The following is a 111,428-nucleotide window of genomic DNA, read 5'->3' as shown; positions in this document are numbered from 1 at the left end:
CAACATCTTGAAGGTGGACGCCGACTTGAAGTTGCTGATCGAACAGCGCAACGGCACGGTCCACGCATCGGTCGGTGATGAGGCAAAGACCCACATCCCGACCCTCGCCAAGGCCGTCGGGCCCATGCTGAAGCACCTCGGCATTTCGGACCACGACTTCTGGGACCGCTGGACAAGCGCGGTAAACGTGGCGGTCGACAGGCTGCGGAGCGAGATCGAACGGGGTGTAGCGCTCCGCATCAAGCAGGCTCGACACATCTTCGACGACCGTTTCAAGGACCTCCCCGACGGCGTCAAAGAGAAGCTCCTCCAGGAGCACCAGCCCAGCAGCATCGTGTCGGTCGACACGATCGCCTTCACGACGGACGGCAGCTTGAACGCAGTGGTCGGCACTACGGCCTGCCCCGCCTGCGGAGGCCGCGCGAACTTGACCCTACGCCCTGTGACCGCAGCCGATGCCGCAGACGACTTCACTGCCTCTGCGCTCGAATGTCCCTTGTGCCGCCTGAGACTGACTGGGTCAGCGGAGATCAGGGCCTCCGGGGCCGACGTCGAAAAGGCCATCATCCCGACGTCCATCTCGGTCAAGCAGCGATCCGGCTCTCCGAACGAGATCACCGAGTTTTGCTCGATCTGATCGTCATCTACCGAAGCCCCGGCCATCGTGCCGGGGCTTTCGTATACCCCCGCAGCGCTGGATCCTCCTGCGCACACCCCGCAAGGAGGTCCCCTTGTCGATCCCTGACCTGCTCAGGATCGCCGCAGCCGAGGACTCGGGACCCGACGTCGGCAAGCTGATAGGTCAGTTCGCCCAGTACGGCGTCGTTGGCCTGGTCGTCGTCCTGCTGATCCTTGGCGTCATCGTCCCGAAGTACGTCATGACGTCTCTCACCGCTGACCGCGACAAGTGGCGAGAGGCGTTTGAGAAGGAGCGGGATGCGCACCAGGCAACGCGAAAGCAACTCGCCAAGGCCGAGGAGCGCGGAGACGTCGCGGTCGAGCAGGGCAAGACGCTGACCCACCTGCTCGAAGAACTCGGCCACCGTCCCGCACTGCCCGGGAGCGCATGACATGTGGCCCTTCACCCGACGTATGCCCCTGTCCTCCGCCGAGGCGGAGACCGCGAAGAGGGCTGCCGAGAAGTCCCTCCGAGATGCGCTTGCCCACCGCCGCGAGGTGGAGGCCAAGCTCACCGAGAGCCGCCGGGTGGAGGCGCAGCTCCGAGCCCACAACCGCGCCAACCAGTACAGCGACTGGATCGAGTCCGTCGTGCTCGGCCGGCTCCGCGAAGGCTGAGCAAGGAGGTCTCCCGTGTACGCCCTGACCCTCTACGTCCTTCTCGTCACCGGACTGCTCTTCGCCCTCGGCTTCCTGTCGCTCCACCGGCCCCGGTACTTCTTCCGGCTCACCGAGGTCAACGCCTCGTACTGGGTCATCGTCGTGGCCCTCTGGTACGTGCGGAGTCTCACCCTGCTGGTGATCCGCGGTGCCCACCCCACGGACCTGTGGTGGGACATCCTGCTGTCCCTCGGCCTCCTGGCCGCCATCGACGTCCTCCTGATCGTCCGCTTCTGCTCGTACCTCGCGTTCCTGCGTAACCACCCCAAGGGCCCGCCCACGGCCTCCTGAGCCTTCTCCTCCAGCCCCCTCGGCACCCCGCCGTAGGGGGCTTCTTCATGCCCGCCGGAACCCCCGAAGGAGCCCACCATGCCCGACCTCTGGATGCCGGGTGCCGAGCACCTCGGCATAGGCGACCACGCCCCCACCGACGGTGGTCCGGCGGGCGAAGGCGGACTAGGCAGAAGCGCTCTTGGCCTTACGACGGGCCCTCGCGTAGCAGTTGGCGCAGAGCCCACCGGCCTGGTGTCGGACCATCGTGGTGCTGCACTCGGTGCAGGCATCAGCGACCAGGCTCCACTTGCCGTTACGAGGCCGCCCCCCACGCGGCTGGGCCCGCTGCTCGGGCGGGAGAGCCCTGCGGGCGGCCTTCTGCTCCCTGTTGCAGGTGCGGCAGAACCGGGTGTCATTCGGTCCCACGTACGTGTTCTCCGGGGTGTACTCGTGCCCCGCCGGACATTGCGACTTCGCCGCATTGAGGACCGGGAGGGACGACTCGGCCCGGAGCAGGTTCTCCGCCTGGGTCACGGCCTCCAGATGGGCCGGGTTCACACAGGCCCGCACTCGACAGATGTGGTCGATGACGAGCCCTTCCGGGATCGGACCCACCTTGTCCTCGTACGAGACGCGATGGACGTAGGTCGAGGTGCGCAAGTATGCGCCCTCCGCGTTCCGCCCGTACACCCCGATCTTTCCGTACCCGGCGGAGTTCTTGTAGCCGGGCCATATCCAGCATCCCTCGTCGGGCAGCGGACCCATCCGCGCCCAGAGCCGCTCGGCGGCCGAACGTGCAGTCATATGCACACTCTACATGGGAAGGTGACGCCATGTCGGATCTTTGGATGCCCGGGGCAGAACGTCTCGACATCGGTAACCACGCCCCGACGGATGGCGGACCTGCCAAGGCAGTGGCGCACGTGACGTGGGATAGGTCGGCCACCAAGGCCAAGCCCCTGGACCTCGTCCCCTTCACCAGCCTCCGGTCGTACTTCGGCACCAACCCCTCCGGGAAGCCGGTGGCGCCCCACATCCTCTGGGATCCGTTCACCGGCCGGTTCGTTCAGTTCGTCCCGGCCAACAGCCGCTCGAAGTCCCTCGTGGACCTCTCCGGGGGCACCCGGACCAACCGGGCCGGCTCGGTGGTGATTCAGGTGGAGGCGCTCTTCTTCCCCTGGTGCCGCTACAACGGCAAGGTCTACGAGTCCCTGGAGGACACACCCTGCAAGGGCTGGGACGAGCTGCACGCCTGGGTGCACTCTTGGGGCGTCCCGGACATCTGGCCGATGGGCAAGCCCAACGGGTTCACCGGCCACCGGGACGAGCACACCTGGGAGACCACCGCCGGCTGGTACGCCCATGCCCAGGTGCCTGAGAACTCTCACACCGACCCGGGTACCTGGCCCGCCTTCCCGGTTGCCACGAAGCCCTCCCCGGCCCCTGTGCAGTACGAGCCCTACCCCGGCGCCCAGTTCTTCATGAAGGGCTCCCGGCCCGCCCTGGGGAAGTCCTCGCCCGTCTTCACGGCCATGGGCAAGCGCCTGGTGGCCGAGGGCTGCGGTAAGTACCAGGTCGGTCCGGGCCCGGTGCTTGGGCAGGCCGATGTCGACTCGTACGAGGCGTTCCAGCGCAAGCTGGGGTTCACCGGATCGGATGCGAAGTGGCCTCCCGGCCCGACCTCCTGGGGAAAGCTGAAGGTCCCGAAGGTCTGACTCCCGTACTGTGCTCCCCGGTGTCTCTCTGGCAGGAGCCCCACAAGCGCCCCCTCTCGGCTCCGGCCGGAGGGGGCGCTTCTCTGCGTTGGGAGGACATCCGAGCACAGGCGTGCGGTATTGACCGTGGCCGTCCCGATGGGTGACGGTCGTAGAAGTCTGTAGAAGCCAGAGGAATTGGGGAGAGCCATGACGCTACGATTCATCGCGAAAGACCCGAACACCAACGGCGACAACTGCCCGACCGTCTGGGTGGACGAGGAGACGAAGGACTTCATCATCCAGGGGTGGAAGGCCGACGACGAGACAGAGCGGGAGTGCCTGAAGACCGGGAGCATCCCCGACACCGAGGCCGTGGTCCGGCTGCCCGCCCGCATGATGGCCGCGATCAGGGAGGCGTGTGATGTCGCAGACGGTCCCGCCGTTCGCTGACCTGCTGGCGAGCTGCCGCCGCAGCGCGGTCCACCTGGAAACCCGGGACGTCTACGGCGTCGCGAACGAGGACGAGGACTTCGCGGCGTGGAGAGCCGGCCACCGGCACACCCCCGAGAACCGGGACCAGTGGTGGAACTCCTTCCACTCCTCCATCGCTGAGGGGGTGGCGCGGGGCGTCAGCGTGCGCCGGGCCCGGGTGGTGTCCGAACCGCTGTCCGAGTACGTACGGTACGAGCACTCCTGCACCTTCCAGAACGTGATGGCGGGTGAGGAGGTCCGATGGTTGCCACGCCGCTTGGCCTCCGACCTACTGATCCCAGGGAATGATCTGTGGCTCTTCGACAACGACCTAATCCGGTTCGGCCTGTTCTCCGGCGACGGAGCCTTCGTCGAACACACCCTCTGCGACGACCCTGACGTGATCAAGAACGTGTCCGAGGCGTTCGAGAGCATCTGGAGCCGCGCGCTTCCGCACGACCGCTACACCATCTGAGCCACGAGGCATGACCGAGTCACCGACAGCCGCCGTTCAAGCTGCCCGACGCCAGCTCGCCATCCGTATGCGGGAGATCCGTACGGAGGCGGGGCTGTCGGCGACAGAGCTTGCCCGGCGGCTGGACTGGTACCCCTCGAAGGTCTCCCGCATCGAGAACGCCCGGACTCCCCCGGCGATAGCGGACATCAGGGCCTGGTGCGCTGCGTGCGGGGCGGACCGGGCCGTGGACGACCTGGTGGCCTCCGCGCAGTCGGTGGACTCGATGTACATGGAGTGGCGTCGCCTCCAGCGCACCGGTCTGCGGCACCTCCAGGAGTCGCGTGTCGAGCTGTACGAGCGCACGCGTCTGTTCCGGGTGTACTGCTCCACCGTCGTCCCCGGGGTGCTCCAGACGCCCGCCTACGCCACCGCGCTCCTGGGGTCGATCGCCCGCTTCCACCACACCCCCGACGACGTCGCGGAGGCCGTTGAGGCCCGGATGAAGCGGTCGCGTGTGCTCTTCACGGCGGGGAACCGATTCTCGGTCCTAGTGGAGGAGTCCGTACTCCGGTACCAGATCGGCGATGCCGAGACGATGGCCGGCCAGCTCGGCTATCTGCTCTCGTTGATGTCCCTGCCGTCGGTCAGCATCGGTGTCATCCCGTTCTCCGCACGCCGCCCGACGTGGCCCCTTGAGACGTTCAGCGTCTTCGACGACACACGGGTGCATGTGGAGCTTCTGTCGGCGCTGGTCAAGATCACCGCCCCCAGCGAGGTCGAACAGTACGTCAGAGCCTGCCAAACGTTCGGCCGTTCAGCCGTTTACGGGGCTCGTGCCCGTGAGCTGATCACCGCTGCCATTGCCCATCTCGGGTAGAGCGCATAGAAATCCGTAGAAGGTTGTTGAGGCCGATCTGCGGGCTTTTCTACGGTCGCTGCAACCGACTTGCTTCCCGGGTTTCCTGTCGCTCAGACGCCGCAGGGAGGCGAAGTCGGCGGTCCTTCCTGACCGTTCGACAGCGGACGAGGTCCAGATGATCCTGCCAGCGAAGCCGCACCCCACGGGATACCCCGGATACTCCGAGACCCTCCCGGGCTTGGAGGAGAGCGCCGAGGTTGCCCGCAAGCTCGTACGGACGGCCCTGGCCGCCTGGCACCTGGAGGAGCTGACGGACACCGCGATACTGCTCGTCTCGGAGCTGGTCGCCAACGCCGTCAAGCACACGAACAGCCGGGTGATCCGGGTCATCGTCAGCCGGCCGAGCGAGCGGTTCGTCCGGATCGGCGTGGTCGACAAGGCCAGGGTGCTGCCGGAACTGGTCAAGCCCAGCGACGAACTCCTCACCGGCGGCCGGGGACTCCTCCTGGTCGATGTCCTCGCCGAGCGCTGGGGCACCGACCTCTACCGCTGGGGCAAGCAGGTCTGGGTCGAGCTGATGAGCGAGCCTCCACGATGACCGAGGAGTACAAGGCGGCATACAAGGCCCTCTACGACCACGTGCTGGTGTGTCCCGACTGCCCAGAGGACTGCGCGGAGGGAGCCCTCCTGCGCAAGGCCCTGAGGGAGGCGCGATGACCCTCTGCATCAGCGGGGACCACGAGTTCCCGACCGAGGACGAGACGGGGGCCTACTGCCGGGAGCACGGTGTGACCCTGCTCTGGCACCCTCCGCACTTCGCCTGGGACGACCTGCTCGTCGAGCTTGGCCACCTGCACGAGCCTCAGGACTCGGCCGCGCGCGATACAGCTCAGGGCTCCTGAGGAGACGCCGTGCACAGCACCGCCTTCCCCTGGCTGGGCCGCCTCACGGACGAGGAGGCCTACGAGTTCCTGGACGAGGTGATCCGGGCGGCCCAGACCTCCGGGACCCACACCGCGTTCCTCCACGCGCTGGACGCCCTGGTGGACCAGTGCTCGCCCTCCCCCCGCACTCCCTCACGGGGTCATGCCGTAGCGGCTCCCCCGGCCCCGTGAGGGCTGCTGCCGCAGGCGGCTGTCGTCGTGCCATCGGTCGCGTTCGTATGCGGGACGCTGGTGATCACGGACACGATGAACACCATCTTCAAGGAACCTGATCCGGGGCGGGTGTGTCGAATCGTATGAGGAGCCCCGGCCGTATCCGAACAGGCGCAGGGCTCTCTGCGTCATCAGGCCTCGTCCTGCACCGGGTGACGAAGTCCCTTCCATCAAGTCCTCGACCCCCAGGCCTTCGTGCTCCACAGCAGGCGTTCGGCTCCGGGTCCTTAAGAGCGGTGCCTCTGCCGCAGAGAAGCCGCCGAAGCAGAGGACGACTTGTTTGCGCAGGTCAGGCGGCCGTGATGAAAGTGAGTGCAAGGTGGGCGCTGGAACCTTGTACCGAACCGCCGGATGGCCGCGCACCTGTCCTCCCTGCTGCCCGGGGTGCGGGTGAACGTGGAGGCCGAAGCCAGGCCGGACCGGGGCGCGTTCGTCATCGGCGGGGAGCGGTACCGGGTGGAGGCGGGCCGCAGCGAGTACGTCATCCTGGCCCGGATCGTCGCCGGGGAGCGCCGCTTCGGGGGCCGTCCCGTTTTCCTCTTCTGCGGCCAGCGCGCCGTCGACAACCAGGCCGCCACCCGCTATCTCGCCCGCCACCACGAGCGGCTGGCCCGCAGGTACGGGGGCGGTTCGTTCGTGTTGCTGCTGAAGGTGGTCAACTCCCAGGCGTACGGCCCGGACGTGGTCGAACTGGTGGCGGACGTGACCCGGGCGGCCCGGACTCCCCCGCCGGAACCGCGGCCCCCGGCCGACGAGACGGCGAGCACATCCCGTCCGGCGCGCAGCTGACCTTCTCCTCGTTCGCGGACGACCGTGGACCGTGCGCCTCGCTGTCCGAGCAGTGATCTCCGGCTGCCGCCGGCCGGGTATGGCTCTTGTGGACCGCTGCCCCCTGCGACGGCCGTGAACGGCACATCCTAGTCCAGGATGGATCCGCCGGACCCGCCGGTGTGGAGTTCGGGACCCGGGGTCAGCTTTCGGCCACCTCCGCGTAGAGCTGGGACAGTTCGGGAACACCGGTGTCCGCCCAGGCGAGACCGGCCGCCACGACGTCGAACTCCCGTCCGGAGGCCAGCCGTACGACGGGGTGGCCGTTGGGCCACAGCTCCCAGACGGCGCCGGGAACCGTGCGCACGACGACCGTGCCCAGGTACAGGCCCGCGTCGTTGCCGAGGTCCGAGACCTTCTCCGCGTCGTCCCGCCAGCCCGGCAGCATCTGGTCGAGCGCTTCCAGCGAGGCCGCCGACTCGTCCAGGCGTACGTCCGCCTCGGCGGCCTGGGCGCGCAGCAGCTCGCAGGCGGAGAGGAGGTCGGCGAGGTCCCCGGGACCCGGGGGGTCCTCGCCCGCGACGGCCACCGCGACGCCGAGGGAGGGGCCGTGCTTCTTTCGCCAGTTGCCCACAAACGGGAGGTTCATGGACCCAGCGTGGCACCGGCGCCCCCGCGCGCACCACAGGCGGGACGCCGGTGTCGCCCTCAGACGTCCAGGTCGACGACCACGGGGGCGTGGTCCGAGGCGCCCTTGCCCTTGCGCTCCTCGCGGTCGACGTAGGCGTCGGCGACCGCCTTGGCGAACGGCTCGTTGCCGTACACCAGGTCGATGCGCATACCGCGGTTCTTGGGGAAGCAGAGCTGGCGGTAGTCCCAGTAGGTGAACGGGTGTTCGTACTTCAGCGGCCGGGGGACGACGTCCGCGAGGCCCGCCCCGCGCAGGTCGGCCAGCGCGGCGCGCTCGGCGGGGGTGACGTGGGTGGAGCCCTCGAAGGCGGCCCGGTCGAACACGTCGTCGTCGGTCGGCGCGACGTTGTAGTCGCCGAGGACGGCGAACGGGCGGCCGCCGGCCGCGTCGCCCGCGACGGCCGCCTTCAGCGCCTCGAACCACTGGAGCTTGTAGGCGTAGTGCGGGTGGTCCACCTCGCGGCCGTTGGGCACGTAGACGGACCAGACGCGGACCGGGCCGCAGGTCGCGGAGATCGCGCGGGGCTCCTGGACGCCCTCGTAACCGGGGTCGCCGGGCAGGCCCTTGACCACGTCGGCCAGGCCCACCCGGGAGAGCACCGCCACGCCGTTCCACCGCCCGGTGGCGTGCACCGCCGCCTCGTAGCCCAGCTCGCGCAACTGCTCGACCGGGAACTGGTCCTCGGCGACCTTGGCCTCCTGGAGGCACAGCACGTCGGTGCCGCTGCTCTCCAGCCAGGCCAGCAGCCTCGGCAGTCGGGCGGTGATCGAGTTCACGTTCCAGGTCGCGATGCGCATGCTCCACAACCTACCGGGCGGCGCCGACAACGCCGCCCGGCAGGCCGTCCGCCCTCACAGCTCCGCGGCGTCGCCCGGGGTCAGCCGCAGGTGCTCCGCGCCGCCCAGGGCGCCGATCTGGCGGTCGTAGACGGGACGGGCGAGGTCGGTGAGGAGGGCGTCGTGGATGTCGTAGGCGCGCCGCGGCTTGACCTCGCGGACGTAGTCGATCACCTCGGAGATCTTGTTCCAGGGCGCCATCACCGGGAGCATCAGCGTGTCGACCGGCTGGTCGGGCACGGTGAGCGCGTCGCCGGGGTGGAAGACGGCGCCGCCGTCGATCAGATAGCCGACGTTGGTGACGCGCGGGATGTCCGGGTGGATCACCGCGTGCAGCTCGCCGTGGACCCGCACGTCGAATCCGGCGGCGGTGAACGCGTCGCCGTGGCCGACGGTATGCACGCGGCCCGGGAAGGCGGCGGCGATCTGGTCCGCGACGGACTTCAGGGTCCACACCTCGGCGCCCGGGCGGGCCTCCAGGGCCGCGCGCAGCCGGCCCTCGTCGAAGTGGTCCGGGTGCTCGTGCGTGATCAGGACGGCGTCCGCGCCGGCCGCGGCGTCCTCCTCGCTGAACACCCCGGGGTCGATGACGAGGCGGCGACCGTCCTTGTCGAGGACGACGCAGGAGTGCGACTTCTTCGTGAACTTCATGCTTCCCATCCTTCCGCGTGTTCCCGCGGCCCGGGGACGCCGGCCTGGTGGTCCGGGTACCCGGCTACGGGAACCGGAAGGGCGGGCCGCGGGCCCGGGGGCGCTCCGCACGGGACATGCCGCGCGGAGCGCCCGTACGGAGCGCGCGGTGCGGGACGGTCCGCGCGGACCGCCGGCGCGGAGCGCCCGTACGGGTCATTCCGTGGGGGTCGTCTCCTCCTGGATGACCTGCTGGGCCACCCGGAAGGCGGCGGCCGCGGCGGGCATCCCGCAGTAGACGGCCGTCTGGAGCAGCACCTCCTTGATCTCGTCCGGGGTGAGGCCGTTGCGCAGGGCGGCCCGGGTGTGGGCGGCCAGCTCGTCGGCGTGGCCGCCGGCGACCAGGGCGGCCAGGGCGACGCAGCTGCGGGTGCGCCGGTCCAGCCCGGGCCGGGACCAGATCCCGCCCCAGGTGAAGCGGGTGAGCAGTTCCTGGAAGTCGCCGGAGAACGCGTCCGCTCCCGCCAGCTCCCGGTCCACGTGCGCGTCGCCCAGCACCTGGCGGCGGATCGTGAGCCCGGACTCGTACGGGTCCGGGCCGGCCGCGGGCTGGGGCGGCGCGGCCACCGGGGCGATCTCGGCGATGGGCGCGGTCCGCGGGGCCTGCGCGGGCACGGTCAGGGCGGGCCGGACGGGGGGCGCCACGACGGCGAGCTGCCCCGTGCTCGACCCGAAGGCGGGCTGCCAGGCGGTCGAGAAGTGCCGGACCAGCAGGTCGGTGACGGCGGCGGGCTGCTCCACCGGGACCAGGTGGGAGGCGCCGGGCACCACGGCGAGGCGGGCGTCCGGAATACCGGCCACCAGGGTGCGCGCCTCCGCCGGGCCGGTGACCTGGTCCTCGGAACCGACCAGGACGAGCGTCGGCACGCCGACCCGGCCCAGTTCGGCCCGGACGTCGAAGGAGGCCAGCGCCTCGCAGGCGGCGATGTAGCAGCCGGGGTCGGTGGTGCGCACCATCTGCACGGCCCAGTCGGTGATCGCGGGCTGCGCGGCGGCGTATCCGGTGGTGAACCAGCGGTCCGGGGAGCTGCGGGCGATGGGGTCGAGGCCGTTGGTGCGGACGATCACCCCGCGCTGGCGGAACTCGTCCGGGGTCCCGAACCGGGGCGAGGCGGCGATCAGCGCCAGGGAGGCCAGGCGCTCGGGGTGGCGCAGGGCCAGCTCCACGCCGACCGCGCCGCCCAGGGAGCAGCCGGCGTACCCGAAGCGCTGCACGCCCAGCGCGTCGAGGGTGGCCAGCAGCCGGGCGGTCAGCTCGGTCACCGATCCGGCCGGGTGCGCGGGGGCGCCGCCGTGGCCCGGCAGGTCGAACCGGAAGACGCGCCACTGCCGCGTCAGCTCCGGAACCTGCCGGTCCCACATGTGCCATGTGGTGCCCAGTGAGGGACCGAGGATCAGGACGGGAGCCTCTTCTGGCCCGTCAAAGCGGTATTGCAGGGTGTTCGACGGTGTCTCACTCACGCCGTAGACCCTCTCACGTCTCACGGACGCCCCTATAACGCGGGGGTACGGGAGACCGGTCTGACCAGGTTGAAGACCCCGCGGGCCGCGTATCGCTTGAGGCATCGGATGATCTCACGTCCGCAGGCGTCCGCCAGTTCGTCTTCGGCGACGTGTCCCTCGGGACGCGTGCCGGCCACTGCCATCGTGCTCAGGTGAACCAGCCGGCAGTGAGCCGGCGTGAGGGCCAGGAAGTCCAGGACCCGAACTGTGCCGTGCACGCTGCCCCGGAAGAGACGTTCCCGCTCGCCGGTGAGGGTGATGTCGCCGGCGCAGTGTCACACCGCGTCCACTTCGCGGGCGATACGTGTGTACAGGGCGGGAGTCAGGCCCAGCCAGGGTTCGGCGACGTCGCCGCTCACGCATCGCAGCCGGGCGAGATGGGCGGTGCCGGCCGTGTCCGCGCCGTGCGGCCTCGCGCCCCTGCGCGGGGCGCAGTCGTCTGGCGGGCCGGCCGCGGCGCCCGTCCCGCCCGCTGCCCTTGGGGCAGGTCCGTCAGCGCGAACCCGAGTCCCACTACCGTCGTCCCGTCCACCGCTTTCCGTAGCCGGTAGTTGGCGGTGCCGGCGATGGCGGTGACCGTGAACAGCGGGTGCAGCGTGCTGAGTGCCTTCGTCCACGGCTTGGGGGCCACGACGGCGATGACGATGCCACAAAGCAGGGACCAGCCGAAATGCAGGGAGGGATCGCGGCATACTGATTGGTCACGGCGGTCATCGCGCCGCAGAAACGGGCGAAGTCGGCGACGAGCAGGCGGTGGGGGCTCCGCGAGGCCGCCGCACACCACCTGCCCGGCCTCACCCGGGCCGCACTGCGCTTCGCACGCACCGACGACCCGGCCTTCCCCGGTCCGGCAGGCAAGCGCGGCGCCGAACTCCTCCAGCGCGTCGGCGACCTCAAGAAGTGGGCCCGTAACCGGCCCCGTGCCGCCACCTGCACCACCGACCTCGGCTGACGGGCCTGGTCCGCTTCAACCGGCACGATCCACCTGCTGGAGAGCACCCGGTTCACCAGGGCCAGCACAGAGGTGGAGACGGATTTTCTGGTCGAGAACAGCCGGATAGGTTGGAAAGGCTTCAGTGACAGCACGCACGTCACCTTCTCCGCAAGGCATTTTTTACAGTCCCCCGTGTTCCGCGCGACACCCCCCTCTCAGTTCGTGTCACTTAAACACGGTACGGAGTGGCGCGTGTTGAGATGCATGACCCGGGAACTTGGCCGTGCGACATGGTGGGCTCGTCGCCGACGGCAGGGGGAAGCCAGATGATCCAGCGAGTCGGTTCCATCCCGGTGCATTCCACCCCTTGACAGGTGCATTTCGCCAATATTAGGAAGAATGTCCACCCTTACATGGAATCCACCACAAGGCGCTTCGCCGACCCGCAGGATTATGGAGAAACCATGCATAACTCCGCACCACTTGACGTCGGCCTTTCCTGCGCTTCTCACCTTTCCCGAGTTCCGGGCGCTCTCATGGACTGCGTCTCCGATGACCTGTCACTTCTGCTGGCCCACCATGGAGTGAAAGACGTCGAGGAACCTCTCTCTTCGGATTGGCGGTTCCAACTCCAGCAGGAGCCCCACGGCCTTGTGCGGGTGCTGCTGCCTGCTCCCGGTCTGGAGGAACGGATCGCCGCGAGGACGGGATTACGCCTGACATGGCACACCACGCGTGATGTGGAAGACGCCGCACGGCAGTGGGGCGGCCACCTGGAGCACGGCCGGCCGGTCCTCGTGGTGGGCGACGCCTTCCACCTTCCCTGGCTCCCGTACCACGGTCATCAGCACATGGACCACGGCTTCGTGGTCGACGGAGCGCACGGCTCGCTCCAGCGTCCGCGAAACCTGGTCCTGGATGTGACCGACCCTTATGACAACGCCACACGCTGGGGTGCGGCCAAGCCGCTGTCCACCACGGTGACCCTTGATGCCCTCGCCCCCGCGCTCCGCGGCAGCCGGTGGGGAGTCCTCCACCAGGATGGACCGGGCGAGGGGAAGCACTCGTCCGCTTTTGCATACATGACCGACAATCTGCGGGCACTGCGCTCAGCCTTCGAGGAGAAGGCGTACCGACATCTTCTCGGCAGCCTGGACGAGCAGAGCCCGGCCAGTTGGGACCACTATTCCCTGCAAACCTGGCTGCTTTCCCGCTCCCGGGCACTGCACTCCCGATGGCTCGGCGCTCACGCGGACGAATGGCAGGCGCTGAGGCGAAACGGGAAGGACCTTCCCGTTCTGTTCGACGAACAGGTGACAGAGCCGTGGAAGCGTGCCGCTCAGGCCTGTTACCTCGCTTTTCGACGGACTTCCTCAGGCAAGAGCGTTCCGCCGTCAGCGCGCGAGAGCCTGGAATTCGCCACCGCGTCCGAAGGAACATTCGTGGACGCCCTGTCCCGTCAGGTCCTCTGATCCCGCGCACCGTGCACGTACGTCCGACCCTCAGGTCAGGAGAACGATGTTCTGGTACGAACACATTCTGGACGAAGCCGCGCGCAGGCCGGACACAGTCGCGCTGCACGACCCCGAACGGCCTGTTTCCTACGCGGAGTTAGCCATCGCCGTCCGTTCGATATCGGCGAACTTGGCGCGGCTCGCCCCCGGCCGCGGGCGCATCGCCGTGGCGACGCACAAGGCGCCGACGACCATCGCGGTGATGCTGGCCGTCCTCGCCGACGGCCGCTCCTACGTACCCCTGGACCCCGCCTCCCCGCCGGAGCGCCAGCGGTTCGTCCTACGTGACGCCGCATGCGAAACGTTGATCACCACGCGCCCTGACCCGGACGGTACGGACCTGCCGTGCCCCGTAGTGGTCCTCCCGGAGAACCCCGCGGATCCCGAGGCGCTGCGGCGACACCTCGACGCCGCCGACTCGTCGCCCCACACGGTGAACGGTCCGCCCGCCACCGCTGCCCCGGGCCGCGACGCCGAGGCGTACGTCCTCTACACCTCGGGCTCCACCGGCATCCCGAAGGGCGTCGTGATCAGCCGTCGCAACGTCACGGCCTTCTTGGACTCGGTCGGCGAGACCTATCCGCTGAGCCCGGGCGACCAGGTCGCCGTGCACGCACCCCTGCACTTCGACCTGCCGGTCTACGACGTCTACGCGGGCCTGGCCGCCGGCGCGACCTTGCACCTGGTACCGGAGCGGACCGCCCTCTTCCCGCAGGCGCTGCTGCGCTTTCTCCAGGAACGCCGGATCAGCCACCTCTACGCCGTGCCGTCCGCCCTGACCGCGCTCCTGCACCGGAGTTCCCTGGAACCCGGCGCGCTGCCCGACCTGCGACAGGTGCTGTACGCCGGAGAGGAGTTCCGGCCGAGCGCGTTGGCCTCTTTCCTGGCCGCCGTCGCCCCGGCCCGGGTCGCCAACCTCTACGGCCCCATTGAAACCAACGTCGTCACCGCGTTCCCCGTCGCGCCCCACGACCTCGACGCCGCCCGCGTCCCGCTCGGCCACCCGGTCCGCGGCGTCACACTCGCTCTCCTGGCGGCCGACGGCACCGCCTCCGAACGGGCCGCGGCGGAAGGAGAGATCCTGGTCGCGGGGGATTGCGTGACCCCGGGCTACCTCAATCGCCCGGAGCTGACGGCAGACGCCACCGTGGTGACGGCCACGGAGTCGGGGCTCCACCGCTTCTACCGCACCGGCGACTTCGCCCGGCGCGACGAGGACGGACTCCTGCACCTGCTGGGCCGGCGTGACGGACTGGTCAAGACACGCGGCTACCGGGTTGAACTCGGCGAGGTGGAGGCCGTGCTCGGCGACCACCCGCTGGTGGCGGACGTTGCTGTCCTCGCCGTCCCCGACGTTCGACACACCCACACGCTCACTGCCTTGGTGGTTCCCTCCCCGGCCGGATCGGACGTCCCGGAGGACGAACTGTCCCGCCTGCTCGTCCGGCACTGCCGCGGCAGGATGCCCGCCTACATGGTGCCCGCGTCCCTCGGCCTCGTGGCCGAACTGCCCCGCACCAGTACCGGCAAGATCGCACGCTCGGCACTGCACAACCTGGCCGTCCCGTCGCTGGGGGGCGTCCGGTGAGCAAGGTGACGGACAACCTCCCCGACGTCGACGCGCTGGGCAGGGCGGCGGCCGCGTTGGTGGCCGAGCACCTCGGCCTGCCGGAGGGCGAGGTCCGCTCAGCGCGCTGTCTGTTCGACCTGCCCGGATTCGACTCTCTGGCGGTGATAGCCGTTCTGGAAGGGCTGGAGGAACGGGCCGGTCGCGAGGTACCCGCCGAGCGGATCATGCCGGAGGCGTTCGAGTCGATCACCTCGATCGCCGAGCTGTTCCTGCCCGACCGACCGGCGGGACCCGACGTCCGACAGGAGGACACCGTATGACCGCCACACTGCTCCACGACCTGCTCGACCGCCAGGCGGAACGCACCCCGCACGCCCCGGCCCTCACGCGGGCGGAGACCACCTGGACCTATCAGGAACTCCAGCGGCACAGCCGGCTGCTGGCCGAACGGCTCGCCGGCCACGGCGTCGGCAGAGGCGACCGAGTGCTCGCCCTCGCCCCTCACGCCGCAGAGACCGTCGCCGCCCTCTTCGCCGTCTCTCGCCTGGGCGCGCTGTACTGCGTGGTCAGCGACCAGACGCGGCCCTACCACCTGCGCCACATCATCGAGGACAGCGGACCCGCAGCCATCCTGGCCACGGGCGAGGCCGCCGCACGCGTCGAAGGAGCGGCCGCGTGCCCCGTCCACTGGTACGACGCACGGACCGCGGCCCTGCCGTCGCTTGACGCACGGCAGGAGGACGGACGGGCGCCTTGTCTGTCAGTCGACGCCGTCGCCCTGACCTACACCTCCGGCAGCACCGCCATGCCCAAAGCCGTCGTCTCGACCCACCGCCAGGTGCTCTTCGCGGTCGGCGCTATCCAGGACGCCCTGCGCTACCGGGCCGAAGACCGGGTCTACTCCTGCCTGCCGCTCTCCTTCGACTACGGTCTCTACCAGGTCTACCTGGCCTGCGCCTCCGGCGCCCATCTCATACTCGGCGACAGCAGCCAGGCCGGCCCTGCCCTGCTCACAGCGCTGCGGGCCGACGGCGCCACCGTGCTCCCGCTCGTCCCCTCCCTGGCGGCCACCCTGCTCCGGCTGCTCGCCCGGTCCGAGAGCGCGCCACCGCTCCTGCGGCTCGTCACCAACACGGGTGCGGCCCTCTCACCCGGCCTGAGCGCCCGGCTGCGCCAGGCGATCCCCACGCTGTCCGTCGTACCCATGTACGGCCTGACCGAGTGCAAACGCGTCTCCATCGCCGAACCCGACCTCGACCTGGTGCGCCCGGGATCAGTCGGTCGGCCGCTGCGCGACACCGAGGTCTACGCCGCCGGCCCGGACGGCCGGCCCCTGCCCCCGGGAGAAACCGGTGAGCTGGTGGTCCGTGGCCCGCACGTCATGGCAGGCTACTGGCGCGCACCCGAACTGACCGCCGCCCGGTTCGCGCGCGACGACATCGGCCAGCCGCTGCTGCGGACCGGCGACCGCGGCTGGATCGACGCCGACGGCTACCTGTATTTCGCCGGACGTGACGACGACCAGTACAAGCAACGCGGTTTCCGGGTGAGCACGGTGGAGGTGGAGGCCGCCGCGCTCGACATCCCCGGCGTCCACCTCGCCGCCGTCCTGCCGCCGACCGACGAACGCGGGGCAGTACTGGCCGTGAGCGCCGATCTGTCCGCCGCACACGTGGCCAAGGAGTTGGGCGAGCGCCTCGACCTGGTCAAGCTTCCGGCGCGGTATCGGGTGTTCGACAAATTGCCGTTGAGCGTGAACGGCAAGGTCGACAAGCAGGCACTGGCCGAGACGCTGCGCACATCCGGGACGCCCGCATGACGCACCTCGCCGACATCGCCCGCCGCTACGGCACGCCCGCCTACGTCTACGACCTCCAAGCGGTGCGCTCCGCCCACGCCGACTTGCGGACCGCGCTGCCCTCCGGCACCGAGCTGTACTACTCCGTCAAGGCCAATCCGCACCCCGATGTCATCGCCTGCCTCGCCGGCCTGGGCTGCCGGACCGAGGTCGCCTCTGCCGGAGAGCTCGACGCGGCGCTGGCGGCCGGCGCGGCACCAGACCGGATCCTGCTGACCGCCCCCGGAAAGACCGAGGGTGCCGTCACCCACGCCCTCACCCGGCAGGTCACTCACTTCTCCGTGGACTCACCGACCGATCTCGCACGGGTGGCCGCCCAGGCCGAGCGGCTCGGTACACCCGTCGACTGCCTTCTGCGGGTCAACGCCGATCAGGCCGTACCTGGTATGGGCCTTTCGATGACCGGAACCGCATCGCAGTTCGGCGCGGACGCCTCCTGGATTCTGCGGGAACCCCACCTCTTCCAGGGTGGTGAACTCGCACGGGTCACCGGCCTCCACCTCTACATGGGGACGAACATCAGCGACGAGGAGCGCCTGCTGCGGCAGTTCACCATCGGCGTCGAGCTGGCCGCCGAACTGCGCTCCTCGGTCGGCGAACACCTCACGACCATCGATCTCGGTGGCGGCTTCGGCACGCCGTTCGCGCGGCAGGGTGACCGGCCGGTGTTCGCCTCGCTGGCCGGGGCGCTCGGCACCGTCCTGGACAGCGGCCTGCCGGGCTGGCGCGAGGGCGACATCACCGTCGCCTTCGAGTCCGGCCGCTACCTCACGGGGGACTGCGGCCATCTGCTGACCACCGTCCTGGACGCCAAGGAGTCGAAGGGCACCCATTTCACCGTCCTGGACACCGGCATCCACCACCTCGGCGGCATGTCGGGTCTCCGGCGGGTCCCGCCGGTTTCCCCGGACGTCATAGAAGTCGCCGCCGGCGGCGAACCGCGTCCGGCGGCGCCCGAGAATCGTACGCCGGGTGTGCTCGCGGGCCCCCTGTGCACCCCGCTCGACACCCTCAGCCGCAACATCCCCCTGCCCGCCATGGAGGTGGGCGACGTGCTCGCCGTCCCCAACGTCGGCGCCTACGGTTTGTCCGCGAGCCTCGTCGCCTTCCTCGGGCACGACCTGCCCGCCGAGATCGTCGTCGACGCCGGACGCGTCGTCTCCGCCACCCGTCTGAGCCTGTGCCGCCGCGACGCTCTCCCCCTTGCGACCGGAACGCCACACCACCACCTCGAAGGAGTGCACGCATGACCGACGACCAGTTCGAGAACCTTCTGCGCAGCCGCCTCCCCTACCTCCCGGCCGACGAGCCGCTGCCGCAGGACGCCCAGCTCGCCAGGCTGGGACTCGACTCCATGCAGGCCATGGAGTTGCTTTTCGACATCGAAGAGGAGGCAGGCATCACCGTCCCGGAATCCGACATGAACGCCGAGACCTTCGCCACTCCGTCCAGCCTGCGCGCGGTCGTGGAACAGCAGTTGAGGAAGACCGCGTGAGCACCGCCACGGCAGCCTCCGCCACACGCCGTGAGGCACCGCTCGACGCTCGCGTCGCGACCGTGCTGCCCGTGCTGCGCGAGGACGCACCACGTATCGATGACGCTGCCGCCTTCCCGGTCCGGGGCCTGACCGCGCTGCGGGAGAGCGGCCTGATGGGCCTGCTCGTCCCCCGGGAGTACGGAGGGCTGGGCGGTGATCTGGCGGACCTGGCCCACGTGGCCCGGGACCTGGCCGGGGAGTGCCTGTCGACCGCCATGATCTGGGCCATGCACTGCCAGCAGGTCACCGCCCTCGTTGGCCACGGCAGCCCGGACCTGTGCCACCACCTGCTGCCCCGCATCGCCCGCGGCGAGGTCTACGTGGCCTCCGTCACCAGCGAGAAGGTCAAGGGGGGACACCTGCTCAGCGCCCACTCCCCCCTGACCGACGAAAGCTGCGGTGCGCTCCGCTTCGACCGCGACGCGCCGATCGTCACAGGAGGCGGACACGCTGATGGTTTCCTGATCACCGTTCGCGACGGTCCTGAAGCAGCGCCGCACGAAGTGACGGCCGTCTACGCCGATCGCGGGCGGCTCACGGTGGAGGAGGGCGCGGCCCGATGGAACCCGATGGGTATGCGCGGCACCCACAGCATCCCGCTACGGCTCAGCGGCACGGTGGACGAGTCCGCGGTCGTAGGGCGGCGGGGGGCCTTCCGGGAGGTGGCAGTCGCCGACTTCGTGCCCGCCGGCCACATCGCCTGGGCCGCCTGCTGGCTCGGCGCCGCACGCGGCGCGCTTCGCTCCGTGCTGGAACTGCTGCGCTCCCCGGCGGGACGACGTCAATTCGACATCGACGGACAGCAGTTGCGCAGCCGTCTCGCCCGGGTGCGCATGGACCTCGACGCCATGGCCGCGCTGCTCGCGCAGGTGACCGCGGAGAGCGAGCGACACCGCGGCGCTGCGGAGGCGGGCTCGCCGCCCGTCCAGCTGAGGCTCAACGCCCTGAAGGTCTTTACGGCGGAACGTTCCTTCGCCTGTGTCGATGAGCTGGTCCGGGTGGTCGGTCTGCGGCACGGATACATACGCCACGCCGAACTGCCCCTGGAACGGCTGTTCCGCGACCTGCGATCGGCCAGCCTCAATTACGCCGACGACCGCCTGCTCGCGGCGAACGGCGCCATGTGCCTGCTCGACAGGGAGGTCTCCCTTGCCGGCTGACAGTGCCCTCGCGGGCGCCCGACCGCCGAACCCGACCGATCCCGACGACACAGTGTCGCGCCTGGAAAGCGCGCTGCGATCCCCGCAGGTCACCGGCGAACCGGCCGACGGCCGGACACTGATCCACGCCCTCGGCGCGGCCGGAGTCGTCAAGGACTGCCTGTCGGCCACGGACCTCCGACAGCCCCTGAGACTGCCGATCCTGCGGACCGTGCTCGCCGGTCTCACCGGCCGCGTGCCCAACGGTGCCCAACTGGCCCTGCTGCTGCATCTGTCGACCGTCACTCCGCTGACACTGCGGCTGGCCGGCGCCGAGCGGGCCGGCCCCCTGGTTCGGGGCACGGCGACGGCCGCACTGGCCGCCACCGACTCCGGAGCGCCCGGCTCGGACCTGTCAGGCCTGACCACCACGGTGCGCCGACACGAGGACGCTCTCGTGGTCGACGGGCGCAAAACCTGGATCACTGGCGCCCGGTGGGCCGATAACTTCCTCGTCCTGGCCCGACACCGCCCCGGCCGGCACTTCTCCGACTTCTGCCTCGTCATGGTGCCCGCGGACGCCCAGGGCGTGAGCATCGAGCCGGTCGAGACACCCCTGATGGCCGGCGCCGGTCTCGGCTCCCTCACCCTGGACGGCGTCCGCCTGCCCGCACACGCCATGCTGGGCCGCCCGGGCCGAGGCATGACCGCCTTCACAGAGCAGATGGGAGCCGAACGTCTGGCGGGCGGCATGTGGACGGTGTCGCTCTGCCGCCGACTGCTGGCCGCGGCCGCCGCCGACGCCGCCCGGCGCAGCCTGGCGGGCCGCACCCTGTGGGCGGAGTCCGCCGTACGCCAGCGGTTGGCCGCCCTGTTCGCCCGGGTGCGGCTGCTGGAGGCCCTCGTCGACGACATCACCGCCCGAGCCACCGCGACCGGCCGCTTCCCACTCTCCGACACCGCTGTGGTCAAGGCTGCCGTCGGCACCCTGGCCGGGGACGTCGCAGACACCTGCCTCCATCTCGACGGCGCCGACGGCCTCACCGCCCGCAGCGAACTGCTGCGCACCGCCCAGGACGTCCGCGCCTTCGGCGTCGCCGGCGGCAGCACCGAGACCATGCTCGAACTGATCGCCGACGGAGTTCCCGCAGCCGCAGGACAAGCGGAGTCGCGACCATGACCCTCGTCAAGGTGGACCCCATGGTGTTCATCCGCGTCCTGCCGCGACCCGAACGGGAAGAACCTGACGAAACCGTACTGTCCCGCGAGGAGCGGGCCCGCGGCGCTGGAATGCCTCCGCACCGGTGGCGGGAGTTCGCGCACGGACGGTCCCTGCTGCGCCACCTGGTCGCCGAGCTCACGGAGGTCGACCCGCGCCGGGTGCCCATCCGCCTCGACGCCCGCGGAGCGCCCTACATCCCGGACGGCGACCTCGGCGTGTCCCTCTCCCACTCCGGCCGCCACACGGCGGTGGCCGTCCGGCTCACCGGCCCGGTGGGCATCGACGTCCAGGAGCCCCCGCCGGTGCTGAACGAGCGGCTGGTCCGGCGCTGCTGCGGTGCGCAGGCCGCCGACCTCCTCGCGCTCGGACAGCCCGACGCCGCCACCGCGTTCGCGCGTGTCTGGGCGGTCCAGGAAGCCGTGGCCAAAGCTCTGCGGCTGGGACTCGCCGGGGCTCCGTGGCGAATCCCCGTCCGCCTGGACCAGCCGCGCGGCGTCTGGCACGACATCTCCTGGAGGTCGCTGCCGCAGGTGGAGCCGGTGGCGCTCGCCGTGGCCACCGGCCCGCTGTGATGTTCGTCCGTTCCTCGCCGCCTCACCTGTGGAGGAGTACCGCAATGACGGCCCACCAGCCCGCCCACGCGACGCACGTCGTCCCCGCTCCGACCGCAGAACCGTCCGCTGCCGGACCGCCCGGCGGAGCAGGGGCGGACGAGTTCCGCGCCTTCATGGCGTCCTGGCCCAGCGGAGTCTCAGTGGTCACCGCCCAGCACCGCGACGAGGACCCCAGCGGCTGCACCGTCAACGCCGTCCTGTCCTGGTCCCTGCGACCGCCGATGATCGGGGTGTGCCTGTCGGCCACCAGCCGGACCTTGCGGGCCGTACGCGCCTCGGGCTCGTTCGGCGTCAACATCCTCAGCTGGGACCAGCGACGGCTGATCGACCAGTTCGCCACGGCCCCGGCGCACGAACGGTTCGCCGGAGTGGACCCGCTTCACCCGGCCGGACCGGCACTGCTGCGCGGCGCCGCCGCCGCGGCTCGGTTCGCGGTGTGCGCCACTTTCGCCTACGCCGACCACGTCCTGGTCATCGGCCAGCCGGTCGGCCCTTTGCACGCCGAGGATGTGTCCCCGGTCGTCCTGCACAACCGGTCCCGCTGCCACCTGACGGAAGTGTGAAACACGTGCCGATCCCATCCGCCGGCGTTCTGGGGAAATCAGCACCGCCGCGCCCGGACGCCTCGGAACCCGATTCCTACACCTTAGCCGTACTGGCCGGAGAGATGTCTCCGGAACAAGTGCGGGACGTCGTCCTCGGAAACGCCGGGGACGACGTGCGCGTCGTGGCGGTGTCCAGCGTCGCGACGGTCCGTGTCGATGGAATGAGCAATGTGCTGTCGGCCGTGCTGGCGGCCGCCGCGAAAGAAGTTTTCAGGGAAAGCGCGGAAGGAGCCGAGAAATCCGAACACCCACAGGAAAGAAAAAGAGCACGCGGTGACGACGAAAAGAGGGATCCGGAAACGGAGCAGGAGAAGGCGCCGCTGTCTGCCCGGGAGCGGGAGACGTTGCTGCTGGTCGCCGACGGACTGACGCGCAACCAGACCGCGCGCCGCATCGGCATCAGCCCGCACACCGTGGACACCTACCTCAAACGCATAAGGGCAAAGCTGGGACTGGGAAACAAGGCCGAACTCGCCCGGGTCGCGGAGCACTACCGTACCGACGGCGACGACCGCCGCTGAGCCCAGGACCTCGTGCCGATTGGATGGACGATGCGCGCGAGGCCCTCCGGGGCCTCGCGCGAACGTGCTCCGGGGCCGCCCTCAGCCCATCAGTTTGGCCACCGGCTGATGCCCCTCGCCCGCCGCCCGGCGTAGCAGGGCCACGACCGAGTCGGCGATCTCTCCCGCCGAGCCCGCCGCGGAGCGGGCACCGCCGAAGAAGCTACGCACCAGCGTCTGCTGCGGGTCGAAGTCGAAGCGGACCGTCGTGCACGTCATCGGCCGCCCCGGCATGAACGCGCCGAGCTCCGAGGTCCGCGCGACCATGGCGTCGGGCCGGCCGGAGCCCGGCAGTTCACCCGTGCCGCGGCTGACATGCAACTGCACATAGCCGACCCCGTCGTCCTCCAGCGCCGTCCGGTAGGCGGGCACCGCCTCAGCCAGCTCGGGCACCGAAAGGTGCGAGTGGCGGACGGCACGCAGCGAGGCCCGGTACATGGCGCGCGCGTGGTCGACCAGGCTGCGGTCCTCGTCGACGTGGCAGACCAGCGGCCGCTCGTTGATGAAGTAGCCGACGACCTCGTCCACCTGCTGGCGCCGCCGGGTGGAGACGGGCGTCTGGACGACGAAGTCGCGCTGGCCCGTGCGCTGCCACAGCACGAGGGCGAGCAACGTGGCGACGGTGGTGAACTCGGACACACCGAGTTCGGCGCTCAGTCGCCTGACCGTGCCGTCGAGCTCGCCGCCGTCGTGGACGTGGTCGCGCTGGGTCAGCACCGCGGGTCCCGCCGCACCGCGCAGCGCGGGGTCACGCAGGGGCGACACACCGTCAAGCGCGGCTTGCCAGGCGGCGGTCTCCCGCCGCGCGCTCCGTCCGCCGTCCGCCGCGCGACGTCGGCACCAGTCGGCGTAATCGCCCGGCTCAGGCAGACCGGGACGGTACTGGCCGCTCTCGATCAGAGCGCCCAGCTGGCGAGCGGCGACGACCGAGGAGCGGGCGTCGGACACCAAGTGGTCCATGGCGACGACGAGGACGGCCGGGCCGCCGGGGCCGCGGACGAGTTCGAAGACCGCCCGCAGCGGCACATCGACCGGGTGCAGATCCGCCAGGTGGAGCGCGGCCAGGCGCTCTCGCACGGTGCGCGCGACGTCCGCGCTCTCCACCACCACCGGTTCGGGCAGGTCGGCCCCCGTCCGCTGGGCCGTGGGCGGAGTGCCTTCCAGGGCCGTGAGCAGAGCGGACTGGTGCGCGCAGAACCGGGACACGGCCCGCGAGAAGCGCGCCTCGTCGATGTCCGCGGGAAGCGGGAGAGTGAATGTCATGTTGTGCGCCACCCCCGGCCCCAGGAGTTTCTGGGTGTAGAGCATGCTGTATTGCTCGGCTAGGAGTGGAAACAACATTCTACCTATTCCTTCCGGTATCCGGTGCACGACTCTGACGTTTCCACCGTATTCCGCATGCACCTTCCGTGCACGTCCCTGGAAAAAGGGTCACAGTGCCCTGGCATCAGATATCGGAAGCCGGGGACAAGGTTGTGGCACTGACATGAGCCGGGCGTACCGCAGTCGATGCAGATTCCTGCCGTGCCGGGAATGAGGGCGGTACACCCCAGCAGAGGAGACTCATCGTGACTTCCATACTGATCACCGGCGGGCAGGGCTATGTCGGATCGACGCTGGTGCGTCAGCTGGCCGCCCGCGGAGCGCGCGTCACCGTCGTCGACAACGGACTGGTACCGGGCGCCAGGATCTGCGACCCCCTGGTCACTCACGTGGCGGGCGACATCCGGGAACCGGGGGAGTGGCAGGCGGCCCTGCGCGGCGTGGACGCCGTCATCCACCTGGCCGCAGTGGTGGGCGACCCGGCGTGCGGCCTGGACACCGACCTGGCCTGGCAGACCAACTACCTGGGTACGGTGCGGGTGGCGGAGGCGTGCCAGAAGGCGGGCGTCACCAGCCTCGTGTTCGCCTCGACCTGCAGCAACTACGGGGCCACCGAGGACGACGAGGAGGTCGACGTCTGGTCGCCGCTGAACCCCCAGTCGGTCTACGCCCAGTCGAAGATCATGGCGGAGCACTACCTGCTGTCGCTGGGCGGGAGCGCGCTCACCGCGCACATCCTTCGCTTTGCCACCGTCCACGGGCTGTCGGACCGTATGCGGTTCGACCTCGCGGTGAACGTCATGACCGCCCACGCGGTCACCCGCAAGGAGGTCGCCGTCCACGGGGGCCGGCAGTGGCGGCCCTTCCTGCACGTCCAGGACGCGGCCAGGGCACTGCAGTCCGCCCTCGGCAACACCTCCCCGACCCTCTACAACTGCGGCTCGGGAGAGGAGAACTACCAGATGGCGCAGATCGGAGAGATCATCGCGCGGGAGGTCCCGGGCACCCGGGTCGTCGTCCAGGAAGAGGCCTCGGACCCGCGCAACTACCGGGTGAACTTCGAGCGCATCCTGAGGGCACGCCGCTTCCAGCGACGCCTCGGCGTGATCGACTCGGTGCGCGAGATCCGGCACGCCATGACCCAGGGCCGCTACCTGGACTTCGCGGACCCCAAGTACAGCAACTACCTCACGGCCAAGGACAAGCTCACCACCCCTGCCGCCACCGCGCCGACCGCCGTCGCCCGCGTGTTCTCCCACACCACGTCCGTCTGAGAGGAACGCCGATGATGTCCGTCAGCACACACACCGCGACACCCGTGGCGCCGAAGACCGGCACACCCGAGGCCATCCCACTGGTGCGGCCCACCGTCGAACCCGACAGCACCCTGCTCAGCAGGATGGACGACGTGCTGAGGTCGGGGATGCTGACCAACGGGGCCTGGGTCAAGCGCTTCGAAGAGGCAGCGGCCGCGTACCTGGGGGTTCGCAACGTCGTGGCGGTCAGCAACTGCACGGCCGGCCTGATGCTCGTCCTGCGCTCCGTCGGCCGGGCGCGGGAGGTCGTCCTGCCGAGTTTCACCTTCATGGCGACCGGTCACGTCGCCCACTGGAACGCGCAGAACGTCCTCTTCGCCGACAGCGACCCGCACACCTGGACCATCGACCCGGCTGACTGCGCCGGGCGGACATCGACCGCGGACGCCGTCGTCGGCATGCACACCTTCGGGACGCCCTGCGACGTCAACGCGCTGGAACGCTCGGCCGGCGCCCGGCAGGTCCCCGTGATACTGGACGCGGCGCACGGTTTCGGCAGCCGCTACCCCGACGGGGCCATGGTCGGCACGAAGGGACTCGCGGAGGTCTTCAGCCTGAGCCCCACCAAACCGCTGTCCGCGGGCGAGGGCGGACTCGTCACCACCGACGACGACAACCTGGCGCAGGAACTGCGCATCGGCCGCGACTACGGCAACCCCGGGGACTACGACGCCCGCTTCGCCGGGCTGAACGCGCGCATGCCCGAGCTGTCCGCCCTGGTGGGGCTCTCCGCGCTGGAGCGGTTCCCGCACTGGCTGGAGCGCAGGATGTCGCTGGTCCAGCGCTACCGGGACAACCTCGCCGACCTGCCCGGACTGACCTTCCAGCAGGTCCCTGAGGGCGCCCGCAGCTCCTACAAGGACCTGGGCGTCCAGGTCGATCCCGATACGTTCGGCTTGGACCGCACGGCGCTGGCCCGTCTCCTGTCCGCCGAAGGCATCAGCAGCCGTTCCTACTTCGACCCGCCGTTGCACAGGCAGACCGCGTACCGCGGCGACTTCGCCCCGCCCGCCCTGCCGGTGACGGACCGACTGGCCGCCCGGATGATCACCCTTCCGCTCTACTCACACATGCCGGAAGACGACGTCGACCGCGTTTGTGACGCCGTACGGCGGGCACACGTCGATGGCTCTCCGCACGCAGTCTGACCACCGCCGAAAGGACGACGGATGAACGACTACGTGGCCGAACTGCGCGCCTTACTGGGCCAACGCCCCGTCATCTTCCCGGGATCGTCGGTGGTGGTGACCGACGACCGAGGCAGAGTGCTGCTCCTCGCACGCGCCGACACCGGCGGATGGGGACTGCCCGGCGGGCTCATGGACCCCGGCGAGTCCTTCGAGGACACCGCCCGCAGAGAGGTACTGGAGGAGACAGGGCTCGTCATCGGCGAACTCACCCTGCTCGGCCTGTTCTCCGGACCGGAGTTCTACTATCGCTACCCGAACGGCGACGAGGTCTACAACGTCACGGCGGCCTACTCCGCCCCCCTGCCGGCCGGCGCCACCGTGAACCCCGACCAGGTGGAGAACACCGCCGCTGCCTTCTTCGAGGTCGACGACCTGCCCCCCGACGTCATCACACCCGAACGCCCCATCCTCGACCAGTACCGGCGCGCCCTGTTCGGGCCGCAGCCGCTCGTGCCCCGAACGGCGGGTGGGTGGTGACCGACTACCTGTCCTGGCTCGACGCGGTGCTGGACGAGGCCGACGCACTCGCCGGCCTCCACCGCGGCGCCGACGGGACGGTAGAGGTGAAGGCCGAGGACCGCAACCAGATCACCACCGCCGCCGACCACGCCATCGGCCGGTCGATCATCGCGGCCATCCACCGGGACTTCCCGGCTGACTCGGTCATCGAGGAGGAGAGCGGAGTGCGGACCGGTTCCGGACCGGTCACCTGGATCATCGATCCCCTGGACGGTACGAGCAACTACGCGGCGGGCAGCCCCCTTTACGGCGCCATGCTCGCGGCGGTGGACGAACAAGGCCTGCTGGCCGCGGGCATCTCCCTGCCGGCCCTCGGGCGACGCTACCTGGCCCAGCGCGGCAGGGGAGCCTTCCGCGACGGAGCCGCCCACCGCACACCCTTCTGTGCCGGACTCGAGGACCGCCTAGTGGCGTACGGCATGGACAAGGCCGGCGTCGACCGGATGGCCGAAGACGCCCGGCTCATGACCGCCGTCGCCGACGCCTGCCTCGGGACCCGCGGGAGCAACAGCGTCTTCGACGCTGCCATGGTCATCGACGGCGCCTACGCCGGCTACCTGCACCGCAACTGCCGTATCTGGGACGTCGCCGCACCGGCGTGCGTGCTCATGGAGAGCGGGGGCGTCCACGGCGACCTGAGCGGGCGACCACTGGACTTCCGTGATCCGCTGGCCAAGGTGGACCGGGTCTACGAGGTGATCCTCGCGGCCGACGGAGCACGCGAGCCGCTCGCCTCGCTGAGCCGGAGGATGGGGCTGAGCGGCTGAACGACCGAGACCACGCAAGTACCGGACAAGTCCTTGAGCGGAAAGCGGCGGGTCATCCTCGATGTCGACAACCCATGGGCGTCCCCTTCGCCGACCCGGCACGGCGGTAGGACTCGCCGCCGTCCTGCTCGGCCTGACGTACGGCTACGACGGCACGGCGATGGCCGGCGCCCAGATCCTGGTCACTGATCGCTTCCACCTCTCGCCCCTCGAACAGGGCACCCTGTACGCCGGTCCCGTCGTAGGACTCATGGCGGGAACGATCCTCGCAGGACGGCTGTCCAACCTCGCAGGCCGGCGTGGCGCACTCGTCATCGCCTCGGTCGTTTGCTCTCTCACCACCGTCGTCTCCGCCTTGTCCGTGAACCCCCCGATGCTGGTGGGCACCCGCGCCGTACTCGGCATGACCATGGGCGTGCTCATCGTCATCGCTCCCGTGTTCATCGCCGAGTCCGTCCGCACGACGATCCGCGGCCGCACCGCCGTCCTCTATCAGTGCGCCACGGCGGGCGGATGCGCCGCGACCTACTTCATCAGCTATCTGCTGGCCGGCGGAGGCCACTGGCGCACCATGCTGGTGGTCCCCGCCCTCTGCGCAGCCGCAGCCACCCTCGCCCTGCTGCGGCTGCCGGAGACACCGAGCTGGCACCTCATGGCGGGCCGGGCCGACCGTGCCGCCGAGGCCGCCCGACTGCTCGGGACACCCGCGCCGGCCGCCGCCCCCGAGGATCCCCCAGCCGCCGCACAGGCCAAGGGCCGGTTCCTGGAGCTGTTCACCCCGAAGTACCGGCGGCTGACCCTCTTCGTCATCGCTCTCGGCTTCCTCGTCCAGATCACCGGCATCAGCGCCATCGGCTACTTCAGTCCCCGGATCTTCCAGCGCATGGGCTACACGGGCGACTTCAGCCTCCTCATGCTGCCCGGCCTCATCCAGCTGATCTCCGCCGTCGCCGCGCTGGTGTGCGCCGTGGCGATCGACCGGGTGAGCCGACGCGCCGCGCTGCTCACCGGCACAAGCCTGATGACGGCGGGTCACCTGTTGCTCGTCGGCGTCTTCGCCGCGTTCCTTCCTCCGGCGGCCGGGCTGCTCGGACTCGCTGTCTTCGCCATCGGCTTCAACGCAGGCTTCGGGGCACTGATCTGGGTGTTCGCCGCCGAGGGATTCCCCGACCGGCTACGCGGCCCCGGTGCGTCGGCCATGCTGCTCGCCAACCTCAGCGCCAACCTGCTCATCGCCCAGTTCTTCCTCAGCACACTCTCCGCCCTGGGCGGCACCGCCACCTTCTGCCTGCTGCTGGCCGTCAACGTCGTCGCCTGGTTCTACGTGTACCTCCAGGTGCCCGACACGGGCGGCAGGACGCTCGGCGAGGTGCAGGCGTACTGGGAGGCGGGCCGCCGGTGGAGCGCCTCACCCGTCGTTCCGGCTCCGCAGAGGGCCCCGGACGGTGACCGGTCATGACACCGCGGATCGAGGCCGGAACCGACCTCGCCGAACAGGCGCGCCAGGTGCTGGACTCGACGTCGTACGCCTACTACTCCGCCGGGTCCGGCGAGAACCTCAGCCTGCGGGAGGCCGCGGAGGCATGGCGGAAATGGCGGATCCTGCCACGAGTCCTGCGCGACGTCTCCGCGGTCGACACCCGCAGGACCCTGCTCGGCACCGACCTGTCCGCACCGGTCGTCGCCGCCCCCACCGCCTTCCACCACCTCGCATCGCCCCAGGGCGAGATCGCCACCGCCCGAGGCGTCGCGGCGGCCGGCTCCCTCTTGGTGCTGTCCGCACGCTCCAGCCGCGCGCCCGAAGCGGTGGCCGCGGCGGGCGGACCGTGGTGGGCCCAGATCTACTGTCTGCGTGACCCGGCTCTCACGCGGACATACGTCGAACGCGTCACGGCCGCCGGGGCACGGGCCCTGGTCCTGACCGTCGACGCGCCCTACGTCACGCCCCGGGGCGCCGAGCTGGGCCCGCTGCCGTTCGACGCCGACGACACCGCCGCCCGTCTGTCAGACCCCGCCACCCGGACCCGCGCCCTCGAACAGGACCCCGCACTGACTCCGCACGCCATCGCCTGGCTGCGGGAACTGTCGGATCTCCCCGTTCTCGTCAAAGGCGTTCTGCGGCCCGACGACGCCCTTGCCTGCGTGACGGCCGGCGCCGCGGGGATCATCGTCTCGGCCCACGGCGGCCGCCAGCTCGACCGCGTCCTGCCGACGAGCCGCGCACTGCCGCCGGTGGTCCGCGCGGTGGCCGGCCGGGTGCCCGTCCTGGTGGACGGCGGAGTCTGCACCGGCCTCGACGTCTTGGTGGCGCTGGCCCTGGGAGCCGATGCCGTACTGGTCGGACGCCCCGTTCTATGGGCACTGGCCCTGGCCGGAGAGGCCGGCGTCGAGACCCTGCTCCACTCCTACCGCGAGCAACTGTCCCGCGCCATGGCGCTGGCCGGTTGCGCCACCGCGGCCCACCTGACCTCCGACCTCGTCAGTGCCTGAACCCTCCCCCGGCCCCGGACCGCCTAACGAATTGGTGCGCGACAGCGGGTGAGGCGCCGGGGCTGGCAGGCGGCAGAGATGGCTGTACTACGTGCGCTGCCACTCGCAGGGAATCGGATCACCGGAGCACGTGGCCGCTCCGTCCGTGGGCCCATGAAGCCGGTTGCCCCATGGTCGGTTCATGTGCACCTGCGGGTTGAAGAACAGGAACTCGACTCCTTCCTCAAGGACGCCTGGCAGATTCCCATCGCAGTCGGCCCCCCCGACGCCCTCCTCGATGCGCTCGACCTATACACCCGCGCCCTGCTGACAACCGGCATCGAGTTCGACCGTGACGATCTCCTGTTGGCCCTGTTTCAGATCCCCCAACAACTCGCGCCGCCATGGGGGTCCGTCGGCTAGCGGGTGTGATCGCCCATCAGGCACCCGAGAGAGTCACAGACATATAGAGGGACCGAGGATCAGGACCGGGGCGTCTTCTGGTCCGTCGAAGCGGTATTGCAGGGTGTTCGGTGGTGTCTCGCTCACCCGTCAGACCCTCTCATCCCGCGCGGGATCCCACACGGCCGGTCCCGGCCCGGGAGCTCGCGCCGCCCGCCCCGACGGTCCCGGCACCGCCGCGGCCCCGGACCGGGGAGGTGATCCCCGGAGCGTGCTGTGACGAGTTCGTGAAGATCCGCGGCGTCCGGCTTCCCGTACCGCTTCTTGACCGACTTCACCTTCGTGGGCCCGGCCGTCCGCGCGAGGATGTACGCGGTGCCGCCGGGGGATCGGTCCTCCGCCGTCCCGCCGCGCGCACGTCCGCCGACGGGCGGGCGGCCGCCACGTGACCGCCGAAAGAAGGAGCAGCATGGCTCAGCCCGCCGGCCCCCTCGACTCTCCCTGGACGCGCCGCTACGCCTCGGCGCCCGACGCCTCCGTCCGCCTGGTGTGCCTGCCCCACGCGGGCGGCTCGGCGCCCTTCTACAACGAGCTGGCCAAGGCGCTGAGCCCGGACGTCGAGGTCGTCGCCGTGCAGTACCCGGGCCGTCTGGAGCGCTGGCGCGACCCGCTGATGGAGAACCTGGCGGAGCTGGCCGACGTCCTCACCGGGGAGCTGCTGCCGCTGACCGAGGGCGACTTCGCGCTGTTCGGGCACAGCCTGGGCACGACGGTGGCCTTCGAGGTGGCCCGCCGCCTCCAGGCACGGGGCCGCACACCGGTGCACCTGTTCGCCTCGGGACGCGGCGCGCCTTCCAGGCACCGGCGGGAGTTCGCCACCCGCCCGGACGACCGGACGCTGCTCCAGCTGATGCGCGGACTGGGCGGGACCGACCCACGCGTCCTGGAGGACGAGGAGCTGATGCGGCTCGCCCTGCCGGTGCTGCGCGCGGACTACACCCTCCTGGACTCCTACCGCTACGTGCCGGGACCGCCGCTGGACTGCCCGGTGACCGCGCTGAACGGCAAGGAGGACCACAAGGTGACGCCGGCCGACGCGGAGGCGTGGCGCGAGCACACCACCGGCTCCTTCGACTCCCTCGTGTTCCCGGGCGGTCACTTCTACCTGGTGGACCAGCGCGCGGAGGTGACCGGCACGATCACCGCCCGGCTGGCCGACTCCCGCGACCGGCACGGTCACTGACCTGACGTACCGTCAAGCGTTGGCGTTCCTGTACCTGTTCGGGCGACTCGGCTACGATCCACGGTCCAGGAGGGCCATGTCCAGTGCGGGGAGACGGAGTGACGGTTCAGTCGTCGGCGCCGATGCCGGTCATCGGAGGATCGACCCGGCTCTACGCCGTCCTCGGCCACCCCGTCTCCCAGGTGCGGGCCCCCGGGATGATGAACCGGCTCTTCGCCGAACTCGCATCGGACGCGGTGCTGTTCCCGGTGCTGGTCGCGCCGGGTGACCTCGGTGAGGTGGTCCGCGGGTTGCAGCGGATCGGCAACCTCGACGGTCTGCTCGTCACCATTCCGCACAAGGTGGACGTGTGCCGCTACGCGGACGCGGTGAGCGAGGCGGCCACCCTGGCGGGCAGCGCCAACGCGCTGCGCCGCGAGCCCGACGGGAGCTGGACCGCCGAGAACTTCGACGGCGCCGGCTTCGTCCGGGGGCTGCGCGCCGCGGGCATCGACCCCGCGGGCCGGCGGGTCGCGCTCGTCGGGGCCGGGGGCGCGGGCAGCGCGGTGGCCGCCGCACTGCTCACCGAGGGCGTCGCGCACCTGGAGCTGTGCGACCGCGACGAGGCCCGACTGGCCGAAGTGGCGCACCGGTTGGCGCCGCGCTTCCCGGGCCGGGTGTCGTGGAGCACGGCGCCCCGGCTGGAGGCCGCGGACCTCGCGGTCAACGCCACGCCCCTCGGGCTGCGCCCGGCCGACCCGCTCCCCTTCGACGTGGCACGGCTCGCGCCCGGGGCCGTCGTGGCGGACATCGTCATGCGTCCGAAGGAGACGGCACTGCTGCGGGCGGCCGCCGAGAGGGGCCACCCCGTGCATCCCGGCTCCCCCATGCTCACCAGCCAACTCGACCTCTACAGAACCTTCTTCCGGCTCGGCGACGCCCGGCTCCCGGACGCGCGGGGCCACGCCTTCGACTGACGGCGCCCCCGTGGCCCAGGCGCGTGTTCGCGCCGCCCGGCCGCTGGGAGCGTCCACGTTCCGCCCCCGCCCCCAGCCACTCAACGCCTCCAAGCTCACCGACGGCCCCGTACCGCTCACCCGGGCAGACCGGACGGCCCGTCGCCGGCGCGGCCGTCCGGGCTTGAGTCTCCACCAAGGGGAGGTGCGAGGGTGTGCGCATGGACGGCGAAACGCTCTACTCGATCGGCGACCTGGCCCGGCGCACCGGGCTGACGGTCAAGACCATCCGCTTCTACTCCGATCGCGGGATCGTGGCGCCGACCGACCGCAACCCGGCCGGGTACCGCCTCTACAACCTCGCCGCCGTCGCGCGCCTCGACCTCGTACAGACCCTCCGCGACCTGGGCCTGGACCTCTCGACCATTCGGAAGGTGCTGGACCGCGAGCTGTCGCTGCCCGAGGTCGCCGCGGCGCACGCCGACGCGCTGGCGGTCCAGATTCGCACCCTGCGCCTGCGGCGCGCCGTACTGACGGCGGTGGCCGAGCGCGGGTCCAGCCCCGAGGAGATGGATCTCATGCACAAGCTCGCCAAGCTCTCCGAGGAAGAACGCCGCCGTCTGATCGGCGACTTCCTCGGCGCCACCTTCGGCGGGGTGCCCAACGCCCCGGCCTTCGCGGCGATCGGACGCTCGATGACTCCCGAACTGCCCGACGATCCCCGGGCGGAGCAGGTGGCGGCGTGGGTGGAGCTGGCCGAGCTCTCCCAGGACTCCGATTTCCGCGCCCACCTGCGGCGCATGGCCGAGGAGGAGTCGGCCGAGCAGGCCCGCGGCGGTGCCGGCGGGCCGGGCCGCGACCTGGTCGCGACCGCCCGCGTCCACGTCGCCCCGGCCCTCGCGGCCGGCGTCGCCCCGACCGCGCCCGAGGCCGACCGGATCGTCGCGGAACTGAGCGCCCACTACGCGCACGTCGTCGGCGCCCCCGACGACGCCGGGCTGCGTCGTCGGCTCCTCGCCCGGCTGGAGAGCGCGAACGACCCCCGCCGGGAGCGGTACCTGCGACTCCTCGCGGTGATCAACGACTGGCCGGCCCCGGAAAGCCTCACCCCCGTCCTGGACTGGACCCTCCAGGCACTGCGGGCCCGCACCCCGCGCTGACCGGACCGGGCGCTGACCGGACCGGGCGGCGTCCCGGGCGCGGCTCGCGCCGACGGGTCCGGGCCGCGGGCAGGCCGGCGGACGGGGGTCGAACGTCGTTGCCGGTGAGGGGAGTTGGCGGTGGCGCGGCTGCCCGGTGGGCCGGGTAGATTCAGCGGGTGTTTGACTACCTCTCGCGGACTCTCGCCGCCTACGAGCACGGCCTCACCAAGTACGAGACCGCCACCCGCGGCATGATTCCCGACCGGGAGCTCGACGAGTTCACCGCGATGCTGCCGAGGCCGGCCGGGCCGGTCCTGGACGCCGGGTGCGCGTTCGGCCGCGACACGGCCCTGCTGGCCGAACGGGGGGTCGCGGTCACCGGCGTCGACCTCAGCGACTCCTTCGTCGCCCGGGCCAGGGAACTGCACCCGGGGATCGCGTTCCGGCGCATGGACGTGTGCGCGCTGGACTTCCCCGACGGCGGCTTCGCCGGTGTCTGGAGCCAGGCGACGCTGCTGCACCTCAAGGACGAGCACGTGCGGAGGGCTCTGACGGAGTTCCACCGCGTGCTCCAGCCCGGCGGAGCGCTCTTCGTCAGCTTCAAGGAGGGCGAGGGCGAGGAGGAGATCGTCGAGGCGTTCAGCGCGGACGCCGCACGGTTCTTCCGCTACCAGACGGCCGACCGGGTGGCCCGCCTGCTGACCGACGTCGGCTTCGCCGGCTGCGACGTCCGCACCGTCAACGAGCGCGAACGCTACGGCGCGGGCCACCGCGACCTCGACTGGCTGACGGCGTACGCCCACAAGGCGCGCTGACCGCCGCCTCAGGACCCCCCGTGCGCGGGGCGGGCGGGAGAGCCGCCGGCAGGCCGCAGCTCTCCGTCCGCCTCGGCCGCCAGCCGGGCCACCCGTTCGGCGGCCTGCGCGGCCTCGTGCGCGTCCACGCCGGAGAACGCCAGCCGGACCGAGCCCTCGCGGGCGTCGAAGGCCGAGCCCGGACCCACCTTCAGCCCGTGCTCGGCGAAGAGCGCCGTCACCCGCTCCTCCGACGCGCCCCGCCAGTGCAGCGTCAGCGACATGCCCGCGCCGGCGAACCGCCAGCCGAGCAGGTCGCCGAGCCGGCCGGTGAAGACCCGGCGCGCCTCCAGGGTGGGTTCCACGCAGGCGGCGCGCAGGGCGGCGAGCGTGGGCGCGTCCAGGAAGCCGGCCCAGGCGCGCTGCCACGCCGTGGCCGGTCCGCAGGCGCTCAGCGACGGCGGCGGCCGCTCCCCCTCGGGCAGGACTGCCCAGCCGAGGCGGCTGCCGCCGCCGCACAGCTTGGCCAGCGAGGTGACCGACCAGCAGCCGGCCGGCGGGTCCTCGGGCGGGGCGAACCAGCGGTAGACCTGGTTCACCACCACCTGGTGCCCCGCGGCGGCCAGCGCCGACAGCGCCGCCCGGTCCGCGCCGTCCAGCGAACGGCCGTCCGGGTTGCGTGCGGGACTGGTCACCCAGACCGTGACCGGCTCCCCCGCGCCGCGCGCCGCGCCGGGCAGCTCCTCCCAGGTCAGCGCGCGCACCGCGGCCGCCCCGGACAGCACCTTCGCGATGTCCGCGAAACCCGGCCGCTCCACCAGGGCGGTGCGGGTACGCCCCGCCCAGGCACCGGCGAACTGCCGCACCCCGGCGGTGACCACCGTGCGTCCGGGCGGGGCCGAGAACAGTTCCGCCAGCCGCTCCAGCAGGGCCGGGTCGCCCTGGGGCGGCGGCGTGCCCCAGCACCCCGGCCGGTCCAGCGCCCGGGCCTGGGCGACGGCGAACCGGCGGACCAGGCCGTCCGGCCAGGGGCGGGGCGGACCGGACAGGTCCAGCGTCATGCGCGCGGCGCCGCGACCGAGGCGGCGCCGCGGATGAGCTCCTCGGGCAGCGCGTAGTCGACGGTGACCAGGAAGGTCTCCCCCTCGATCCGGACGTACTGCCCCGACGGGGTGTCGACGCGCTGGATGCCGGGGTCCGCCGTCAGCGACCGAGGGCGCGCGGACACGGGCGCGGACGCACCGGACCGGTCCGGCAGGAGACCCTCGGCGATGTCGACCGGCACCAGCCGGACGCACGTCCACGGGTTCAGCCCGAACGGGGCCGCGCTCTCGGCGCCGGCGTCCGGCACGGCGCTCAGCGACAGCCGGTCGCGGTAGTAGCCGTAGGCGTCGTACGCCTCGCGCAGCGCGGGGAGGAGTCCGCCGCGCCGCCATCCCGCCCCGAAGGCGTGCACCGTCGTGCCCAGGCAGCGGCGGTTCCAGTCCGGCTCCAGCGGACGTCTGCCACTCCGTGTCCGAGGCCGAGATCGTCGCGGTGATCCGCGGCGGGGCGTGCTCGGCCGAGGACATCGGTGAGCGCTGCCGGGCGGGCACCGGGTGCGGCCACTGCGTGGAGGACCTCCACGAACTCATCGAGGACTTCGGGCCCGGGGCCGGCGGCGCCGCCGGCGGCGACTCGACGGCGCAAGAGCAAGGAAGCAGGGACAGTTGATGGTCACGACCCCGGCGGACCTCTCCGCGATCATGATCAAGCTGCCGCCGACGGACCATGTGCGAGTGGCCGAGTTCGCCCACGGCGGCCCCGATCTCGACGAGGACCGGCTCGGCGGCGTGTGGACGCACTACGAGAGCGTCACCGGCCGGCGTCCGCTCATCACCCTGCACCAGGCGCGGCTGGGCGAGACGACGTTCGGGGACGAGGACCTCAACGGCGTGTGGTGCGGCCGCCCGCCGCTGTTCGCCGCGGCCGAGGACGCGCACGGCGCCCTGGGCGTCTTCCACCGGGCGCTGATGGGCCACGGCCTGCTGTACGTGGACCCGGCCCACCCGCACTGGCGGGTCCTGGGCGCCCCGGACGACGTCCTCGACGCCCTCGGCGCGACCGGGTTCTCCTTCGTGCGCGTGCGCCCCGAGCCGGACCACCCCGGTGTGCTGGCCGTGAAGAAACTGCGCTGCTGCGAGGACGGCAGTCCGCTCTACGACCGTCAAGCCGTACTCAGGAGCACCCCATGACGCAGCCGCCGCCCGCCGCCCGCCGTGACGGCCCGGTGTTCTGGCGACTGGCTTCCGCCCACGGCGTCAGCGCCTTCGGCACGGCCGTCACCACCGTGGCGATGCCCCTGGTGGCCGTGCTCGAACTGAAGGCCGACACCTTCGAGACGAGTCTGGTCAGCGCCGCGGCCATGTGCGCGTGGCTGCTGTTCGGCCTGCCGGCCGGAGTGCTGGTGCACCGCCTGCCGCTGCGTCCCGTGCTGGTCGCCGCCGACCTGATCAGGGCGCTGACCCTGCTCTCCATCCCGGTCGCGGTGTTCCTGGACGCGCTCTCGCTGGGACAGCTGGTCGTCGCGGCCTTCGTGCTCAGCGTGGCCAGCGTGGTCTTCGACGTCGGCTACTCGACGTACCTGCCGGCGGTGGTCAGCAAGGACCGGCTCGCGGCCGGCAACAGCATCCTCCAGGGCAGCGAGTCCGTCTCCCAGGTGGCGGGTCCCGGCCTGGGCGGCAGCCTGGTGCAGGCGTTCGGCGCCGCCTACAGCCTGATCGCCGACGTCGTCAGCTACGTCGTCTCGGCGGCCCTCCTGCTCACCGTGCCCGCCCCGCACAAGGAACGCGCCGACCAGACCAAGCGGAACGTCTTCGGCGAGATGTGGGAGGGCATCGAGTTCGTCCGCCGGCATCCGGTGATCCGCCCGTTCGTGCTGGTCGGCACCGGATTCAACTTCGCCACCGCCGCGTTCGAGGCGATCACCGCGGTCTTCCTGATCCGCACGGTGCACGCCAGCTCGCTGACCGTGGGCCTGCTGATCGCCTGCATGGGACTGGGCGGCGTCGTCGGCGCGGCGGTCACCACGCCCCTCATCAAGTGGCTGGGCACCACCCGGGCCGCACTGGTCCCCCTGATCCTCAGCCCGGTCAGCGCCCTGCTGATGCCGCTGGCCGGCCGCGGCTTCGGCGCGGTCCTCTTCGGTCTCGGCAGCTTCGGGTGGGGCGCCTGCACGGTCACCTTCGCCATCATCGCGCGCACCTACCGTCAGACGGCCGTCGCGCCCGAACTCCTCCCCCGGGTGATGGCCACGGTGCGGTTCGTCTCCTGGGGCGTCTTCCCGATCGGCGCCCTGCTGGCGGGCGTGCTCGGCCAGACGTTCGACAACCGGACCGCGCTGCTGGTCTTCGCCCTGTGCACCCTGCTCATACCGGTTCCGGTGCTGTGCTCCCCGATACGCCGGAGCCGCGACCTCCTCGACGTCGAAACGGACCTGGCGCGCGTCTGAGGCGTCGGCGCCCGGCCCGCGCCCGGCCCCGCCCTCGGCCCCACACCCGGCCCGCGCCCGGTCAACGGCTCAGCCGGTCACCCTCTGGCCCGATGACCCGATGAGCCGATGCCCCGGTCAGAGGGCCGCGGTCGCGGTCAGGGCGGTCAGGGCGCCGACCGGGTCCAGGTCGGGGGCGCCGCGCGGCCACCAGTCCTCGCGGCCGGGCTCGGACTCGTAGGCGTACCACAGGCCCTCCCGGCCCAGCCGCAGCTGGAGGCGGCCGCCGGGGTGGGTGAGCCGGTTGCGGTGCGGCCGGAACGCGGGCAGGTCGGCGGCGAGGAGCAGCGGACGGGCCCGGTCGAACCGGCCGGCCGGCGGGTCCCACGGCTCCTCCAGGACGGCCAGTCCGGCCGCCCCGCCCTGCCGCCACGCGGCCACGGCGCGCGCCAGTTCGTTCGCCGTGCGTCCGGTGGCCGCGGCGAGCGAGGCGTACAGGGCACGGGTCGCGGCGGTCAGCCCGGAGCCGGGACGGGCGGCGGCGAGGCGCACCGCGTCCTGCCACAGCGTCAGCCCGCCCACCGGGTCGCGGCCGGTGGTGAGCAGGGCTTGGGCGCGGGCGGCCGCGTCGGTCGCCAGCTGGTCGAGCGCGAACGGGTCCGGGCCGCCCGGCGCCGCCGGGTACACCGGCGGCTGCTCGGGGTGCGGCGGGGGCGGCAGGGGCGCGGGCAGCGGCGGCAGGGCGCGGGGCGTCAGGGCCTCGCCGGCCCGCACCCCCGGCAGGGCCTCCGGCCGCCGGTCCCGCGCCGCGCGGGCCACGCGGGCGGCGCTCAGCCGGGACAGGGCGTCCAGCAGTTCCCGCTCGCCCCGGCCGCGGAGCAGCAGCAGGACGAACGGGTCGGCGTCCAGCAGACGCGCGGTCTGATAGCAGAGGGCCGCCGCGTGCTTGCAGGGGTGCCCCCGGTCGGGGCAGCTGCAGTGCGGCTCCAGGTCGCCGGGGCCGGGCAGCAGCGGGACGCCGCAGTCGGCGAGCGTCTGGGGCATCTCCTTGTCGAGGAGCGCGGCGATGTGCCCGGGGCGGTCGGCGGCCGCGTCCAGGAAGCGGGTCCAGTCCGCGTCGTCCAGCGTCCGCACCCGCACCTGGACCCGGTACGGGCGCGGGCGGCTGCCCTGGACGTACGCCAGGACCAGGCCGGGCGTCACGGTGATGGCGTCCACGTGGCCACGCTCCGCGTAACGCCGCCCGCGGGCCAGCCGCGCCGCGTCCAGCGCGCCTTCCTCCAGCGCGGTGAGCCACGCGCCGCCCCACCAGGTCTCCGCGAAACCGGACCCGCCGGTGGACCGGGCGGCGAACGCCGGAAAGGTACGCCGCAGTGCGCCGTCCCGGCGGGGCGCGGCCATGGTCCTGGGGACCTGGGGTGATTGGGAGGGCTGGGGGGTGGGGTGCGCGTCGGGGGCGGGGTGCGCGTCGGGGACAGGGTGCGCGTCGGGGGTGGGGTGCGCGTCGGGGACAGGGTGCGCGTCGGGGGTGGGATGTGCGTCGGGGACAGGGTCCGCTTGGAGAGTAGGGCGCGCGTCGGTGACGGGGCCCGCCTGAGCGGCGGGATGCGCCTCGGTGACGGGATGCGCCTCGGTGACGGGGTCGTCGGCGGCGGAATGCGCTTCGGCGGCGGGAGGTGCGTCGAGGGCAGGGTGCGCGTCGGTGGCGGTGGGGGTGCCCGCTACGGGGGCGGCGGCGGGCGCGGGGGCCGCGCCGACCGTGTCGGCCGTGCCGGATGCGTCGGCCGTGCCGGATGCGTCGGCTGGCGTGGCGGGGCGGGGAACGTCACCGGGGGGCGGGTCAGCGGGGTGCCTGCGGGCGGTGGACGGCGTGCCGTCGTCTCCGGGGTACGTGTGTGCCTCGGGGGACGAACTCGCCTCGTACTCCGGTCCGTTGCCCCTTCCCCGCGCGACCGTCCCGCTCGACGCGGGTGTCCCGCTCGACGTGGGCGGTTCGCGGAGTGCGCCCGCGAGGACTTCGCCGACGGTGCCCGGGCGGCGGCCGACGGCGGTCTCCGGCGCGGCACTTCGGGGGCGGCCCACGCGAGGTGCGGTGCGGCGGGAGCGGGCGGTGCCACCGTCAGCCGCCGTTGGGGGACGCTCCTCGGTCCGCGCCCCGCTGCGGGCGCGGGCCGCGCGCAGGGCCTCGCGGGCCACGTCGGCGGGGCGGGCGCCCCGGCCGGGTGTCCGGGGGGCGGCCGCCGGTTCGGCGGGGTCCGGCACGGCCGACTCGGTCGGCCGGTCCGGCTCGTCCGGCACCGCAGTGGTCGCGGCTTCACCGTCATTGCCCGCACCTTCACCGCGACGGGCGGAGACCACCACGTCCGACGCCGCAGCGGTCGCGGCCGCGTCGTCACTGCTCGCACCTTCAGCACGACGGGCGGAGACCACCACGTCCGGCTCCGCCGCTGTGGCAGCCGCGTCGTCACTGCCCGCACCGTCGCCACGGCGGGCGGAGATCGCCTTGCGCAGGGCCTCGCGGGCGGCGTCGCCGGGGCGGGACTCTCGGCCTGCGGCGGCGCCCCGCCCCGGGCCGTGCTCCCCCGTCGCACCGCCCGGCGGCTGCTGCCCGCGCGCGACCCGCAGCGCCGCACGCGCCGCGCGGCCGGGCCGCGTCGCCCGGGCGGCCGGCACGTCGGCGGGTACCCGCGCCGCCGCGTCCCTCGCGTCCTCCGCGTCCCGCACCGGCTCCGGCCGGTCACCGGCAGCCGGCTCCGGCGCGTCCTCGGCACTCGACGTCAGCGGTCCCTGGGCGTCCCCTCGCCGCGGTCCGGAGCCGTACGCGACGGCCCCGTCGGGCAGCGGCTCACCGTGGGTCTCCGGCTCGTGCCGCTCCGGCGTCCCCATCAGGCTCCCCTCCGCAGCGAGACCAGGTCGGACAGCTCGCGGTCGGTCAGTTCGGTGAGGGCCGACTCGCCGCCGCCGAGGATCGCGTCGGCCAGGGCCCGCTTCGCGGCGAGCATCTCGGCGATGCGGTCCTCCACGGTGCCCTCGGTGATGAGGCGGTGCACCTGCACGGGCTGGGTCTGTCCGATGCGGTAGGCGCGGTCGGTGGCCTGCTCCTCGACCGCCGGGTTCCACCAGCGGTCGAAGTGGACGACGTGGCCCGCGCGGGTGAGGTTGAGGCCGGTGCCCGCCGCCTTCAGGGACAGCACCAGGACGGGTGTCTCCCCGGCCTGGAAACGGTCCACCATGCGCTCGCGCTCGGGGACCGGCGTCCCGCCGTGCAGGAGGTCGACCGGGACCGCGCGGTCGGCGAGGTGGGCGGTGATCAGGCGGGCCATGCCGACGTACTGGGTGAAGACCAGGGCGGAGCCGTCCTCGGCGAGCAGGGTGTCGAGGAGTTCGTCCAGCAGGGCGAGTTTGCCCGAGCGGCGCGCCTGGTCGCCGCCGCCCGCCCGGCCGTCCTTCAGATAGAGCGCCGGGTGGTCGCAGATCTGCTTGAGCGAGGTCAGCAGCTTGAGGACGAGGCCGCGCCGGGCCATCCCTCCGGCGTTCTCGATGGCGTGCATCGACTCGCGCACCACCGCCTCGTACAGCGCGGCCTGTTCGCGGGTGAGCGGGACCGGGTGGTCGGTCTCGGTCTTGGGCGGCAGCTCGGGGACGATGCCGGGGTCGGACTTGCGGCGGCGCAGCAGGAACGGGCGCACCAGGCGGGCCAGCCGCTCCACGGCGTCACGGTCCTCGCCGTTCTCCACGGCGCGCGCGTGCCGGGCGCGGAAGGACTTGAGGGGGCCGAGGAGTCCGGGGGTGGTCCAGTCGAGGAGCGCCCACAGCTCGGAGAGGTTGTTCTCCACGGGCGTGCCGGTGAGGGCCACGCGCGCGGGGGACGGGATCGTGCGCAGCGCCTTCGCGGTCGCCGAGTACGGGTTCTTCACGTGCTGCGCCTCGTCAGCGACGACCATCCCCCAGCGCCGTTCGGCCAGGATCTGCGCGGCCGAGCGCATGGTGCCGTAGGTGGTGAGGACGAAGCCGCCGGTCAGGCCGTCGAGGGTGCGGTCGGGGCCGTGGAAGCGGCGGACGGGGACGCCGGGCGCGAACCGGGTGATCTCGCGCTGCCAGTTGCCCAGCAGGGAGGCGGGGCAGACGACCAGGGTGGGGTCGTCGTGCGCCCGCTTCAGGTGCAGGGCGATGAGGGTGACGGTCTTGCCGAGGCCCATGTCGTCGGCGAGGCAGCCGCCGAGGCCGAGGGAGGTCATGAGGTCGAGCCAGCCCAGGCCACGCAGCTGGTAGTCGCGCAGGGTGGCGGCCAGGCCCGGCGGCGGCTGGGCGGGCCGCACCCCGGCCGTGATCCGGTCCCGGAGCGCGGCCAGCGCCCCGGCCGGCACCGCCTCGACGGTCTCGCCGTCGACCTCCGCGGTGCCGCTGAGGACGACGGAGAGCGCGTCGACGGGGTCGAGCAGTCCCAGGTCGCGTCTGCGGGCCTTGCGGACGAGGGCGGGGTCGACCAGCACCCAGCTGTCCCGCAGCCGTACGACCGGGCGGTGGGCCTCGGCGAGGGCGTCCATCTCGGCGTCACTGAGCGGATCGCCGCCGAGCGCGAGCTGCCAGCGGAACTGGAGCAGGTCCTCGCTCTCGAAGAAGCCGGTGCCGTCGGTCGCGGAGCCCGGCGCGGGCCGTACGACCGCGGTGGCGGTCAGGTCGTGGGCCAGGTCGCGGGGCCAGTGCACGGCGACGCCCGCCGCTGCGAGACGGGTCGCGGCCACTCCGAGCAGTTCGCTGACCTCGTCCTCGGCCAGGGCGAGGACGTCGGGCGTCTCCTGTTCGGTGAGCCGGTCGAGCGGCGGCCACACGCGGGCCGCGCGGCGAACGGCCAGGGCGGCGTCCACGCGCGCGCGGGGGCCGAACGCGGTGTCGGCCTCGCCCGCCCACAGGGCGGCCGCGTCGGCGACGAGGGTGGGGTCGGCGAGGCTGTGCACCTGGACGACGGCCGCGCCCGCCCGGCGCCGGGTGCCGCCCGCCCCGTCCGACCCGTGCTCGGCGTCCTCGGCGTCCTCGGCGTCGAACAGCTCGTACGCCGACAGGTCGAGGCGCAGCGAGATCCGTACGCCCGCGTCCATGCCGGCGGCGACCTCGGCCGCCCAGTCGTGGGCGTGCGGCAGGTGCTGGGGGCGGCGGTCCGCGAAGGGTCTCCCGGCGGTGTGGGGCGCGGCCGGGGTGCGGGGCAGGGTGTCGGCGACGGCGTCGAGGAAGGCGCGCAGCAGCGCCTCGGGTTCGGGCAGCCTGAGGGGGCCCGGTCCGGACAGCGGGACGGCGTGGCCCTCGTAGGGCATCGCGGCGGCGATGGCGCGCAGGTGGGCGATGTCGTCCGGGTCGAGGGGGCCGGCCCGCCAGGCGTCGTGCCCGGTGGCGGTCAGGCCGGGGAGCAGCCGGCCGCGGGCGGTCAGGCGCAGCGCGTGCAGGGCGGCGGCGCCCCAGCAGGCGGTGGCGGGATGGGCGGCCGGGTCGCGGCGGGCGCGCACGAGGTGGGGCAGGGCCTCGCCGACCGGCAGGGTGAGGGCCGGGGCGGTCCTGCGGCGTGCTCCCGTGCCGTGCCGGCGCACGACGGTGAGCCGGGTGCGCACCGGCCGGTCGCCGTCCGCGTCGTCCTCGGGAGCGTCGGTCGCGGCCGGGGCGTCGTCCCGCGCCGGGTGCGGCCGGTCGTCCGGGTCCCAGAAGGCGACGCGGCTGTCGCGCGGCAGCGGCGCGGGCAGGAAGACGGCGGCGAGCCGCACGGACACCTCGTCCGCCACGCCGCTCACCCCCGCGCCGGTGGCCGCCGCGCCCGCACCGGCGGCCGTCGCCGCGCCCACGGGCACCGCCGCCGTCGTCTCCGCCACCGCTGTCTCGCTCATCCGTCCTGTCACCTCCTGCCGTCGCCCGCTCGCCGGTCGAGTCAGTCCGTCTTCGACTCTACGGGCGGGGTCTGACAATCGGCTCCGGCGGCGGCCCGCGGCCGGGCGTACGGCCGGTGCGACGCGGGCCGGCGGGCCGGCTGGGTCTGCGGGCTGAACCGGCTGACCGGCTGACCGGCTGACCGGCTGACCGGCTGACCGGTTAGGGAACCGTGCGGGAGACGACGTAGACCATCGGCAGGACCGGGTTGGAGAGGTTGACCACCACGTCCTGGCTGGGGGCGGGGTTCTTCTGGCTGTGGCTGAGGCCCCACCAGGGGCCGGCGCCCCGGAAGTTCCAGCCGCTGACCTGGCGGTCGCGCTCGCCGATGGTGACGGCGCCCTTCTTGAGGTCGCCGCGCTTGACGCCCATGGCGTCCAGGAAGGTGTCGAGACCGGCCTGCGTGGTGCGGAACTGGACGTAGAGACGGCTGGTGCGCCAGTTGTTCGTCTCGTAGGAGGCGAGCCGGTCGGCGGGGTGCGGCACCGGCACCTCGTAGAGGCGGCGCTGCACCTTGGCCGGGTAGGTGGGGGTGAGTCCGGTCGCCGCCCACTTGGCGGCCTTGTCCCGGCCGCTGCTGCGGCTCTGGTGGGCGCACCACAGCAGATAGCCGGCGGGCACGCCGATCAGCAGTCCGATGATGATCAGGGTGATGGTCCGGCGCCGGTTGCGCTGCCTGCGGGTCTCCACGCGGCGGGGCGCGGGCGACGGGTGCGGGGGCGCCGCCTGCCGCGGCAGCGACATCGTCACAGCGACTCCTGGGCGGCGCGCCGCGCCTGCGAGTACCGCTCGTAGCGCTCCTGGCGCTCCACCCGGCGGCGCTTGGCGCGCCGGAAACGGCGGGCGACCAGCCGGGCCAGGTCGGCGGCGCCGACCATGCCGGCCTCGGGGCCGAGCTGGGCGCGGACGATGCGGGCCTCGGGGCGGTAGCCGCGGCCGGTGAGGTGGCGCCGGAAGGCGTCGCGCGCGGGGCCGATCAGGAGGTCGTCGGCGGCCGAGACGCCGCCGCCGATGACGAAGCAGGACGGGTCGAGGGCGGCGGCGAGGTTGGCGATGCCGACGCCGAGCCACTGTCCGATGTCCTGGAGCAGTTCGACGCACATGGCGTCGCCCTCGCGGGCCAGCTCGGTGATCATCGGGCCGGTGATGTCGGCGACGCTGCCCTTGACGTGCTCGATGATGCCGTAGGCGACCGGCGAGTCGGCCGCGGCCAGCTCGCGGGCCTCGCGGACCAGCGCGTTGCCGGAGCTGTACTGCTCCCAGCAGCCGCGGTTGCCGCACGGGCAGCGGTGGCCGCCGGGCACCACCTGCATGTGGCCGAACTCGCCGGCGACGCCGAACTTGCCGCGCTTGACCTGGCCGTCCTCCAGGATCGCGCCGCCGATGCCGGTGCCCAGGGTGATCATGACCAGGTGGTCCTCGCCGCGGCCGGCGCCGAAGCGCCACTCGGCCCAGGCGGCGGAGTTGGCGTCGTTGTCGACCAGGACCGGCACCGAGAGCCGCTCGGAGAGGCGGTCGCGCAGCGGTTCGTTGCGCCAGGACAGGTGGGGCGCGAACAGGACGCGGTTGCGGTCGGCGTCGACCCAGCCGGCCGCGCCGATGCCGACCGCGTGCACGTCGTGCCGGTCGGACAGGTCCAGGACGAGTTCGACGATGGTGTCCTCGACGACCTTGGGGCTCTTGGACTTGTCCGGGGTCTCGGTGCGCAGTCGCTCCAGGATGTTGCCGTCGGCGTCGACGACGCCCGCCATCACCTTGGTGCCGCCGATGTCGATGCCGACCGTGGGCACGCGGGGCGCCGTGAGGTGGGAACGGCGCTCCCGGGTGCCCACGGTGCGCAGGACCGTGGCTCTGCGGGAGCCGATGGGGGCGGTGAGGTCGCGGTAGGTGCTCATCGTGGGTCGATTCTGCCTCACCGGCGGTAGGGGTGTTGTAGGGGACGGGAAAGGGACGCGTGATCGTTTCCGGTGCGCCGCATGGCGTCTTCGGGCGTCGCGCACCGGTTCCGGGCGCCCGGGAACGCCGCCGGGCGCCGCCGGCGCCGGGGCCGTGCCCCGGCGGTCCCGGCGTGCCTCAGCCGCGCCTGAGCTCGTGGACCAGGGCGTCCAGGTCGCCGCCGCCCGCCATCTGCTTGGTCAGCTCGTCCAGGGTGATCTCGTCGCGTGTGTGGTTGCCCACCATCGCGCCGCGCCGCAGCAGGACGAAGCGGTCGCCGACGAGATACGCGTGGTGCGGGTTGTGGGTGATGAGGACGACACCGAGACCCTGGTCGCGGGCCGCGGCCACGTACTTCAGGACCACGCCCGACTGCTTCACGCCGAGGGCCGCGGTGGGCTCGTCCAGGACGAGGACCTTGGCGCCGAAGTGGACGGCGCGCGCGATCGCCACGCACTGGCGTTCGCCGCCCGACAGGGTGCCGATGGGCTGGTCGACGTCCCTGAGGTCGATGCCCATGCGCAGCAGCGCCTCGTGCGTGGTGCGGCGCATGAGGTCGACGTCCATGCGCTTGAAGGGGCCGGCGCCCTTGGTGGGCTCGGAGCCGAGGAAGAAGTTGCGCCACACCGGCATCAGGCCCACGACGGCCAGGTCCTGATAGACGGTGGCGATGCCGCGGTCCAGGGCCTCGCGCGGGGAGGAGAGCCGGGTCTCCTCGCCCTCGACGCTCAGGGCGCCGCCGTCGTGCCGGTGCAGACCCGAGATGATCTTGATGAGGGTGGACTTGCCGGCGCCGTTGTCGCCCAGGACGCAGGTGATCTCCCCGGCGTGCACCTCCAGGGAGACGCCCTCCAGGGCGCGGACGGTGCCGTAGTGCTTGCTGACGTCGGACAGCTCGACGAGCGCCGTACGTGCTTCGGTCTCGGTCATTTGGCGGCCTCCGCCCGCTTGCGGACCCAGGCGTTGAGCAGGGTCGCGAGGAGCAGCATGGCTCCGAGGAAGAACTTGAACCAGTCGGGGTTCCACTCGGCGAAGACGATGCCCTTGCTGACCATGCCGAACAGGAGCGCGCCGACGGCCGAGCCGACGGCGCTGCCGTAGCCGCCGGTGATCAGGCAGCCGCCGATGACGGCCGCGATGATGTAGATCAGCTCGTTGCCGACGCCCTCGCCCGACTGCACGGCGTCGAAGGAGAACAGCAGGTGCTGGCCGGAGATCCAGGCGCCCAGGGCGACGCCCATGTAGAGGCCGATCTTGGTCCGGGTGACCGGTACGCCGACCGCGCGGGCCGCCTCCTGGTTGCCGCCGACGGCGAAGATCCAGTTGCCGGTGCGGGTGCGCAGCAGGATCCAGGAGGCGACTGCGACCAGGCCGAGCCACCACAGGATGGTGACCTTGAAGTCGACGCCGCCGATGCTGAAGGTGGAGGCGAAGACGGCGTGGGCGGCCGGGAAGCCCTCCATGTCGCCGATCGTCTTGGTGGAGACGGTGTCGTCGATCAGCTTGGTGAAGCCTAGGTTCATGCCGGTCAGCATCAGGAAGGTGCCCAGGGTGATGATGAAGCTGGGCAGCTTGGTGCGGGTGAGCATGAAGCCGTTGAACGCGCCGATCGCCAGGGTGACCAGCAGGGAGACGCCGACGCCGACCCAGACGTTGGCGGTCATCTGGTAGCTGAACATCGAGGAGACCAGCGCCGAGGACGTCACCATGACGCCGGCGGACAGGTCGAACTCGCCGCCGATCATGAGCAGCGCGACCGGGACCGCCATGATGCCGATGGTGGAGGACGCGTACAGGACGGTGCTCAGGCTGGAGGCGCGCAGGAAGCCGTCGGCGGCGAAGGCGAAGAAGACCAGGACGGCGACGGCGCCGACGACCGAGCCCAGTTCGGGCCGGGCCAGCAGCTTGTGCAGCGGCGAGCCGTGCGGGGCCCGCTTCCCGGCCGCGGTCTCCGGCGTGCTCGTGGTGGTGCTCATCGGGTGCCCCGCTCCGCGTACTCCTGGAGGGCGGCCGCCTGGTCCTTGGTGACGATCTGCGGGCCGGTGAGCACCGGCCGGCCGCCGCCGAGGACGTCGCCGTTGTACTTGTAGAGCCACAGCAGGTCGATGGCCTCGTAGCCCTGGAGGTAGGGCTGCTGGTCGACGGCGAAGCCGAGGGTGCCGTCCTTCAGCTCGCCGGCCACCTTGGCGTTGAGGTCGAAGGTGTCGATCTCCGCCTTGCTGCCCGCGTCCGTCTTCGCCTTCACGGCGGTGTCGGCGTAGGGGGCGCCGAGCGTCACGACGGCGTCGATGGACTTGTCGGCCTGGAGCTTGGCGCCGACGGCGGACTGGACGTCGGGCATGTTGGTGCCGTTGACGTACAGGTTGTCCACCTTGCCGTCGAAGGTCTTGGCCACGCCGGCGCAGCGCTGCTCGTGGCCGACGTTGCCCTGCTCGTGCAGGACGCACAGCGCCTTCTTCTTGCCGCGCTTGGTCAGCTCCTCGCCGACGGCCTCGCCGGCGACGGTCTCGTCCTGGCCGACGTGGGTGAGGGCGCCGAACGCCTTGGACTCGGCGGAGCCGGAGTTCACCGTGATCACCGGGATGCCGGCCTTCTCGGCGCGGGCCACGGCGGCCTTCATCGCGTCGGGCTTGGCGAGGGTGACGATGATGGCGTCGACCTTCTTGTCCACCGCCGCGTCCACGAGCTGCGCCTGCTGCTGCGCCTCGTCGTCGTGCGAGTACAGGAAGTTGATGTTGTCCTTGATCGCGGCCTGCTTGGCGCCGCTCTGCACGATGTCCCAGAAGGTGTCGCCGTCACCGGAGTGAGTGATCATCGCGAAGGTCCAGCGGGGGGTGTTCACCGCCGACCTGCCCTGGGCGGCCGCGGCCTTGCGGGCGTCCTCCGCCCGCTTGCCGCCGGTGCTGCTGCACCCCGCCAGGGACAACGACAGTGCCCCTGCGAGCGCGATGCCTACCCAAGTTGGAAACCGTGCCACGAGGCCGTTGCCCTTCTCGTCTTCGAACGTACATACGGGGCCGATGGAATTCCATCAGGCCCCAACCTCCCATTATCGAACACGAACACGGAAGGGGGCGCGGGCGGGAAGCCGTGACGGCTTGGTATGTCCGGACATCGTGACGTCGGCGGGCACGCGGCGGGCACGCGGCGGGCGGCTCAGGACCGGGCCAGGAGCTGGAAGTCGAAGGAGTAGCGGGAGGGCCGGTAGGCGTGCGCGCCGAACTCGACCGCGCGCCCGGTGTCGTCGTAGGTGGTGCGCTCCATGGTGAGCAGCGGGGCGCCCTCCGCCTCCTCCAGCCGTTCGGCCTCCGCGGACGTGGCGGCGCGGGCGCCGATCGACTGGCGGGCGCTGTGCAGGGTGATCCCGGCGCAGCGCAGCAGCCGGTACAGGCCGGTGGCCTCCAGGCGGTCCGTGTCCAGGTCGAGCAGGCCGGCCGGCAGATGGTTGACCAGGTATGCGATCGGTTCGCCGTGCGCGAGGCGGAGCCGTTCGACACGGTGCACGTCGGCGCCCTCGGTCACCCCGAGCACTCCGGCGAGGTCGGCGGAGGCCGGCACCAGCGCGTTGACCAGGACCCGGCTGGTGGGCCGCTGCCCGGCGGTCTCCAGGTCGTCGTAGAGGCTGCTCAGCTCCAGGGGGCGGCTGACCCTGCTGTGCACGACCTGGGTGCCGACCCCGCGGCGGCGCACCAGCAGGCCCTTGTCCACCAGGGACTGGATGGCCTGGCGGACGGTGGGCCGGGACAGACCGAGCCGCGCGGCCAGCTCGATCTCGTTGCCCAGCAGGCTGCCGGGAGTCAGCGCGCCCTGCTCGATCGCCGCCTCCAGCTGCTGTGCCAGCTGGAAGTACAGGGGTACCGGGGAGCCCCGGTCCACCCGGAGCCCGAGCGTGGCGGTGGGGTCCACTTGAGGTTTCGGCACGGGCCCGAGGGTAGTCCGGCGGCAGGTTGACGGAAAGTCGTGTAGTCCGATTGTCCGGACATAAGGATTGACAGCGTCCGGTCTCCGCCCCCACCTTGTTGCCATGCGCATCGGGGTCATCGGCACGGGCCGCATCGGCACTTTCCACGCGAGGACGCTCAGCCGTCACCGCGAGGTCGGTTCCCTGATCCTGACGGACGCCGATCCGGCGCGGGCCCAGGAGCTGGCGCACCAGCTGGGCGAGACGGCGGCGCCGGGGGTGGACGAGATCTTCGCCTGGGGCGTGGACGCGGTGGTGATCGCCACGGCGACGTCGGCGCACGCCGAACTGATCGGACGCGCGGCGCGCTCGGGTCTTCCGGTCTTCTGCGAGAAGCCGGTCGCGCTGGACCTGCCCGGCACGCTCCAGGCGCTCGCCGAGGTGGAGCGCGCGGGCACGACCTTGCAGATGGGCTTCCAGCGCCGCTTCGACACCGGGTACGCCGGCGCCCGGGAGGCCGTGCTCGCCGGGCGCCTCGGCCGGCTGCACACCGTCCGGGCGCTCACCTCCGACCCGGCGCCGCCGCCGGCCGGCTGGCTGCCGCTGTCCGGCGGGCTGTTCCGGGACACGCTGATCCACGACTTCGACATGGTGCGCTGGGTGACCGGGCGGGAGGTGCGGGACGTGTACGCCGCCGGGTCGGACGCGGGTCCGGCCGCCTTCCGCGACGCCGACGACCTGGACACGGCCGCCGCGGTGCTCGCGCTGGACGACGGCGCCCTGGTCGCCGCCACGGCGACCCGGCTGAACGGCGCGGGCTACGACGTGCGCATGGAGCTGGCCGGGGAGCTGGACCAGATCGTGGTCGGCCTGGACGACCGGACGCCGATCGCGTCCACCGAGCCGACCGGGCCGCCGGCCGCGGACAAGCCGTGGACCGGGTTCCTGGAGCGGTTCGGCCCGGCGTACGAGGCCGAGCTGCGCGCCTTCGTGGAGGTGGTGCGGGGCGAGCGGGCCAACCCGTGCGACGGCCGCGAGGCGCTCCAGGCCCTGCGCGTCGCCGAGGCGTGCGAGCGCTCCCGCCGCGAACACCGCCCGGTGCCCCTGGCGGAGATCCCGGACGCCGGGCCGGGGACGCGCTAGACGCACCCGGTCCCCTGCCCTTCTGTGGTGGCCGGCCGGCCCGGGTGGAAGACTGGACCGCGATGCGTGCCGCGTACATCGAACGACTGGGGCCGCCCGAGGTCATCCGCTGGGGCGAGCTGCCCGACCCGGCGCCCGGGCCGGGCGAGGTGCTGGTGGACGTCCGGGCGACCGTGGTCGATCCCGTGGACACGTTCGTCCGCTCCGGAGTGTTCCGTACGCCGCTGACCTTCCCGTTCGTGATCGGGCGCGACCTCGTGGGCGTCGTGGCCCGTGCCGCGCGCGGTTTCGCGGCGGGCGAGGCGGTGTGGTGCGACAGCCTCGGCCACGGCGGGCGGCAGGGCCCGACCGCCGAGCGGGCGGCGGTGCCGGCCGACCGGCTGTACCGGCTGCCGGCCGGGGTGTGTCCGCAGGACGCCGTGGCCGTGCTGCACCCCGCCGCCACCGCCCATCTGGCCCTCTTCGCGCACGGCGGCCTGCGGCCGGGCGAGACGGTGCTGGTCGGCGGCGCGGGCGGCAACGTGGGCGGCGCGCTGGTGGAGTTCGCGGCGCGGGCCGGGGCGCGGGTGCTGGCCACGGCCGCGCCGCGCGACCACGCCCGCGTCCGGTCGCTGGGCGCGGCGGAGGCGGTGGACTACCGCGCGCCCGGCCTGGCGGAGCGGCTGGCGGCGCTCGCTCCCGAGGGTGTCGACGTGCTCGTGGACACCTCGGGACACAACGATCTGCGCGCGGCGGTCGCCCTGCTCGCCCGGCGCGGCCGGATCGTGCTGATGTCCGGCGCGCGCGACGAGCCGGTCCTGCCGGCCGGTCCGCTGTACATGAAGGACGGCTCCGTGCGCGGCTTCGTCATCTCGCACGCCACGGTCGCGGAGCTGGCCGGGGCGGCTCAGGCGGTCAACGAGCGTCTCGCCGCGGGCGGGCTGCGGCCGCGGGCGGTGGAGTACCACCCGATGAGCGAGGCGGCCCTGCTGCACGACCGGATGGAACGGGGCGAGCTGCACGGACGGCGCGCGGTGCTGCGGCCCTGACCGCGCGGGCCCGGGACCGGGAGGCCGTGACGTCGGTGTCCGTTCGCCGCCAGCGTCCGCGCGGCCCGGCGGCTGGGATGGGGGCATGACTTCGGAAACGAACACCAACGACACCAGCGACACCAGCGACACCAGCAGCACCAACGGCGCGCACGGTGCCGCCGAGGGCGCCGGCGGCGAGTCCCGGGTGGCCCTGGTGACCGGCGGCAGCCGCGGGATCGGCGCGGCGACGGCGGTGCGGCTGGCCCGCACGGGACACGACGTGGCGATCACCTACGTCAACGGGAAGGAGGCGGCCGAGGAGGTCGTGGGAGCCGTGCGGCGGCTCGGGCGGTGGGCGGTGGCCCTGCGCGCCGACGCGGCGGACCCGCGGGAGGCCGAAGAGGTGGTGGAGCGCGCGGTGGCCGAGCTGGGCCGGCTCGACGTGCTGGTGAACAACGCGGGGGTGGGCGTGCTGGGGCCGGTGGAGACGCTGTCGCCCGAGGACGCCGACCGGGTGCTCGCGGTGAACGTGCGGGCCGTCTTCCTGGCCTGCCGCGCGGCCGTGCCGCGACTCGGGCGGGGCGGCCGGATCATCACGGTGGGCAGTTGCATGGCCCAGCGCGTGCCGGGGCCCGGCGGCGCCCTCTACACGATGAGCAAGTCGGCGCTGATCGGGCTGACCAGGGCGCTCGCCCGGGAGGTGGGCCCGCGCGGGATCACCGCGAACATCGTCCACCCCGGTCCGATCGACACCGACATGAACCCCGCGGACGGGCCGTTCGCGGCCGGCCAGGCGGCGATGACGGCCCTGGGCCGGTACGGCACCGCCGAGGAGGTGGCGTCGCTGATCGCCTACCTCGCGAGCGCCGACGCCTCCTACGTCACCGGCGCGGAGTTCCCGGTGGACGGCGGCCACGCGGCGTAGCCGCCGCCGTCCGGCCGGTGCGGGCGGACCGCGACGGCGGCTACGGCGGCTACGGCGGCTACGGCTACGGCTACGGCTACGGCCGGAAGGTGACGCGGGGCGCTCCGGTGCTGTCGGGCCGGGCGCCCCGCGGGTCGGTGGGTCAGCCGCCGAGTTCCTGGTGGCGGGCGGCGAGGCGGGCGGTGCCCTCCTCGGTCAGGGAGCCGAACAGGCGCAGCCGGGAGATGCCTCCGTCCGGGAAGATGTCCACGCGCGCGTGCGTGCCGACGGCGGGCGCGGGCAGCACGAAGCGGTGGTTGGTGTCGGGCTGGAGGCGGGTGCGGGGCAGCACCTCGACCCACTCGCCGTCCTCGCCGTCCCGCACCGACACCGAGGCCCAGCCGGCGCTGTTGCCCTTGAGGTAGGCGGTGTCGATCTCCAGGGCGCGGATCTGGGACTGGGCCACCAGCTGGTAACGGATCCAGTCGTTGCCCTGGTCGCGGCGGCGGCGGGTCTCCCAGCCGTCGTCCATCTTGCGGGAGCGGCCCGGCTGGATGGTGTTGGTGGCCGGCGAGTAGAAGAGGTTGGAGGCGTCCTCGACCCGGCCGCCGTTCTCCAGGGCGACCACGTCGAAGGCGCCGAGCACGGCCAGCCACCGCGGGTCGGGCACGACCTCGCCGTACACGCGCAGCCGGGCGATGCCGCCGTCGGGGTGCTGGTTGACGCGCAGGTGCGTGAAGCACTGCTCGACCGAGACCTCGAAGCCGTTGGCGGCGTGGCCGCCGACCGCGGTGCGCGGCACGAGGGTCGTCCACTTGACGTCGTCGGCGAGGAGTTCCTCGGGCGACGGGGAGCCCGGCACGCGGGCGGCCTCGACGGACACGGCCTGCGGGTAGTTGCCGCGGAAGTGCGCGGTGTCGACGACGACGCCGCGTACGACGCCCGGCGCGCCGAGCCGGACCAGCGCCCAGTCGTGATCCTCCGCGGTGGGCCACGGGTGGTCGGCCGAGGCGCCGCGCCGGCGCCGGGTCTCCCAGCCGTCCATGACCTTGCCCTTGTGCCCGAAGTGTTCGGGGTCGAACTCGGCGCGCTCGGGCACCAGCAGGTTCTCGCGCTGGGCGAAGAACTCGTCGTTGGCGGCGATCACACCGGCGCCGAGGTGGCGGTCGGCGAGGTTGACGTACTGGGTGAAGGGGAAGTCGGCGGTGCGGTAGTCCGCGTACGGGTCACCGCCTCCGTAGGGGTTCGCGTCGCCGGTGAAACGAGGAGTCGCCGTCACGGTGATCAGTTCTTCCTTTCGGGAGCCGGCCGTGGGCCGGTGCGGATGCGGTGCGTTCACGGTGCGGACGCGGTGGCACGCGCGGGAGGTGGCTCAGGGGCGGGTCAGCAGGCGGCCCTTCGGTGCGGTGAACTCGCCGTCGGCGACGATGCGTTCGCCGCGCAGCCAGGTCGACTTCACCACGCCGTGCAGGGTGCGGCCGGCGTACGCGGTGACGCGGTTGCGGTGCTGGAGGGCGGCCGGGTCGACGGTGAACGTCTCCTCGGGCGCGAGGACGGCGAAGTCGGCGTCCCGGCCGGCCTCGACGGCGCCCTTGTTGCCGAGTCCGGCCAAGGCGGCGGTGCGCCCGGACATCCAGCGCACGACGTCCTCCAGTCCGTGGCCGCGCCGGCGCGCCTCGGTCCACACCGCGGACAGGCTCAGCTGGAGCCCGGAGATGCCGCCCCAGGCGGTGGCGAAGTCGTCGGTCTTCAGGTCGACCGTGGAGGGCGAGTGGTCGGTGACCACGCAGTCGATGACGCCGTCGGCCAGCGCCTGCCAGAGCAGGTCCTGGTTGGCGGCCTCGCGGATGGGCGGGCAGCACTTGAACTCGCTGGCGCCGTCGGGCACTTCCTCGGCGGTCAGGGTCAGGTAGTGCGGGCAGGTCTCGACGGTGATGCGCACGCCCTCCGCCCTGGCCTCGGCGATCAGCGGCAGCGCGTCGCTGGAGGACAGGTGCAGCACGTGCACGCGCGCGTTCAGCCGCTTGGCCTGCGCGATGAGCGCGGCGATGGCGGTGTCCTCGGCGTCGCGCGGCCGGGAGGCGAGGAAGTCGGTGTACTTGGGGCCGCCGTGCTGCGGGGCGGCGGCGAGGTGGTGCGGGTCCTCGGCGTGCACGATGAGCAGTCCGTCGAAGCCGGCGATCTCGGCGAGGGAGACGGCGAGCTGGTCCTGCGTCAGATGCGGGAACTCGTCCACGCCGGAGGGCGACAGGAACGCCTTGAAGCCGAAGACCCCGGCGTCGTGCAGCGGGCGCAGGTCCTTGACGTTGTCGGGCAGGGCGCCGCCCCAGAAGCCGACGTCGATGTGCGCCTTGTCGCGGGCCACGTCCTGCTTGACCCGCAGGTTGTCCACCGTGGTGGTGGGCGGCAGGGAGTTGAGCGGCATGTCGACGAGAGTGGTGATGCCGCCGGCCGCCGCCGCGCGCGTGGCGGTCCAGAAGCCCTCCCACTCGGTGCGGCCGGGGTCGTTGACGTGCACGTGGGTGTCGACCAGGCCGGGCAGCAGGACGTCGTCGCCGAGGTCTTCCAGCCGGGCGCCGGCGGGGAGGTCGGCGTCGTGGGGCAGTACGGCCGTGATCGTGCCGCCGGCGACCGCCACACAGGCGGCGCGCGTCCCTTCGGGCGTGACGACACGCGTCGAGCGCAGCACCAGTTCAGCGTCGGACACCCGGACCCCTCTCCTGCTTCAACATTCTGTTGAAGGAGTCTTCACTCCCGTCCAGACCCCGTCAAGAGGCACACTGCTGTACGGATGTCTGCCGGGCTTACTCTGGACGTTTCCACAAAGCGGAATTAGAATTCCAACAGACAGAACGTAGTTCCGTACAGGCAGGGAGTCAACCGCCCCCCGGGTAGGCTTTGGCCCTTCCTGCCCGCCCCGAAAGGAACGCGCCGTGCCGACGTCCAGCGCCAGCACCACCGACTCCGCCAAACCCGCCGCCAGCGGTGGGGTCCAGTCCCTCGAGCGCGCCTTCGACCTGCTCGAGCGGATGGCGGACGCGGGCGGCGAAGTCGGGCTGAGCGAGTTGTCCGCGACCAGCGGACTGCCCCTGCCCACCATCCACCGGCTGATGCGCACCCTGGTGGCCTGCGGCTACGTCCGCCAGCAGCCCAACCGGCGGTACGCGCTCGGCCCCCGTCTCATCCGGCTCGGCGAGTCCGCCTCCCGGCTGCTGGGCACCTGGGCCCGCCCCTACCTCGCCCGGCTGGTGGACGAGACCGGCGAGACGGCGAACATGGCACTGCTGGACGGCGACGAGATCGTGTACGTCGCGCAGGTGCCCTCCCGGCACTCGATGCGGATGTTCACCGAGGTCGGCCGGCGGGTGCTGCCGCACTCCACGGGCGTCGGCAAGGCGCTACTCGCGCACACCCCGGAGGACGAGGTGCGCGCCCTGCTCGCCCGCACCGGCATGCCCGCCGCCACGGAGAAGACGATCACCACCGCGGACGGCTTCCTCGCGGCCCTGTCGGACGTGCGCCAGCTCGGCTACGCCATGGACGACAACGAGCAGGAGATAGGGGTCCGCTGCGTCGCGGTCTCCGTCCCCGACTCCCCCACCGCCGCCGCGATCTCCATCTCCGGTCCGGCGGGCCGGGTCACCGAGTCCGTGACCGAGCGCATCGTCCCGGTCCTCCAGCAGGTGGCGGCGGAACTGTCCCACGCCCTGACCAACCCGGGCCCGGCGGCCTGAGCCCGCGCCGGCCTGAACCCGCGTCCGGCGGGCCGGGCCGGCCCGGTGCTCCGGCGGCCCGGGCCGGGCCGGGTCCGCTACCCGGTGGGCGCGGCGAGCCGCCCGTCCCGCATCTCCCGCACCGCGTCCGCCGCGTCGAGGTGGCCGCGGTCGTGGGTGACCAGGACGGTGGCCGTGCCCCGGTCGCGGGTGAGGCGGACCAGCAGGTCCAGGACGGCCGCGCCGCGTTCGTGGTCCAGGGCGCTGGTCGGCTCGTCCACCAGGAGCACGGACGGCTCGTTCATCAGCGCGCGGGCGATGTTCACCCGCTGCCGCTGACCTCCGGAGAGCTGGTGCGGCCGCCGGTCGGCCCGGTCGGCGAGTCCGACGGCCGCCAGCAGCTCCCTCGCCCGCCCGCGCGCCGCGCGCCGCGCGGCCGTACGGCGTCCGTCCAGACGGGCCATCACCTCCAGTTGCTCGGCCGCCGTCAGGGACGGCAGCAGGTTCGGCTGCTGGAAGACGATGCCGATGCTGCGCCGCCGCAGCACGGCCCGCTCGGCCGCGCTGAGCCCCGCGGTCGCCGTGCCGGCCACGCACACCCGGCCGCCGTCCGGCGTGATCAGGGTGGCGGCGACCGCGAGCAGGCTGGACTTGCCCGAGCCGGACGGCCCGACCACCGCCGTGAGCGAGCCGGCGGGCACTGCGAGGCCGACCCGGTCCAGCGCGGTCAGCCGGCCTTCGCCGTCCGGATAGGTCAGGGTCACGTCGTCGAGGACCAGGCTCATCGCACGCCTCCCAGCGCGGTCAGCGGATCGACGGCGGTGATTCGCCGGACGGCCAGGCCCGCGCCCAGCATCCCCAGGCCGGTCATCACGGCGGCGGGCCCGAGCAGGGTGGCCGGGGCGAGCACGAACGGCACCGAGCCGCCCGCGACCAGGGCGCCGGCCAGCGCCGCGAGTGCGGACCCGAGGAGGGTCCCGGCGACCAGCAGCACCGCCGCCTGTCCGAGCGCGTCGCGCAGCAGGTACCGGGTGGCGGCCCCGAGCGCCTTGAGCACGGCGATGTCGGCGGCCCGCTGGATCGTCCACACCGTGAAGAACGCGCCGACGACCAGCGCGGAGACGGCGAACAGGAAGCCCCGCATCAGCCGCAGCGAGCCGTTCTCCGCCCGGTAGGAGCCGATGGCGGTGAGCGCGTCGCCCTTGGCTAGAGTCCTCGTCCCGGCGGCCCGGTCGGCGGCGGCGACGTCGGCGCCGCCGGTGCGCAGCGCGATCACCGTCGCCCGGCCCCCGTCCCACGCCGTCCACACCACGGGCGTATGGCTGTAGGAGGCGCGGCCCGAGACGGCGGCCACCGTCCAGAAGGCGGCGCCGAGCCGGACCCGGTCGCCGGGCCCGGCGCCCAGTGCGGCGGCGGCCTTGGCGGAGAGCACGGCCCGCCCCGGCGCGAGCCCCGGCGGCGCGATGCCGGACGCGGGCCGTACGGCGAACACCGACACCGCCGCCGTGCGGTCGCCCGCCGCCGCGTCGACGGTGCGGATCGCGACCGGCTCCGCGTACGGCACCCGCGCGGCCCACCGCTGCACGGCGGCCGGCGCGAGCGAGGAGCCGGTGAAGGACACCGGCCGGCCGCCGGGCGGCGCGGCGAAGGCGAGATGGTCGGCGGGCAGGCCCTCGACGGCCGAGGTGTTCTCCTCGGCGAGCCCGGCGGTCAGCCCGGACAGCAGCCCCACGAGCAGGGTGATCAGTACGACCACGGTTCCCATCAGGGCGAACCGCCCCTTGGCGAACCGGAGGTCTCTCCATGCGACGAACATGCCGCAACCCTGCGCGCGGCGGCCCTCGCCGGGCATCGCGCCCGGGCACGCTTCGGCCGCGCCGAAGGGCGGGCCCCGGATTCCACCTTTCGGTTGACGGGCGGCGCGCGGCGCCCGCTTACCCTGGAGCGGTCATGGACGCCCACCCCCACTCCCCCGTCGTCGCCGCCCTGCGCCGGTGCCTGTACGCGCTGTTCGCGGGCCTGCTCGCCCTCGCCGCGGTGCGCGCGCACGGACCGTCGGCGGTCGCGACGGTGACGGCGGCGCTCGGCACCGGCGCGGTGCTGGCCGCGGGCGCGCCGAGCCGGGCCGTACGGCGTTCCCGGCGCGCCGCGGCGCTGTGGCTGGCGCTGCTCGGCGCCTCCTGGCTGGTGCTGCTGGTGTTCTCCCCGGACGGGCTGTGGGCGGCGTTCCCGCTGTACTTCCTCCAGCTGCACCTGCTGCCGGCGCGCTGGGCGCTGCCCTCGGTCGCGGCGACCGCCGCCGCGGCCATCGCCGGTTTCGTCGGGCACGGCGGACAGGTCACGCCGGGGGCGTTCATCGGGCCGCTGCTCGGCGCGGCGGTCGCGGTGGCCACCGTGCTCGGCTACGAGGCCCTGTACCGGGAGAGCGAGCGGCGGCGCGAGCTGATCGAGGAGCTGGTGGCGACCCGCGCCGAGCTGGCCGCCGCCGAGCGGACGGCGGGCACGCTGGCGGAGCGGGAGCGGCTGGCCCGGGAGATCCACGACACGCTCGCCCAGGGGCTGTCCAGCATCCAGCTGCTGCTGCGCGCCGCCCAGCGGGCGGTGCCGGGCGGCTCCCCGGCCGCCGCCCACATCGAGCAGGCCCGTGCCACCGCGCAGGACAATCTCGCCGAGGCCCGCCGTTTCGTGCACGCGCTGACCCCGCCGGACCTGGAGCGCGGCTCACTGGCCGGCGCACTGGAGCGGCTGTGCGCGCGGACGGCGGGGCCGCCCGCGGTCCGGTTCTCGGTGAGCGGCGCGCCGGCCGGACTGCCCACCCCCTACGAGGTGGCGCTGCTGCGGATCGCGCAGTCCGCGCTCGGCAACACGCTGCGGCACGCCCGCGCGGGGCGCGTGGAGGTCACCCTGAGCTTCATGGACACGGCGGTGGCGCTGGACGTGGTGGACGACGGGGTCGGCTTCGTGCCGGACGCCGCAGTGGCCGCCGTGGGCGGGGGCGGCGCGACGGCGGGCGGCGCGGCGGCGGGCGGTTTCGGGCTGCCCGCGATGCGCTCGCGCGCCACGGCGCTGGGCGGCACGCTCACCGTGGAGTCGGCGCCCGGCCAGGGCACGGCGGTGGCGGTCACCCTGCCCCGCCCCGGGCCGCGGAGCGCCGTATGACGCCGGAGCACGTGGCCGAGGAGGGCGGGCCGGTCCGGCTGCTGCTGGCCGACGACCATCCGGTGGTCCGGGCGGGACTGCGGGCCGTGCTCTCCGCCGAGCCGGACTTCGCGATCGTGGGCGAGGCGCCGACGGCGGAGCGCGCCGTGGAGCTGGCCGCCGCGGGCGGGATCGACGTGGTGCTGATGGATCTCCAGTTCGGGCCCGGCGGGGCGCACGGCGCGGAGGCCACGGCGCGGATCACCGCCCGGCCCGGCGCCCCGCGCGTGCTGGTGCTGACCACGTACGACACGGACGCGGACATCCTGGCCGCGGTGGAGGCGGGGGCGGCGGGCTATCTGCTGAAGGACGCCCCGCCGCCGGAGCTGGCCGCGGCGGTGCGCACCGCCGCCGCCGGCCGCTCGGCGCTGGCCCCGGCCGTCGCCCACCGGCTGATGGACCGCATGCGGACGCCGGCCGCCGCGCTCAGCCGCCGCGAGCTGGAAGTGCTGGAGCTGGTCCGCGACGGGCTGTCCAACCTGGAGATCAGCAAGCGCCTGTTCCTGAGCCAGGCCACGGTGAAGTCCCACCTGGTGCACGTCTACGCCAAGCTGGGCGTGGAATCGCGCACGGCGGCGGTGGCGGCGGCGACGGAACAGGGCCTCGTACGGCGGCACAGGCCCTGATCCCCGCGGCGCGACGCAGGGCACGGGCACCACGACGGCACGCGCCCGGGACGCCATGGCGGCACGCGCCGTGAGCACCACGACGGCGCACCTGCTGAGCCCCCGACGACGGCACGGACCCTGAGCCCTGCGACGGCGCAGGGCAAACGGGCACCACGGCGGCACGGCGCGTGGACGCCGCGGCGGCGCAGACCCCGAGCACCACGACGGCGCACGTGCTCAGCGCTGCCGCGGCGGCTCGGGCTCCGAGCCCTGAGGCCGTGCGGGCGCCCGTCCGTCGGCGGCGCCGACCCGCTCAGCGGCGCGGCGGCTGTCCGAACAGGTCCACCGCGGTCCGCACCTGCGCCAGGCCGGGCCCGAGGGCGCTGACCGAGCCTATCGATCCGGCGATGAGCAGCAGCGAACGGCGCAGTCGCGGAATCTCGGGGGCGCCGTGGGCGGCCATCGCGGCGAGCGCGGCGAGTTCGTCCTCGGCTATGGAGCGGTCGGCGAACTCCGCCGGATGGGCGGCCAGTTCGCGGCGTAACCGGGACACGGCGGTGCGCAGTCCCGCCACCCTCGGGTCCTCTTCGCTGCCCGTCACCGGCCGCTGGCCCAAGCTCCGCAACACAGCCCTCCCCCTCGCACTTCGTCGTGCGCAGTCCCCGGACGCGGGTAGTAAACGACACCCGGGGCGGGGCGCGCCAGCACGGGGACCGAAATTCAGCCCCACGACACCGCGCCGCCGTGCGGCGGTCAGGTATGCAGGACGCATGACACGCACAGACGACGAGGCAGCCCGGACGCACCGGACGACCGGGACGCACGAGACGACCGGGGCGCGAGGAGCGACCGGGACGCACCAGACAGCCGGGGCGCACGAGACGGCCGGGGCGCGGGAAGCCGCCGGGGCGCAGGAGGTGGCCGGGCTCGTGCTGGCGGCGGGCGGCGGGCGGCGGCTCGGCGGACGCCCCAAGGCGCTGCTCACCCACCGGGGCCGGCCGCTGGTGGAGCACGCGGTCGCCGTCCTGCGGGCGGCCGGCTGCACCCGGGTGCACGTGGTGCTGGGGGCGCGGGCCGGCGACGTACGGGAGCGGGCGCGGCTGGCGGACTGCGTGCTGGTGGACAACCCCGCCTGGGAGGAGGGCATGGGGTCCTCGCTGCGGGCGGGGCTCGGCTCGCTGGCCGGCTCACCGGCGCGGGCGGCGCTGGTCTGCCTGGTGGACCAGCCCGGGATCGGCGCGGCGGCGGTGGGCCGGGTGCGGTCCGCGTTCCGGGACGAGACGTCGCTGGTGGCCGCGGCGTACGAGGGGGTGCGCGGGCATCCCGTGCTGTTCGGCGCGGCCCACTGGGCGGGCATCGCGGCCAGTGCGACCGGCGACCGGGGCGCGCGCGCCTACCTGAAGGAGCACGCGGCGGCGATCACGCTGGTGGAGTGCGCGGATGTGGCGCAGGCGTACGACATCGACACCGAGGCCGACTTGGCGCACCTGGAGTGAACGGCGTGGCACTGAACGCCACGATTCCTCGACTCAGAGAATCTCGACATCAACAAACCATTGAACTTCCACCATGAGGAAACTAGTATCCACTGATCAGAAGCGCCTGGCCGATCCGAGGGCGCCATATACCCCATTCGTGTCGCTTGGCATCCAGTGCCACGGCGCGGTGGCGGTGAACGTGGTTCGCTGAAGAAGCTCCCCCGAAGGAAGTGACAGCTCATGTCCGCACCAGCGCCGTCCCCGCTGGCCATCGTCGACGCCGAGCCCCTGCCCCGGCAGGAGGAGGTCCTCACCGAAGCGGCGCTCGCCTTCGTGGCGGAGCTGCACCGGCGGTTCACGCCGCGCCGCGACGAACTCCTCGCCCGCCGGGCCGAGCGCCGCGCCGAGATCGCCCGCACCTCCACCCTCGACTTCCTCCCGGAGACGGCCGCGGTGCGCGCGGACGACTCCTGGAGGGTCGCCCCGGCCCCCGCGGCCCTGAACGACCGCCGGGTCGAGATCACCGGTCCCACCGACCGGAAGATGACCATCAACGCGCTCAACTCGGGCGCGAAGGTCTGGCTCGCCGACTTCGAGGACGCCTCCGCGCCCACCTGGGAGAACGTCGTCCTCGGCCAGCTCAACCTGACCGACGCCTACACCCGCCGCATCGACTTCACCGACCCGAAGTCCGGCAAGTCCTACGCCCTGCGCCCGGCCGGCGAACTGGCCACGGTCGTGATGCGCCCGCGCGGCTGGCACCTGAACGAGCGTCACCTCGTGGACGCCGACGGCCGTCAGGTCCCCGGCGCGCTGGTCGACTTCGGCCTGTACTTCTTCCACAACGCGCAGCGGCTGCTGGACCTCGGCAAGGGCCCCTACTTCTACCTGCCGAAGACGGAATCGCACCTGGAGGCCCGCCTCTGGAACGAGATCTTCGTCTTCGCCCAGGACCACGTCGGCATCCCGCAGGGCACCGTCCGCGCCACCGTCCTGATCGAGACGATCACGGCCGCGTACGAGATGGAGGAGATCCTCTACGAACTGCGCGACCACGCCGCCGGGTTGAACGCCGGCCGCTGGGACTACCTGTTCTCCATCGTGAAGAACTTCCGTGACGGCGGCGAGAAGTTTGTCCTGCCGGACCGCAACGCGGTCACGATGACCGCCCCGTTCATGCGGGCGTACACCGAACTCCTGGTGCGCACCTGCCACAAGCGCGGCGCGCACGCGATCGGCGGCATGGCGGCGTTCATCCCGTCCCGCCGGGACGCCGAGGTCAACAAGGTGGCCTTCGAGAAGGTCCGAGCCGACAAGGACCGCGAGGCCGGCGACGGCTTCGACGGCTCCTGGGTCGCCCACCCCGACCTGGTGCCGATCGCCATGAAGTCCTTCGACCGGGTGCTCGGCGAGCGGCCGAACCAGAAGGACCGGCTGCGCGAGGACGTCGACGTGCAGGCGGCCGACCTGATCGCGATCGACTCGCTCGACGCCAAGCCGACGTACGCGGGCCTGGTCAACGCCGTCCAGGTGGGCATCCGTTACATCGAGGCGTGGCTGCGCGGCCTGGGCGCCGTCGCCATCTTCAACCTGATGGAGGACGCGGCCACCGCCGAGATCTCCCGCTCGCAGATCTGGCAGTGGATCAACGCGGGCGTCCAGTTCGAGAACGGCGAGAAGGCCACGCCGGAGCTGGCCCGCACGGTCGCCGCCGAGGAACTGGCCAGGATCCGCGCGGAGATCGGCGAGGACGCCTTCGCCGCCGGCAACTGGCAGCAGGCCCACGACCTGCTCCTCCAGGTCTCCCTGGACGAGGACTACGCCGACTTCCTGACCCTGCCGGCGTACGAGCGGCTGAGGGGCTGAGCCACGGGTGTGAGCGGTCCCGGGGCGTCCGGGGCCGCTCACACGTGTGCCCGGACCGTGCGCCGGGCGGCTACTCCAGGTGGACCGACCAGTCCTGTTCCGCGGCCGGCTTGCCGTGCAGATCGGGGACCCGCTTGAGCCAGTCGGGCCGGCCGGCCTGGGTCCGCGCCGCGCGCCGGGCCTCCTCGGCGGCCAGCTCGGCGCGGCCGGGGAAGTCCGTGGGCAGCCAGGCCGCGGAGGCGGCCACCCGGGCGGCGAGGTAGTCGACGTAGGCGGCGCGGACCTGCTCGGGGCCCGCGAAGTCCGGCTCCTCCGCCAGCCAGGCGTCCGGCACCCGCGCGAGGACGGTCCGCAGCAGTTCCCGCGTCACCAGCGGCGCGAGCCGCGCGTCCGCCGCCCGGACGTCCGGCGCGTACTGCCCGAGGGCGTGGTGCCGGAAGTCGTACGCCTTCGCGGGCTCCGAGGTGTCCCAGCGGTGGTGGAAGACGAGGGCAGCGCCGTGGTCGATCAGCCACAGGCGCGGCGGCACGGTGCCCGACGTCGGCCAGATCATCAGGTTGGAGCTGTGGACGGTGCGGTCCACATTGGCCGTCAGCGCGTCCAGCCACACGATCCGGCCGGCCTCCAGCGGATCGACCGCGAAGCCCTTGGCGGCCTCGGGGGTGAAGTCGCGGGCGCCCGGCAGAAAGTCCATGCCGAGGTTGACGCCGGGGCTGGCGTTCAGCAGGTCGCGCACCTCCTGGTGCGGTTCATGCGCGGCCAGCTCGGGGTCGAAGTTCACGAGCACCAGTTCGGGGAAGCGCAGCCCGAGGGCGCGCGCCAGCTCGCCCACCACCACCTCGGCCACCAGCGCCTTGCGGCCCTGCGCGGAGCCGGTGAACTTCACGACGTACGTGCCGAGGTCGTCGGCCTCCACGACGCCGGGGACGGAGCCGCCGGAGTGCAGGGGCTCGACGTAGCGGGTCGCGGTGACCTCTCTCAGCATCGTCGCGTCCCCCGCCGGTCGTCCGTCCCGCACGACGCCAGCATAGTGACCGGGCGCGACGGGGGCGCGCTCGCGGGCGTCCGGGCCGTCGACCGACGGCCCGGACGCCCGCTGCGGCGTTCCCTCGCCGTTACGCCTTGTGCTGCATCGAGCTGCGCGCCGGGTTGCTCTGCTCGGCGGCCTTCGGGTCCTTCTCGCCGGCCTTGGCGCGCACCCCGGCGGCGATGCGCTTGCCGATGTTCTCGTCGATGTTCGTCCAGTACTCGAAGGCGCGTTCGAGTACGGGCTCGCTCACGCCGTTGAGGAGGTGGCCCACCACGTTGTCGACGAGGCGGTCGCGAGCGGCGTCGTCCAGCACCTCCCGCACCATCGTGCCGGGCTGCCCCCAGTCGTCGTCCTCGGGGTGGGAGACGTAGGCGGCCCGGGTGATCTCGCCGTCGGCCGTCCAGCTCGGCGGCGAACCGTAGCGCTCGGTGTCGGCGGCGGGGCCGCCCTTGGAGTTCGGGGCGTACACCGGGTCGGTGGTGTACCGGTAGGCCATCGCCCCGTCCTTGGAGTACGTGTGGACGTCGACGACCGGGGCGTTCACCGGCAGCTGCTGGTAGTTTGCGCCGATGCGGTAGCGGTGCGCGTCCGCGTAGGAGAACAGCCGGGCCAGCAGCATGCGGTCCGGGCTCGGGCCGATGCCGGGGACGAGGTTGTTGGGCTGGAACGCCGCCTGCTCGATCTGGGCGTGGTTGTCGGTGGGGTTGCGGTCCAGCGTCATGCGGCCGACCCGGATCAGCGGGTAGTCGCCGTGCGGCCACACCTTGGTCAGGTCGAACGGGTTGAAGCGGTAGTGCGCGGCCTCCTCGTACGGCATCACCTGCACGTACAGGGTCCAGCTCGGGTAGTCGCCGTCCCGGATGTGCTCGAAGAGGTCGCGGGTGTGGTAGTCCGTGTCCGCCGCGGCCATCTGGTCACCCTCGTCCTGGGTGAAGAACTCGATGCCCTGGTCGGTCTTGAAGTGGTACTTCACCCAGAACCGCTCGCCGTCGGCGTTGATCCACATGTACGTGTGCGAGGTGTAGCCGTTCATGTGGCGCCAGCTGCGCGGGATGCCCCGGTCGCCCATCAGCCAGGTGACCTGGTGCGCGGACTCCGGGGAGAGGGTCCAGAAGTCCCACTGCATGTCGTGGTCGCGCAGGTTGTTGTCCGCGCGGCGCTTCTGGGACCGGATGAAGTGCTGGAACTTCATCGGGTCCTTCACGAAGAAGACCGGCGTGTTGTTGCCGACCATGTCGTAGTTGCCTTCGCTGGTGTAGAACTTCACCGCGAAGCCGCGCGGGTCGCGCCAGGTGTCCGGGCTGCCGCGCTCCCCGGCGACGGTCGAGAACCGGGCGACGAGGTCGGTGCGGACGCCGGGCTGGAACAGGGCCGCCTTCGTGTACGCGCTGACGTCGTCGGTCACCTCGAAGTGACCGAAGGCGCCGCTCCCCTTGGCGTGCGGCTGGCGCTCCGGGATCCGCTCCCGGTTGAACTGCGCCATCTGTTCGATCAAATAGGCGTCCTGGAGCAGGATCGGTCCCCCGGGGCCCACGGTGAGCGAATGCTCATCGCTCTCCACCGGTGCCCCGGAGTCAGTGGTCGTGGCAGGTCGGATCTCCGTCATGGGTCGCCTTTCCTGGTGCTTCAGCAGCGGCGTCGCGACTGTCGCGTGACCCGTGACGGGCGGCCCAAACACCTTTTCTCCCGACTGCCCCGGGCGACTCGGCCGTCCGGGGCGGTCGCCGGCGGCTCCTACGCCCGCGCCAGCGGGTTGCGCAGCGGGCGGTAGCGGGCGGCGGCGCCGTCCGCGCCCGTCCAGCGCAGCAGCAGGTTGGTCTTGCCGGGCAGGGTCGGCGCGGTGAGCAGGGCGGGGATCTCGGGCAGGTCGGCGCGCAGGGACAGCTCGCGGCGGACGGCGGGCCACGGGTCGAAGCCGCGGTGGCGCTCGACGAGGGCGGCGGCGATCTCGGCGAGGTGGTTGACGACCAGGCAGTACACCAGCCGCTCCCAGCCGGCCGCCCGGTCCGTCCCGGGCAGCAGCTTCACGCCCTCCGCGTCCCGGAACAGCGCCTGCACGGGCAGCCCGGCCGCGTCCACGGCGATCAGCGAGTTCTGGAGGTGGGCCTCCAGGACGACGCCGTGGTCGGCGAAGGCCGCCAGCGCCGGCGGCACGACCTGGCGCAGATACGCCGCCCACCAGCGCTCCGGGTCCCTGACGGCGTCCAGCGGGTTGCCGTCGAAGCCCTCGGCGAGGGCGGCGGCGAGCAGCACGGTCGTGCCGGGCAGCGCGTGCCGGGCCAGTCCGTCGCGGACGACGACGGCCAGTTCCTCGAAGGCGAAGGCGGCGGTGCGGTAGCCGCGGTCGCTGAGCCAGGCCGCCGGGCCGTCCAGGCGGGCGAAGGCGGCCACGGCGGCCGTGTCGGTGCGGCGCAGCCTCAGCAGGTCGTGCCGCCACAGCCGGCGCACGTCGTTGGTGATCCGCACGTCCAGGCTGAACTTCAGGAACAGATCGTGCTCGGCGGCGTGCACGGTGCGCACGGCAGCGGTCGGGCCGACCTCGAAGGGGGTGCGGCCCAGCCGCAGCAGCCGGCCGTCCGCGAACGCCCCGGCGAGGGCGCCGGCCGCCAGCTCCAGCTGCCAGGGGTGGGCGGGCAGCAGCCGGTAGCCGGGCGGCGCCTGGCCGAGCGCGTCCAGCGCCGAGGTGTCGCCCTCCTCGGCGACCAGGTCCTCGCGCACGGCCAGCAGCGCCAGCGGGAAGCGGGCGTACGCCTCGGGCGCGTACGGCAGCCAGGAGGCGACCGGGCCGCCGCCGCGCGCCTTGGGCGCCGGGTGGTAGGGGTGTCCGGTGACGAGGGACTGCTCGGAGCGCAGGTAGGGGTCGGCGGGCGGGACCGCCGTGTCGCGGGCGGCGAGCAGCGCCGCCACCGCCTCCCGGCTGTCGATCATCTCGGCGGGCAGTTCGTCGTTGCTCAGGCCGGTGTGCCGGCGCAGTTCCTCGGCGACGAGTTTGACCAGTTCCGGGTGGCCGACGCGCTGCCAGCCGCCGTCCGCGCGGATCTCGGGTTCGGCAGGGCGCCGCCCGGCGCGCACCCGCAGCAGCCGGCCGCTGCCGGGCAGCCGGTAGGCCTGCCGTCCGCCGGGGTCCGGACAGGGCTGCGCCAGTTCGCGGATCAGGCAGTTCAGCAGGGGCGCTGCGGCGTACGCGTCGGCACGCGCTCCGGCGTCGGCGCTGAGGGGCATGGGCTTGACGCGTTCCATTCGTTCCCTACGTCCACACGGTGCGGTGTGATCAGTATGGCTGCCCGGTGCGCGCTACCGTGACGCCCCGACCCGCTACCGAGGAGCCCGATGGTGCCCCGTCCCCCGAGCGCCGAGACCGAGATCGGCGACGAGTTGGCCGCCGTACGGCCCGCCCTGGCCGCACGGTACGCGCGGGCGCTGCCCGGCGCGCGGGCGGCGGTGCTGACCCGGCTGTGGCGGGCGCTGGCGTACGAGCCGCTGCCGTGGGTCACGGGCCGGGAGCGGGTGCGCGACGGCCTGGTCCTGCGGCTTTGCGACGGCCGCGCGCTCAGCGGCCCGGCCGCCGACCCGTACGCGACGGCCGCCTACGTGTCCGAGGTGCGCCTCGGCGGCGCGCGCTACGCCGATCCGGCGCGTCTGACGGCCGCCCTGGCCGTGCCGCACGGCGAGGCGTTCGCCGCCGAACTGGCGCACAGCGTCGCCTCGTTGGCGCTGTCCCGGGCCAGCCGGCCGGCGCCCGCCGAGCATCACCCGAACGGGTGGCCCGCGACCGACTGGGAGTGGGAGCAGCGGGTGGTGGACGGGCATCCCTTCCATCCCAACTGCCGTTCCCGGCCGGGTTTCTCGGTGGCCGAGCAACTGGCGTACGGGCCGGAGCACGGGCCGCTGGTGGAGCTGCGCCTGCTGCCGGCGCCGGAGTCGGAGTGCGTGGTGAGCGGGGTGTGGCCGGACGAATTCCGTGCCGGGCGGGACCTGTTGGTGCCCGTGCATCCGTGGCAGGCGCGGCACGTGCTGAAGCGGGCCGGCGAGGGCGCGGGCCTCGTGGCGCATCCGCTGATGTCGCTGCGCACGCTGGCCCTGCCCCACGGCCCGCACGTCAAGACGGCGCTGTCGGCGCGGCTGACGTCGTCGGTGCGGGACATCTCGGTGGGCTCGGTGGCGGCCTCGGCGGCGCTGTCGGACTTCGCCGGGGAGCTGGCCGCCCGTACGGACGGGCTGCTGTGCTTCACCCGGACCCTCGGCGCGGCCGCCGCCGGCACCCCGGATCTGGCGGCGTTGTGGCGCGAGTCGCCGCGCGCGTACGCCGAGCCGGGCGAGCAGGTGCTGCCGGTGGCGGCCCTCGCCACCACCGCCTGGCCCGACTCCCCCGCGTGGACGGCCCGTTTCGCGCGGCTGGCCCTCACCGCCGGTCTGCGGCTGCTGGAGCTGGGCGTGGCCCTGGAGGCGCACGGGCAGAACCTGCTGGTGGTGCTGTCCGCCTCGGGCGCGCCGCTGCGTCTGGTCTACCGCGACCTGGCCGACATCCGGGTGAGCCCGGCCCGGCTGCGCCGACACGGCGTGCCGGTACCGGAGTTGCCCGAGCGCAACCTCACCGACGATCCCGTCGCCCTGCGCCGCAAGCTGTTCGGCTCGCTGGTGGCGGGCGCGCTGGCGGGCACGGCCGGATCGGGCCCGGCGCTGCGCGCGGCCGTGGCGACGGCCCTGGAGGACCTGCCGGACTCGCCCGACGTACGGGCGCTGCGCGAGGAGCCCTGGCCGGCCAAGGCGCTGACGCTGATGCGGCTGTCGCCGGGGCGGGCGGGAGACCTCTGGACGGGGCTGCCCAATCCCGTCCGGGGCGGGTGAGGCGCCCGGCTGGAAATCGGCGGTCGTGTATTACGAATACGACATGTTGCCCCTTCCCGCCCGTCCGGGGATGTACGTGTGAGGAGTTCGCAGGCCACGAGAGTCTCGAGAGCAGAAGATGACTGACGTCAACAGCAGTGACGGTCTGATGACGCCGATCCGCCCCGAGCAGCTGGAGCCGGGGGCGGTGATCGCGCAGTCGCTGGACAACCAGTGGGTCCCGGCCCGGCTGGCCAAGGTCATGATCGCGCGGGGCCAGTCCCTGGACCAGGTCGGGCGGCAGCGGAACCAGGAGGTGCGGGCGGAGTACTTCCGCAGTCTCATCAACGCGAGCCAGGTGGTGATCAACCGCGCCTACTTCTACAACAACGACGCGATCAACCACGACTTCGCGCTGGAGGGGGAGAGCCGGACGGCGCACCAGCGGCTCCTGGCGTCGGGGGCCATCGTGCCCTTCCTGCTCAACGAGCGGCATCCGGCCGAGGAGCCGCCCGCCCATCTGCACCTGCGGCGCGACGGGTTCACCGCCTGGCAGGAGACGCTGGCGGGGATACCGGCCACGGACCGGGTGCGCTGTGTGCGCATGTCCTGGGACGGCACCTCGGGCGACCAGGAGAACCGGGAGCGGACCCGGGTCCGGCTGTTCCAGCCGTTCGCCGAGAAGGTCCAGGGACTGACCGCCAAGGACATCGACGTCCTGGCCGCACAGGTCGGTGTGGACCGGCAGGACGCGGACCGGTTCGGACGGCGGCTCGGCGAGATCGTCGCCTTCAGCAATGACCTGAGCGTGCGCCGGGAGTCGGTCGTGCGCAACACCCTCTACGAGGAGTTCGTCTCGGCGCCGGGGACGAACATCGCGGAGGGCAGATACGACCGGGGCAAACCCTTCGCGGCGGAGATCAAGCAGCTCCTCGACCTGATCTACAACGTCAACCTGGCCGACGCGCTGGGACGTTACCCGCTGACCCCGGTGGGCAGCCTGCGCCGGGTGGTGCTCCAGGAAGCCCGCGAGGCCAGGAGCACCGCCGGGTTCGTCGAGGACCCGGAGCAACTGCTGACGCTGTTGCGGCGGCAGTCCTTCGCCGCCGTCCAGGACCAGCTGACGCCGTCCGCGGTGAACGCGCTGTCGCTCCAGGACATCTGGCGGCTGCGGCAGACCTCCGCGTGGAACGGGTACATCCGGGCGTTCGGCGACCTGACCGCCGATCCCGGCGCCTTCCAGGACTCCGTGGGCCTGGTCTTCGACCGCTATGTCGGGCTCAACGCGGAGATCCTCGAGCTGGCCCGGGAGCACGGCCGGGCACGGCCGGCCCCGTGGCGTCCGGTGGTCGAGGTGGTGGTCACCGTGGGGGCGGCCGTGTTCACGGCCGTCAGCGGCAACGACGTGTGGGAGGTGGCGGGTTCGGTCCTGCCGCTCACGGTGAGCGGGTCGCTGACGGGGTCGGTGCAGCTGGTGCTGCGCAACCGGATCGCCGGGCGGCAGCAGCAGCGGTTCGCCCGTGAGATAGCCGCCGTACGGCTGGCCAGTGAACGAGAATGGGCGCAGTTCCACGACTTGGTGCGCCAGCTGCCCGGCTACCGGGACGCGGCCGGCCCCGGCGCCACCGGCACGGCGTCCACGACCACTCAGGACAACGAAGACCTGCCCGAATACTGAACGCGGAGTACGCCCTTGCACAGCCTGCGAGACACCCGATGAGCCGCTACGAGTCCCTGCGCCGGGCCGTCCCGGAGTGGTTCCGCAACGAACCCGGGGCGATCGAGATCCTGACGGATCCGGAGCTGGTCCGCCGGGCCCGGCGGCAGGCCGCCGGGAGCGGGCAGAGCCGTTCCCCGGGCCGGTTCGGCGCCTTGCGGGAGCGGCTGAGGGCGGCGGTGCGGCCGGTGCCGACCGGTGTGGTCTCGGCCAATCGGCACCTGTGGTACCTGCGGGACGCCGTGCGCTTCCCCGACGGCCGGCTGGGCCTGTACGACCGGATCCTGCCGCCGCCCGGCGCCTCCCCCGGCGTGGTGGTGCTGCCGCTGCTCGGACCGGAGGGGAAGGTCGTGCTGATCGAGCACTACCGGCACGCCACCCGGGCGTGGCACCGGGAGGTGGTGCGCGGCTTCGGGGACCCGGGGGCCACGGACGAGGAGAATGTCGCGCGGGAGCTGCGGGAGGAGATCGACGCGACGCCGACGGCGGTCGTCCCGCTCGGTGAACTCGACCCCGACACGGGTCTGTTGGGCCACCGGGTCCGGCTGTACGCGGCCCGGGTGGACGGCTTCGGCGATCCGGAGCGGGGCGAGGGGATCCGGCGGGCCGTCACGGTGAGCGCGGCCGAGGCGGAGGCGATGGTGGCCGACGGGCGGATCACCGACGGGTTCACCGTCGCGGCGCTGTACCGGGCGCGTCTCACGGGCCTGCTCGGCACGGCGTCACCCGGCGGGCCGAGCTGACGGCGCGCCGGAAGTCGGCGTCACCGGCGGCCGTCGTTTTGAAGGTGGGCGGGTTTGGTCAATAGGATCCGCCGATGATCACAAGACAACGGCTGGCGGCAGGAGTCTGTGCTCTGCTCGCCGCCCTGACGGCCGGGATCGCCTTCCCCGCCGGCGCGGTCGCCGACGAGACGGACGGGCAGGCCGCACCCAAGGTCGAACTCGTCCTGGACGTCAGCGGTTCCATGCGCGCCCGCGACATCGACGGCGGGACGCGGATGGCCGCGGCGAAGCAGGCGTTCAACGAGGTGCTCGACGCGACCCCCGAGGAGGTCCAGCTCGGCATCCGCACGCTGGGCGCCAACTACCGCGGCAACGACCGCAAGGAGGGCTGCAAGGACACCGCGCGGCTCTACCCGGTCGGCCCGCTGAACCGCACCGAGGCCAAGACCGCGGTCGCGACGCTGAGCCCGACCGGATGGACGCCGATCGGTCCCGCGCTGCTGAAGGCCGCGACCGACCTGGAGGGCGGCGACGGCACCCGCCGCATCGTCCTGATCAGCGACGGCGAGGACACCTGCCAGCCGCTGGACCCGTGCGAGGTGGCCCGCGAGATAGCCGCCAAGGGCATCGGCCTGACCATCGACACCCTCGGCCTGGTGCCCGACGCCAAGACCCGCGACCAGCTCAGCTGCATCGCGGACGCCACCGGAGGCACCTACACCGACGTACGGCACAAGGAAGAACTGAGCGACAAGGTCGGCGAGTTGGTCGACCGGGCCGCCGATCCGGTGGTCACTCCGGTGGCCGTCCAGGGCGCCGCCGACTGCGCGAAGGCGCCCGAGGTGAAGTCCGGTCTCTACACCGACCGTGAGGAGTTCGGGCAGCAGCGCTGGTACCGGGTGGACGTGCGGCCGGGCCAGGAGCTGCGTGCCTCGGTGAGCGTCGCCGACGACCGGGCGGTGAACCCGGACTACGGGGTGCTGCTGCGGGCCGTGACGCTGCACGGCCGGGAGATCGTGCGCGGCGAGGCCGCGGGCACCGGCCGTACGGACGTGATCTCGACGGGTCTGCGCTACCCGAAGGCCGGGAGCGACGACGACGACGCTCCGGCGGAGACCGTGTGCCTCCAGCTGACCAACTCCTACTCGGCGGCGGCCGGGGTGAAGACGACGCCGGGTCTGCCGCTGGAGCTGACCGTGGACGTGGTGGACGGGCCGAGCAAGGCGCACGACGTGGCGGCCTTCGGTCTGGGCCGCGGCTGGTGGCTGCTCGGACTGTTGGTGGTGATCGGCTTCCTGGCCGGACTGGTCTGGGGCTGGCTCTCGCGCTGGCGGGTCGCGATCTGGAGGACGAACTGATGCGTTGTACACGAGTGTTGAGCGCGGCACTGCTCGCCGTCGGCCTCGCCGCCGGCACCGCGGCCGCCGACTCCTCCCCCACCCCGAGCCCGTCCGGCTCCGGCGACGCGCCGACCCGGGCCGGCACGTCGTTCCGCACGGCGACGGAGATCGAGCAGGGGCAGCGGGCGACCGCCTCCGGCTCCACGGGCGACTATCTGTACTGGTCGTTCCCGGCGGACGCGGGCGAGCGGCCCACTGTGAAGGCGACGGTGAAGCTCTCGGACCAGCACACCGCGCAGACCTGGCAGCTCGACGTCTACGACGGCCTGCGCCGCCGCCAGTCGTGCCAGTACGGCGCGCAGACCCGCACCGCCGCCGCGGGCACCGCCTCGGTGGAGCTGGCCTGCGTGCTGCGCACGGTGCGGGCCTGGTCGGAGCCGTGGGCCGACGACCCGCTGCCCGGCACGTACTACGTCCGGCTCACCGCGGTCGGCCTCCAGGCGTCCGACCTCGGCCAGCCGGTGAACGCCGAGGTGCGGGCGGACGCCAAGCACATCGGCGGCCCGGCGGCCGTGGACGGCTCGCTGGCGCAGCCGCTCGTCCCGGGCGTCGCGGTCAAGTCCGCGCAGCAGGACGGCGACGCGGCGGACGGCTCGAAGAAGCACGCCGTGCTGTCGAGCATCGAGCCGGACGGCGGCTGGTCCTCCCACTGGTGGTCCGACCGCTGGGTGTGGAGCGGCGTCGGCGCCGTGCTGGCCGCGCTCGCGGGCATCGGCGGGTACGCGCTGACCCGGGGTTCGGGACGACCGTCCCGGGTGCCGCCGAGCGCCTGACGCAACGTCATTTCCTCACATAGGAAGGCCCGTTCTCCCCGGAGGACGGGCCTTCGGCCGTCAGGCCTCCCGCAGCGCCTTGGCGAGCGCGCCGTCGCCGCTCACCTCCACCCGCCCGTCGCGCACCGCGTCCGCGAGGGCCAGCTCGCCGCGGGCGACGGCCGTGCAGACGGCGTGGTCGAGCACCAGCCGGGCGTCGGGCTCGCCGGGCGCCGGGCCGTCGCCGTAGACCGGACCGCTCACGGCGCCGACGTGGAGGTGGAACACGCCCTCCTCCAGGCGGACTTCGACGAGTCCCTCGCCGTCGAGCGCCCGCAGCAGCGGCAGTGCGAACCAGTGGGCGCGCACCGCGTCGGTGGGGCGCGGCTCGCCGAGTTCGGGGCGGCCCCACTCGCCGAGCGCCTGGAGCACGGGCAGCAACGCGCGTCCGCGCTCGGTGAGTTCGTAGACGTAGGCGGCGCCGGGCGGGGGCAGCCGGCGGCGGCCGGCGAGTCCGTCGCGCTCCATGTCCTTCAGCCGTGAGGCGAGCACGTCCGTGCTGACTCCGGGCAGGTCCGCGTGCAGGTCGGTGTAGCGGCGGGGGCCGGCCAGCAGTTCACGGACGATCAGCAGCGTCCAGCGGTCGCCGACGAGGTCGAGCGCGCGGGCGGCGGAGCAGTACTGGTCGTAGCTTCGGCGAGGTGGCATGCGACGCAGTCTAGACATGTCGTTGGACTTTCCAAGCTCCTACTTGGTAAAACCAAGCAACACGAGTTCCCGGAGGGGCGCATGGAGTTCCGGCAGTCGAACAAGCTCAGCGAGGTCTGCTACGAGATCCGCGGTCCGGTGATCGAGCACGCCAACGCACTGGAGGAGGCGGGCCACAGCGTCCTCAGGCTGAACACGGGCAACCCGGCGCTGTTCGGTTTCGAGGCGCCGCAGGAGATCGTCCAGGACATGATCCGGATGCTGCCCCAGGCGCACGGCTACACCGACTCGCGCGGCGTCCTGTCCGCGCGCCGCGCGGTGGCCCAGCGCTACCAGGAGCGGGGCCTGGAGGTCGGCGTGGACGACGTGTTCCTCGGCAACGGCGTCTCGGAGCTGGTCTCCATGGCCGTACAGGCGCTGGTGGAGGACGGCGACGAGATCCTCATCCCGGCGCCGGACTTCCCGCTGTGGACGGCCGTGACGACGCTGGCCGGCGGCAAGGCGGTGCACTACCTGTGCGACGAACAGGCCGAGTGGTACCCGGACCTGGACGACATGGCCGCGAAGATCACCGACCGCACCAAGGCGGTGGTGATCATCAACCCGAACAACCCCACCGGCGCGGTGTACCCCAAGGAGATCCTGGAGGGCATCCTCGATCTCGCCCGCCGGCACGGCCTGATGGTCTTCGCGGACGAGATCTACGACCAGATCCTGTACGACGACGCCGTGCACCACTCGACCGCCGCGCTCGCCCCCGACCTGGTCGTCCTCACCTTCTGCGGCCTGTCCAAGACCTACCGGGTGGCGGGCTTCCGCTCCGGCTGGCTGGTGGTGACCGGACCGAAGCAGCACGCGCGCAGCTATCTGGAGGGCCTGACCATGCTGGCCTCCATGCGCCTGTGCGCCAACGCGCCCGCGCAGTACGCCATTCAGGCCGCGCTGGGCGGCCGCCAGTCCATCAAGGAGCTGACCTCGCCCGGCGGCAGGCTGTACGAACAGCGCACCGTGGCCTGGGAGAAGCTGAACGAGATCCCCGGCGTCTCGTGCGTCAAGCCCAAGGGCGCGCTGTATGCCTTCGCCCGGCTCGACCCGGAGGTCCACAAGATCCACGACGACGAGAGGTTCGTCCTGGACCTCCTGCTGCGCGAGAAGATCCAGGTCGTCCAGGGCACCGGCTTCAACTGGCCCTCCCCCGACCACTTCCGCATCCTCACCCTCCCGCACGCCGACGTCCTGGACACGGCGATCAGCCGGATCGGCCGGTTCCTCGGGGGGTATCGGCAGTAGGGTGCCGCTGGTGAGGCATTCGTTCAGGCGTACGAGGCGTGTGTACTGGAAGGGCGCGGTCAAGGGGCTGCTCGTCGTCGTGCTGGGGTGTGCGCTGGGGGCCTGCTCCTCGGAGCCGGCCGGGCGGCGGGTGCCGTACTGGGTCGAGGGGACGACGCCGGCGCAGGTCGCCCGGCGCATGAACACGGCGGTACCGGCGGGCGCCACCGATGTGCGGGCCGCCCGGCAGAAGGGGTTCCAGGACGACGGGCTGCTGCTCGCGTTCACGCTGCCGAGAGGTGACACCGAGGCGTTCGTGCGGGAGTTGCGGCCCGACAGTCCTCTCGGGCACCGCGCCCGTCCCCTCGCCTCCGCCGGTGACGGCGAACCGGCCGCTCCGTTCGCCCATCTCGGGCTGCCGGAACCGGAAGCGCTCGCCGACGTCACTGAGGGGCCGGTGTGCACACCCTGCCGGGGCGAGCTGAACTCGCTGACCATCGCGGTGCATCCGCTCGACGCACAGCACAGCCGGGTGTATCTCCGGGGCGTCGACTGAGGTAGTCAGGTGAGAAGCACCTCGCACCAGACCGTCTTCGTGTACGGGTCGCCGCTCGTCACTCCCCAGTGTGTCGACAGCGCCTCGACCAGCATCAGGCCCCGGCCCGACTCCGCGTCCGGAAGCGACTGCGGGAGCGCGCCCGGCGTCGGCGGCCGACTGTTCGGCCGCGCGTCCGTGACCTCGATGCGCAGCGCCGGGTCCGCCGCGTACAGGGTCAGCGTCAGGCGGAAGTCCCGGCCCCGCACCTTGCCGTGCCGCACCGCGTTCGCGGTGAGTTCCGCGACCAGCAGCGCGACCGTCCCGCTCGCCTCGCTGTCGTGCCCCCAGCCCCAGTCCGCCAGTTGCTGCGATGCCAGGCGGCGGGCCAGCCGGGCGCCTCTCGGCGTGGCCGTCAGACAGATCGTGAACTGGCCCGTGGGCGCGGTGGTCCACCCGGGGGTGGAGATATCAGCGTTCATGTCACCCAGCGTGGTGGCTCGTCACTACGCTGCACAGCCACGGCGACAGTACGCAGCGTGGCTGTCCGGGTGCTGTCCGGGTCTGTACGGGCGGCGACGCGTTACGCCGTGCACCGGCGGGGCGTTGGGGACTGGCAACACACGGAGGTGTCAGATCATGAGCGCGATGGAAGACGGTTCACAGACCGGCGACACGATGGAAGCGGGCTGGGACGACGAGGAGTCGGCGGCGGTGCTCCGCACGGTCGGCAGGGTCATCAAAAGGTTCCGCTTGCGCGCGGGGCTCACCCAGGCCGAGCTGGGCAAGGCCATCCGCTACAGCGAGGAACAGGTGTCCTCGGTGGAGCGGGGACGGCGCGCTCCCAAGGAGCAGTTCCTGTTGGATGCCGACCGGGTACTGGACGCGGGCGGCGTGATCACTGAGCTGACGAAGGACGTGGAGGAGGCCCGGTATCCGAAGAAGGTACGTGACCTGCGGAAGTTGGAGGGGGACGCGGTCGAGATCTGCTCGTACGCAAACTCCGTCGTCCATGGCCTGCTCCAGACGCCGGAGTACGCCAGAGCCTTGTACGGCACACGTCGCCCGGTCTTCGGCGAAGAGGAACTGGAACGCCTCGTCGCCGCGCGGCTGGCTCGGCAGGACATCTTCGACAGGCGGCCGGCACCCGTCTTCAGCTTCGTCCTGGAAGAGGTGACCTTGCGACGCCCTCTTGGGGACAGAATGGTCATGCGGAACCAGCTCGAACATCTGATTGAGATCGGCCAACGGCGGCACGTGGAGATCCAGGTGATGCTCACGAACACCGACGACCACGCCGGCCTCAACGGATCGATCCAGCTGATGCGGCTCAAGGAAGGGGACACGGTGGCGCACTCGGAAGCACAACTCATCAGCAGCCTCATGTCCCACCCGAAAGAGATCCAGATCCTGGAGGCTCGCTACGGCATCATCCGGGCTCAGGCTCTCACGCCCCGCAAATCGCTGACCATCATCAAAGAAGTGCTAGGAGAGACATGATGACCAACCCCGCGGCTGGAAACGATTCCGCGCTGGAGTGGTTCAAGAGCAGCTACAGCACCACCGACGGCCCTGAGTGTGTGGAGGTCGCCCACACGCCCCAGACCATCCACGTCCGCGACTCCAAGGCCGCCCAAGGCCCCCACCTCGCCTTCCCCCCGGAGGGATGGGCCGCGTTCCTCTCCTACGCCTCGGCGTAATGAGGCGGGAGTCCACACCGGCCGTACGGCCCAGCCCCTGCTGCGGCCGTACCCGGTGCGTGTCAAGGTGTCGTCGGCGACGACAGGGAAGGAACAGCGGACGTGGGTGACCTCTTTCTCGTCCGGCACGGAGAGACCGAGTGGTCGCGCTCCGGGCGGCACACCGGCTGCACGGACGTGCCGCTCACCGAGCACGGCCGCGAGGAGGCACGGCGGCTGGTGCCGCTGATCCGCTCGCACCGCATCGGCGCGGCGTTCGTCAGCCCCTCGCAGCGGGCGCGGGAGACGGCTCAGCTCATCGGTGTGCACGACGCCCGGGTGGACCCGGATCTGCACGAGTGGGACTACGGCGGCTACGAAGGTGTGACCACGCCCGAGATCCAGCGCACCCGGCCGGGCTGGTTCCTGTTCACGGACGGGGTGGCGCCGGGGCCGCCGGAGCATCCCGGGGAGAGCGTGGAGCAGGTCGGCGAGCGGGCCGACCGGATGCTGGCGCGGGTGGACGCCGCCTTCGCCAACACGGAGGGCGTCGTGCTGCTGGTGGCGCACGGCCACTTCCTGCGGGTGCTCACCGCGCGGCGGCTCGGTCTGCCGCCGTCGGCGGGCGCGCTGTTCCAGCTGGCCACGGGGACCGTATGCCGGCTGGGCACCGAGCACGACCGGCCGGTGATCGCGGGCTGGAACATCCGGCCGCCCGCACCGGCCCAGTCCTCCGACTGACGACGGACCCCGCCCCGCTGTCAGACCCGGGTCGTACGCTGCTGAGCAGCAACGGCCCGGGGAGGGGGGACACCGTGACACGACCGCCGACGGCCGCGCAGCGCCGCGTCATCGACGCCGCGGACCCGGTGACCGGGCGACTGCGCGGCACCCCGGCGCAGCTCGCCGCGCTGGTGCAGCGGGGGCTCGCCTTCCGGCATCCGCGCCCGCCGCACGACCACTTCCTCACCCCCGCCGGGCACCGGATACGGGAGGCCGAGCCCGCGACCGGGGGCTCCGCCGGTCCGGCCGACAGCGCACCCGCCGCCGCCCCGCAGGAGGGCGCCGGCGGCGTGTTCGCCGCCCGGGTCGGTGGCGAGGAGCAGCCGGTGGACGCCTCCCCCGCCCGCCTCCGCGAGGTGCACAGCGCCTGGCAGGGGCTGCTGGAGCTGCGGCGGATGACCCATCCGGACGGCAGCGTCCAGCGGCCGTGCGGGTGGGAGCGTACGCATCTGGTGCGGGCCGCGGCGCTGGCCCTGGAGGCGGCCGGGTGCCGTCCCGCCGGGCCGGACGGGGACGACGGGTACCGGGTGCGGGCGACCGCGCAGCCGGAGGCGGTCGCCGTGCACGGCCCGGACGGCGAGGCGCTGCGGGCGTGCGCGGCCGCGCTGGAGCGGGCGGGCTGGCAGGCCGGGGAGTACACGGAGCCGCGCACCCGGGTCCGGTACCTGCTGGCGTCCCCGCGCCGGGTGTGAACGGCATGGCAAGATCGGGGGGAACGCAGAGGCGATCGGGTGCTGAGGGGGATGCAGTGAGCGAGCCGTTTTCCGTGCGGGTGACCGTGCGCGGGTACGAGACCGACACACAGGGCCACGTCAACCAGGCCGTGTACCTCAACTACGGGGAGCACGCCCGCTGGGCGCTGCTCCAGGCGGCCGGGATCACCCAGACGGGACTGGTCTCCCGCGGGGTGGGTCCGGTGGCGCTGGAGACGACGATCCGCTACCGCCGGGAGCTGCTGGCCGGTGACGAGATCGACGTCAGCTGCGCGTTCTCCTGGGAGGGCGGCCGGACGTTCCGGATCGAGCAGACGGTCCGCAAGGCCGACGGCACGGTGGCGGCCGAGATCAGCGCGGTCGGCGGTCTGCTGGACCTGAAGACCCGCAAGCTGGTCGCCGCTCCGGACGAGCACTTCAAGGAACTCGCCTCGGATCCGGCGCTGTTCGGGCTGTAGAGCGGGGGCGCGAGAGCGTGGAACGGGGTACGGCCCGGTGGCAGCCGGGCCGTACCCCGTGAAACGGTCGCGTCCGTGTCGTCAGTGCACGACGGCGATCTCCTCGCCCGCCTCCATCGGGTGGGTGACGTCCCGCTCCTCTTTGCGGGACTTGCCGAGGTGGTTGAAGACCAGGTTGAGGACGACGGCGGCGACGCAGCCGGTGGAGATGCCGGAGTCGAGGACGATCCGGGCCGTCTCCGGGAAGGCGTGGTAGAAGTCCGGCACGGTGATCGGGATGACGCCGACGGCCAGCGACACGGCCACGATGAGGACGTTGTTGTCCTTGTCGAGCCCGGCCCGGGCCAGGGTCTGGATGCCGCTGGCGGCGACCGAGCCGAACAGCACCACACCCGCGCCGCCGAGCACCGGGCGCGGGACGACCGCGATCAGCGAGGCGGCCATCGGGCACAGGCCCATCAGCACCAGGAAGCCGCCGCCGGTGGCGACCACGAAGCGGCTGCGCACCCGGGTCATCGCCACCAGGCCGATGTTCTGGGCGAAGGCGCTGCACATGAAGCCGTTGAACAGCGGGCTGAGGGCCGAGCCGAGGGTGTCGGCGCGCAGGCCCCGCTTGATCGTCTCCTCGTCGGCGGGGCGCTCGACGACCTCGCCGAGGGCGAGCATGTCGGCGGTGGACTCGGTCATGGAGACCACCATCACCACGCACATCGACACGATCGCCGCGAGCTGGAACTGCGGCGCGCCGAAGTGGAAGGGGGTGGGGAAGCCGACCACGTCGGCGTCGGCGACCGGACCGAAGTCGGTGACGCCGAAGGGTATCGCGATGAGCGTGCCGGCGATCAGGCCCAGCAGGACGGCGATCTGCTTGACGAAGCCCCGGGTGAAGCGGCGCAGCAGCAGGACGACGACGAGGGTGATGCCGGCCAGGGTGAGGTATTTCGCGGAGCCGTAGTCGTGTCCGGCCGGGTTCGGGCCCTGGGCCCAGCCGAAGGCGACGGGCAGCAGGGAGACGCCGATCAGGGTGATGACGGTGCCGGTGACCACGGGCGGGAAGAAGCGGACCGCCTTGCAGAAGACGGGCGCGGCGAGGAAGCCGAGGAGGCCGGCGACGATGACCGCGCCGAAGATGATCGGCAGAGCGTCGGACTTGTCCTTGGTGGAGGCGACGATCGCCGTCATCGGCGCGACGCCGGCGAAGGTGACGCCGTTGACGAAGGGCAGGCGGGCGCCGATCTTCCAGATGCCGAGGGTCTGGAGGAAGGTGGCGAGACCGGCCGTGAACAGGCAGGCGCCGGTGAGGAAGGTCAGTTCGGTGCCGGACAGGCCGACGGCCGCGCCGACGATCAGGGGCGGGGCGACCACGCCCGCGTACATGGCGGCCACGTGCTGGAGGCCGCTGGTCGCCATTTTGAGCGCGGGGAGTTTCTCGTCGACGGGGTGGGTGGACTCGGCTGGCTGTCGTGCCTCATCGCGGGGTGCGGGGTGAGTGGCCACGGCTGCTCCTCCGGTCGGGTAACACGTCTGCTGACGTGGGTGTCTTGGAGGTAATGCGTGTGTGGTCGTGCGGGACCGGGGGCGGGTCCTGGGGGGACCCTCGGGGAGTGGCGGACGGACACCGTCCCGGGGCGCGCGCGTCCACGCGCGCCCCGGAGCCGGCCGCCGCGGACCCCGCTCGGGTCCACGGCTCCCGGCCGGGGGCCGTCCCCCCCGGCCGGAGCTTCGGTGCGGATCAGCGCTGGGCGGCGATCCGGGCCAGGCGCTGGGCCTCGGTGCGGGTCGAGTGCGCGATGGCGTCCTCGTCCGCGTGCAGCAGGCGGCCGTTCTCGACGATCTGGCGACCGTTGACGAAGGAGGCCGTCACGGGGGCCGCGGCGCCGAAGACGAGGGCGGTCACCGGGTCGGCGATCGACGCGTGGGCCAGGGTGTCCAGCTTCCACAGCACCAGGTCGGCGAGCTTGCCGGCCTCCAGCGAGCCGGTCTGCTCGGCCCGGCCGAGGACCGTGGCGCCGCCGTGGGTGCCGAGCCGCAGCGCCTGGCGGGCGTTCAGGGCGGCCTCGCGGTGCGCGCCGAGCCGGTTGATCAGCAGGGCGTTGCGCAGTTCGGTGTGGAGTTCGCCGGACTCGTTGGAGGCGGTGCCGTCCACGCCCAGGCCGACCGGGACGCCGGCCGCCAGCATGTCGGGGACCCGGGCGATGCCGGCCGCCAGACGCGCGTTGGAGGACGGGCAGTGCGCCACGCCGGTCTTCGTGCGGGCGAAGGCGGCGATGTCGCTGTCGTTCATGTGGACGCAGTGCGCCATCCACACGTCCTCGCCCAGCCAGCCGGTGGACTCGAAGTAGTCGGTGGGGCCCATGCCGAACAGCTCGTGGCAGAACTTCTCCTCCTCCACCGTCTCCGAGCCGTGGGTGTGCAGCCGTACGCCGAGGCGGCGGGCCAGCTCGGCGCCCTGGCGCATCAGTTCGGTGGAGACGGAGAACGGGGAGCAGGGCGCCACGGCCACCTGGGTCATGGCGTCGAAGGAGGCGTCGTGGTGCTTCTTGACGGTCTCCTCGGTGGCGGCGAGCGCGCCCTCCAGCGTCTCGACGGCGAAGTCCGGGGGCAGGCCGCCGTCCTTCTCGCTGCGGTCCATCGACCCGCGGGCCAGGGTGAAGCGGACGCCCATCTCGCGGGCGGCGCGGATCACGGCGCCGGACAGGTCGCCGGAGCCCTGCGGGAAGACGTAGTGGTGGTCCATGGCGGTGGTGACGCCGCCGCGGGCCATCATCGCCAGCGAGCCCTGGGCCGCGGCGTACACCATCTCCTCGTCGATGCGCGCCCAGGTGGGGTAGAGCGCGACGAGCCAGTTGAACAGGTTGTGGTCGGTGGCCAGGCCCCGGGTGATCCACTGGTAGAAGTGGTGGTGGGTGTTGATCAGACCGGGCGTGACCAGGTGGCCGCTCGCGTCGATCCGGCGCTCGACGTCGGCCAGGTTCTCGGGGGCCCGGCCGGCGCCGATGGACTCGATCCGGTTGCCGGCGATGACGATGTGCCCGGAGGCGTACTCGGTGTCGTTCGCGTCCACGGTCGCGATCGAACAGTTCTCGATGACGATGCGCTGGGCTGCCGATGGTGCCATGGCGCTTCCTTGTCTGTGAGTGGCGGCCCGTGGCCGGAGGGACCACGGGGAGGGCACGGCAGGACCCTAGGAGGATTTGAGTGCCGGGGCCGCGGTGCGGCTCCGGGTGCCGAGATGGTGGAAGAACAGGTTGAGGGAGACCGCGACGATGGCGCCGGCGCTGATCCCGGAGCCGAGGACGGTCTGCGCCCAGGCCGGGAACTCGGCGTAGAAGGTCGGCGCGGCCAGGGGGATGATGCCCGCGCCGAGGGCGACGGCCACCAGGATGATGTTGGAGCTGTCGTCGAGGCCCGCCTCCGAGAGGGTGCGGATGCCGCTGACGGCGATGGAGCCGAACAGGACGATGCCCGCGCCGCCGAGGACCGGCATCGGCACGAGGGAGACGACCGCGCCGAGCACCGGGAAGGCGCCGAGGACCAGCAGGGCGCCGCCGGCGACGGCGACGACGTAGCGGCTGCGCACCCGGGTGAGCGAGACGACGCCGACGTTCTGGGCGAAGGCGGAGGTGGGGAAGCCGCCGAAGACGGGGCCGAGCAGGGTGGCGATGCCGTCGGTGCGCAGGCCGCGGGTGATGGTGCGGGAGTCGGCGCGGCGGCCGCAGATCTCGCCGAGCGCGAGCATTCCGGCGCTGGACTCGGTCATCAGCACCAGCATGACGATGCACAGCGACAGGATGGCCGCGGGCTGGAACTCGGGGGCGCCGAAGGCGAACGGGGTGGGCAGCGCGGCCACCGGCGCGGAGCGGATGCCGCTGAAGTCGGCCATGCCGAACGGGATCGCGGCCAGGGTGCCGATCAACAGGCCGAACAGCAGGGCGACTTGCTTGACGAAGCCCTGGCCGAAGCGCTGGATCAGCAGGATGACGACGAGGGTGAAGCCGGCGAGCGCGAGGTTGCGCATCGAGCCGAAGTCGGTGGCGGTCTTGTCGCCGCCCTGCGCCCAGCCGACGGGCACGGGCATCAGCGTGACGCCGATGAGCGTGATGACCACGCCGGTGACCAGCGGCGGGAAGAACCTGAGGAGCCGTCCGAAGAACGGTCCGACGGCGAGGCAGAAGACGCCGGCGACCATCACCGCGCCGTAGATGGCGGGGAGTTGGTGACCCTTGGTGTTGGTCTCGGCGATGGCCAGGATGGGCGCGATGCCGGCCGAGGAGGCGGCGTTGACGAAGGGCAGCCGGTTGCCGACCAGGCCCTTGACGCCGATGGTCTGCAGGATGGTGGCGACGCCCGCGATGAGCAGCGAGGCGGCGATGAGCCGGGTGCGGGCCGCGATGTCGAGGCCGCAGGCCTGGCCGATGATGAGCGGAGGAGTGACGACGCCCGCGTACATGGCGGCGATGTGCTGGAGCGCTGCGGGGACGAGCCGCGAGGGGTGGAGCTTCTCGTCCACCGGGTGCACGGACGTGACGGCGTCCTCGATGTGCACCGGCGGGGTGGAACAGGAGCCTTTCGCCGGCTCCGTTGCAGGCTGTGCCATGGTGTTCCCTCCGGTGTGGCGCGCCACCGGCCCGGGCGGCCGGGCCGGTGGCGCGCGTCCCGCGTCAGAGGTTGGTCATGTCGACCGGGATGAGTTGTTCGGCGCCGTCGCGCAGGATGGTGGCCTCGATCAGGCCGTAGGGGCGGTCGGCGGCGTAGTACACGGCGCCGTCCTTGGCCTCGTTGTCGATCCCGAAGGGCGACAGGTCCGAGCGGAAGTGGTGCTTGTTGGGCATCGAGAAGCGGATCTCGTCCACCTCGTCACGGGAGTTGAGCACCCGCACGCCCATCTCGAAGAGGGTCTGCTGGAGCGAGTACGAGTAGGTCTCGGCGAACGCCTGGAGCGCGTGCTTGCGCACCCCGTTGTACGAGCGGTCCCAGTCCGGGGCGTGCGAGTCGACGCCGTCCCAGTTGTGCCGCCACCAGGTGGAGACGGTGGTGGCCAGAATCCGGTCGTAGTCCTCCGTGAGGGTGGTGTACTTGTCCTTGAGGTAGCCGAAGAACTCGGAGTTGGTGGAGTTCAGGACGGTCAGGTCCTTGAACCCGGAGAGCACCTGGATGCCGTGGCCGTCGTAGGTGATCTCCGCGACGCGGGTCTCCTGGCCCTTGCGGACGAAGGAGTGGGCGATCTCGTCGGAGCCGACGAAGCGGGCGCCGGACTGCGAGGTCTCGATCCGCTCCCAGCCGTACTCCTCGATGCGGATGCGGGCCCGGTGGATGGGCTCGTTGTTGTCCACGAAGTGGCGGGCGAGCTTGACGCCGAGGTCCTCGGCGCTCTGGATCCCGTGCTCCTTGGCGAAGGCGAACACCGTGTTCTTGGTGGTGTCCGTCGGCAGGACGTTCGCGTTGGAGCCGCTGCGGTGGACCTCCTCCATGTCGCCGGACAGGGCGACGGAGACGTTCAGGTCCTTGATGTGGTGCGTGTCGCCGTCACGCGTGATCTTGACAACGCGGTTCTCTGCCTTGCCGTACTGGTTCTGTCCCAGGACGAAACGGGTCATGTGTCGGTCAGCTCCCTCGGTAAACGGAGTAGCCGAACGGGTTGAGCAGCAGCGGAACGTGGTAGTGCTCACCGGGCACCACCGCGAAGGTGATGGTGACCTCGGGGAAGAACACCGGCCGGCCGTTCTCGCTGTCCCGGAGCGCGGGGGCGTCCTGCTGGGCCGCGGCTTGTTTCTTGGCGAAGTACGACTCGGTCTCGAAGTCGAGCCGTACGTGGGTGGCGCCCTCCGGCAGGGCCGGAAGGTCCTTGCACCGCCCGTCCGCGTCGGTGGCGGACCCGCCGAGCGCCTGCCAGTCACCGTCGCTGCCCGAGCGGGCGCTGAGGTGGACGGCGACGGCCTCGGCGGGGCGGCCGACGCTGGTGTCCAGGATGTGCGTGGACACTGAGGCGGTGGTCTCGGTGCTCATGTTTTCCTCTTCGGGCGTCTTCGAGCAGGGCTCAGGCGTCTTCGAGCAGCCGGCCGAGCCGGATACGGTTGATCTTCCCCAATTCGGTGCGGACGATCTCCCGTTCCTGCTCGGGCGAGTTGCCGATCCGCTCCTTGACCGCGTCCCGCATCTGCTCGCCGGTCCGGCCGGTGGCGCAGATGAGGAAGACATGGCCGAACTTGTCCTGGTAGGCCAGGTTGAGTTCGAGCATCTCCGCCTTCAGGTCCTCGGACGCCCCGGCCATGCCGCTCTGCTCACGGGCGGAGGTCGGGTCGCCGGGCTTGGGGCGGCCGATCGGCGGGTGGCCGGCCATGGCCTCGGCCAGGTCCGCCGCCGTCAGCTCGGCCATGGCGGCGTCACTGGCGGCGTAGAGGTCCTCGGGGTCGGCGTAGGGGCGGGCGGCGCGGAGCCGCTCCGCCCACGCCGTGGCGGCGCACGCCTCCCGGAGCGCGGCGCGGGCCGCGTCGTCCGGGAGGGCGTTGAAGCGGGCGAGGCCCGACGGCGTGGAAGTCGTAGTCACGGGAGCCTCCGTGGCCGCGAACGGCCTTCGTGCTGAACGGGCTGCGGATAGCTAACGCCCTCCGAAACATCACGTCAACACTTTGTTGAAAATTCCGGGTAAACCCCGGAGTCGGGCCGGTTAACCCCCGGCAGCGGCCCTGCCGTGCTCCTCCCGATGGACGCCGCTCAGGCTTCCTTTTCCCGGTTGAGGTAGTTGTAGACGGTGAAGCGGCTGACGCCGAGGGCGCCCGCCACCGTCTCCACCCCGTGCCGCACCGAGAAGGCGCCGCGCGCCTCCAGGACCCGGACGATCTCCTGTTTGGCCCTGCGGTCCAGTTCCGCGAGCGGCACCCCCTTGCGGCGCTCCATGGCGGCCAGGATGTGGTCGAGGGAGTCGGCGAGCTGCGGCAGGCGCACCGCGACGGCGTCCACGCCCTCCCAGGCGAGCACCACGTCGTCCAGACCCGCCTCGTCCGGCGGCAGCAGCTCGCCGCCGATCGCGTCGACCAGCGGCTTCACGGCCGCGATGAACGGCTCCTGCCCGGTCACCTATCACCCTCCCCGATCACGTTGACCTGGAGCGAGATACGGGTGGCGCCTGCCTTCAGGCTCTTGCGCAGCAGGGCGTCCACGGCGGTCAGGACCGCGTCGGCGCCTCCTTCCGCGGTGTTGCCGAACGGCCCGACGTCCACGGCGTCCAGCTCCGCCGCCTCGACCACCTCGCGGGCCACCACGGCGTGGGCGGGCGCCTCGTCCAGGTCGAAGGGTTCGGTCGTGAACTCAACTCTCAATCGCACGCGCTCAACCTAACGCGCGGGCGGCGCTTCGGGGCCTTTCCGGCCGGCCGGGGGCGCACCGGCCGGACTTCCCCCCTTGACAAGCCGCGACTCTCACCGGCAGTCTTCCGTTAAGCAGAAATGAACTTCCGCAATACGGAATAGCGACACGGAAGGGAGCGCGGCCCCCGATGGGATTCGCAGACCAGCGCTTCAACGTCAACCTGTCGATCCTCTTCACGGAACTCCCGCTCCTGGAGCGTCCCGCGGCCGCCGCCGCGGCCGGCTTCACCGCGGTCGAGCTGTGGTGGCCCTGGGTCGACGCCCCCACCCCCGAGCAGTCCGAGCTCGACGCGCTCAAGAAGGCGATCGAGGACGCGGGCGTCCAGCTGACCGGGCTGAACTTCTACGCCGGACAGCTGCCGGGCCCCGACCGGGGCGCGCTGTCGGTCCCCGGCGCGGAGTCCGAGCGGTTCCGCGCCAACATCGACGTGGCGATCGGCTTCGCCGACTCCCTCGGCTGCACGGCGTTCAACGCGCTGTACGGCAACCGCGTCGAGGGTGTGGACCCCGCCGAGCAGGACGCGCTCGCCCTGGAGAACCTGGTCCTGGCGGCCCGCGCGGTCAACCGGATCGGCGGCACGCTGCTGATCGAGGCGCTGAACAAGCCCGAGTCGCCGCTGTGCCCGCTGGTCAGCGCGCCCGCCGCGATCGAGGTCGTGGACAAGGTGAACGCGGCCACCGGCCTCGGCAACGCCAAGTTCCTGATGGACCTGTACCACCTGTCGATGAACGGCGAGGACCTGCCGGCGGTGATCGAGCGGTACGCGGCGAAGACCGGCCACGTGCAGATCGCCGACAACCCCGGCCGCGGCGCCCCGGGCACCGGCTCCCTCCCCCTGGAGGAGCTGCTCGACCAGCTGCGCAAGGCCGGTTACGACGGCTGGGTCGGCCTGGAGTACAAGCCGGGCGACCGGCCGAGCGCCGAGGCCTTCGACTGGCTGCCGGCCGAGGCCCGCGCGGCCCGCTGAGCCCACCGGGCCCTCGACCGGCCCGCCGAAGTCGCAGACGTAGCACCGCTTTTCAAGAGAGGCACCCTCGATATGAGCACCCTTCCGAAGATTGCCTGGGTCGGCCTCGGCATCATGGGCTCCCCCATGTCCGAGAACCTGATCAAGGCCGGTTACCAGGTCACCGGCTTCACCCTGGAGCAGGAGAAGCTGGACCGGCTGGCCGCCGCCGGCGGCTCCGCGGCCGGCTCGATCGCCGAGGCCGTCAAGGACGCCGACGTGGTCATCACCATGGTGCCCGCCTCCCCGCAGGTCGAGGCCATCGCCTACGGCCCGGACGGCATCCTGGAGAACGCCAAGTCCGGCGCGCTGCTGATCGACATGTCCTCGATCACCCCGCAGACCTCGGTCGACCTGGCCAAGGCCGCCAAGGACAAGGGCATCCGCGTCCTGGACGCCCCGGTCTCCGGCGGCGAGGCCGGCGCCATCGAGGCCGTGCTGTCCATCATGGTCGGCGGCGAGCGCGCCGACTTCGACGAGGCCAAGCCGATCTTCGACGCGCTGGGCAAGACCATCGTGCTGTGCGGTCCGCACGGCTCGGGCCAGACCGTGAAGGCCGCCAACCAGCTCATCGTCGCCGTGAACATCCAGGCGTGCGCCGAGGCCGTGGTCTTCCTGGAGAAGTCCGGCGTGGACCTCGCCGCCGCCCTGGACGTCCTCAACGGCGGCCTGGCCGGCTCGACCGTGCTGACCCGCAAGAAGGACAACTTCCTGAACCGGGACTTCAAGCCGGGCTTCCGCATCGACCTGCACCACAAGGACATGGGCATCGTCACCGACGCCGCCCGCAACGTCGGCGCCGCGCTGCCGGTCGGCGCCGTGGTCGCCCAGCTGGTGGCCTCGCTGCGCGCCCAGGGCGACGGCGGCCTGGACCACTCGGCGCTGCTGCGGGCCGTGGAGCGCCTGTCCGGCGCCCAGCTCTGACGGTCCCACCCGAGACCTCCGGGCGACGCCGCCGCTGACACCTGTCCTGTCGCGCCCAGGCGGCGGCGTCGCCCGGAACCACCTCCGGCAGCCGGTCGACGTTCTTCAACAAACTGTTGACACAGCAATTCAACAAAGTGTTGACGCGCCGATCGCTCCAAACCTAGGCTCCACAAAGCGGAAACAAGTTTCCGCTGCCCCTCGTATGGAAGGTCCACGATGTCGAAGCGCGTGCTCACGACAGAGTCCGGCGCCCCGGTCGCCGACAACCAGAACTCCGCTTCCGCCGGCATCGGCGGCCCGCTCCTGCTCCAGGACCAGCACCTGCTGGAGAAGCTGGCGCGCTTCAACCGCGAGCGCATCCCGGAGCGCGTGGTGCACGCCCGCGGCTCCGGCGCCTACGGCCGCTTCGAGGTGACCGACGACGTCACCGGCTTCACGCACGCCGACTTCCTGAGCGAGATCGGCAAGCGCACCGAGGTGTTCGTGCGCTTCTCCACCGTGGCCGACTCGCTCGGCGGCGCGGACGCGGTGCGCGACCCGCGCGGCTTCGCGGTGAAGTTCTACACCGAGGAGGGCAACTACGACCTCGTCGGCAACAACACCCCGGTGTTCTTCATCAAGGACCCGATCAAGTTCCCCGACTTCATCCACTCGCAGAAGCGCGACCCGTTCACCGGCCGCCAGGAGCCGGACAACGTCTGGGACTTCTGGGCGCACTCCCCCGAGGCCACGCACCAGGTGACCTGGCTGATGGGCGACCGCGGCATCCCGGCGTCCTACCGCCACATGGACGGCTTCGGCTCGCACACCTACCAGTGGACGAACCGGTCCGGCGAGGCGTTCTTCGTCAAGTACCACTTCAAGACCGACCAGGGCATCCGCTGCCTGACCGGCGAGCAGGCCGCCGAGCTGGTGGGCCAGGACGCCAACTCGCACCAGACCGACCTGCTCCAGGCGATCGAGCGCGGGGTGCACCCGTCCTGGACGCTGCACGTGCAGATCATGCCGGCGGCCGAGGCGGCGAACTACCGCTTCAACCCGTTCGACCTGACCAAGGTGTGGCCGCACGCGGACTACCCGCTCAAGCGCGTGGGCCGCCTGGTGCTGGACCGCAACCCGGACAACGTGTTCGCCGAGGTCGAGCAGGCCGCGTTCTCCCCGAACAACTTCGTGCCGGGCATCGGCCCCTCGCCGGACAAGATGCTCCAGGGCCGGCTGTTCGCCTACGCCGACGCCCACCGCTACCGCCTGGGCGTCAACCACACCCAGCTCGCGGTGAACGCGCCCAAGGCCGTCCCGGGCGGCGCCGCCAACTACGGCCGCGACGGCCTGATGGCCGCCAACTCCCAGGACCGGTACGCCAAGAACTACGAGCCCAACTCGTACGACGGCCCGGTGGAGACCGGCGCCCCGCTGGCGGCGGCGCTGGCCGTGTCCGGCCACACCGGGACGCACGAGGCCCCGCAGCACACCAAGGACGACGACTTCTTCCAGGCGGGCGAGCTGTACCGGCTGCTGCCGGAGGACTCCAGGCAGCGTCTGGTGGCGACCATCGCCGGCGGCCTCTCGCAGGTCACCCGCAACGACGTCGTCGAGAAGAACCTCGCACACTTCCACGCCGCCGACACCGAGTACGGCAAGCGCGTGGAGGCGGCGGTCCGCGCCCTGCGCGAGGACTGACCCGCACACCGCGTCCGGCCCCCCGACGGGGAGGTCGGGAGCCGGACGCGCAACGCCCCGCGCGGGCGCCGGACGACCCGGATGAGGGGTGGTCGGCCGGTACCTGCGCGGTCAGGGCGAGGACCGCGGTGGATGCGAGCCAGTGCGGTGGTGAAGGCCGAGCGCAGCGCCTTCTCGACCAGAGGGAAGGCCGCGCACGGCCGTCGCATCACCGCGGTCCCAGCCCGGAACACCGCCTCACCCGATGAGGCGCCTCCCCCACCGGACTCCGTCCGGCGGCGCGAATGTCCTGTCGCGCCCAGTCTCGTGCCGTCGGACGGGCACCAACGACAACTTCATACCTCACCGGGCCGATGAGCGCCGGATGCGGACGGTCCCGCATCCGGCGCTCTTCGGCGTGCCCGGCCTCCCTCTCCGGGTGCGGGGCGGCCGCGCCGGCGGGAGGCTGAGGGCATGGACCATCTCACGCGGCATCCGCACATCGTGGTGCATTCGCCGGCCCTGGACGGCTCCCGGCGGGTGACCGAGGGCGACGTGACGCTCGGGCTCGCCTCCCACCTGGACGACGTGGTCGAGATCCTCCGCCTGGCCGACCTGGACCGGGTCGAGGTCGAGGAGAGCGACCTCATCGAATGGCAGGGCGGCGGCCCGGACGACTGGCCGGGCCTGTCGGAGCACGAGGACGCCTGAACGGGACCGGGACAGGCAGCCTCCGGGGGCCTCGGCGCCTCAGGGGACCGTGAGCACGATCTTGCCCTGGATGTGTCCCCGGGCGGCGCGCTCGTGCGCCGCCCGGGCGTCCGCGAGCGCGAAGGTGCTGTCGACGGCGACGCGGATCGTGCCCGCGTCCAGCAGGCGTCCCAGTTCCGCGAGCTGGGCGCCGTTCGCTCGTACCTGCGTGCCGGACACGGTGACGCCCAGCCTCGCGTTCTCCTCGTCGTCGAACTCTCCGAAGTACACCGGGTACAGGGCGCCGCCGCGCTTGAGAGCGGGCAGGAAGCGTCGGCTGCGGGGACCCCCGACGGCGTCCAGGACGAGGTCGACGTCGCGGACGACGTCCTCGGGGCGCTGCTCGGTGTAGTCGATGTACTCGTCGGCGCCGAGGCCGTGGAGGAAGGTCTCGTGGGCGCCGGAGGCCACGGCGATGACGTGGGCGCCCTTCCACTTGGCCAGTTGCAGGGCGAGGTGGCCGACGCCGCCGCCGGCTCCGTTGACGAGCACCGTGGTGTCGCCGCCCAGCGCCACGGGGCGGTGCCTCGCCTCCTGGAACGGGGAGGGGTGGTCGTGCCCGACGTCGATCAGGTACTGCCACGCCGTCAGCCCCGACATGGGCAGCGCGGCAGCGTGCGCGTGGTCCACGGCGGCCGGCTTGGGCGCGAGGTCGGCCGCGGGTGCGGTGACGTACTCGGCGTACGCGCCGCTCTGCGTCAGGCCGGGAAAGCGCAGCATCCCCATCACCTCGTCCCCGGCCGTGAAGCCGGGGACGTCGGCGGCGACGGCTTCCACGACACCCGAGACGTCGGTCCCCGGGATCAGGGGCAGGTCGAACGGGGGCCTGAACTCGGGAGGGACGCCGGGCATGCCCTCGCGTACGTACCAGTCGGGCGGGTTGAGACCGACCGCCCGCACGCGGACGAGCACCTCGCCCGAGGCCGGTTCGGGAACCGCGACCTCCTCGTGGCGCAGCACCTCGGGGCCGCCGAACTCGTGCAGCCGGATCGCTTTCATCATGCGGGTCGGCATCGTGTTCCTCCTGCCTACGGCACGGTATACATTTATTCGGATCAGTGCACCACATAAACGGTTCACTGATCCGAATATATGGATCAGTGAACCGTTTCGTCAAGCAAGGAGACCGATGCGAGTCGACGCGCAGCGAAACCGCGACCATCTGCTCGCCGTGGCGGGTCCCGTCGTGGCCGAGCGGGGCATCGATGTGTCGATGCGCGACATCGCGCGCAGAGCCGGCGTCGGCCTCGCGACGCTGCTGCGGCACTTCCCTACGCGCGAGGCGCTCCTGGAGGGCCTGCTGCACGCGAGCTTCGGCGACCTGACGACCAGAGCGAGTGAGCTGGAGACGGCGCACACGGCCGAGGACGCTCTCGCCTTCTGGGTGCGCGACTGCGTCGCCTGGACGACCGAGTACCGAGGGGTGACCGTCCTGATGGCGGCGGCCATCGAGGACCCCGAATCCGCCCTGCACGCCTCGTGCGTCACCCTGCGCGCGGCCGGCGCCCGGCTCCTCGCTCGGGCCCAGGCCGCGGGCACGGCCCGCGACGACCTCGACGGCGACGACCTCTTCGCCCTGATGGCCATGCTCGCGTGGGCCGGCGATCAACCCGCGCTCGCGCCCCGCGCCGACCACCTCTTCGACCTCGTCACCAGCGCCGTGCTGACGCGCGCGGACGGCGACCGGGGCACGGGCGCCCGGCGCGCGATCTGATCCGACGCGGATGTTCCTCGGAGCCCGCGTACTGCATCGGGCCCAGGGCTACTACGTCATGCTCAAATCAAGCTCTGAACCCGGTCGCGGGGGCTTCGCTGGGGGTCGGAAGAGGGCAGACTTCCCCTCACACAGGGCCCGTCGGGAACGGGGGCGGCGGGGCCTGTGGGCACGGGGGCACGGGGGAAGCGGGACCCGCCGGTACGGGGGTGGCGGGGCCCGCTGTGCACGCACGGCGAAGGGGTGGACCGTCCCAGGACGGTCCACCCCTTCGCGTGGTGCGGGTGTGCAGGCGGTGTGGCTGTGCGTCAGACCTTGAGCGGCTTGATCGCGGTCGGCGCGTGGCCCGGCTCGGTGGCCAGCTCCTCGAACTCCACGACGTTGCCGATGTCGTTGGTGCCCGACATGGAGATGTTGGTGACGCGCTCCAGGATCGCCTCGACCACGACCGGCACCCGGAACTCCGCGGCGAGCTTCTTGGCCTGCTCGAAGGCGGCGCCCAGCTCGGCCGGGTCGGTCACCCGGATCGCCTTGCAGCCCAGGCCCTCGGCGACCTTGACGTGGTCGACGCCGTAGACGCCCAGCTCGGGCGAGTTGACGTTCTCGAACTCCAGGTTGACCTGGAAGTCGATGTCGAACGCCCGCTGCGCCTGGCGGATCAGGCCCAGGTAGGAGTTGTTGACCAGGACGTGCACGTAGGGGATCTTGTGCTGCGCGCCGACGGCCAGCTCCTCCAGCATGAACTGGAAGTCGTAGTCGCCGGAGAGCGCCACGACCGGGGCGTCCGGGTCGGCCTTGGCGACGCCGAGCGCGGCCGGGATGGTCCAGCCGAGCGGGCCCGCCTGGCCGCAGTTGATCCAGTGCCGCGGCCGGTAGACGTGCAGCATCTGGGCGCCGGCGATCTGGGAGAGGCCGATGGTGGAGACGTACCGGGTATCCGGGCCGAACGCCTTGTTCATCTCCTCGTAGACACGCTGCGGCTTGATCGGGATGTCGTCGAAGTGGGTACGGCGCTGGAGCGCGGCCTTGCGCTCCTGCGCGGAGGCCGCCCAGGCCGAGCGGTCGGGCAGCCGGCCGGCCGCCTTCAGCTCCTTGGCGACCGTCACGAACAGCTCAAGCGCGGCCTTGGCGTCGGAGGCGATGCCGTAGTCCGGGGCGAAGATCTTGCCGATCTGGGTGGGCTCGACGTCGACGTGGACGAACTTGCGGCCGGCCGTGTAGACGTCCAGCTTGCCGGTGTGGCGGTTGGCCCAGCGGTTGCCGATGCCGAGGACGAAGTCGGACTCCAGGAAGGTCGCGTTGCCGTAGCGGTGCGAGGTCTGGAGGCCGACCATGCCGGCGTTCAGCTCGTGGTCGTCGGGCAGGATGCCCCAGCCCATCAGGGTCGGCACGACCGGCGTGCCGGTCAGCTCGGCGAACTCCACCAGCAGTTCGGCCGCGTCCGCGTTGATGACGCCGCCGCCCGCGACGATCAGCGGCCGCTCGGCGGCGGTCAGCATCGCGAGCGCCTTCTCGATCTGCGGGCGGGTCGCGGCGGGCTTGTAGACGGGCAGCGGCTCGTAGGTCTCCGGGTCGAACTCGATCTCCGTCAGCTGCACGTCGATCGGCAGGTCGATCAGGACCGGGCCGGGGCGGCCGGAGCGCATCAGGTGGAAGGCCTGCTGGAAGACGCCGGGGACCTGCGCGGCCTCCAGGACGGTGACCGCCATCTTGGTCACCGGCTTGGCGATGGAGGCGATGTCGACGGCCTGGAAGTCCTCCTTGTGGATCACGGCGGTGGGCGCCTGGCCCGTGATGCACAGGATCGGGATGGAGTCGCCGATGGCCGAGTACAGACCGGTGATCATGTCGGTGCCGGCCGGGCCCGAGGTGCCGATGCAGACGCCGATGTTGCCGGCGTGGGTGCGGGTGTAGCCCTCGGCCATGTGGGAGGCGCCCTCGACGTGGCGGGCGAGGGTGTGGTTGATGCCGCCGGAGGCCTTGAGGGCCGCGTAGAAGGGGTTGATCGCCGCGCCCGGCACACCGAACGCGTCGGCGACGCCCTCGCGCTTGAGGATCTCAACTGCCGCGCGGGCAGCGGTCATACGAGCCATCGAGTACTCCTGCTTCGGCTGTCTTCTGCTGTCTTCGGCTGCCGGATTCGCACGCCCGTCGCGCCCCGCGGTGAGCTGTGTCCGTACTTCCGTATAGCGGAAAGTATTTTCTACGATCTGGAAGCAATGTAGGGGGGAGCGGTGAAGGCGTCAAGGGCGTCCCGTACGCCGGAACGCGCGGCGGGGGCGGGCGTCCGGGCGCGGGCTGACCGGGGTGCGGAGACGACGAAGGGGACCCGAAGGTCCCCTGGGAAACGGAAACGGACCCCGGCCCGTCGCCGTGTGCGCCGCCTGCCGCGCACTCGGTTCCTTGGGCCGGGGTCCCCCGGTCGTTCCTGCCGGACACTCGCTCCGGGGCTGCTCACGCCTCCCCGGGCGCCGCGGCGCCGTACCGCTCGCGCAGCTCGATCTTGCGCACCTTCCCCGACACCGTCATCGGGAAGGCGTCCAGGACGCTCAGCCGGCTCGGGATCTTGTAGTGCGCCAGCCGGTCCGCGCAGAACGCCCGCAGCTCCTGAAGGGTCAGCGGGTCGGCCGCGTCCAGCGGGATCACACAGGCGAGCACCTCCTCGCCGTACCTCTCGTGCGGCACGCCGACCACCTGTACGTCGCGGATCTTGGGGTGGCCGTAGAGGAACTCCTCGATCTCGCGCGGGTAGACGTTCTCGCCGCCCCGGATGATCATGTCCTTGATCCGGCCGACGATCTCCACATAGCCGTCCTCGCGCATCACCGCGAGGTCCCCGGTGTGCATCCAGCGGCCCGCGTCGATCGCCTCGGCGCTCTTCTCCGGCTCGGCCCAGTAGCCGAGCATCACGCTGTAGCCCCGGGTGCACAGCTCCCCCGCCGTGCCGCGCGGCCGCGTCACACCGGTGGCCGGGTCGACGATCTTCACCTCCAGGTGCGGCAGCACCCGGCCGACCGTGCCGGTGCGGTGTTCGAGGTCGTCGTCCGTCCGGGTCTGCAACGACACCGGGGAGGTCTCGGTCATGCCGTAGCAGATGGCGACCTCGGCCATGTGCATCTCGGCGACCACCCGCTTCATCACCTCCACCGGGCAGGGCGAGCCCGCCATGATGCCGGTGCGCAGGGTGGACAGGTCGTACCCGGCGAAGCCGGGCAGGTTCAGCTCGGCGATGAACATCGTCGGCACGCCGTACAGCGAGGTGCAGCGCTCCCGCTCGACGGCCGCCAGGGTGGCCGCGGGGTCGAAGGAGGCGGCCGGGACGACCAGGCACGCGCCGTGCGAGGTGGCCGCGAGGTTGCCCATCACCATGCCGAAGCAGTGGTAGAAGGGCACCGGCACGCACACCCGGTCCTGCTCGCTGTAGGCGATCAACTCACCGACGAAGTAACCGTTGTTGAGGATGTTGTGGTGGGAGAGCGTGGCACCCTTCGGGAAGCCGGTGGTGCCCGAGGTGTACTGGATGTTGATCGGGTCGTCGCAGGACAACTCGGCGGCGCGCAGGCGCAGTTCCTCGGCGCGGTCGGCCGTGCCGCGGGCGGCGAAGGCCGTCCAGCTCGGGTCGTCGATGTAGACGGCCTCGCGCAAGTCCGGGCAGGCGGGCCTCACTTGCTCCACCATGGCCCGGTAGTCGCTGCCCTTGTGCCGCAGCGAGGCGAAGAGCAGCGAGATGCCCGCCTGCTTGAGGACGTACGCGACCTCGTGCGTGCGGTACGCCGGGTTGATGTTCACCATGATCGCGCCGATGCGGGCGGTGGCGTACTGCACCAGCACCCATTCGGCGCAGTTGACGGCCCAGATGCCCACCCGGTCGCCCTTGGCGACGTCGCTCGCCAGCAGCGCGCGGGCCAGCCGGTCCACGTCGGCGGCGAACTCGGCGTACGTCCAGCGCCGGCCGGAGGGGACGTCGACCAGCGCCTCCCGGTCGGGCCAGGCGGCGACGGCCCGGTCCAGGTTGGCGCCGATGGTGTCGCCGAGCAGGGCCGTCCCGCCCGTCCCGTGCGCGTACGACGGCTCAGCGGCCGGCCGGTCGTCGGTCACCGGAAGTCCTCCTCGCGGTACTCGGCGTCCGAGCCGCCGGCCGTGGCCTCGCGCAGCTCGACCCGGCGGATCTTGCCGGAGACGGTCTTGGGCAGCTCGCCGAACTCCAGCCGGCGCACCCGCTTGTAGGGGGCGAGGACCTGCCGGGAGTGCTCGAAGAGCACCTTGGCGGTGTCCGGGCCCGGCTCCCAGCCCGCCGCGAGCACCACGTACGCCTTCGGCACGGCCAGGCGCACCTCGTCCGGCGCGGGCACGACGGCCGCCTCGGCCACCGCCTCGTGCTCCAGCAGCGCGCTCTCCAGCTCGAACGGGCTGATCTTGTAGTCGGATGCCTTGAAGACGTCGTCGGAGCGGCCCACATAGGTGAGGTAGCCGTCCTCGTCGCGCGAGGCCACGTCGCCGGTGCGGTAGTAGCCGCCGGCCATCGCCTCGGCGGTGCGGTCGGCGTCGCCGTGGTAACCGGTCATCAGGCCGACCGGGCGGGCCGACAGGTCGAGCGCGATCTCGCCCTCGCGGGCGCCGGGCGCGCCGGAGACCGGGTCGAGCAGCTCGACGCGGAAGCCGGGGCTCGGCCGGCCCATGGAGCCGGTCTTGAGGGTCTGGCCGGGGCTGTTGGAGACCTGCACGGCCGTCTCGGTCTGCCCGAAGCCGTCCCGGACGCTGACGCCCCAGGCCCGCCGGACCTGCTCGATGACCTCCGGGTTCAGCGGCTCGCCGGCGGCGACGACCTCGCGCGGCGGGGTGGCCAGCCGGCTCAGGTCGGCCTGGATGAGCATGCGCCACACGGTGGGCGGCGCGCAGAAGGAGGTGACGCCGACGCGGTCCATCTCGGCCATCAGCCGGGCGGCGTCGAAGCGGGTGTAGTTGTGGATGAACACGGTCGCCTCGGCGTTCCACGGCGCGAACAGGTTCGACCAGGCGTGCTTGGCCCAGCCGGGCGAGGAGATGTTCAGGTGCACGTCGCCGGGCTTGAGGCCGATCCAGTACATGGTGGCCAGGTGCCCGATGGGGTACGAGGTGTGGGTGTGCTCGACCAGCTTGGGGCGGGCGGTGGTGCCCGAGGTGAAGTAGAGCATCAGCGGGTCGTCGGCGAGGGTGGGTCCGTCCGGGACGAACCCGGCGGGCGCCGCGTACACGTCCTCGTACGGCTCCCAGCCCTCCTCGGGCAGCCCGCCGACCGAGATCCGGGTGAAGGCGCCGGGCACGTCGTCGAACTTCGCGGTGTCCTCGGCGCGCGCGATCACGTGCTTGACCCGGCCGCGCTCGACCCGGTCGCGCAGGTCGGCGGGGCCGAGCAGCGGGGTGGCCGGGATGACGACGGCGCGCAGCTTCATCGCGGCCAGCGCGGTCTCCCACAGTTCGGCCTGGTTGCCGAGCATGACGAGGATGCGGTCCTCCGGCTGCACGCCCCGGTCGCGCAGCCAGTTCGCGGCCCGGTTGGAGCGTTCGGCCAGCTGGGCGAAGGAGAGCCTGGTCTCGGCGCCGTCCTCCTCGACGATGTGCAGGGCGGTGCGGTCGTTGCCCTCGGCGACGGCGTCGAACCAGTCCAGCGCCCAGTTGAAGTGCTCCGGGCGGGGCCACTGGAATCCGGCGTACGCCGCGGCGTAGTCGTCACGGTGCTCCAGCAGGAAGTCCCGCGCCCCGCGGAAGGTCTCCGTCGCCGTCGTCATCTGTCCTCCATGTGCGGTCCAGAATCCGGACCATTGCCGTGCGGCTCGGCTCCATCGTGTAATCCGTGATGCAGGTCTCACTACCCCCGAACGGGGGTGTGGTGGGGCACGGGCGGATGACGAAGGGGCGAGCGGGTGACGGCTGAGGCGTCCGGGGCGGCGGAGATCAGGGGTGCGCTGGTGCGGCTGCGGCGGGCGACGGGGCTGCCGGTCGCCTTCGGCGGGCTGGTCGAACCCGGCCGGCCACGGGTGCGGATCAGCGAGCTGACGGGCACGGCCACGCTCGCGCTCAGCGCCCTCGCGGTGGTCTCGGGCAACGGGCTCGGCGGCAAGGCGGTCGCGCTGGCCCGGCCCTGCGCGGTGACGGACTACTCGATGTCCCGGCGGATCAGCCACGAGTACGACGCGGCGGTCGCGGCGGAGGGCCTGCGGTCGGTGCTCGCGGTGCCGGTGGTGGTGCGGCGGCGGGTGCGCGGGGTGCTGTACGGCGCGCTGCGCACCGCCCAGCCGCTGGGCGACCGCACGCTGAGCGCGGCGGTGGCGGCGGCGCGGGACGTGGAGCAGGCGCTCGTGGTGCGGGAGGAGGCGCGGGCGCTGCTCGCGGCGGCCGCCGGGCCCGGGGCGTCGTCCGGAGCGTCGTACGGGGCGTCGCCCGGGGAGCCCGCCTCCGGGGCGGCGTGGGAGCAGGTGCGCGAGGCGCACGCGGCGCTGCGGGCGCTGGCGCCGCGGATCCCCGACCCCGAGCTGCGGGCGGAGCTGCTGTCCGCGTGCGGTCTGCTGACCGCGGCGACGGCGCCGGCCGCCGCCGTGCGGCTGGCGCCGCGCGAGGTCGACGTACTGGCCTGCGTGGCGGCGGGCGCGACCAACGCGGGCGCCGCCGCCCGGCTGGGGCTCGGCGCCGAGACGGTCAAGGCCTACCTCCGCTCGGCCATGCGCAAGCTGGGCGCGCACACGCGGGGCGAGGCGGTGACGGCGGCACGACGGGCGGGGGTGCTGCCCTGAGGGCGGGGCGCTGCCCGGAGGGCGGGGGCTCGGGACGGGGCGCGCGTGCAGGTACGGGCGCGGGTGCGGGTGCGGGGGCTGCCGTGCGGGGGGCGCGGGGCCTTGGGAACGGCGGGAACCAGGCGCTCCCGGGGCCTTGGGAACGGCGGGGCGGGGCCGGTCGGAGGGTGGTGAGCGGCGTCGCGGGGGCGGGCGGACGGAGTACCGTCGGGCGGGTCGTGGGGGTACCTTCGAAGGGCTGTCCGTGTGGGGTTCGTATTCATTCGCCGGGACTTTCCATAGGCGGTGTGCCGGCCGCTGTTATTTCCCTCACCACCCCGACCGTCCGAAATTCAAGGTCCCGTTGCCTAGAATTTGGCCCGAACACGACATTCGAGGGGAGCGGTGACCGTGCGACGGGACTTCAAGGACCCTGCGAGCTGCCGCTCCGACCTCGTCATCGGCCAGGAGGAGCCGTCGGCCGCGGCGCGCGAGCAGCTCGCCCGCGGCGGCAGTGTGCTGCTGCACGGCCCGGCGGGAATAGGAAAGTCGACCGTTCTGCGGGCATTGGCAGCGGAATACGCGCCGACCGCCCGCACGGTGTTGCGCTGCTCGGCGACCGAGTCCGAATCCCACCTCCCCTTCCTCGCCCTCGCCGACCTCCTTGGTCTGGTCCTGGAGGAGATCTCCGGCACCCTGCCCGCCGCCCAGCGCACCGCGCTGGAGTCGGCGCTCACCGGCCGCGGCGAGTCCACCCTCCAGCGCGACGGCCTCGCCCTGCGCCTGGCGGTGCTCTCCGCGCTGCGCGCCCTCGCCGCGCAGGGCCCCGTCCTGCTCGTCGCCGACGACCTCCAGTGGCTGGACTCGGCCAGCGCGGAACTCCTCGGCTTCGCCGCCCGCCGGCTCGGTGGCACCCCGGTGCAGATGCTGTGCGCGGTGCGCACCGAGGACGAGGAGTACGACCGCCATCTGCGGGCCAGTCCGCCCGACACCCTCTCCGTACGGCTCGGCCCGCTCACCCGTGACCAGGTCTCCACGCTCCTCGATCACCGCGGCTACACCGGCCTGCCCCGCTCCACGGTCCGCGAGATCCACCGCACCAGCGGCGGCAACCCGCTGTTCGCGCTGGAGCTGGGCCGGGCGCTGGCCGAGACGCCCGCCTCGCCGCGCCCGGGCGAGCCGCTGCCGGTGCCCACCTCGCTGCGCGCCCTGGTGCTCAGCCGGCTGGAGATGCTCTCCGACGAGGCCCGCCGCACCCTGCTCGTGGCCAGCGCCGGCGCCCGCCCCACCCCCGCCCTGCTGCACGCGGCCGGCCGGGAGAACGCCGAGGCCGAGTGCGCCCAGGCCGCCGAACTCGGGCTGCTGGCGACCGAGCCGGAGGGGCCGGCCGTACGGTTCGCGCACCCGCTGATCTCGGCCGCGCTGTACGCCGAGGCGCCCGCCCAGGAGCGGCGGGCCGCGCACACCGCGCTGTCCACCGCCGCCTCCGACCCCATCGAACGGGCCCGCCACCTGGCCCTGGCCAGCACCGGCACCGACCCGGAGGTGGCCGCCCGGCTCGCCGAGGCAGCGGCCCTGGCCAGGGACCGCGGGGCGCCCTCGGTGGCCGCCTCGCTCGGGCTGCTCGCCGCCCGGCACACCCCCGCCGACGGCGAACCGGGCCCGGACGAGCGGCGGTTGCAGGCCGCCGAGGACGCCATCACGGCCGGCGAGGCGGACCTCGCCCGCGACATCGCCCGCGAGGTGCTGACCCGGGCCGCCGTGCCGGCCGAGCGGGTGCGGGCGTGGATGGTGGTGATCGAGGCGGCCGGGCAGGCCCTCGGCGACGTGGACGCCGTCTTCCCGCAGGCGCTGGCCGACGCCGGCGACGACCCCCGGCTGCTGGCCCTGGTGCACTACATGCTGGCCTGGCGGGCGCTGATCGTGGCGGGCGACTTCGCCGAGGCCCGGCAGGAGGCCGCGCACGCCGCCGAGCTGGCGGCCCGCGCCGGGGACCGGCGCACCGAGCTGATGTCGCTGGCCCACCAGGCCTCCACCGAGACCCTGATGGGCCACCCCGACGCCGCCGCGACGACCCAGCGGGCGCTGGCCGAACCGCAGGACGACTATGTGGCCTGCCACCACAACGGCGTCGGCTCGGCCCGGTTCCGCTGGCTGCTGATGAACGGCCGGCTGGCCGAGGCCCGGGCCACCATCACCGCGCTGCTGCGCGAGGTGCGGCGGCGCGGGATGGTCGAGAGCGAGGTGCACTTCCTGCGCTCGCACGCCGAGACCGAACTGCTGGCCGGGCACTGCGGGCGCGCCCTCGACCTGGCCCGGGAGAGCCTGCGGCTGGCGCGGGACACCGGCATCGGGGAGGGCGCCTCCGCGATGCTGGCCTCGCTGGCCGAGGCCTCCGGCGGGGACACCGGGCGGGGTCTCGCGCTGGCCCGGGAAGCGGTGGGGCACGCCGAGGAGGACGGCGACCTGATGTACCTCTCGCGCGCCCTGGCGGCCCTCGGCTACGCCCGGTTCGTCGCCGGGGACGCGCAGGCCGCGGTGGACGCGCTGCGCCGGGTGCGGGAACTGGAGGCGGGGCTCGGCATCACCGACCCGGCGCGCGGGCGCTGGCACGGCGACCTGGCCGAGGCACTGGTGCTGGTCGGCGAGGTGGCCGAGGCGCAGCAGGTGGTCGACACCGCGCGCGAGCACGCGCTGCGGCTGGGCCGGGAGAGCGTGCTGGCCGTACTGGACCGGGCCGAGGCGCTGGTCCGGGCGGCGCGCGGCGAGACGGACGCCGCGCTCGCGCAGCTGACGTCGGCGCAGGACCGGCTGGCGAAGCTGGGCAACTCGCTGGAGGAGGCGCGGGCCGCGTTCGCGCTGGCCCGGCTGCGCACGGCGCCCGGCGCGCCGGGCGAGGCCGTCGGCGGGACCGGGGCCGGTGCGGCGCCGGGGCCGATGTCCTACGACGAGGCGGTACGGCTGTTCCGGCGCTGCCGGGCGCAGCCGTGGCTGCGGATGGCGGAGGCGTCCGCCCGTGCCCGCCCGGCCCGGCCGCGGGCCGCGCCGGCCGCGCCGGAGGGTTCCGGCGCGGTGCCGGAGGGCGCCGCGGCACTGGACGGGCGCGCGGTCCTGGAGGGGCTGGCGGCGATGGAACGCCAGGTGGCCTCGCTGGTCATGGAGGGCGCGACCAACCGGGAGATCGCCGCGCGGCTGTTCGTCAGCGTCAAGACGGTCGAGGCGACCCTCACCCGGGTCTACCGCAAGCTGGGGATCCGTTCGCGGGTGGACATCGTCCGTTTGGCGGCGGGCCGGCGCGCGAAGTGAGCGCGGTGCGGGTTGACTGGGCCGTGCGGGTCCAGTGAGGAGCCCTGCCGGGCGGTCGCGGCCGAACGGCCGGTTCTCGCCCGGTCCTCGGCGGCATGCCGGCTGGTTCTCGGCTGCGTATCGGCTGGTTCTCGGCTGCGTGTCGGCTGGTTTTCAGCTCGTTCTCGGCTGGTGCCGGTCGGGTGCGCCGGGTACGCCGGGTGCGCCGGGGTGGCCAACTCGTCTGGGAACAGCCGGAAATGGCCGGAACCGGTCGGGGCCGGCCGAAAGCGGCCGGAGCCGGACGGGTGCGGCCGAGGCCGGACGGGTGCGGACACAGCGCGCCGGAGCGGGGCCGAACGGCCCTGCCTGCCGGGCCGGTTGGGCGGACCGAGGGTTTTCCCTGACCGGGGGGCCTAGGGGGTTCCCTCATTGGAGGCGGCCGGGCCGGGCCCTAGCGTAAGGGACGTGCCGATCGCCCGGGCACCCGGGAGTCCGCACCGGACTCCAGGACTTCCGTGCTTCACCCCACCCGCGCGAGCCCCATCGGCCGGCCCCACGAGGAGACGCATGCTCGGCCTCACCCGCGTCGGACGCACCTGCGGCAAACGGACCGCCGCCGCCCTCGCGACCGGCGCCGCCACCACCGCCACCGCGCTGCTCACCGCTCCCACCGCGACCGCCGACCCCCGCCCCGCCGAGGCCCCCCGGCCCATCGTCGGCGGCACCACGACCACGACGGCCGACTACCCCTTCGTCGTGCAGCTCACGGACGCGGCCGGCAACCAGTTCTGCGGGGGCACCCTGGTGGCGGCGCGCAAGGTGGTCACCGCGGCGCACTGCGTGGCGGGCGAGGGCGCCGGGAACGTCCGCGTGGTCGGCGGCCGGACCTATCTGGACGGCGCCGACGGCACGGTGAGCGGCCTGGACGGCATCTGGGTGGCCCCGGACTACACGGACGCGGCCGGCGGTGACGACGTGGCCGTGCTGACCCTGTCGACGGCGATGCCGTACACCCCGGCGAAGTACGTCTCCCCCACCGACACGGACGTGTACGCGGCCGGCACGACCGCCCGGATCCTCGGCTGGGGCACCACCTCCGAAAGCGGCGGCTCCTCCAACCAGTTGCGCACCGCGACCGTCCCGGTCGCCTCCGACGCCGACTGCGAGAGCGCCTACGGCTCCGACTTCGTCGCGAGCGACATGGTTTGCGCCGGACCCCGGTCCGGCGGCACAGACACCTGCCAGGGCGACAGCGGCGGTCCCCTGCTAGTCGGGGGCGTCCTGGCAGGGATCACTTCCTGGGGCAACGGCTGTGCCGAGGCCGGTTACCCGGGTGTCTACACCCGGCTGACCACCTTCTCCGGCCCGGTCACGGCGCAGGTCGGCCCCTGAAGGTTCCCGGGGGGATCCCCCGGGTGCGATACCAGGGGGCGTTGCGAGCCACCACGAGCGGCCCGCAACGCCCCCTCTCCATGCCCGCCCCGCGCGGGGCGCGACGCGCCGGCCGGGGTCAGACGGTCCGGCCCCGTCCGGAGTGCAGCCGGCGGCCGACGACCAGCAGGTCCACCGCGGCGATCAGGGCGAGCGCCGCGCAGACGCCGGCCAGGGTGGCCAGGACCGTGCCGCCGGGGCTGTCGCCGGGCCCCGACCGGGTGGCCCAGTACGCGAACAGGGCGGCGGCGAGGGCGAAGACGGGCAGGAAGACACCGGACAGCAGCCGGCGCAGCCGCAGCGGACTGCGCGCGTGGCGCGGCTCGGTGCCGGAACGGGGGGCGTCGTGCACGGTCGCTTCCCTTCGCCTCGTGTGCGTACGGCCTCGGCGATCGTCGTCCGGTCGGCCTCGGCGACCGGCCTCTTTCGCGTGCGGGTTCAGCGGGCTGCGCGCCGCGTAACCGGATCCGGCGGGCCCAAACAACGTGGCCGTCAGCCGTCCGGTCCGGCGGCCCGCCAGCCGCTCCAGCGGTGGACGGCGACGTCGATCACCGGGCCGCCGGGCGGGGCGGCGCGGTACTGCGGGTACTTGCCGCACAGGCGGGCGCGGGCCGCCGCGCAGCGCTCGCGGTCGCCGGGGTCCGGGGCGTCCGGCGCGACGACGCGGGCCGTGCCGTCGGCCCTGGCCCACCACAGCCGGTCCCAGTCCTCGTCGTAGGCGTCCGCCAGCAGGCACACGGCCGGGTTCGCCCCGATGTCGCAGAGGCGGGCCAGACGCGGGGTGCGCTTGGGCTTGTGGTCGACCGCCGTCACCAGGCCGTACCCGCCGCCGTACCCGCCGAACCCGTCATCCGCGGCGTACACGGCGAACACCACCGGGACCAGCCGGGGGTGCCCGGCCGGGTCCACCGTGGCCAGCCGGGCCACCCGGGCGGCGGCGAACCGCCGCCGCGCCTGTTCGGCGTCCATCCGCGGCACCGGCACCGCTCCTTCCGCCGCGCGCTTTCCGATCTCCCGTGCCGGGTACCCCGGCAGCGCCCCCGCGGCCACACAATGGGCGACGGGGCCGACGGACGGCCGACACGACGCCGACGAGGGGAGACGCATGCCGGGGCTCGCCGTTCCGCTGTGGGACGTGGCCAACGGACAGGGACTGCGCCAACTGGCCGAACTGGGTCTGGCGCTGCTGCTGTCCAGCCTGATCGGCTGGGAGCGGGAGGCCCACCAGAAGAGCGCCGGGCTGCGCACCCACACCCTGGTCGGGGTCGCCAGCGCCCTGATGATGGAGGTGTCCCAGCACGGGTTCACCAATGTGCTGGGCCTGGACCACGTCTCCTTCGACCCGTCCCGGGTGGCCGCCCAGATCGTCTCCGGCATCGGCTTCATCGGCGGCGGTCTGATCTTCGTACGGCGGGACGCGGTGCGGGGGCTGACCACCGCGGCCACGATCTGGCTGACCTGCGCGGTCGGCATGGCCTGCGGCGGCGGGCTGCCGATCCTTGCCCTGGCGACGACCGCGCTGCACTTCCTCGTCGTCCGCGGCTACCCGTACCTGTCCGGGCGCACGGTGGGCGTCACGCCCAGGGCGGTGGAGGTGCGGCTGACGTATCTGACCGGCCGGGCGCTGCTGCCGCGGCTGATGGAGGCGTGCACCCGGCGGGGGTTCCGCATCACGGAGGTGAAGGCCGACCGGCTGCCCGGCCGCACCGACTCCGCCGCGCGGGTGCTGCTGCGGCTGGAGGGCACGGCGGACGCCGGACGGCTGGCGTCCGAGCTGTTCCAGGACGACGGGGTCGTGGACGTGGAGCTGAGCCTCGCCTCGGAGGAGGACGAGCAGGAGACCTGAACCGGGGCGCCCTGACGGGAGGTGCGGCGCCGCGGGGTGCGCCCGGTCGGGTGAGGGCGGCGCATGGAGTGCGGCGGCGGGGGCACCCGGGCGCACTGTGCACCAGGAACCACACGCGTCACGGATTCTGCTCACCGGCTGGTTCGCCTTCCCGGACGGCGAGGCGACCGCCGGTGACGTCCTGGCGCTGCGGCGCGTCGAGGACGTGCTGCGGCGCGCGGGGCTCGGCTACGACGTCGCCTGGAGCCCCGGGTTCCGGCCGGACGCCCTGCACCTGGCGGACGTGGCGCCCGAGCGGTACGGGCGGCTGGTCTTCGTGTGCGGGCCGCTGCACGGGCCGCAGATCGAGGAGCTGCACCGCCGGTTCGCGCACTGTCTGCGGATCGCGGTCGGCACCTCGGTGATCGACCCGCACGGCCCGGCGGTCACCGGCTTCCACCGGGTGCTGGCCCGCGACGCCCCGGCCGCCGAGCCCGTCCGGGACCTGGCCGCCGCCGCCCCGGCGCTGCCCGCCCGGCCCGTCGTCGGGGTGGTCCTCACCCACGGGCAGCACGAGTACGGGACGGCCCGGCGGCACGACGCGGTGGCCCGGCGGCTGACCGGCTGGCTGCACGGCAAGGACTGCGCGCGGCTGGAGCTGGAGACCCGGCTCGACACCCGCGACTGGCGGCTGTGCGCGACGCCCGCGCAGCTGGAGGCCGTCCTGGAGCGCCTGGACCTGGTCGTCACCGACCGGCTGCACGGGATGGTGCTCGCGCTGCGCGCCGGGACGCCCGCGCTGGCCGTGGACCCGGTCGAGGGCGGCGCGAAGGTGACCGCGCAGGCGCGGGCCTGCGGCTGGCCCGCGCTGGTGCCCGCCGAGCTGCTGGCCGAGGACGGCGCCGCCGAGCTGGACCGCTGGTGGCACTGGTGCCTGGCCGCCGGCCGGGACGCCGCGCGGCGCGTCGGCCGGGGGTTCGCGGCGGGCGCGGGGGGCGACGGGTCCGAGGAACTGGTGGCGGCGCTGGGGCAGCCGGGCGCCGGTTAGTCCGAACGGCCCGCGGGGCACACGGGAGAGGACGCGGCAGGCAGGTCGTTCCCCCCGTAGGAGCAACAGTGTCGACAAGACGACTCCCCGAGCATGAGCAGAAGATCCTGGACGAGATAGAGCGCGCCCTGAACCGCGACCGCCGGCTGGCCCGGCGGCTGCGCGCGGTGCAGCGGCGCCGGCGCCGTCCCGACCTGTCCAGGATGGCGGCCTACGCGCCGCATCCGGTCACGGTGACGGTGCTGGCGGCGGTCGCCCTCGGCCTGATGACCGCGGGCATCGTGACCTCGCAGGTGGCGGTGGTCTGGGCGTTCGCGGCGGTGTGGCCGGTGGCCCTGTTCGCCGGCTTCCGGCTGCTGTGCCGGTGGTCGCGGACGGGCTGAGCGCGGCCGTCCGCCCGGGGGACGCGGAACGCGGGTGAGCCCCGCCGTCGCAGCGGACGGCGGGGCTTCCGCACGGCCGTCACCCCGTGTAGCAGCGGGCCTTGGAGCGGCGCTGGCTGTCCTCCAGGAGGCGGAAGCGGCCCTCCACCTCCGGCGGCAGCACGCGGCGCTCGCGCAGCACCCACGGCAGGGCGGCGGCGGCCTCGGCGAAGGCGCGCAGCGAGGCGCTGTCGCGCGGCACCGTGCGGGCCAGGTGCAGGGTGCGGCGCAGGGCGGGCCGTACCGGGCGGCGCAGCCAGGTGAACCACAGCGTGTTGCGGATGCCGTCCCGGCGGCGGCGGGTGGCGTCGCGGACCGTCGAGGGCTGGTGGTGGATCGTCAGGTGTTCGGCGTACGTCAGCCACCAGCCGGCCGCGGCGAGGTCGGCGGCGAGCAGTTCCTCCTCGCCGCCGAGCCACAGGCGCGGATGGAAGCCGCCGGCGCGCCGGAACGCGTCGGTGCGCAGCACGGTCGCCGCCGCGAGGAACGAGCCGAGCGCCGGGCCCGGCAGCCAACCCGGGCCCGGCACGGGCGAGTCGCGCAGTTCCTCGACGATGGGGTCCTCGGTGCCGGCCGGTTCGACGACGATGCGGGCGGTGACGGCGACGAGCGCGGCGTGCCGGTCGAGCAGATCGGCGGCGCCGGCCAGCGCGCCCGGCGCCCACCAGGAGTCGTCGTCGCAGAAGGCCACGTAGGGGGTGCGGACGTGCCGTACGGCGAGGTTGCGGCCGACGGCGCCGAGGTTGCGGCCGGGGGTGAGCAGGCGTACGCCGGGGTGGCGGCGGGCCACGGCGGCGGCGGTGCCGTCGGTGGAGCCGTTGTCGGTGACGACGATCTCGGGCTGTTCGGGCAGTTCGGCCAGCCGGTCGAGGGTGCGCAGGAGTTCGGGGCGCCGGTTGTGGGTGATGACCACGACGGTGGTGCGGGGGTCGGTCATGGGGTGCCTCCGAGGTCGGCGCGGGCCCGGCGGTCCGCGCCGGCGTCCACGGGGGTGCCGGCGCCCGTGCCGGTGCGCGGGCGCGCGCCGCCCCTGTCGGTGTCCAGCAGGCGGGCGGCGCGTTCCAGGTGCGGGGGCAGCGGGTGGCGGGCGCGCAGGGCGGCGGGCAGCCGGGTCAGCGTCTCGCCGAGCGCGCGCCGGGCCTCGGGGTCGCGGCGGGCGTCGGCGGCCAGGGCGCGGGTGCGGGCGAGGGCGAGCGGCAGGGGGCGGCGCAGCCAGGTGGTGAGGACTTCGTTGCGGCGCTGGACGGCCGGGCGGTCGGGCCGCGGTTTCGGCGCGGGGTGGTGGTGGGCGACCACGTCGGGGCTGTGGGTGACGCCCCAGCCGCGGGCGGCCAGGTCGTAGGCGAGCAGGGTCTCCTCGGCGCCGAAGAAGATCAGCGGGTGGAAGCCGCCCGCGTCGAGGTAGGAGGTGCGGCGGGTGACGCTGGCGCAGGCGAGGAAGCCGAGCACCTGGGTGCCGGGGAGGTCGGCGGCCGGGCCGAGCGGCGAGTGGGCGAGGACCTCGTTGAGCGGGTCGGGCGCGTTCTCGGGGCCGACGAGGGTGCGGGCGGCGAGCAGGCCGAGCCGGGGGTGGGCGTCGAAGAGGCGGGTGGCCTCGGCGAGCGCGCCCGGCGCCCACCAGGAGTCGTCGTCGCTGAAGGCGACGTAGGGGGTGCGCAGGGCGCGGACGCCGTGGGTGCGGGCGAGGGCGCCCCGGTTGAACGGCAGCGCGACCACGCGGACCTGCGGGAACTCGCGGGCCAGGAGGGTGCGGGTGTCGTCGGTGGAGGCGTTGTCGGCGACGACGATCTCGGGGCGTTCGGGCAGCGCGAGCAGATGGCGGAGGGTGACGGCGAGGGAGGCGGAGCGGTTGCGGGTGGCGATGACCACCCCGATGGGTGAGCGTTCCATGGTGCTGGTCCCCTCGGTTCAGCTCGACGGCCCGGGGAGCGCGTCGAGGGCGTCCAGGACCTCGTCGACGGTGATCGCGAGCAGGGCGGGGTCGGGGCGGCGGCCGTGCGGGTCGCCTTCGGGGCCGTGCCACAGGGCGCGGTGGCGCGGGTCGTGCGGCGGCGGGCCCCAGCGGGCGGGCGGTACGGGGCCGCACAGGGTGACCGACGCGGTGGCGTGGGCGACGGCGAGGTGGGCGATGCCGGTGTCGCCGCTGACGACGGCGCGGGCGTCGGCGACCAGGGCGGAGAGCCGGTCCAGGGACAGGCCGCCGCCGAACACGTCGGTGCCGGGCAGGCCGGCCGCCTCGCCGAGCGTGGCGGCGAGGCCGGCCTCGTCCGCTCCCCCGGTGACGACGACGTGCCGGCCGCGGTCCCGCAGGGCCCGGGCCACGGCGGCGAACCGGTCGACGGGCCAGCGGCGGGCGGGGGAACCGGCGCCGGGGTGCAGGACCACCGCGCCGGGAGCGGGGGACGGCGTGGTGGGCCGGGGCAGCCGCAGGTCGGCGGGGTCGGCGTCGAGGCCGTACCAGCGCAGCAGCCGGCACCAGCGGTCCCGTTCGTGCTCGTCGGGGTGCCAGGGCGGGCCGTCGACGCCGGGCGTGCCGGGGTGCGCGAAGGCGAACAGGCGGCCGGGGCGCAGTCGGGCCAGCAGCAGGTGGCTGGGCGGTCCGTTGCCGTGCAAATCGACGGCGACGTCCGGGGGCGGGCCGGTCCAGTCGAGGGTCTCGGGTACGGCGCGCCCGGGCGCGGCGGCGGGCAGCAGCCGGTCCACGGCGCCGGTGGCGAGCGCGAGGGGCGCGAGGGCGGCGGGTGCGGCGAGCACGATCTCGTACCCGGGGAAGGCGCGCCGCAGCGCCCGCAGCGCGGGCACCCCGGCGAGCAGGTCCCCGAGCCCCAGCGCCCGCAGGACGAGCACGCGGAGCGGCGCCCCTTCTGGCCGCCTCTCCGCGTCGGCGGGGGCGGCCGGTCCGGTCGCCCGTCCGCCGTCGTCCGGCGGCTCCGGGCGCGCCGCGCTCCCGCTCCCCCGGCTCACGGGGGCGACGCGCCCGGCCCGCAGAGCGACCTCGCCCGGCGGCCGGTCGCGGCCCGTGCGCACGGTACGGACGGCCGCGCCCGCACGACCACCGCCGGGCCCCGTGTCCGGGCGCGCCTCCGGCACCGCACCCGGCGGCCGGTCCCGGCC

Annotated in this window: 113 protein-coding genes and 1 pseudogene (1 of these 114 running past the window's edge); 70 read left to right on the top strand and 44 right to left on the bottom strand. The window is 72.9% G+C overall.

Going from position 1 to position 111,428, the window contains the following annotated elements; genetic code table 11:
- From ABEB07_RS35070 to ABEB07_RS35055, 4 genes are all read left to right on the top strand, one after another.
- Positions 1 to 637, top strand: the 3' portion of a protein-coding gene (locus ABEB07_RS35070; protein ID WP_345672086.1) for a hypothetical protein. 257 nt of this gene lie to the left of the window's left edge; the window shows 637 of its 894 coding nt (coding positions 258–894); the start codon falls outside the window, past its left edge; its stop codon occupies positions 635 to 637.
- Positions 638 to 731: 94 nt separating this feature from the next.
- Complete coding sequence (locus tag ABEB07_RS35065; protein ID WP_345672085.1) at positions 732 to 1,070, top strand: hypothetical protein; 339 nt, start codon at positions 732 to 734, stop codon at positions 1,068 to 1,070.
- 1 nt (position 1,071) lies between these two features.
- Complete coding sequence (locus tag ABEB07_RS35060) at positions 1,072 to 1,296, top strand: DUF7620 family protein (RefSeq protein ID WP_425589137.1); 225 nt, start codon at positions 1,072 to 1,074, stop codon at positions 1,294 to 1,296.
- Positions 1,297 to 1,311: 15 nt separating this feature from the next.
- Positions 1,312 to 1,629, top strand: a complete 318-nt coding sequence (locus ABEB07_RS35055; RefSeq protein ID WP_345672083.1) for a hypothetical protein — start codon at positions 1,312 to 1,314, stop codon at positions 1,627 to 1,629.
- Between the two features lie 165 nt (positions 1,630 to 1,794).
- On the opposite strand, the gene ABEB07_RS35050 is transcribed toward ABEB07_RS35055, so the two are convergent.
- Positions 1,795 to 2,415: an HNH endonuclease signature motif containing protein gene (locus tag ABEB07_RS35050; protein WP_345672082.1), complete on the bottom strand. Its 621-nt coding sequence runs from the start codon at positions 2,413 to 2,415 to the stop codon at positions 1,795 to 1,797.
- Between the two features lie 119 nt (positions 2,416 to 2,534).
- Here ABEB07_RS35050 and ABEB07_RS35045 point away from each other — a divergent pair, with 119 nt between their 5' ends.
- From ABEB07_RS35045 to ABEB07_RS35005, 9 genes and pseudogenes are all read left to right on the top strand, one after another.
- A complete protein-coding gene (locus tag ABEB07_RS35045) occupies positions 2,535 to 3,326 on the top strand; it encodes a peptidoglycan-binding protein (RefSeq protein ID WP_345672081.1) in 792 nt (263 codons plus the stop codon).
- Positions 3,327 to 3,515: 189 nt separating this feature from the next.
- Positions 3,516 to 3,758, top strand: a complete 243-nt coding sequence (locus ABEB07_RS35040; protein ID WP_345672080.1) for a hypothetical protein — start codon at positions 3,516 to 3,518, stop codon at positions 3,756 to 3,758.
- Positions 3,730 to 4,254, top strand: a complete 525-nt coding sequence (locus tag ABEB07_RS35035) for a DUF6879 family protein (protein ID WP_345672079.1) — start codon at positions 3,730 to 3,732, stop codon at positions 4,252 to 4,254. Before ABEB07_RS35040 ends, ABEB07_RS35035 begins: the two co-directional genes overlap by 29 nt.
- 10 nt (positions 4,255 to 4,264) lie before the next feature.
- Entirely contained in the window at positions 4,265 to 5,113 is an 849-nt protein-coding gene (locus ABEB07_RS35030) for a helix-turn-helix domain-containing protein (RefSeq protein WP_345672078.1), read from the top strand.
- A 157-nt stretch (positions 5,114 to 5,270) separates the two neighbouring features.
- Positions 5,271 to 5,693, top strand: coding sequence for an ATP-binding protein (locus ABEB07_RS35025; RefSeq protein ID WP_345672077.1), 423 nt, complete (start codon positions 5,271 to 5,273; stop codon positions 5,691 to 5,693).
- A complete protein-coding gene (locus ABEB07_RS35020) occupies positions 5,690 to 5,812 on the top strand; it encodes a hypothetical protein (RefSeq protein WP_345672076.1) in 123 nt (40 codons plus the stop codon). Before ABEB07_RS35025 ends, ABEB07_RS35020 begins: the two co-directional genes overlap by 4 nt.
- Positions 5,809 to 5,997 (top strand): hypothetical protein, encoded by a 189-nt coding sequence (locus ABEB07_RS35015; RefSeq protein ID WP_345672075.1) that lies wholly within the window; start codon positions 5,809 to 5,811, stop codon positions 5,995 to 5,997. The genes ABEB07_RS35020 and ABEB07_RS35015 overlap by 4 nt, the downstream gene beginning before the upstream one ends.
- Positions 5,998 to 6,006: 9 nt before the next feature.
- Positions 6,007 to 6,210 carry a hypothetical protein gene (locus ABEB07_RS35010; RefSeq protein ID WP_345672074.1) on the top strand — a complete coding sequence of 68 codons (204 nt, stop codon included), beginning with the start codon at positions 6,007 to 6,009 and terminating at the stop codon, positions 6,208 to 6,210.
- Positions 6,211 to 6,594: 384 nt separating this feature from the next.
- Positions 6,595 to 7,041, top strand: a pseudogene (locus tag ABEB07_RS35005) (hypothetical protein); the annotation flags it as partial.
- A 181-nt stretch (positions 7,042 to 7,222) separates the two neighbouring features.
- On the opposite strand, the gene ABEB07_RS35000 reads toward ABEB07_RS35005, so the two are convergent.
- From ABEB07_RS35000 to ABEB07_RS34980, 5 genes are all read right to left on the bottom strand, one after another.
- Positions 7,223 to 7,669, bottom strand: a complete 447-nt coding sequence (locus ABEB07_RS35000) for a DUF6278 family protein (RefSeq protein WP_176151098.1) — start codon at positions 7,667 to 7,669, stop codon at positions 7,223 to 7,225.
- Positions 7,670 to 7,728: 59 nt separating this feature from the next.
- Positions 7,729 to 8,508, bottom strand: coding sequence for an exodeoxyribonuclease III (locus tag ABEB07_RS34995; RefSeq protein ID WP_176151097.1), 780 nt, complete (start codon positions 8,506 to 8,508; stop codon positions 7,729 to 7,731).
- A gap of 54 nt (positions 8,509 to 8,562) precedes the next feature.
- Entirely contained in the window at positions 8,563 to 9,198 is a 636-nt protein-coding gene (locus tag ABEB07_RS34990; RefSeq protein WP_345672072.1) for an MBL fold metallo-hydrolase, read from the bottom strand.
- A 195-nt stretch (positions 9,199 to 9,393) separates the two neighbouring features.
- The gene (gene pcaDC / locus ABEB07_RS34985) at positions 9,394 to 10,698 is read right to left on the bottom strand and encodes a bifunctional 3-oxoadipate enol-lactonase/4-carboxymuconolactone decarboxylase PcaDC (protein WP_345672071.1); all 1,305 of its coding nucleotides are present in this window, start codon (positions 10,696 to 10,698) and stop codon (positions 9,394 to 9,396) included.
- Positions 10,699 to 11,095: 397 nt separating this feature from the next.
- Positions 11,096 to 11,371, bottom strand: coding sequence for a hypothetical protein (locus ABEB07_RS34980; RefSeq protein ID WP_425589136.1), 276 nt, complete (start codon positions 11,369 to 11,371; stop codon positions 11,096 to 11,098).
- Between the two features lie 66 nt (positions 11,372 to 11,437).
- Here ABEB07_RS34980 and ABEB07_RS34975 point away from each other — a divergent pair, with 66 nt between their 5' ends.
- The 12 genes from ABEB07_RS34975 to ABEB07_RS34920 all read left to right on the top strand — a co-directional run bounded on the left by ABEB07_RS34975 (position 11,438) and on the right by ABEB07_RS34920 (position 22,254).
- Positions 11,438 to 11,692: a hypothetical protein gene (locus tag ABEB07_RS34975; RefSeq protein WP_345672148.1), complete on the top strand. Its 255-nt coding sequence runs from the start codon at positions 11,438 to 11,440 to the stop codon at positions 11,690 to 11,692.
- Between the two features lie 395 nt (positions 11,693 to 12,087).
- A complete protein-coding gene (locus ABEB07_RS34970) occupies positions 12,088 to 13,146 on the top strand; it encodes a BtrH N-terminal domain-containing protein (protein ID WP_345672070.1) in 1,059 nt (352 codons plus the stop codon).
- A 46-nt stretch (positions 13,147 to 13,192) separates the two neighbouring features.
- On the top strand, positions 13,193 to 14,776 hold the full coding sequence (locus ABEB07_RS34965; RefSeq protein ID WP_345672069.1) for an amino acid adenylation domain-containing protein: 1,584 nt from the start codon (positions 13,193 to 13,195) through the stop codon (positions 14,774 to 14,776).
- Positions 14,773 to 15,078 carry an acyl carrier protein gene (locus ABEB07_RS34960; protein ID WP_345672068.1) on the top strand — a complete coding sequence of 102 codons (306 nt, stop codon included), beginning with the start codon at positions 14,773 to 14,775 and terminating at the stop codon, positions 15,076 to 15,078. The genes ABEB07_RS34965 and ABEB07_RS34960 overlap by 4 nt, the downstream gene beginning before the upstream one ends.
- Complete coding sequence (locus ABEB07_RS34955) at positions 15,075 to 16,577, top strand: class I adenylate-forming enzyme family protein (protein WP_345672067.1); 1,503 nt, start codon at positions 15,075 to 15,077, stop codon at positions 16,575 to 16,577. The genes ABEB07_RS34960 and ABEB07_RS34955 overlap by 4 nt, the downstream gene beginning before the upstream one ends.
- Positions 16,574 to 17,866: a type III PLP-dependent enzyme domain-containing protein gene (locus ABEB07_RS34950; RefSeq protein ID WP_345672065.1), complete on the top strand. Its 1,293-nt coding sequence runs from the start codon at positions 16,574 to 16,576 to the stop codon at positions 17,864 to 17,866. The genes ABEB07_RS34955 and ABEB07_RS34950 overlap by 4 nt, the downstream gene beginning before the upstream one ends.
- Complete coding sequence (locus tag ABEB07_RS34945; protein ID WP_345672063.1) at positions 17,863 to 18,111, top strand: phosphopantetheine-binding protein; 249 nt, start codon at positions 17,863 to 17,865, stop codon at positions 18,109 to 18,111. The genes ABEB07_RS34950 and ABEB07_RS34945 overlap by 4 nt, the downstream gene beginning before the upstream one ends.
- Complete coding sequence (locus tag ABEB07_RS34940; RefSeq protein ID WP_345672062.1) at positions 18,108 to 19,313, top strand: acyl-CoA dehydrogenase family protein; 1,206 nt, start codon at positions 18,108 to 18,110, stop codon at positions 19,311 to 19,313. Before ABEB07_RS34945 ends, ABEB07_RS34940 begins: the two co-directional genes overlap by 4 nt.
- A complete protein-coding gene (locus ABEB07_RS34935) occupies positions 19,303 to 20,472 on the top strand; it encodes an acyl-CoA dehydrogenase family protein (RefSeq protein WP_345672061.1) in 1,170 nt (389 codons plus the stop codon). Before ABEB07_RS34940 ends, ABEB07_RS34935 begins: the two co-directional genes overlap by 11 nt.
- Positions 20,469 to 21,086, top strand: coding sequence for a 4'-phosphopantetheinyl transferase family protein (locus ABEB07_RS34930; protein ID WP_345672060.1), 618 nt, complete (start codon positions 20,469 to 20,471; stop codon positions 21,084 to 21,086). The genes ABEB07_RS34935 and ABEB07_RS34930 overlap by 4 nt, the downstream gene beginning before the upstream one ends.
- 44 nt (positions 21,087 to 21,130) lie before the next feature.
- Positions 21,131 to 21,691, top strand: coding sequence for a flavin reductase family protein (locus ABEB07_RS34925; RefSeq protein WP_345672058.1), 561 nt, complete (start codon positions 21,131 to 21,133; stop codon positions 21,689 to 21,691).
- 5 nt (positions 21,692 to 21,696) lie between these two features.
- Positions 21,697 to 22,254, top strand: coding sequence for a helix-turn-helix domain-containing protein (locus ABEB07_RS34920; protein WP_345672056.1), 558 nt, complete (start codon positions 21,697 to 21,699; stop codon positions 22,252 to 22,254).
- A gap of 81 nt (positions 22,255 to 22,335) precedes the next feature.
- Here the strand turns inward: ABEB07_RS34920 and ABEB07_RS34915 are convergent, their stop codons facing one another.
- The gene (locus ABEB07_RS34915) at positions 22,336 to 23,634 is read right to left on the bottom strand and encodes a condensation domain-containing protein (protein ID WP_345672055.1); all 1,299 of its coding nucleotides are present in this window, start codon (positions 23,632 to 23,634) and stop codon (positions 22,336 to 22,338) included.
- A gap of 227 nt (positions 23,635 to 23,861) precedes the next feature.
- Between ABEB07_RS34915 and ABEB07_RS34910 the strand changes: the two genes are divergently transcribed.
- The 11 genes from ABEB07_RS34910 to ABEB07_RS34860 all read left to right on the top strand — a co-directional run bounded on the left by ABEB07_RS34910 (position 23,862) and on the right by ABEB07_RS34860 (position 34,414).
- The gene (locus ABEB07_RS34910; protein WP_345672053.1) at positions 23,862 to 24,890 is read left to right on the top strand and encodes an NAD-dependent epimerase/dehydratase family protein; all 1,029 of its coding nucleotides are present in this window, start codon (positions 23,862 to 23,864) and stop codon (positions 24,888 to 24,890) included.
- Positions 24,891 to 24,904: 14 nt separating this feature from the next.
- The gene (locus ABEB07_RS34905; protein ID WP_345672051.1) at positions 24,905 to 26,080 is read left to right on the top strand and encodes a DegT/DnrJ/EryC1/StrS family aminotransferase; all 1,176 of its coding nucleotides are present in this window, start codon (positions 24,905 to 24,907) and stop codon (positions 26,078 to 26,080) included.
- A gap of 21 nt (positions 26,081 to 26,101) precedes the next feature.
- Positions 26,102 to 26,599: an NUDIX hydrolase gene (locus ABEB07_RS34900; RefSeq protein WP_345672050.1), complete on the top strand. Its 498-nt coding sequence runs from the start codon at positions 26,102 to 26,104 to the stop codon at positions 26,597 to 26,599.
- Positions 26,593 to 27,408, top strand: coding sequence for an inositol monophosphatase family protein (locus ABEB07_RS34895; protein WP_345672048.1), 816 nt, complete (start codon positions 26,593 to 26,595; stop codon positions 27,406 to 27,408). The genes ABEB07_RS34900 and ABEB07_RS34895 overlap by 7 nt, the downstream gene beginning before the upstream one ends.
- A 61-nt stretch (positions 27,409 to 27,469) precedes the next feature.
- The gene (locus ABEB07_RS34890; RefSeq protein WP_345672047.1) at positions 27,470 to 28,867 is read left to right on the top strand and encodes an MFS transporter; all 1,398 of its coding nucleotides are present in this window, start codon (positions 27,470 to 27,472) and stop codon (positions 28,865 to 28,867) included.
- On the top strand, positions 28,864 to 29,898 hold the full coding sequence (locus ABEB07_RS34885; protein WP_345672045.1) for an alpha-hydroxy acid oxidase: 1,035 nt from the start codon (positions 28,864 to 28,866) through the stop codon (positions 29,896 to 29,898). Before ABEB07_RS34890 ends, ABEB07_RS34885 begins: the two co-directional genes overlap by 4 nt.
- Positions 29,899 to 30,051: 153 nt before the next feature.
- The gene (locus ABEB07_RS34880; RefSeq protein WP_345672043.1) at positions 30,052 to 30,300 is read left to right on the top strand and encodes a hypothetical protein; all 249 of its coding nucleotides are present in this window, start codon (positions 30,052 to 30,054) and stop codon (positions 30,298 to 30,300) included.
- A gap of 448 nt (positions 30,301 to 30,748) precedes the next feature.
- Positions 30,749 to 31,522 carry a thioesterase II family protein gene (locus ABEB07_RS34875; RefSeq protein ID WP_345672042.1) on the top strand — a complete coding sequence of 258 codons (774 nt, stop codon included), beginning with the start codon at positions 30,749 to 30,751 and terminating at the stop codon, positions 31,520 to 31,522.
- Positions 31,523 to 31,620: 98 nt separating this feature from the next.
- Positions 31,621 to 32,478 (top strand): shikimate dehydrogenase family protein, encoded by an 858-nt coding sequence (locus ABEB07_RS34870; RefSeq protein ID WP_345672041.1) that lies wholly within the window; start codon positions 31,621 to 31,623, stop codon positions 32,476 to 32,478.
- Positions 32,479 to 32,678: 200 nt separating this feature from the next.
- Entirely contained in the window at positions 32,679 to 33,617 is a 939-nt protein-coding gene (locus ABEB07_RS34865; RefSeq protein WP_176151076.1) for a MerR family transcriptional regulator, read from the top strand.
- 158 nt (positions 33,618 to 33,775) lie between these two features.
- Entirely contained in the window at positions 33,776 to 34,414 is a 639-nt protein-coding gene (locus tag ABEB07_RS34860) for a class I SAM-dependent methyltransferase (protein WP_345672039.1), read from the top strand.
- An 8-nt stretch (positions 34,415 to 34,422) separates the two neighbouring features.
- Here the strand turns inward: ABEB07_RS34860 and ABEB07_RS34855 are convergent, their stop codons facing one another.
- Together ABEB07_RS34855 and ABEB07_RS34850 are read right to left on the bottom strand one after the other, a co-directional pair.
- Complete coding sequence (locus ABEB07_RS34855) at positions 34,423 to 35,454, bottom strand: aminotransferase class I/II-fold pyridoxal phosphate-dependent enzyme (protein WP_345672038.1); 1,032 nt, start codon at positions 35,452 to 35,454, stop codon at positions 34,423 to 34,425.
- Positions 35,451 to 35,849, bottom strand: a complete 399-nt coding sequence (locus tag ABEB07_RS34850; RefSeq protein ID WP_345672037.1) for a hypothetical protein — start codon at positions 35,847 to 35,849, stop codon at positions 35,451 to 35,453. Before ABEB07_RS34850 ends, ABEB07_RS34855 begins: the two co-directional genes overlap by 4 nt.
- A gap of 56 nt (positions 35,850 to 35,905) precedes the next feature.
- Between ABEB07_RS34850 and ABEB07_RS34845 the strand changes: the two genes are divergently transcribed.
- Genes ABEB07_RS34845 through ABEB07_RS34835 form a run of 3 tightly spaced genes read left to right on the top strand, consistent with a single transcriptional unit; the run spans position 35,906 to position 37,883 of the window.
- Complete coding sequence (locus ABEB07_RS34845; protein WP_345672036.1) at positions 35,906 to 36,106, top strand: (2Fe-2S)-binding protein; 201 nt, start codon at positions 35,906 to 35,908, stop codon at positions 36,104 to 36,106.
- Positions 36,106 to 36,627, top strand: a complete 522-nt coding sequence (locus ABEB07_RS34840) for a hypothetical protein (RefSeq protein WP_345672034.1) — start codon at positions 36,106 to 36,108, stop codon at positions 36,625 to 36,627. Before ABEB07_RS34845 ends, ABEB07_RS34840 begins: the two co-directional genes overlap by 1 nt.
- A complete protein-coding gene (locus tag ABEB07_RS34835) occupies positions 36,624 to 37,883 on the top strand; it encodes an MFS transporter (RefSeq protein WP_345672033.1) in 1,260 nt (419 codons plus the stop codon). The genes ABEB07_RS34840 and ABEB07_RS34835 overlap by 4 nt, the downstream gene beginning before the upstream one ends.
- A gap of 117 nt (positions 37,884 to 38,000) precedes the next feature.
- On the opposite strand, the gene ABEB07_RS34830 is transcribed toward ABEB07_RS34835, so the two are convergent.
- From ABEB07_RS34830 to ABEB07_RS34795, 8 genes are all read right to left on the bottom strand, one after another.
- Complete coding sequence (locus tag ABEB07_RS34830) at positions 38,001 to 40,124, bottom strand: SWIM zinc finger family protein (RefSeq protein WP_345672147.1); 2,124 nt, start codon at positions 40,122 to 40,124, stop codon at positions 38,001 to 38,003.
- Positions 40,125 to 40,747: 623 nt separating this feature from the next.
- A complete protein-coding gene (locus ABEB07_RS34825; RefSeq protein WP_345672032.1) occupies positions 40,748 to 43,735 on the bottom strand; it encodes a DEAD/DEAH box helicase in 2,988 nt (995 codons plus the stop codon).
- A 202-nt stretch (positions 43,736 to 43,937) separates the two neighbouring features.
- Complete coding sequence (locus ABEB07_RS34820) at positions 43,938 to 44,525, bottom strand: sugar kinase (RefSeq protein ID WP_176151069.1); 588 nt, start codon at positions 44,523 to 44,525, stop codon at positions 43,938 to 43,940.
- Entirely contained in the window at positions 44,522 to 45,670 is a 1,149-nt protein-coding gene (locus ABEB07_RS34815) for an ROK family glucokinase (RefSeq protein ID WP_176151068.1), read from the bottom strand. The genes ABEB07_RS34820 and ABEB07_RS34815 overlap by 4 nt, the downstream gene beginning before the upstream one ends.
- A gap of 178 nt (positions 45,671 to 45,848) precedes the next feature.
- Positions 45,849 to 46,640: an ATP-binding cassette domain-containing protein gene (locus ABEB07_RS34810; RefSeq protein ID WP_345672031.1), complete on the bottom strand. Its 792-nt coding sequence runs from the start codon at positions 46,638 to 46,640 to the stop codon at positions 45,849 to 45,851.
- Positions 46,637 to 47,686: an ABC transporter permease gene (locus ABEB07_RS34805; RefSeq protein WP_345672030.1), complete on the bottom strand. Its 1,050-nt coding sequence runs from the start codon at positions 47,684 to 47,686 to the stop codon at positions 46,637 to 46,639. The genes ABEB07_RS34810 and ABEB07_RS34805 overlap by 4 nt, the downstream gene beginning before the upstream one ends.
- Positions 47,683 to 48,687 carry a sugar ABC transporter substrate-binding protein gene (locus ABEB07_RS34800; RefSeq protein ID WP_345672029.1) on the bottom strand — a complete coding sequence of 335 codons (1,005 nt, stop codon included), beginning with the start codon at positions 48,685 to 48,687 and terminating at the stop codon, positions 47,683 to 47,685. Before ABEB07_RS34800 ends, ABEB07_RS34805 begins: the two co-directional genes overlap by 4 nt.
- A gap of 179 nt (positions 48,688 to 48,866) precedes the next feature.
- Complete coding sequence (locus ABEB07_RS34795) at positions 48,867 to 49,616, bottom strand: GntR family transcriptional regulator (RefSeq protein WP_345672145.1); 750 nt, start codon at positions 49,614 to 49,616, stop codon at positions 48,867 to 48,869.
- Between the two features lie 118 nt (positions 49,617 to 49,734).
- Here ABEB07_RS34795 and ABEB07_RS34790 point away from each other — a divergent pair, with 118 nt between their 5' ends.
- From ABEB07_RS34790 to ABEB07_RS34780, 3 genes are all read left to right on the top strand, one after another.
- The gene (locus ABEB07_RS34790; RefSeq protein WP_345672028.1) at positions 49,735 to 50,754 is read left to right on the top strand and encodes a Gfo/Idh/MocA family oxidoreductase; all 1,020 of its coding nucleotides are present in this window, start codon (positions 49,735 to 49,737) and stop codon (positions 50,752 to 50,754) included.
- 62 nt (positions 50,755 to 50,816) lie between these two features.
- Positions 50,817 to 51,782 (top strand): NADPH:quinone reductase, encoded by a 966-nt coding sequence (locus ABEB07_RS34785; RefSeq protein ID WP_345672027.1) that lies wholly within the window; start codon positions 50,817 to 50,819, stop codon positions 51,780 to 51,782.
- 85 nt (positions 51,783 to 51,867) lie between these two features.
- Positions 51,868 to 52,689 (top strand): 3-oxoacyl-ACP reductase family protein, encoded by an 822-nt coding sequence (locus tag ABEB07_RS34780; protein ID WP_345672026.1) that lies wholly within the window; start codon positions 51,868 to 51,870, stop codon positions 52,687 to 52,689.
- Between the two features lie 142 nt (positions 52,690 to 52,831).
- Here ABEB07_RS34780 and alc read toward each other — a convergent pair whose 3' ends face one another.
- Both alc and allB read right to left on the bottom strand, forming a co-directional pair.
- A complete protein-coding gene (gene alc / locus ABEB07_RS34775; RefSeq protein ID WP_345672024.1) occupies positions 52,832 to 53,947 on the bottom strand; it encodes an allantoicase in 1,116 nt (371 codons plus the stop codon).
- Positions 53,948 to 54,040: 93 nt separating this feature from the next.
- Positions 54,041 to 55,375, bottom strand: coding sequence for an allantoinase AllB (allB, locus tag ABEB07_RS34770; protein ID WP_345672023.1), 1,335 nt, complete (start codon positions 55,373 to 55,375; stop codon positions 54,041 to 54,043).
- Between the two features lie 226 nt (positions 55,376 to 55,601).
- On the opposite strand from allB, the gene ABEB07_RS34765 reads away from it, so the two are divergent.
- Positions 55,602 to 56,402 (top strand): IclR family transcriptional regulator, encoded by an 801-nt coding sequence (locus tag ABEB07_RS34765; protein WP_164585724.1) that lies wholly within the window; start codon positions 55,602 to 55,604, stop codon positions 56,400 to 56,402.
- A gap of 77 nt (positions 56,403 to 56,479) precedes the next feature.
- Here ABEB07_RS34765 and ABEB07_RS34760 read toward each other — a convergent pair whose 3' ends face one another.
- Both ABEB07_RS34760 and ABEB07_RS34755 read right to left on the bottom strand, forming a co-directional pair.
- Positions 56,480 to 57,166: an ABC transporter ATP-binding protein gene (locus ABEB07_RS34760; RefSeq protein WP_345672022.1), complete on the bottom strand. Its 687-nt coding sequence runs from the start codon at positions 57,164 to 57,166 to the stop codon at positions 56,480 to 56,482.
- A complete protein-coding gene (locus ABEB07_RS34755) occupies positions 57,163 to 58,197 on the bottom strand; it encodes an ABC transporter permease (RefSeq protein WP_345672020.1) in 1,035 nt (344 codons plus the stop codon). The genes ABEB07_RS34760 and ABEB07_RS34755 overlap by 4 nt, the downstream gene beginning before the upstream one ends.
- A gap of 134 nt (positions 58,198 to 58,331) precedes the next feature.
- On the opposite strand from ABEB07_RS34755, the gene ABEB07_RS34750 reads away from it, so the two are divergent.
- Positions 58,332 to 59,540, top strand: a complete 1,209-nt coding sequence (locus ABEB07_RS34750) for a sensor histidine kinase (protein WP_345672018.1) — start codon at positions 58,332 to 58,334, stop codon at positions 59,538 to 59,540.
- Entirely contained in the window at positions 59,537 to 60,205 is a 669-nt protein-coding gene (locus ABEB07_RS34745) for a response regulator transcription factor (RefSeq protein WP_345672017.1), read from the top strand. Before ABEB07_RS34750 ends, ABEB07_RS34745 begins: the two co-directional genes overlap by 4 nt.
- Before the next feature lie 295 nt (positions 60,206 to 60,500).
- Here the strand turns inward: ABEB07_RS34745 and ABEB07_RS34740 are convergent, their stop codons facing one another.
- Entirely contained in the window at positions 60,501 to 60,788 is a 288-nt protein-coding gene (locus ABEB07_RS34740; protein WP_343235958.1) for a DUF5955 family protein, read from the bottom strand.
- A gap of 169 nt (positions 60,789 to 60,957) precedes the next feature.
- Here ABEB07_RS34740 and ABEB07_RS34735 point away from each other — a divergent pair, with 169 nt between their 5' ends.
- Positions 60,958 to 61,683, top strand: a complete 726-nt coding sequence (locus tag ABEB07_RS34735; RefSeq protein WP_345672015.1) for a nucleotidyltransferase family protein — start codon at positions 60,958 to 60,960, stop codon at positions 61,681 to 61,683.
- Positions 61,684 to 61,905: 222 nt separating this feature from the next.
- Positions 61,906 to 63,531, top strand: coding sequence for a malate synthase A (gene aceB / locus ABEB07_RS34730; protein ID WP_345672014.1), 1,626 nt, complete (start codon positions 61,906 to 61,908; stop codon positions 63,529 to 63,531).
- 70 nt (positions 63,532 to 63,601) lie between these two features.
- Here aceB and ABEB07_RS34725 read toward each other — a convergent pair whose 3' ends face one another.
- The 3 genes from ABEB07_RS34725 to ABEB07_RS34715 form a co-directional block, all read right to left on the bottom strand.
- Positions 63,602 to 64,516, bottom strand: coding sequence for a HipA family kinase (locus tag ABEB07_RS34725; RefSeq protein WP_345672143.1), 915 nt, complete (start codon positions 64,514 to 64,516; stop codon positions 63,602 to 63,604).
- A gap of 130 nt (positions 64,517 to 64,646) precedes the next feature.
- The gene (locus tag ABEB07_RS34720; protein ID WP_176151052.1) at positions 64,647 to 66,167 is read right to left on the bottom strand and encodes a catalase; all 1,521 of its coding nucleotides are present in this window, start codon (positions 66,165 to 66,167) and stop codon (positions 64,647 to 64,649) included.
- 128 nt (positions 66,168 to 66,295) lie between these two features.
- Positions 66,296 to 67,783, bottom strand: a complete 1,488-nt coding sequence (locus tag ABEB07_RS34715) for an IucA/IucC family protein (RefSeq protein WP_425589135.1) — start codon at positions 67,781 to 67,783, stop codon at positions 66,296 to 66,298.
- 111 nt (positions 67,784 to 67,894) lie between these two features.
- Here ABEB07_RS34715 and ABEB07_RS34710 point away from each other — a divergent pair, with 111 nt between their 5' ends.
- The 5 genes from ABEB07_RS34710 (at position 67,895) to ABEB07_RS34690 (ending at position 74,003) form a co-directional block, all read left to right on the top strand.
- Positions 67,895 to 69,409 carry an IucA/IucC family protein gene (locus ABEB07_RS34710; RefSeq protein WP_345672141.1) on the top strand — a complete coding sequence of 505 codons (1,515 nt, stop codon included), beginning with the start codon at positions 67,895 to 67,897 and terminating at the stop codon, positions 69,407 to 69,409.
- A 118-nt stretch (positions 69,410 to 69,527) separates the two neighbouring features.
- Positions 69,528 to 71,066: a hypothetical protein gene (locus ABEB07_RS34705; protein WP_345672010.1), complete on the top strand. Its 1,539-nt coding sequence runs from the start codon at positions 69,528 to 69,530 to the stop codon at positions 71,064 to 71,066.
- Positions 71,067 to 71,104: 38 nt separating this feature from the next.
- Positions 71,105 to 71,848 carry an NUDIX hydrolase gene (locus tag ABEB07_RS34700; protein ID WP_345672009.1) on the top strand — a complete coding sequence of 248 codons (744 nt, stop codon included), beginning with the start codon at positions 71,105 to 71,107 and terminating at the stop codon, positions 71,846 to 71,848.
- A gap of 74 nt (positions 71,849 to 71,922) precedes the next feature.
- Positions 71,923 to 73,188: a VWA domain-containing protein gene (locus tag ABEB07_RS34695; protein ID WP_345672008.1), complete on the top strand. Its 1,266-nt coding sequence runs from the start codon at positions 71,923 to 71,925 to the stop codon at positions 73,186 to 73,188.
- Positions 73,188 to 74,003, top strand: a complete 816-nt coding sequence (locus ABEB07_RS34690; RefSeq protein ID WP_345672007.1) for a hypothetical protein — start codon at positions 73,188 to 73,190, stop codon at positions 74,001 to 74,003. Before ABEB07_RS34695 ends, ABEB07_RS34690 begins: the two co-directional genes overlap by 1 nt.
- Positions 74,004 to 74,063: 60 nt before the next feature.
- Here ABEB07_RS34690 and ABEB07_RS34685 read toward each other — a convergent pair whose 3' ends face one another.
- Positions 74,064 to 74,690, bottom strand: a complete 627-nt coding sequence (locus tag ABEB07_RS34685) for a winged helix-turn-helix transcriptional regulator (protein WP_345672006.1) — start codon at positions 74,688 to 74,690, stop codon at positions 74,064 to 74,066.
- Positions 74,691 to 74,771: 81 nt separating this feature from the next.
- Here ABEB07_RS34685 and ABEB07_RS34680 point away from each other — a divergent pair, with 81 nt between their 5' ends.
- Complete coding sequence (locus ABEB07_RS34680) at positions 74,772 to 75,980, top strand: pyridoxal phosphate-dependent aminotransferase (RefSeq protein WP_176151044.1); 1,209 nt, start codon at positions 74,772 to 74,774, stop codon at positions 75,978 to 75,980.
- A gap of 10 nt (positions 75,981 to 75,990) precedes the next feature.
- Positions 75,991 to 76,515, top strand: coding sequence for a hypothetical protein (locus tag ABEB07_RS34675; protein ID WP_345672005.1), 525 nt, complete (start codon positions 75,991 to 75,993; stop codon positions 76,513 to 76,515).
- 5 nt (positions 76,516 to 76,520) lie between these two features.
- Here ABEB07_RS34675 and ABEB07_RS34670 read toward each other — a convergent pair whose 3' ends face one another.
- Positions 76,521 to 76,976: an ATP-binding protein gene (locus ABEB07_RS34670; RefSeq protein ID WP_345672004.1), complete on the bottom strand. Its 456-nt coding sequence runs from the start codon at positions 76,974 to 76,976 to the stop codon at positions 76,521 to 76,523.
- A gap of 157 nt (positions 76,977 to 77,133) precedes the next feature.
- Between ABEB07_RS34670 and ABEB07_RS34665 the strand changes: the two genes are divergently transcribed.
- The 5 genes from ABEB07_RS34665 to ABEB07_RS34645 all read left to right on the top strand — a co-directional run bounded on the left by ABEB07_RS34665 (position 77,134) and on the right by ABEB07_RS34645 (position 80,127).
- On the top strand, positions 77,134 to 77,994 hold the full coding sequence (locus ABEB07_RS34665) for a helix-turn-helix domain-containing protein (protein WP_345672003.1): 861 nt from the start codon (positions 77,134 to 77,136) through the stop codon (positions 77,992 to 77,994).
- Entirely contained in the window at positions 77,994 to 78,194 is a 201-nt protein-coding gene (locus tag ABEB07_RS34660) for a DUF397 domain-containing protein (RefSeq protein WP_345672140.1), read from the top strand. The genes ABEB07_RS34665 and ABEB07_RS34660 overlap by 1 nt, the downstream gene beginning before the upstream one ends.
- Before the next feature lie 102 nt (positions 78,195 to 78,296).
- Positions 78,297 to 78,914 carry a histidine phosphatase family protein gene (locus ABEB07_RS34655; protein ID WP_345672002.1) on the top strand — a complete coding sequence of 206 codons (618 nt, stop codon included), beginning with the start codon at positions 78,297 to 78,299 and terminating at the stop codon, positions 78,912 to 78,914.
- A 74-nt stretch (positions 78,915 to 78,988) separates the two neighbouring features.
- Positions 78,989 to 79,648, top strand: coding sequence for a hypothetical protein (locus ABEB07_RS34650; RefSeq protein ID WP_176151041.1), 660 nt, complete (start codon positions 78,989 to 78,991; stop codon positions 79,646 to 79,648).
- Positions 79,649 to 79,704: 56 nt separating this feature from the next.
- Positions 79,705 to 80,127 (top strand): acyl-CoA thioesterase, encoded by a 423-nt coding sequence (locus ABEB07_RS34645; RefSeq protein WP_345672001.1) that lies wholly within the window; start codon positions 79,705 to 79,707, stop codon positions 80,125 to 80,127.
- Positions 80,128 to 80,208: 81 nt separating this feature from the next.
- Here the strand turns inward: ABEB07_RS34645 and ABEB07_RS34640 are convergent, their stop codons facing one another.
- The 8 genes from ABEB07_RS34640 to ABEB07_RS34605 all read right to left on the bottom strand — a co-directional run bounded on the left by ABEB07_RS34640 (position 80,209) and on the right by ABEB07_RS34605 (position 87,452).
- On the bottom strand, positions 80,209 to 81,624 hold the full coding sequence (locus tag ABEB07_RS34640; RefSeq protein ID WP_425589134.1) for a nucleobase:cation symporter-2 family protein: 1,416 nt from the start codon (positions 81,622 to 81,624) through the stop codon (positions 80,209 to 80,211).
- A 235-nt stretch (positions 81,625 to 81,859) separates the two neighbouring features.
- On the bottom strand, positions 81,860 to 83,245 hold the full coding sequence (locus ABEB07_RS34635) for an 8-oxoguanine deaminase (protein ID WP_164588337.1): 1,386 nt from the start codon (positions 83,243 to 83,245) through the stop codon (positions 81,860 to 81,862).
- A 66-nt stretch (positions 83,246 to 83,311) separates the two neighbouring features.
- Positions 83,312 to 84,724, bottom strand: a complete 1,413-nt coding sequence (locus tag ABEB07_RS34630) for a nucleobase:cation symporter-2 family protein (RefSeq protein WP_176151039.1) — start codon at positions 84,722 to 84,724, stop codon at positions 83,312 to 83,314.
- 64 nt (positions 84,725 to 84,788) lie between these two features.
- A complete protein-coding gene (pucL, locus tag ABEB07_RS34625) occupies positions 84,789 to 85,724 on the bottom strand; it encodes a factor-independent urate hydroxylase (protein WP_345672000.1) in 936 nt (311 codons plus the stop codon).
- Positions 85,725 to 85,731: 7 nt separating this feature from the next.
- A complete protein-coding gene (gene uraH / locus ABEB07_RS34620) occupies positions 85,732 to 86,133 on the bottom strand; it encodes a hydroxyisourate hydrolase (RefSeq protein ID WP_164588334.1) in 402 nt (133 codons plus the stop codon).
- A 31-nt stretch (positions 86,134 to 86,164) separates the two neighbouring features.
- Positions 86,165 to 86,674 (bottom strand): 2-oxo-4-hydroxy-4-carboxy-5-ureidoimidazoline decarboxylase, encoded by a 510-nt coding sequence (gene uraD, locus ABEB07_RS34615; protein ID WP_164588333.1) that lies wholly within the window; start codon positions 86,672 to 86,674, stop codon positions 86,165 to 86,167.
- Positions 86,675 to 86,841: 167 nt separating this feature from the next.
- Positions 86,842 to 87,204: a helix-turn-helix domain-containing protein gene (locus ABEB07_RS34610; protein WP_164588332.1), complete on the bottom strand. Its 363-nt coding sequence runs from the start codon at positions 87,202 to 87,204 to the stop codon at positions 86,842 to 86,844.
- Entirely contained in the window at positions 87,201 to 87,452 is a 252-nt protein-coding gene (locus tag ABEB07_RS34605; RefSeq protein ID WP_176151038.1) for a YkoF family thiamine-binding protein, read from the bottom strand. Before ABEB07_RS34605 ends, ABEB07_RS34610 begins: the two co-directional genes overlap by 4 nt.
- Before the next feature lie 170 nt (positions 87,453 to 87,622).
- Between ABEB07_RS34605 and ABEB07_RS34600 the strand changes: the two genes are divergently transcribed.
- From ABEB07_RS34600 to ABEB07_RS34585, 4 genes are all read left to right on the top strand, one after another.
- Positions 87,623 to 88,462: a TIM barrel protein gene (locus tag ABEB07_RS34600; RefSeq protein WP_345671999.1), complete on the top strand. Its 840-nt coding sequence runs from the start codon at positions 87,623 to 87,625 to the stop codon at positions 88,460 to 88,462.
- Positions 88,463 to 88,534: 72 nt separating this feature from the next.
- The gene (locus tag ABEB07_RS34595) at positions 88,535 to 89,425 is read left to right on the top strand and encodes a 2-hydroxy-3-oxopropionate reductase (protein WP_164588329.1); all 891 of its coding nucleotides are present in this window, start codon (positions 88,535 to 88,537) and stop codon (positions 89,423 to 89,425) included.
- 219 nt (positions 89,426 to 89,644) lie between these two features.
- Entirely contained in the window at positions 89,645 to 91,108 is a 1,464-nt protein-coding gene (locus ABEB07_RS34590) for a catalase (RefSeq protein ID WP_345671998.1), read from the top strand.
- Between the two features lie 453 nt (positions 91,109 to 91,561).
- On the top strand, positions 91,562 to 91,798 hold the full coding sequence (locus ABEB07_RS34585) for a hypothetical protein (protein ID WP_164588327.1): 237 nt from the start codon (positions 91,562 to 91,564) through the stop codon (positions 91,796 to 91,798).
- Between the two features lie 39 nt (positions 91,799 to 91,837).
- Here ABEB07_RS34585 and ABEB07_RS34580 read toward each other — a convergent pair whose 3' ends face one another.
- Positions 91,838 to 92,851: an NADP-dependent oxidoreductase gene (locus ABEB07_RS34580; protein WP_345671997.1), complete on the bottom strand. Its 1,014-nt coding sequence runs from the start codon at positions 92,849 to 92,851 to the stop codon at positions 91,838 to 91,840.
- Positions 92,852 to 92,966: 115 nt separating this feature from the next.
- On the opposite strand from ABEB07_RS34580, the gene ABEB07_RS34575 reads away from it, so the two are divergent.
- Positions 92,967 to 93,551, top strand: a complete 585-nt coding sequence (locus ABEB07_RS34575) for a TetR/AcrR family transcriptional regulator (protein WP_345671996.1) — start codon at positions 92,967 to 92,969, stop codon at positions 93,549 to 93,551.
- Between the two features lie 308 nt (positions 93,552 to 93,859).
- On the opposite strand, the gene gcl is transcribed toward ABEB07_RS34575, so the two are convergent.
- The 3 genes from gcl to ABEB07_RS34560 form a co-directional block, all read right to left on the bottom strand.
- On the bottom strand, positions 93,860 to 95,644 hold the full coding sequence (gene gcl, locus ABEB07_RS34570) for a glyoxylate carboligase (protein ID WP_176151033.1): 1,785 nt from the start codon (positions 95,642 to 95,644) through the stop codon (positions 93,860 to 93,862).
- Positions 95,645 to 96,005: 361 nt separating this feature from the next.
- Positions 96,006 to 97,649: an AMP-binding protein gene (locus tag ABEB07_RS34565; RefSeq protein WP_345671994.1), complete on the bottom strand. Its 1,644-nt coding sequence runs from the start codon at positions 97,647 to 97,649 to the stop codon at positions 96,006 to 96,008.
- Entirely contained in the window at positions 97,646 to 99,319 is a 1,674-nt protein-coding gene (locus tag ABEB07_RS34560) for an AMP-binding protein (RefSeq protein WP_176151031.1), read from the bottom strand. Before ABEB07_RS34560 ends, ABEB07_RS34565 begins: the two co-directional genes overlap by 4 nt.
- A 135-nt stretch (positions 99,320 to 99,454) precedes the next feature.
- Between ABEB07_RS34560 and ABEB07_RS34555 the strand changes: the two genes are divergently transcribed.
- The 3 genes from ABEB07_RS34555 (at position 99,455) to ABEB07_RS34545 (ending at position 104,980) form a co-directional block, all read left to right on the top strand.
- Positions 99,455 to 100,321, top strand: a complete 867-nt coding sequence (locus tag ABEB07_RS34555) for a helix-turn-helix transcriptional regulator (RefSeq protein ID WP_345671992.1) — start codon at positions 99,455 to 99,457, stop codon at positions 100,319 to 100,321.
- Between the two features lie 384 nt (positions 100,322 to 100,705).
- Positions 100,706 to 103,606: a helix-turn-helix transcriptional regulator gene (locus tag ABEB07_RS34550; RefSeq protein ID WP_345671990.1), complete on the top strand. Its 2,901-nt coding sequence runs from the start codon at positions 100,706 to 100,708 to the stop codon at positions 103,604 to 103,606.
- A 549-nt stretch (positions 103,607 to 104,155) separates the two neighbouring features.
- Positions 104,156 to 104,980 (top strand): S1 family peptidase, encoded by an 825-nt coding sequence (locus ABEB07_RS34545; RefSeq protein WP_345671989.1) that lies wholly within the window; start codon positions 104,156 to 104,158, stop codon positions 104,978 to 104,980.
- 118 nt (positions 104,981 to 105,098) lie between these two features.
- Here ABEB07_RS34545 and ABEB07_RS34540 read toward each other — a convergent pair whose 3' ends face one another.
- Both ABEB07_RS34540 and ABEB07_RS34535 read right to left on the bottom strand, forming a co-directional pair.
- Positions 105,099 to 105,371, bottom strand: coding sequence for a DUF6343 family protein (locus ABEB07_RS34540; RefSeq protein WP_176151027.1), 273 nt, complete (start codon positions 105,369 to 105,371; stop codon positions 105,099 to 105,101).
- A 140-nt stretch (positions 105,372 to 105,511) separates the two neighbouring features.
- Positions 105,512 to 105,997, bottom strand: coding sequence for a TIGR03668 family PPOX class F420-dependent oxidoreductase (locus ABEB07_RS34535; protein WP_345671988.1), 486 nt, complete (start codon positions 105,995 to 105,997; stop codon positions 105,512 to 105,514).
- A gap of 127 nt (positions 105,998 to 106,124) precedes the next feature.
- On the opposite strand from ABEB07_RS34535, the gene ABEB07_RS34530 reads away from it, so the two are divergent.
- The 3 genes from ABEB07_RS34530 to ABEB07_RS34520 all read left to right on the top strand — a co-directional run bounded on the left by ABEB07_RS34530 (position 106,125) and on the right by ABEB07_RS34520 (position 108,275).
- Positions 106,125 to 106,865, top strand: a complete 741-nt coding sequence (locus ABEB07_RS34530; RefSeq protein WP_164587789.1) for an MgtC/SapB family protein — start codon at positions 106,125 to 106,127, stop codon at positions 106,863 to 106,865.
- A 97-nt stretch (positions 106,866 to 106,962) separates the two neighbouring features.
- Positions 106,963 to 107,892 carry a polysaccharide pyruvyl transferase family protein gene (locus ABEB07_RS34525; RefSeq protein ID WP_345671986.1) on the top strand — a complete coding sequence of 310 codons (930 nt, stop codon included), beginning with the start codon at positions 106,963 to 106,965 and terminating at the stop codon, positions 107,890 to 107,892.
- Between the two features lie 68 nt (positions 107,893 to 107,960).
- A complete protein-coding gene (locus ABEB07_RS34520) occupies positions 107,961 to 108,275 on the top strand; it encodes a DUF3040 domain-containing protein (RefSeq protein WP_176151023.1) in 315 nt (104 codons plus the stop codon).
- Between the two features lie 79 nt (positions 108,276 to 108,354).
- Here the strand turns inward: ABEB07_RS34520 and ABEB07_RS34515 are convergent, their stop codons facing one another.
- The 3 genes from ABEB07_RS34515 to ABEB07_RS34505 are packed head-to-tail and all read right to left on the bottom strand — an operon-like array spanning position 108,355 to position 111,161.
- Positions 108,355 to 109,251 (bottom strand): glycosyltransferase family 2 protein, encoded by an 897-nt coding sequence (locus tag ABEB07_RS34515; RefSeq protein ID WP_345671985.1) that lies wholly within the window; start codon positions 109,249 to 109,251, stop codon positions 108,355 to 108,357.
- The gene (locus tag ABEB07_RS34510) at positions 109,248 to 110,204 is read right to left on the bottom strand and encodes a glycosyltransferase family 2 protein (protein ID WP_345671984.1); all 957 of its coding nucleotides are present in this window, start codon (positions 110,202 to 110,204) and stop codon (positions 109,248 to 109,250) included. The genes ABEB07_RS34515 and ABEB07_RS34510 overlap by 4 nt, the downstream gene beginning before the upstream one ends.
- 18 nt (positions 110,205 to 110,222) lie before the next feature.
- Positions 110,223 to 111,161: a glycosyltransferase family 9 protein gene (locus ABEB07_RS34505; protein WP_345672138.1), complete on the bottom strand. Its 939-nt coding sequence runs from the start codon at positions 111,159 to 111,161 to the stop codon at positions 110,223 to 110,225.
- Positions 111,162 to 111,428: the final 267 nt, after the last annotated feature.

Source organism: Streptomyces similanensis, from assembly GCF_039543625.1.
GTDB classification, from domain to species: domain Bacteria; phylum Actinomycetota; class Actinomycetes; order Streptomycetales; family Streptomycetaceae; genus Streptomyces; species Streptomyces similanensis.
This window is presented reverse-complemented; position numbering and strand designations above follow the sequence as displayed.

Bases quoted from the DNA above. Each gene is read 5' to 3' on its own strand.
- ABEB07_RS35060 (WP_425589137.1), top strand. From the start codon at position 1,072: ATGTGGCCCTTCACCCGACGTATGCCCCTGTCCTCCGCCGAGGCGGAG.
- ABEB07_RS35050 (WP_345672082.1), bottom strand. From the start codon at position 2,415: ATGACTGCACGTTCGGCCGCCGAGCGGCTCTGGGCGCGGATGGGTCCG.
- ABEB07_RS35040 (WP_345672080.1), top strand. From the start codon at position 3,516: ATGACGCTACGATTCATCGCGAAAGACCCGAACACCAACGGCGACAAC.
- ABEB07_RS35035 (WP_345672079.1), top strand. From the start codon at position 3,730: ATGTCGCAGACGGTCCCGCCGTTCGCTGACCTGCTGGCGAGCTGCCGC.
- ABEB07_RS35030 (WP_345672078.1), top strand. From the start codon at position 4,265: ATGACCGAGTCACCGACAGCCGCCGTTCAAGCTGCCCGACGCCAGCTC.
- ABEB07_RS35025 (WP_345672077.1), top strand. From the start codon at position 5,271: ATGATCCTGCCAGCGAAGCCGCACCCCACGGGATACCCCGGATACTCC.
- ABEB07_RS35020 (WP_345672076.1), top strand. From the start codon at position 5,690: ATGACCGAGGAGTACAAGGCGGCATACAAGGCCCTCTACGACCACGTG.
- ABEB07_RS35015 (WP_345672075.1), top strand. From the start codon at position 5,809: ATGACCCTCTGCATCAGCGGGGACCACGAGTTCCCGACCGAGGACGAG.
- ABEB07_RS35000 (WP_176151098.1), bottom strand. From the start codon at position 7,669: ATGAACCTCCCGTTTGTGGGCAACTGGCGAAAGAAGCACGGCCCCTCC.
- ABEB07_RS34995 (WP_176151097.1), bottom strand. From the start codon at position 8,508: ATGCGCATCGCGACCTGGAACGTGAACTCGATCACCGCCCGACTGCCG.
- ABEB07_RS34990 (WP_345672072.1), bottom strand. From the start codon at position 9,198: ATGAAGTTCACGAAGAAGTCGCACTCCTGCGTCGTCCTCGACAAGGAC.
- ABEB07_RS34970 (WP_345672070.1), top strand. From the start codon at position 12,088: ATGGAATCCACCACAAGGCGCTTCGCCGACCCGCAGGATTATGGAGAA.
- ABEB07_RS34965 (WP_345672069.1), top strand. From the start codon at position 13,193: ATGTTCTGGTACGAACACATTCTGGACGAAGCCGCGCGCAGGCCGGAC.
- ABEB07_RS34955 (WP_345672067.1), top strand. From the start codon at position 15,075: ATGACCGCCACACTGCTCCACGACCTGCTCGACCGCCAGGCGGAACGC.
- ABEB07_RS34950 (WP_345672065.1), top strand. From the start codon at position 16,574: ATGACGCACCTCGCCGACATCGCCCGCCGCTACGGCACGCCCGCCTAC.
- ABEB07_RS34945 (WP_345672063.1), top strand. From the start codon at position 17,863: ATGACCGACGACCAGTTCGAGAACCTTCTGCGCAGCCGCCTCCCCTAC.
- ABEB07_RS34930 (WP_345672060.1), top strand. From the start codon at position 20,469: ATGACCCTCGTCAAGGTGGACCCCATGGTGTTCATCCGCGTCCTGCCG.
- ABEB07_RS34925 (WP_345672058.1), top strand. From the start codon at position 21,131: ATGACGGCCCACCAGCCCGCCCACGCGACGCACGTCGTCCCCGCTCCG.
- ABEB07_RS34915 (WP_345672055.1), bottom strand. From the start codon at position 23,634: ATGTTGTTTCCACTCCTAGCCGAGCAATACAGCATGCTCTACACCCAG.
- ABEB07_RS34905 (WP_345672051.1), top strand. From the start codon at position 24,905: ATGTCCGTCAGCACACACACCGCGACACCCGTGGCGCCGAAGACCGGC.
- ABEB07_RS34900 (WP_345672050.1), top strand. From the start codon at position 26,102: ATGAACGACTACGTGGCCGAACTGCGCGCCTTACTGGGCCAACGCCCC.
- ABEB07_RS34890 (WP_345672047.1), top strand. From the start codon at position 27,470: ATGTCGACAACCCATGGGCGTCCCCTTCGCCGACCCGGCACGGCGGTA.
- ABEB07_RS34885 (WP_345672045.1), top strand. From the start codon at position 28,864: ATGACACCGCGGATCGAGGCCGGAACCGACCTCGCCGAACAGGCGCGC.
- ABEB07_RS34880 (WP_345672043.1), top strand. From the start codon at position 30,052: ATGAAGCCGGTTGCCCCATGGTCGGTTCATGTGCACCTGCGGGTTGAA.
- ABEB07_RS34875 (WP_345672042.1), top strand. From the start codon at position 30,749: ATGGCTCAGCCCGCCGGCCCCCTCGACTCTCCCTGGACGCGCCGCTAC.
- ABEB07_RS34865 (WP_176151076.1), top strand. From the start codon at position 32,679: ATGGACGGCGAAACGCTCTACTCGATCGGCGACCTGGCCCGGCGCACC.
- ABEB07_RS34855 (WP_345672038.1), bottom strand. From the start codon at position 35,454: ATGACGCTGGACCTGTCCGGTCCGCCCCGCCCCTGGCCGGACGGCCTG.
- ABEB07_RS34840 (WP_345672034.1), top strand. From the start codon at position 36,106: ATGGTCACGACCCCGGCGGACCTCTCCGCGATCATGATCAAGCTGCCG.
- ABEB07_RS34835 (WP_345672033.1), top strand. From the start codon at position 36,624: ATGACGCAGCCGCCGCCCGCCGCCCGCCGTGACGGCCCGGTGTTCTGG.
- ABEB07_RS34825 (WP_345672032.1), bottom strand. From the start codon at position 43,735: ATGAGCGAGACAGCGGTGGCGGAGACGACGGCGGCGGTGCCCGTGGGC.
- ABEB07_RS34815 (WP_176151068.1), bottom strand. From the start codon at position 45,670: ATGAGCACCTACCGCGACCTCACCGCCCCCATCGGCTCCCGCAGAGCC.
- ABEB07_RS34810 (WP_345672031.1), bottom strand. From the start codon at position 46,640: ATGACCGAGACCGAAGCACGTACGGCGCTCGTCGAGCTGTCCGACGTC.
- ABEB07_RS34805 (WP_345672030.1), bottom strand. From the start codon at position 47,686: ATGAGCACCACCACGAGCACGCCGGAGACCGCGGCCGGGAAGCGGGCC.
- ABEB07_RS34790 (WP_345672028.1), top strand. From the start codon at position 49,735: ATGCGCATCGGGGTCATCGGCACGGGCCGCATCGGCACTTTCCACGCG.
- ABEB07_RS34785 (WP_345672027.1), top strand. From the start codon at position 50,817: ATGCGTGCCGCGTACATCGAACGACTGGGGCCGCCCGAGGTCATCCGC.
- ABEB07_RS34780 (WP_345672026.1), top strand. From the start codon at position 51,868: ATGACTTCGGAAACGAACACCAACGACACCAGCGACACCAGCGACACC.
- ABEB07_RS34760 (WP_345672022.1), bottom strand. From the start codon at position 57,166: ATGAGCCTGGTCCTCGACGACGTGACCCTGACCTATCCGGACGGCGAA.
- ABEB07_RS34755 (WP_345672020.1), bottom strand. From the start codon at position 58,197: ATGTTCGTCGCATGGAGAGACCTCCGGTTCGCCAAGGGGCGGTTCGCC.
- ABEB07_RS34750 (WP_345672018.1), top strand. From the start codon at position 58,332: ATGGACGCCCACCCCCACTCCCCCGTCGTCGCCGCCCTGCGCCGGTGC.
- ABEB07_RS34745 (WP_345672017.1), top strand. From the start codon at position 59,537: ATGACGCCGGAGCACGTGGCCGAGGAGGGCGGGCCGGTCCGGCTGCTG.
- ABEB07_RS34735 (WP_345672015.1), top strand. From the start codon at position 60,958: ATGACACGCACAGACGACGAGGCAGCCCGGACGCACCGGACGACCGGG.
- aceB (WP_345672014.1), top strand. From the start codon at position 61,906: ATGTCCGCACCAGCGCCGTCCCCGCTGGCCATCGTCGACGCCGAGCCC.
- ABEB07_RS34725 (WP_345672143.1), bottom strand. From the start codon at position 64,516: ATGCTGAGAGAGGTCACCGCGACCCGCTACGTCGAGCCCCTGCACTCC.
- ABEB07_RS34720 (WP_176151052.1), bottom strand. From the start codon at position 66,167: ATGACGGAGATCCGACCTGCCACGACCACTGACTCCGGGGCACCGGTG.
- ABEB07_RS34715 (WP_425589135.1), bottom strand. From the start codon at position 67,783: ATGCCCCTCAGCGCCGACGCCGGAGCGCGTGCCGACGCGTACGCCGCA.
- ABEB07_RS34705 (WP_345672010.1), top strand. From the start codon at position 69,528: ATGACTGACGTCAACAGCAGTGACGGTCTGATGACGCCGATCCGCCCC.
- ABEB07_RS34700 (WP_345672009.1), top strand. From the start codon at position 71,105: ATGAGCCGCTACGAGTCCCTGCGCCGGGCCGTCCCGGAGTGGTTCCGC.
- ABEB07_RS34695 (WP_345672008.1), top strand. From the start codon at position 71,923: ATGATCACAAGACAACGGCTGGCGGCAGGAGTCTGTGCTCTGCTCGCC.
- ABEB07_RS34690 (WP_345672007.1), top strand. From the start codon at position 73,188: ATGCGTTGTACACGAGTGTTGAGCGCGGCACTGCTCGCCGTCGGCCTC.
- ABEB07_RS34685 (WP_345672006.1), bottom strand. From the start codon at position 74,690: ATGCCACCTCGCCGAAGCTACGACCAGTACTGCTCCGCCGCCCGCGCG.
- ABEB07_RS34680 (WP_176151044.1), top strand. From the start codon at position 74,772: ATGGAGTTCCGGCAGTCGAACAAGCTCAGCGAGGTCTGCTACGAGATC.
- ABEB07_RS34670 (WP_345672004.1), bottom strand. From the start codon at position 76,976: ATGAACGCTGATATCTCCACCCCCGGGTGGACCACCGCGCCCACGGGC.
- ABEB07_RS34665 (WP_345672003.1), top strand. From the start codon at position 77,134: ATGAGCGCGATGGAAGACGGTTCACAGACCGGCGACACGATGGAAGCG.
- ABEB07_RS34660 (WP_345672140.1), top strand. From the start codon at position 77,994: ATGACCAACCCCGCGGCTGGAAACGATTCCGCGCTGGAGTGGTTCAAG.
- ABEB07_RS34635 (WP_164588337.1), bottom strand. From the start codon at position 83,245: ATGGCACCATCGGCAGCCCAGCGCATCGTCATCGAGAACTGTTCGATC.
- ABEB07_RS34630 (WP_176151039.1), bottom strand. From the start codon at position 84,724: ATGGCACAGCCTGCAACGGAGCCGGCGAAAGGCTCCTGTTCCACCCCG.
- pucL (WP_345672000.1), bottom strand. From the start codon at position 85,724: ATGACCCGTTTCGTCCTGGGACAGAACCAGTACGGCAAGGCAGAGAAC.
- uraH (WP_164588334.1), bottom strand. From the start codon at position 86,133: ATGAGCACCGAGACCACCGCCTCAGTGTCCACGCACATCCTGGACACC.
- ABEB07_RS34600 (WP_345671999.1), top strand. From the start codon at position 87,623: ATGGGATTCGCAGACCAGCGCTTCAACGTCAACCTGTCGATCCTCTTC.
- ABEB07_RS34595 (WP_164588329.1), top strand. From the start codon at position 88,535: ATGAGCACCCTTCCGAAGATTGCCTGGGTCGGCCTCGGCATCATGGGC.
- ABEB07_RS34590 (WP_345671998.1), top strand. From the start codon at position 89,645: ATGTCGAAGCGCGTGCTCACGACAGAGTCCGGCGCCCCGGTCGCCGAC.
- ABEB07_RS34585 (WP_164588327.1), top strand. From the start codon at position 91,562: ATGGACCATCTCACGCGGCATCCGCACATCGTGGTGCATTCGCCGGCC.
- ABEB07_RS34580 (WP_345671997.1), bottom strand. From the start codon at position 92,851: ATGCCGACCCGCATGATGAAAGCGATCCGGCTGCACGAGTTCGGCGGC.
- ABEB07_RS34575 (WP_345671996.1), top strand. From the start codon at position 92,967: ATGCGAGTCGACGCGCAGCGAAACCGCGACCATCTGCTCGCCGTGGCG.
- gcl (WP_176151033.1), bottom strand. From the start codon at position 95,644: ATGGCTCGTATGACCGCTGCCCGCGCGGCAGTTGAGATCCTCAAGCGC.
- ABEB07_RS34560 (WP_176151031.1), bottom strand. From the start codon at position 99,319: ATGACGACGGCGACGGAGACCTTCCGCGGGGCGCGGGACTTCCTGCTG.
- ABEB07_RS34545 (WP_345671989.1), top strand. From the start codon at position 104,156: ATGCTCGGCCTCACCCGCGTCGGACGCACCTGCGGCAAACGGACCGCC.
- ABEB07_RS34530 (WP_164587789.1), top strand. From the start codon at position 106,125: ATGCCGGGGCTCGCCGTTCCGCTGTGGGACGTGGCCAACGGACAGGGA.
- ABEB07_RS34515 (WP_345671985.1), bottom strand. From the start codon at position 109,251: ATGACCGACCCCCGCACCACCGTCGTGGTCATCACCCACAACCGGCGC.
- ABEB07_RS34510 (WP_345671984.1), bottom strand. From the start codon at position 110,204: ATGGAACGCTCACCCATCGGGGTGGTCATCGCCACCCGCAACCGCTCC.